Origin of the sequence: Ruegeria sp. HKCCA4008, assembly GCF_013033125.1 — a bacterium.
GTDB lineage: Bacteria > Pseudomonadota > Alphaproteobacteria > Rhodobacterales > Rhodobacteraceae > Ruegeria.
In genome coordinates this window covers 114,315-227,150 of the sequence record NZ_WQDM01000002.1, presented here as the reverse complement: position 1 = coordinate 227,150, position 112,836 = coordinate 114,315, and the positions used below count along the sequence as shown (strand labels likewise).

Sequence of the window (112,836 nt, the reverse complement as noted above, 5' to 3'; positions counted from 1 at the left end):
CACCAAGCCGCGCATCAAGTCGGAAGTGGCCGTGTCCGGCTTTTCCTATCAGGGCGCATTGGGTGGCCCCACCCTGACCTACGGGCAGGTCGCGGACATACGTGGGCTGAGCGGTGAGACCGGCGTCAAGCGTCTGGCGCTGAACGCCCAACCCGGTGATGCAGGCGGCCCGGTCTTCAACGACAGCGGCAACGTCGTCGGAATGTTGTTGCCCATACCGTCCGAAGGGCGCACCCTGCCCGCTTCGGTCAGCCTTGCGGCCACCGTTGATCGGTTGACCGAAATTCTTGCAGAGGCCGGAGTGTCCGGTCAATCGAGCGAAGAAACCATACAAATATCGCCCAATGAGTTGAACCGGCGCGCAACCGGCATGACGGTTCTGGTTCACTGCTGGGATTGATCAGACAGCACCTCAGCAAAAAAGCGCCGCATGAAAGTGCGGCGCTTTTTCGTTACAGAATATCAGGTGTCACGTGGATCAAGGTCGGCACAGGCGCATCGAATGCGGCCCTTACTGCACTTTGCATCTCTGCCACATTCGAAGGCGCCGAGGAGCGCGCACCAAAGGCTTCGGCAAGTTTGCAGAAATCGGGATTATGCGCCATGACCGCGTTGGGCGCGATCTGGCTGCGCACCATACTGTCCTCGATTTCCTTCAGTTTGCCGTTGTCCCATAGAATGATCGGAAGCGACAATCCCAACTCAACCGCCACGCCCAGTTCCTGCATCGTGTAATGGAACCCGTAATCCCCCGCGATAACCGCCGTGGGTTTGCCGCGTCGGGCAACCGCCCCGCCGATACCGGCGGGCAACCCGTAGCCAAGAGTGCCAAACCCCGTCGGGTGGTGCCAATGATGGGGGTAGGCCATGTCCCAGACCTCTTTTGAAACATAAGCAAATTGGGTCATGTCCGAATAGATCATCGTATCGGCCGGCATGGCCGCGCGCAGGGCATCTGCGATCGGTACGATTCCGGGCCGCTCGGCATCCACCTCGGCACGCCAGCGGGCGCGCATCTCGGCGACTTCCTCGGGCGACCAGCCTGTTGCTGGTTTCATGTCCTGAGTTACGTGCCACAAGGCGCGGGCAAAGCTCTGGCTGTCGACTTGCAGCTTGATGGCGGCGCGGTGGCGATCCGCAAGAACCTCGGGGTCGAGATCAACGCGTATCAAGGTCGCCTTGTGCCCCAAATCCTGCCGCCACAAATCGACCTCGCCCAGCTCGGCCCCGACAGCGATCACCAGATCCGCCGAGGCGATTACCTCGGCACTGCCGGGACGCGGCAACATGGACCCGAAATCCAGCGGATAATTTGCGCCCGGCAGCCCGCGCCCGGCATAGGTGGTAAAACAGGCCGCCCCCAGCTGTGTCAAAATCTGCCGCCAATCATTCGACCTGCATCCGCCGCCCAGGATGAACAGCGGTCTGCGGGCCAGGTTCAACATGGACACGACCGATGACACGTCAGGCGGCAAGGCTTTGGTGCGCAGCGCGGGCTGGTTGGGGAACGGCGCGGGGTCGGCCTCGGCCTGCAACTGCGCGATGGGCACCTGAATGTGCTTGGGGCGCGGGCGCGAAAGCTCGAATTCTTCAAACGCCCGCTCTATCAGCCCATAGGCAGCTTCGGCAGAGTTGGCCTTTACAGACCAATCCGCAACCGTATCGGCGGCGGCACGTTGATCCTTCATCTGGTGCAACTGACCCCGGACAGCCTGCGTTTCATCCAGACAGGAGGACAGAATCAGCATCGGAACCGAGTCGCTGTAGGCCTGTCCGATCGGGGTCATGATGTTGCACAAACCGGGGCCGGTGATCACATAGGCGACGCCGGGGCGGCCGGTCGCGCGCGCGTAACCGTCAGCCATGAATCCGGCCCCCTGCTCGTGCCGGGCCAGAACATGCGTGATGCCGGCCTCTTCGATACCACGATACATTTCCTGGTTGTGGACGCCCGGTATACCGAAAATCACATCCACGCCACGATCCTTGAGCATATGCGAGATTTGCGCGCCAAGGGGTCTTTTCATCAGCCTCTCCAGAATTGAACGGTGAAGATCGCGTATACCGCTAAAAGCTCGAGCCGCCCGACCAGCATTCCAGTTGTCAGCAGCCATTTGGCCGTATCGTTGAGACCGGCAAAATTGCCCGCCGGTCCGATCTGAGCGCCAAGACCCGGGCCGACGTTGGCCAGCGCTGTCGCGGCCCCGGAGACGGACGTGATGAAATCCAGACCTGTCAGCGCCAACGCCCAGGACAACACCCCCATCGACAAAACGAAAAACATGAAAAAGCTCATCACCGATGTCAGAACGTCCCGTCCGACTGGCCTTCCATCATAGAGCGGCATGAACACGCCATGCGGGGACCGGATCCGTTTGATCTGGCTTTTGATTGAGGCGAACAGCAACTGATAGCGAAAAACCTTGATCGAGCAGGCAGTCGACCCCGCGCATCCACCGATCAACCCGATCAGGAAAAACAACATGATCGGAAAGCTGCCCCACCCCATGTAATCGACACTGGCATATCCTGTCCCCGAGATGATCGAGGTGATGTTGAACAGTGACTCGCGGAACGCCTGTTCCCAATGATGCGGAAAGACCGAGGTCAGAAAGACTGACATGATGACAACCAGAACCAGAATGGTCGCTAGAAATGCCCGGATTTGACTGTCTTTCCATAGGGACGCCGTATGACCATTGGCCAATTGGACATAGCGCACAAAGGGTAAAGCCGCCAAAATCATGAAGACGGATGCTGCATATTCGGCCGGGCCCGAAAATGTTCCAAACGAGGCATCATAGTTCGAAAAACCGCCCGTGGACACTGTCGTGAAAGCATGCACCAACGCATCAAAAAAACTCATCCCAAATGCGGCATAGACCAGCACGCATACAAGTGTCAGGAAGACGTAGATCAGGGAAATCTGCCCCGCGATCTCCTGCGCGCGGGGCAGGATTTTCCCCATGGTCTCAAACCCTTCCGAGCGGAAGATTTGCATGCCACCAACCCGCAATTCGGGCAGGAATACCATCGCGACGACGATGATACCGATGCCCCCCAGCCATTGCAGGATACCGCGCCACAACAAAAGGCCCTTTGGCAGCGTGTCCAACCCTGATATCACGGTCGAACCGGTCGTCGTGAGGCCTGACATCGCCTCGAAATAGGCATCGACAAAGCGCAGCTCGGTTTCACCGAACAGAAACGGGATTGCACCAAACACCGGCAGCGCGACCCACACGCCGGTTGTCAGCAAAAAGGTCTGCCGGATGGTCAGCCCTTCGCCCACGCCGTTCGAGCAGCTCATCGCCAGGACGGATCCGGTCAGCATTGTGATTATCGCGCTTTCCAGGAACACATTCCATTCGCCGCGACCTTCGATAATGTCCGCGAGCATAGGAAACAGCATGGTCGCCCCAAGAATGGCGACCAGCAAGCCAATCACATATCCGACCGGGCGAAGATCCATCATAACGCGCAGCGTTGGCGCGCCAGCCCGACCGTGTCAAGCAGATGATCCCGGTTTACGTGTCTGTTTTGGTATCTGCCCCCGGCATTGCGGGCGGTTTTGACGGCGGTCGCGTTTTGCGCGCCTGCGGTTTTGATTGTTCTGCAGATGCCGCAGGTTTTGACCGCGCAGCAGCGGGCGCCGGCTTCTGACGTTCTGCTTTGGGCGCAAGGGGCGCGGTTTTTGCTGGGGTCGAAACGGTTTGTTCGATAGGCTTAGCGGCTTTGGCACGCGCAGCAGGTGCCTTGGTCGCAGAAGCCGCCGGTCTGGTACGAGGTTTTTTTGCTGGGGCCGACGCGCCTGAGGAAGACGTGGTTGCAGTCGCGTTCCGCGCAGCCGGTTTGGCGTTTTTTGCAACAGCTGCGGCCGGTTTCGGTTCTGTTTTTGGCTGCGGCGCCGATTTGGGTGCTGGTCTTGGTGCGGGCTTTGCTATCGCCGCAGGTTCAGCCTTTGGCGTGACGGCGGCGCGCGGCTTCGCGGAAAACTCCGCAGGTTTGAGCTCAGGTTTGCCGGCGGTGACCTTCGTTACGGTTTTTTTCACTGCTGCAGTCTTTTTGACGGCAGGTTTTTGCACACGCGGCGCAGTGGCTTTTGCCTTGATTGTCGTCTTTTCCACCGGCTTTTCCGGGGACGCCGCAGCCACGTGCAACGCTTGCACAGGAGCCATCGGCAATTCGAACGCTGAACGGGCTACGATCTGCATGATCTTCATCTGGTTGACCATTGCGTAACCAGCCATGCGAATTGCCGCAGCTTGAAACTCCAGCGGTTGGGTTATCGGATTCATTACATGCTTCTCCTGTAATAACGATGCAGCCCAAATGTGATGGATAAAACGCCTTGCCCTCTTCGATTTCTCGAACGGTGGTCGCGGTCTTGCAGTCCAAGGCGTCTCACGTCTCGGCATCCTTTTCGGGGCGGCCAGCCAATCAAATGGCAAGCATCCAGCTGCTGCATTCACGATAGATATATAACAAATGACTGCGCAAATGCAGCATTTTTGCTGCATTGCGGCAAAAGAACGCCTACCGCCGCAATCTCTGATTAAATCCTAATCGCTTACACAGCGGTATTCACCCAACGTGAAACAAAGTGTTGAACAGTCTTGGATCCAAGCTGGATGCCGCAAAGGTTGGGCCTTCGGTCAGAATCGACACAGCGTCGTGGCTATGCAGGCTTTCCTGATGGCTGGCTATTATCCGGAAATCACCAACATGATGATCTGCCAGCAATTCGGCGCAGAACAAGCGCGCCGCATCTTCGACAAAAATCGGATTGGCTGCGTTCAACTCGGCAAAAGCCTGTTCGTCTTCACGTTTGACCATGACCTGAGTTTCGGTCGGCACCGCGCGTCGGCACAACTCGATCAGGTCTTCGAACCAAAGACAATCGGCATCGCAATCCACGACCACGGAAATCCGCGCGACAGATCGTTGCGAATGCGGTGTTGCCAATTGTCCCCGCATGACACGGGCATGTTCGCTCAACTCCAGAGAGCACGGGCAGGTCGAAGAATAGACATAGTCTAGATGCATGATCTTCTGGCGCACACCGCCCGACTCCACCAGTTCCAGAGCGATGTCGTAATATTGATATCCTTCCAGACCTGATCTCAGGCTCTTGACCTTGTCGGGGTAAGAAAACCGCATTTGGATACGAGCGTCGAAGCTGTCCAGATCGGTCATGTAGTCGTCAAGCGCCGCCTGCATGACTTCGAAGCTGAATGTACGCTCGGCATGTTTGTAAAAAGACCGCATGATCCGGGACATATTGATGCCCTTTTTCTCGGCCTCAAGGCTGACGGTGCCCGTAACAGATGTCTCAAGCGTCAGGTCTTCCCCATCTTTCCGATGGAAACGGATCGGCAGGCGAAAGTTCGAGATGCCAACATGCTGGATCTGCTGCTTGGCACCGCGTATCAAGCTGGACGGGCCGTTTTGCAAGTCGGGCAACGACGCTCGGTAATCCGTGTCAACCGAGAAACCCTCCGGGTACTCGCGCGAAAGCGAAGGATAGTTCACCTGCGTCAGGCCGGGCACCAGCCGTGCAATAGCCGGATCCAGTTGGCTGATCTCGGATGCCGTCGCAGATTCCGCCCATTGCCGCAGAACTTTCAGGGCCTCGGCGGCTTTTTCCTGATCCGGGGTCTCATCAATGTCGCGCGGGTGGATGTTCATCGGCTGCGGTTCCTCGATTGGTCGTAGAAATATATACGACTGCAGGTGATTTACCAGTTTAACCCAATACGCAGGCAATAGCAGTCCGGATTGAAAAAACCGGCGCAAAACCGTCATTCTGCAACGGAATACGCCTTTCGCAGACACAAAGGCCAGGCTTCAACCGCGAACACCACCCGAAAAGACGCCCCGTTCACAGACAACGCGACGACCCCTAGTGGTAAGAGGCTTTTCACTGTGCTGCTGTTTGCTTCTGCGAAGCCTCCAATGCCTGCTGGATGTCTGCCAGCAGGTCTCCGGCGTCTTCCAGGCCAACGGAAAAACGGATCAGGCCCGGCGTAATGCCCAGTTCGTCTTTCTGAGCATCGCTCAGACGCTGGTGCGTAGTGGTCGCCGGGTGCGTTGCGATCGACTTGGCATCGCCCAGATTGTTCGAGATCACAGGAATGGTCAGCGCATTCAGGAAAGCAAAAGCCGCGTCCTTGCCGCCCTTGATATCCAGGGACAACACGGTCCCGCCTTTTCCACCAAGTTGCGATTGAACCAGAGCATTTTGCGCGTGGGTCTTCAAACCGGGGTAAAGGGTGCGCGACAGCGCCGGGTGCCCTTCCAGCGCCTCGGCGATCCGTTGTGCACTGTCGGCCTGCGCATTGACGCGCAGCGCCATGGTTTCCAGACCTTTGAGCATGACCCAGGCATTGAACGGGCTGAGCGCGCCGCCGGTATGCTTCAGATACGGCTCGACGGTTCCGCGGATGAAATCCCTGGTGCCGATGATGACGCCGCCCAGCGCACGGCCCTGTCCGTCAATATGCTTGGTCGCCGAATAAACGACCACATCCGCGCCCTGTTCTATCGCGCGCGAAAAGACGGGCGTCGAAAACACGTTGTCCACCACCACAATCGCCCCGACGGCATGGGCCAACTTGGACACAGATGCGATGTCGATCACTTCAAGAGTCGGGTTCGACATCGACTCGAAGAAGACCGCCGTGGTGTCCGGGCGGATCGCTGCCTGCCATTGCTCCAGATCGGTGCCATCCACAAAGGTCACCTCGACGCCAAAACGGGTCAGGATGTTTTCCAGAATGTACAGGCAGGATCCGAACAGTGCCTTTGCTGAAACAACATGGTCCCCGGCCTTCAGCATCGAGGTCAGCGCACCGTTCACCGCCGCCATGCCCGAAGCCGTCGCAAACCCATCCTCGCCACCTTCAAGTGCCGCGATGCGCTGTTCGAACATCGAGACCGTCGGGTTGCCATAGCGGGCATAGATGAACTCATCAGGGCCGCATTCCAGAAACCGGGCTTCGGCCTGTTCGGCAGTTTCGTACACAAAGCCCTGCGTCAGGAAAATCGCCTCGCTCACCTCGTTGTACTGACTGCGGCGGACACCGCCATGGACGGCTTGGGTGCGTTTGTTCCAGTTCTCGCTCATCTCATTCCCTTTCAGCCTCCGGCGGAGGCAAACAAAAAACCCCAGACGCGGCCAAGCGAAAGGGGTCTTTCATCCTGACCTTTTAGCGGTGTTGTTTAGCGTGGCCCGCAATCCGGTAACAAATCGCCACGAAGCTTCAGGATCGCAATACGCCTCGGGCGGTTTGCGGTCAAGCCCGGCCTGCGTTTCGGTCACGCTTTCGTAAGCGGCCCTTGCCGAACCGGCAGAAACCCGCATGATCCCTTCAACATCAGGAGAACACATGGCCGACCCGATTGATCTGTACTTCTGGCCCACACCGAACGGCTGGAAAGTGTCCATCGCCCTGGAAGAGATGGAGCTGCCCTACACCACGCATCTGGTCAATATCGGAAAGGGCGATCAGTTCGACCCGCAGTTCCTGAAGATCGCCCCGAACAACCGGATGCCCGCAATCGTGGACCCTGACGGGCCGGATGGTGCACCGATCTCGGTTTTTGAAAGCGGGGCAATTCTGATGTATCTGGCCCGCAAGACCGGGCGGTTCTATGGCAAGACCGAGCGTGATCGGATCGCCGTCGAAGAATGGCTGATGTGGCAGATGGGCGGCCTTGGGCCGATGGCCGGTCAGGCGCATCACTTCCTGAAATACGCCCCGCAACTGAACCCGCCACAGGACCTGCCCTATGCCAAAGATCGTTACCGGGCCGAGGTCGGTCGTCTGTACGGGGTGCTCGACAGACGGCTGGCCGAGAACGAATACGTTGCCGGACACTTCTATTCGATAGCAGACATGTCGATCTGGGGCTGGGCCAGCCTGTGGGAAGGGCAGCAGCAAGTGCTGGAGGACAAACCCCACTTTGCGCGCTGGCTGAAGACCGTCGGCGCCCGCCCCGGTGTTCAGGCCGGACGCGCTCTGCACGCAGAGCTACGAGGAGACAATCGTGACAAACAGGCGCAGGAGGTCTTGTTCAAACGATGACTGCGTTGAAAACCCGTTTGGATTGATGCGGATCATCAGCCCTGTCCGCCCTGGCCACGGCTGGTTCGGCTAGCGAAACTTGAATTCGGGTTCCGCCGGGAAAGGCATCGGGGTGTTCCTCCAAGCACCACTGCGCAGCGCGGCAGGATTTCTGTGGTCAACGCGCATCCGGGGCGTCAGGACAAAAGCCGCTTGCTTCTTCCCATCCGTTTCCCGCACCAAGCGTGTCATCTCTTTGCGCTTTAGACGCTGCAATTCCGAGAGGTATTTTTGGGTGTTCCCAAGGTGTCTGCGCTCGAAAGAGTGGGCACTCAATGCTTCCTCGATCATTCTGGCGGTATGCACGTATCCTTTTGAACGCGTATGCTCCAACAGTTCGCCAAGGCGACCGGCAATCTGGCTCTCATCCAGCTGGATGGTTTTTTCGAACGATCCATTTCGTGTTACTTCGGGCATCTGAACTGACTCTGAGAAGATGTTGAGTAGCGTGCCGTCGCGCCTGCGTTCAGACACAGGCCGACGCATAGAGATGCCCGCAGTACTAACACGACATCAAAGAGTCGACCGACCAATGCCGAATTGGCGGAAAAGCGCCTTTGACCCAGCGTGATATGCGAGAACTTACCGACATTCATCGGCGCACAGGTCTTGCTGTGCGCAAGGCGGCAAGACAGCCGCTCGCTATTGTCCGTCACGGCAGGCCGCCCCTGCGCCCTGAACCAGCATATCCAGCATCCCCGAAATATCCTCGATTTCTTCCGCAATCACATGGGTCACTGAATGCGCCCGCTGCATCCGGCCCGTCACCTTCAGCAACCGCCCCGAAATCACCGCACGACGGAACCGTTCGTAGATTTTGCGCCAGACCACCACATTCACGATCCCGGTCTCATCTTCAAGCGTCAGAAAGATCACGCCCTTGGCCGTCCCCGGCCTCTGCCGCAGGATCACAAGCCCGGCCACAGCCACGCGCGCGCCCTCGGGCGGGGAATCCAGTTGGCTGGAAGGCAGACAGGACGGCGGGCGCGGCCAATCCCGGTTTGAAACCACAGGGCGAATGGGTGTAACAAGCATAAGAACAAAAATAGAACAAACATCAAGAAAGTCCAGACACGGCGCGCTGAGTCGCAAATGAGGCTGGAAAGACCTAAATGCCTTCACTAAGGAAGAAATCGAACATCGCAAAAGGAAGACGCACGCAATGGCAAAGATCACCTATGTCGAGCACGGCGGTACCGAACACACAGTCGAGGTCGCCAACGGACTGACCGTCATGGAAGGGGCCCGTGACAACAACATTCCCGGCATCGAGGCCGATTGCGGCGGCGCCTGCGCCTGCTCGACCTGCCATGTCTACGTCCACCCCGACTGGGTCGAGAAAATCCCGGCCAAGGATGACATGGAAGAAGACATGCTGGACTTTGCCTATGAGCCCGACCCGGCCCGCTCGCGTCTGACCTGCCAGATCAAGGTCACCGACGCGCTGGACGGTCTGGTCGTTCAGATGCCTGAAAAACAGATCTGATGTACAACAACGCGCCGCGCCTGCCCCGCCGCTTTTGGCAATCTCGGGCACGCGGCGCTTTTCTATCTTTCGGACTTTGGCTCTCGCTGCAACCGGCTGACGCGGCGGAAACCATCAACGACGCCCGCTTCACAGAACCAACCACCCGTTACGCTCATGGCGTTCTGGGTGACACGATCGAATATGGCGCGCTGGAATTCACGACCGAAACTACTGTCGTAACTGTTCGACTGCCGCAGGATCGCGTGTTCGAAGACCTCGCTCCGCGTTTGGCAGACGTCAACCTGGACGGCGCGCGCGAAGCAATTGTCGTTGAATCCCACGACAAATCAGGGGCTCAACTTGCGATCTACGACGCCGCCGGAGAAAAAATCGCCGCCACGCCCCACATTGGCACCCGATTTCGCTGGCTCGCCCCGATCGGGGCAGCCGACCTGGACGGCGACGGACATATCGAGATCGCCTATATCGATCGTCCGCACCTTGCCAAAACCCTGCGCATCTGGCGCTACAAAGACAACGCCCTGAGCGAAGTCGCGGCTCTGCCCGGATTGACCAACCACAGGATCGGTGAAGATTTCATTTCCGGAGGCCTGCGCATCTGCGGCGACCGCCCGGAACTGATCGTGGCCAGCGCCGACTGGACGCGGATCGTAAGCGTCTTCTACGACAACGGCTGGATCACATCCGACCGGGGCCCGTTCAACGGCCGCAAAAGCCTAGCCCAAGCCCTGAACTGCTGATCCGCCTCTTCATCTGGCCAAAAATATCCTGAGGGATGAGCGGTTGAAAGGAAATCGTCCAGTGGACGATTTCGACCGCGAAAGCGCGCAGCGCCGGGAAACCGCAAGGCCGAGGGGTCAACCGCCCTGCCCCGTCAACCTTCCAGGGCACGCCATCCGATATCGCGCCGGTAAAACCCGTCAGGCCAATCCACAGCTTCAACCATTTCATAGGCCCGGTCGCGCGCCTCTTTCAGCGTGCTCCCACGGGCGGTCATGTTCAGCACACGCCCGCCCGATGCAACCACCTGCCCATCGACACTCTTTGTACCAGCGTGGAACACCATGTTCCGGCTGTCTTCGGGCAGGCCTTCGAGCCCTTTGATCGCAGTGCCTTTCTTGTAAGCACCCGGATAGCCATTGGCCGCCATTACCACCGTGATGGCATGGTCATCCGCCCAATTCACCCGCATTTCACCCAACCTGCCTTCGGCAGCGGCGTGCATCAGGTCCATCGCCTGCGCGCCCAACCTCATCATCAACACCTGACATTCCGGATCACCGAAGCGGACGTTGTATTCGACCAGTCTTGGCTGCCCGTCCTTGATCATCAAACCTGCATAAAGAACGCCTTGAAACGGCGTTCCCCGGCGCTTCATCTCGGCGATGGTGGGGCGCACGATCTCTTCCATCGCGCGCGCCTCCACCTCTTCGCTCAACACCGGCGCCGGAGAATACGCGCCCATCCCGCCCGTGTTCAGCCCGGTATCGCCCTCGCCAACCCTTTTGTGATCTTGGGCCGTCCCGACAGAAAGAATGTCCTCACCATCACACAGAACGAACAGCGAGGCTTCTTCCCCATCCATGAATTCTTCAATGACGACTTCCGCACCGGCACCGCCAAACGCACCGCCGAACATGTCGTCAATGGCGTCCAGTGCGGTCTTTTCGTCCATCGCAACGATAACGCCCTTGCCTGCGGCCAGACCATCGGCCTTGACCACAATCGGTGCGCCCTGTTCGCGGATATAGGCTTTGGCAGCCTCGGCCTCGGTAAACCGGGCATAAGCTGCGGTGGGGGCGTTGGCCGCGTCGCAGATTTCCTTGGTGAAACTTTTCGACGCTTCCAGCTTCGCCGCCTCGGCTGAGGGCCCAAAAACCAATACTCCGGCTTCGCGCAACCGATCAACCACTCCGGCCGCCAAAGGCGCCTCGGGCCCGACGATCACGAAATCAATCGCATTTTCTTCGGCAAAGCCGACAACAGCCCCGCCGTTTTCAATATCCAGAGCGGCACAGTCAGCGATCTGCGCGATCCCGGCATTCCCCGGAGCAACGATCAGGCGATCACATTTGGGGTTTTGCAGCACTGCCCATGCCAGGCTGTGTTCGCGCCCTCCGCTGCCGAGAATGAGGATATTCATGAAAGCTCTCCGATCTGCTTGGCCTTGCCTGCGCGGCGTTCTAAGCTGGGCGCGCATTTGAAACAAGGCGCTGAAATGTCCGACCTGCTTGATGACCCGGTTCCGGGCCAAAACACCCCTGAATACACAGTGTCCGAAATTTCGGGTGAGGTGAAACGGACGCTCGAAGGCTCATTCGGCCGAATCCGCGTGCGCGGTGAGGTTGGGCGCGTGTTCAAAGCCCGATCCGGGCATCTTTATTACGACATCAAGGACGACCGGAACGTTTTGGCCTGCACCACGTGGAAAGGTCAGATTTCCGGCCTGTCCGTTGTGCCCGAAGAAGGGTTGGAGGTCGTCGTCACCGGCCGCCTTACCGCTTTCGGGGCGCAATCCAAATACAACCTGAACGTCGATGAGGTTTCTGTCGCGGGTCAGGGCGCACTCATGGCGCTGCTGGAGAAGCGCAAGAAACAACTGGAATCCGAAGGTCTGTTCGCGCCGGAACGCAAGAAACCCTTGCCTTACCTGCCGCAGATCATTGGCGTTGTGACATCCCCTTCCGGTGCCGTGATCCGCGACATTCTGCATCGGCTCAGGGACAGGTTCCCACGCAAGGTGCTGATCTGGCCTGTGGCGGTTCAAGGGGCCAACTGCGCCCCCGAGGTCGCCCGCGCCATCGAAGGCTTCAACCAATTGACACCCGGCGGCGCGTTGCCCCGGCCCGACCTGATCATCGTCGCCCGTGGCGGCGGATCGATCGAAGACCTCTGGGGCTTCAATGAAGAGATCGTCGCCCGCGCCGCAGCCGCGTCGGACATACCGTTGATCTCGGCCGTTGGGCATGAAACCGATACCACCCTGATTGATTTCGTGTCGGACCAGCGCGCGCCGACGCCCACCGCGGCCGCCGAACTGGCCGTTCCGGTGCGCATGGAACTGCTTGCCTGGACCGAAGAGCAAGCCGCGCGCCTGTCCCGCGCGGCAACGGATGCCGTTCAACGCCGAACGCAAAGGCTGCGCGATCTTTCCCGCGCCCTGCCGCGCCCGGACAGCCTGTTGAACACACCAAGACAACGCCTTGATTTGATTGCAGATCGCCTCACACCCGCCTTGATCCGCGGCGTTCAGAACCGTCGCCTGCAAGTGGTGGAATTGTCTGCTCATCTGCGCCCCTCGACCCTGCGAAGCTTGATTTCGACGCGACAGGAATCGCTGCGCAACCTGTCATCGCGCCTGTCCCTGCGACCGATCCAAAGGGAAATCGATCAACAGCGGCAAAACCTCGATCGTTTCGGCGATCGAATGCACACGGCCCAAACCACGCGACTGGACCGCCTCAAACAGCAACTCGAAGCGACGGATCGCCTGCGCGAGACGCTGAGCTACAAAGCCACTTTGGACCGCGGATACGCAGTCGTCCGGGCCGACGGGAATGTGATCACCACCAAGGCTCAGGCCGCCAAACAAACGGCGCTCGAGATCGAATTCGCCGATGGTGTTCTCAGCATCGCCCCGGGCGCGAAATCACCCTCGAAGAAACCCAGGCCGGACACCCCGGATCAGGGATCACTGTTCTAAGCCATGCTCACCATCTGGGGCCGTGACAATCGCCGATGCGCAACTTTCTGAAAACGCTTTCCTGTGCGGTTCCTGCCTGACTTTGGCCGATATCCAGTTGGGACACATACTCTATCGCTACTAAGACATCGATATTTCACGCGCATCACTGCCCAGTTTGCGCCGCTATTATGAAGGGTTGACGGACAGGACATCTTACCAAACCCATGTCATGATCGATTATGATGAGCTGCGCGCAAACTGATCAAACGCCAACGTCCGGCCCGTAACAGACCATTTCCTCCCCAAGGTCCTCGGCCTCATACAGTTCGGTCGCTTGCGGATTGCCTTCGAACTGCGCAATCAAACCGCCACCGGATTGAGTGAAAACCCAGCATTGCGGATCCAGCCTGTCTTCGTAGACAAAGCAGATCTGCTCACCCTGCTGATACCAGATACCTTCCTTGCAATTCCCGTCGAGAAAAGACCAGATCACACGACGGTTCGGAAGATACCGCTCCACCCCGTAAATCTGACCTTCGAACCCGTAAAACAGAGTTTTGCCCTGCGTATACTTGTCGAACTCCGAGCCAGACAGAGGCGTTTGTGCCGCCACGGAATGTGCGGTAAAAGTCACGAGAATCATCAGGAACCTGAACATGTTTCCATTTTGTCAGAAGCGCTTCGGTCATGCCATTCGCCTGTTGAACCGGTGTCATCACATAGCACTTAACTCAACGTAAGCGGTTGATTTCACGCCACGTCCCAGATCAGATTATTCTGAACCGGCGAGGAGATGACATGCCAACCCTACTGTTCTGGATCGCCTTTGGCTGTGCCCTTGGGTACCTGCCGCTGACCTCCCGGCCCGCCGGTTCTTTGCGCACTGTACTGAAAACCGCGTCGGTCGCCCTATTGGCGGTCACGGCCATCATGAACGGTGGGCCTTGGCTGTTGGTTCTTGCCCTCGCTCTTTGTGCGACAGGTGACGCGCTGCTGTCGCGCGAAACAGATGCCACCTTCATGACGGGCATCGCCGCATTTGCCGCCGGGCATCTGGCCTATATCGCTCTGTTCCTGACATTGCCGATCAGTTCTGCCGGGCTGATCCTCAGCGCGCCTGCGATTGTATGGTCCTTGATCATTCTGGGCATCATCATGGCCACATTGCTTGCGCCCCGCGCCGGAGACCTGAAGGGGCCCGTTCTGGCCTATATCCCCATCATTCTTGGCATGGGGATCACGGTGCTGGCACTGCCGGATGCCGGTCCCCTTCGGTGGGCCTTTCCCGCCGCAATGGCCTTCATCGCGTCAGATCTGATCCTCGCAACCGAGAAGTTCCTGCTGCCGCGGCACCATCCGGCCCTCAAGGTGACGCCCTATATTGTGTGGCCCCTTTACTGGGGTGCTCAGCTTGGCTTTGTCCTTGCGTTTGCGTGACCCTTTGCAACTGCCGCAAATCCGCATTAGGTGAAGGGAACACCTGTGGAGACCAAGTATGGCGTTTTTCTCAAAGCTAAAGGACAAGCTGTTCAAATCTTCATCTCGTCTTGAAGAAGGGCTGGAAGCCATCGTCGAGGATGGCGGCGAGGAAACAGCGGTTCCGGACCCTGTGATCCCCCAGCCGCAGCCCGATCCGCAACCCGTTCCAGAAGTGCCAGAGCCTGCCCCGGCACCGCAACCGGTTGAACCGCCGGCACCGATCCCGGCTGACCCCACGCCTGTCGCTCCACCGCCGGAAATACCGGAATCCAAGGGTATCCTGAACCGCCTGTTCAATCGAGGCGCCGCCACGGAAATGCGCCGCACCCTGGACGATGACATGCTGGAGCAGCTCGAAGAGCTGCTGATCGCCTCGGACATGGGCGTCGACACGGCCTTGCGGGTCACGTCTAACATGGCTGAGGGCCGCTTTGGCCGCAAACTGTCGACCACAGAGATCAAGCAACTTCTGGCCCAGGAAGTCGCCCGAGTGATGGAGCCTGTGGCCAAGCCTCTGCCGATCTATCCCAAACGGCCACAAGTGGTGCTGGTCGTCGGCGTCAACGGCTCGGGCAAGACCACGACAATTGGAAAACTGGCCAGCCAGTTCAAAGAGGCCGGCAAAAAGGTCGTCATCGCCGCCGGCGATACTTTCCGCGCTGCGGCCGTGGAACAGTTGCAGGTCTGGGGTGATCGCGCCGGAGTTCCGGTGCTGACCGCCCCCGAAGGCTCGGACCCCGCCAGCCTCGCCTTTGACGCGCTGACCCGTGCACAGGCAGAGGGCGCCGATCTGCTGATGATTGATACGGCGGGCCGCCTGCAAAACCGCACCGACTTGATGGAGGAACTGGCCAAAATCGTCCGCGTCATCCGCAAGGTTGATGACACTGCTCCGCACAACACCTTGCTCGTACTCGACGCCACCACCGGACAGAACGCGCTGAGCCAGGTGGAAACGTTCCGCAATCTGGCGGACGTTTCCGGTCTGGTCATGACCAAGCTGGATGGCACGGCCAAGGGCGGTGTTCTTGTTGCCCTGGCAGATAAATTCGGGTTGCCCATCCACGCGATCGGCGTCGGCGAACAGATCGACGACCTTGCCCCTTTCGACCCAGAAGAATTCGCCGCCGCCCTCACCGGTCTCGACAAAGGCTGATCCCAGGCTTCATCTGGCCCCAAATATCCTCGGGGGGTGTGGGGGGCAGACAGCCCCCCATCTTCTCCGCTCCGCAAAAGGTCCGCGTATTTGAGCGACTGGCTGATCTCTCTCGAAGGCACCGAAGCCGGACACCAGCTGGCATTGGCGCTGGCTTTGATGGCGGCGTTCCTGCACGCGGTCTTCGGGGCATTGCAAAAAGGCAGGCATGACCCGTGGCTGTCCCGCGGCGCGATCGACGCCTGCTATTGCCTCATGGCCGCCCCCTTCGCCTTTTTCGTGGTGCCCTGGCCCGAACCTCATATGTGGCCGATCTTCGCGCTCGTCTGGCTGATCCACATCGCCTACAAGACCCTGCAAGCCATGGCATATACCAAAGGCTCTTACACCGTCGTCTATCCGGTGGTGCGCGGGACGGGTCCGCTGTTCACGGTCATTGGTGCCTATCTTCTGTTCGGCGAAACATTCTCGGCCGTTCAATGGCTGGGCGTGGCCACCTTGCTGGCGGGGATATTCGGGTTGGCTGCCTACAACTTCAGGTTCCTGGAAACCAACAGGGATACGCTGGGCATCGCGCTGACACTGGCGATCATCACTGGCCTGTTTGTGGCCCTGTACACCACCTATGACGCCTATGGCATTCGCGCCACTGCCGATCCGTTCACCTTTCTGGCCTGGTTCTTCATGATCGACGGCGCGGCCATGCCGATATACGCATTTCTCAGGTGGCGCGCGATGGCGCACAGACCTGCGCCTGGCCCGCTGATTTTGCGCGGCCTCGCTGGCGGTATCATCGCCCCTTTGTCCTTCGGGGCGATCATGCTGGCCACCCGGCTGGACAAGGTCGGTGAAGCAGCCGTTCTGCGCGAAACCTCAACAGTCTTCGCTGCGCTGATCGGCTGGCTTGTGCTAAAGGAAACGGTTGGCCCAAGACGCATTGCCCTGATGGCATTGATTGCACTTGGCGCCGTAATAGTTGAAATGGGCGGATAAGCAGCAGGAAGTACAGATGACAGGCAAAAAAGACATCAACCCGTTTCTGAAACAGGTTCTGGAACTTGGCCCCCCGCTGGCCTTCTTCTTCATCTACCTGCGCCTGCGCGACGACAGTTTTCTGATCGGCGGCATCGAGTATTCCGGCTTCATTGTCGCCACGATTATCTTTGTCCCCCTGATGCTGGGGGCAATGGGTATCCTGTGGTATCTGACCGGCAAACTCAGCCGGATGCAGATCTTCACGGCCATCATGGTGATTTTCTTCGGCGGACTCACAGCCTGGTTCAACGACGAGCGGTTCTTCAAGATGAAAACCACACTTGTCTATGGTCTGTTTGCCCTGATCCTCGGCATCGGTCTGATGCAAAAGAAATCCTACCTGGCCTATGTTCTGGACGAAATGCTGCCGATGAAACACGAAGGCTGGATGATACTCACGCGTCGCCTGTGTGCTTGTTTCGCCGTTCTGGCCGCCGCAAACGAATTCGTCTGGCGCACCATGTCGACGGATCTGTGGGTCAAGATCGAGACTTTCGGCTTTCCCATCGCGCTGATGGCCTTCCTGATGCTTCAGTTCAGCATTCTGCAACGCTATATGGACGATCCCGAGCAGAAATAGCGGCCTTTACACCCGCCAGACCTGCCAAAACAAACAAAATTCTTGGCTTGAGCGCCCAGCTATGGGAAGTTGTGCCACCACCCACTCTCATACCCTGCCCAAGATCGGTGCATACATGACGGCCTTTCCCACCAGCGGCTTCCTTGCCGAAGCTTCCGACGGGCTCAGAGAAATGCTTTCGGCGCAGGCGACCGAAATATCTCTGTCCCAAGGTGAAATACTTTTTGAACAAGGTGACGAGGGCGACTCTCTCTATGCCATTCTGGAAGGCACGTTAGAGGTTTCCTTTCTGGCAATGAGCGGCCGGAAACTGACACTTACCTTGATGCGCCCCGGCGAAGTCTTCGGTGAAATCGCGTTGTTCGACAATGGTCCGCGTACGGCCACCATTGCGGCGGCAGAAAAGTCGCGTGTACTGCGTGTGCGCCGCAACGACGTTATGAACCAGATCAGACAACAGCCAGACCTTGCCGTGGATATGATCCGTCTGGCCGGTTTACGGATGCGATGGATGGGATTGCAATTGAACGAGCAGGTCTTTCTGCCCATGCCTATTCGGCTGGCCCGCAAGCTGCTGCACCTGTCCAGTTTGCAGGACGACCCGGCCGCGCGCATCACCCTGTCGCAGAGCGAACTGGCCGAATTTGTCGGTGCCACACGCGAGGCAGTATCCAAAACCATCTCGATCTGGAAACGCGACAACATGGTCGAAGCCTCTCGAGGTGGTTTACTGATCCAGGACTTTGAAGCCCTGCGAGAATTGGCTGATTCAGATCTTATTTGATCCGGTGTGATCTGGTTCACAGACCATCGATTACGCTTTGACCTAACGTGAGATTGTTACCGTAGGAGGTCAGAGAATCATCCCCGATATCTGTCCACTGACCTCTCCCTGTATCTGAGCCATACGCAATCACTGCGTATGGCTCATTTTTTTTGGCACATCAGTGATACCCGGTCTGGCCCGCAATAAAAAAAGGCCGGGAGGGTTTCCCGGCCTGTTCAATCAGTTTTCAAGGCTCAGCGCCACAAAACGCGGATCGCCGCCCCTGCGCACCAACAGCAGCAGAGATTTGCGACCAGCTTCGCGCGATTCTTCCATACGGGCTTCAAGATCTCCGATGGTTTCCACCTTTTGCTGGCCTGCTTCGGTGATCACGTCACCCGCCCGCATTCCCTTGGCATAGGCCTCAGATGCTTCATCGACATCTGTAATCACAAGGCCGTCTGCATCAGAATCCAGCCCCAGATCTGCACGCAGCGTATCGGTCAGGGGGGAAATCGTCAGGCCCAGAATATCCGCGTTCTCTTCGATCGGAGCTTCCTGCGGTTCCTCCTCGCCAGTGTCAGCGCGTTCCGCATCTTCCCGACGCCCTAGTGTCACAAGTACGGTCTGGGTTCCACCGTCGCGGTGCACGACCACTCTGACCGACTTGCCAACTTCTGCTTCACCGACCTGACGCACCAGACCTCGCGTGTCTTCCACCTCGACGCCGTCAAAGCTGAGGATCACGTCACCCGCCTTCAACCCGGCTTCCTTGGCGGGGCCGTCCGGTACATCGCTGATCAGCGCCCCACCCGGCTTTTCCAGGCCCATGGCCTCGGCCATGTCCTCGGTTACGTCCTGAATACGGACGCCCAACCAACCGCGGCGGGTCTCGCCATATTTGCGCAGTTGATCCACGACTTTTACGACAACATTCGACGCCATCGAGAAACCAATGCCGATCGAACCGCCGTTGGGCGAAAGGATTGCGGTGTTCACTCCGATCACTTCGCCGTCCATGTTGAACAGCGGCCCGCCCGAGTTGCCCCGGTTGATCGCCGCGTCCGTTTGAATGTAATCGTCATAGGTTCCGCTCAGCGCTCGGTTGCGTGCTGAAACGATCCCAGCCGATACCGAAAAGCCTTGCCCAAGCGGGTTGCCCATGGCGATAACCCAGTCACCCACACGTGCCACGTCGCTGTCGCCGAATTTCACATATTTTAGTGGGCCCGAAGCCTCGACCTTGAGCAGCGCGATATCGGTTTTCTCATCCGTTCCGATAACTTTGGCCACAAGCTCTTTCTTGGGTTGGCCATCGCCGGGGAAGAATTCCACAAGTATCTCATCGGCTTCGGCAATCACATGGTTATTTGTGACGATAAAGCCATCTTCCGAGATCACGAACCCAGATCCCAGCGCGTTGCTTCTGCGCGGCGCGTTGTCACCGTTGTCACCGTTGCGATCCTGAAACTCGCGAAAGAAATCCTCGAACGGAGAGCCTTCAGGAACAATACCTTGCGGTCCAGTCTGGCCTTCGATCAAAGTGCTGGTGGTAATGTTCACCACTGCCGGGCTGATTTCCTCGGCCAGCGGTGCCAGACTTTCACTTTTGGCCTGCGCTGCAACCGATTGAGCCAGCAACAGCAGTGAACCTGCAAAAGCCAGCCACATCAGCCGCATCCAAACACTCACTTCGTCCCACCGGACGGATACACTGCGCGCTTTCGCCTGCACTTGAGCTCTCCTTGTCGACATTCACGCCAAGACCGCTTGTTCTCGGCCTTTCTTACAAACCAATGTAGTCAGTTTGCCCCCACGAGCAACTCGGGATCGCAGCGAAATCACCAGCAAGTGAAACCACAGCGTCAAAATCCCAATTGTTGCGCGCCCCAAAGCAGGACCAAACCGCTGATCACGCATAGCAATCCGACCAGGCGCCGGGCTTGCTCTGGCATGTCCCGCAAGGCTTCAAGCATCCGCTCTATAAGCGAAGGGGCCAGCGCATAGGCCAGCCCCTCGACAATCAGTACCAGCCCGAAAGCCAGAAGGATCATACCCATTATTCAGACGCCGCAGCCGCCGGTGCCCGCCGTCCGGTTGGCGAAGCGAGGTAGTTGAAAAACTCGGAATCCGGGCTCAGGATCAATGAGCTATTACCACCTTGCAGCGCATTTTCATACGCGGTCAGCGAACGGTAGAACTCGAAGAACTCCGGGTCTGCACCATACGCTTCGGCAAAGATCGCGTTGCGTTCGGCGTCAGCTTCACCGCGGATGATTTCCGCTTCCCGACGGGCATCCGAGACCAGTTCGACCACGGTACGGTCTGCCTGAGCGCGAACACGTTGTGCAGCTTCGTTACCGCGTGCGCGCTCGTCGGTCGCCTCACGTTCACGTTCAGCCTTCATCCGGTCGAATGTTGCCTCGAGGTTCGCCTGCGGCAGGTCGGTTGCCTTCAGGCGCACGTCGATCACGTTGACGCCCAGCGCCCGCGCTTCGGCAATCGCGCTGTTGCGGATGCGCAGCATCAGCGCGGCACGGTCTGAACTGAGGATGTCACGCGAGGAGACCGAACCCAGTACTTCGCGGGTTTCAGCGCGCAGGATACGATCCAGACGGTCTTCGGCGACCGGAATACCACCCACACCAACGGCCTGACGGAACTGTTCCAGATCAGAAATCCGATAGCGGGCGAAGGCATCAACCACCAGTCGGCGATCATCCAGAGGCGTAACCTCCAACGGCTGAACGTCGATGGACAGGATCCGGTCGTCATAGCGGACAACTTCCTGAATCAGCGGGATCTTGAACGCCAGACCCGGCTCTTCCTTGACCGCAACAACGCGGCCAAATTGCAGAACCAACGCGCGCTCACGTTCATCCACGATAAAGATCGAGGACAGTACACCAACAATCGCGATGAAAACGATCGGCAGAATAAAGGTCGCTTTACGCATCAGTTGCTCTCCTGTCCGGAATTGCGGCGCAGTTCGTTCAGCGGCAGGTAAGGCACGACGCCCTGCCCCGATCCGGTCGAGTTTTCGTCCAGAATGATCTTGTCCACGTCACCCAGAACCTGCTCCATCCGCTCCAGGTACAGACGTTTGCGGGTCACATCAGGCGCTTTGGAATATTCTTCCAGAACCGCGCTGAAACGGCTCGCCTCACCCATGGCGCTGTTGATCTGCTGTGCGCGGTAGGCTTCGGCTTCTTCCAGTACCTGGGCAGCTTCACCGCGCGCCTCAGCCAAAACCCGGTTGGCGTAGGCGTCGGCGACGTTTTGCAGCCGATCACGCTCCTGCGCGGCGGCCTGAACATCGCGGAAGGCGGCGATCACGTCCTGCGGCGGGTCGGCCTTGTCGAAGTTCACGCGGATGATGTTCACACCCGAATCGTAGCTGTCCATCGTCGTCTGGATCAGTTCCTGCAGGCGCTCGGCAATGATGCCGCGATCCCGGTTCAGGATTGGTGCCAACTCGCTCTGCGCGATAATCTCACGCATCGCCGATTCCGACACGGCGCGGATCGTCTGACGCGGATCACGCAGATTGAACAGGAACTTGGCCGGGTCGTTGATATTCCAGACGACCTGGTAATCGATATCGACCACGTTTTCGTCGCCGGTCAGCATGAGGCCATCGTCGCTGCCCCGGGCTCCGCCCATATCTTCGGTCTGTTCGCGGGTGACCGGAATCACCTCGGCAGTGACAAACGGCCATGGCGCGAAGTTCAGACCCGGATTACCAACCGCAGAAAACTCACCCAGAAACAGCTCAACTGACTGTTCTTCCGGTTTTACAGTATAAAAGCTGGCCAGCCCCCACAAAACGGCAGCCGCCACCAGACCAATCGCAACTGTACCTTTAGTAAAGGCCGGGCCTCCACCGCCCTGACCACCGCTGCCACCACGGCCACCGCCGCCGCGACCGCCCATCAGGACGCGCAGCTGCTCCTGGCCTTTTTTCATCAGCTCGTCGATCTCGGGAATCTGCGGGCCTTCGCCTTCGGGTGGGCGTCGCCCGTCCCCGTTGTTACCCCGATTTCCTCCACCTCCTGAAGAGCCTCCGCCCCCCCAGGGGCCACCGCTGTTGCCCGCCATATGTATCATTTCCTTCGTTTAGGCCCGTGTGATCACGGGCACACTTGTAACTTGTGTGCGCGCGCTTGCAAATCAAGCGGAGCGTACAGGTTGCCGCATTGTCACCAGTTCTTCCGCCATAACGGGATGTACTGCAACCGTGCGATCGAAATCTTCCTTTGTCGCGCCCATCTTTACGGCAATTCCGGCCAGCTGGATCATCTCTCCTGCTCCGGGGGCAACAATATGGCAGCCCAGAACCTTGCGCGTGGCCTGAGACACGATCAGTTTCATCAGAACCCGTTGCGTGCCACCGGCAAACGCCTTCTGCATCGGTTTGAATGAAGTGGCATACACATCGATCGGTTCCTGGGCTGAGGCTTCTTCCTCGCTCAGGCCGACTGTGCCGAATTCCGGTTGCGTGAAAATAGCGGTTGGGATCAGCGCGTGATCTACTGGTGTCGGGTTGCCTTTGAAGACGGTTTCCACAAAAGCCATACCCTCACGAATGGCCACGGGTGTCAGGTTGACCCGGTCGGTCACATCGCCAATGGCATAGATCGACGGAACCGCGGTCTGGCTGTATTCATCCACGACGATCTCGCCCTTGCGCCCACGTTCAACGCCCAGGTCTTCCAGCCCGAGGTTATCGGCATTCGGTGCCCGGCCGGTGGCGTACATGACAACATCGAAACGATCCTCGGTGCCGTCCGTCGCCTTGACGCGGATCTGGTCGCCATCTTTGGTCATTTCCAACACATTGGTGCCCAGACGGACATCGATGCTGTTCTGGCGCATCTCTTCGCAGATCAGCCCACGCGCTTCTTCATCAAAGCCACGCAGGATCTGCGCACCGCGATAGAATTGCGTGGTCTTGACACCCAGACCGTTCATGATCCCGGCAAATTCGCTAGCGATATAGCCACCGCCGACGATCAGAATGCTTTCGGGCAGCTTGTCCAGATGGAAAATCTCATTCGACGTGATCGCAAGATCCGATCCCGGGAAATCCGGCACCACCGGTCGACCGCCTGTTGCAATCAAGATGTGTTTGGCGGTTTTGCGGGTGCCATTGGCCAGCTCGACCGTGTGCGCATCCACCAGGCGCGCCCGCTGATCAAAGCTTTCAACGCCGTTGTTTTTCAGGATGCTGCGATAAATCCCTTCCAACCGGTCCAGTTCTGCAACCAGTTTGCCGTGAAACATGCCCCAATCAAACGCGCCGGGCTGAACATCCCAACCATAAGCTTGCGCATCTTCGATCATGCCCGAGTATTCACTGGCAAAAACCATCAGTTTCTTAGGCACGCAGCCCCGGATCACACAGGTGCCGCCATAGCGGTCTTCTTCAGCCAGCGCGACCTTTGCACCGGCTTCACCCGCCGCCACGCGTGCCGCCCGGACCCCGCCCGAGCCTCCGCCGATGACGAAAAGATCATAGTCAAAGCTCATGCCGGGTTCCTTCGTTCAACTTGCAAAAATCCTCTGGATATCTGGGCGCAAAAACCCCGGTGCCAACCCCCGGGCGTGGAATTTTCGATCTTTTGCCGACGCTTGTCCGATTGGCTTGCATAAAACTCAGTCCGTTTGGTCGGAAAACAGGTTTTCCCGGGATCCGCTCAGCAGCTGATCCAGTTCCAGGGTGCCCGCGTTGATATCCCGCAGTTCGACCCGCCCGTCGCCGTGGCCGATGATGACCTTGTCACAGATATCGATGAACAGGCCGTTTTCCACCACGCCGGGAACCTGGTTGAGGATCAGGGCCATCTGACGCGGATTGCCGATGCGTTGCAGGTGCAGGTCCAGAATGTGATTGCCTTCATCCGTCACGAACGGGGCCGCGCCATTCATACGCAGCGCCGACGAAGTTCCAAGCACATCCATCGCGTCCAGCGCTTCTTCGATCAGTGTTCGCGTGGTTTGCCAGCCAAATGGAACAACCTCGACCGGCAAGGGGAAAGCACCCAGCGTTTCCACCTCTTTCCCGGCATCTGCGATGACAACCATCTGATCGCTGGCCGTGGCAACGATCTTTTCCTGCAAATGCGCGCCGCCGCCGCCCTTGATCAGGTTCAGGTCGGCGTCGAATTCATCCGCGCCGTCGATGGTCATGTCCAGCCACCCGGCCTGATCCAGAGAAATGACTTCGATCCCGACTTCGCGTGCCAGCTGCGCGGTGCGGGTGGAGGTGGGAACGCCCTTGATCCGCAGACCTTCGTCCTGCACCCGTTCGCCCAAACGACGGACCAGCCAGGCCGCAGTGGATCCCGTTCCAAGACCCACGCGCATGCCGTCCTCGACCATCTCGGCGGCACGACATGCGGCCACGTATTTTGCGGTGTCGATGGGCGACAGTTCTCCGGTCATGGCAGCTTTCCCAGTTTGGCCTGCCGGAGTTATAGGGAATGCGCCGCGCGACTGCGACCACATTTTGCGGTTCGGCAAGCGTAAAGATGCCTGAAGACTGCGCGTTTCCTATCGGAAACGTCGCAATCATGTCTTACGCTCTCATCTTTGTCATATAGATTGCCCGCATGTTGACCCGATACCGCCTGCACTACGCCCCTGACAACGCCTCGCTGGTGATCCGGCTGGTGCTGGAAGAAATGGAGGCACCTTATGAAACTGTGCTGGTCGATCGCCGTCGCAACGAACAGGACAGCGCGGCGTACAGGGCATTGAACCCCAACGGGCTGATCCCGGTGCTTGAAACTCCGCAAGGGCCGATATTTGAAACGGCGGCAATCCTGCTGTGGCTGTCCGAGCGCCACGGGCAACTGGCCCCGGCAACAGAGGCCCCCGAACGCGCCGAGTTTTTGAAATGGCTGTTCTTTGCGTCCAACACGCTGCACGCCGATCTGCGCATTATGTTCTATGCCGAGAAATACATCACCCCACCACAGGCTGATACCCTGCGCGCAGGCATCCGCCCCCGTTTGAAGCAGCACCTGCAACTACTGGATGCGCTGGCAAAACGCGCGCCAGCCTGGTTCTGCGCGGAATGCCCATCGGTTTTGACCTATTATGTCGCCTGCATGATGCGTTGGATGGCCTTGTATCCGGCCGATGCAGATCGCAGTTGGTATGCGCTGGCTGACACCCCGGCCCTGCAAACCATCCTGGCACAGCTCGAGACACGCCCCGCCACCCACACGGCCATCGCGGCCGAGGGTCTGGGCCCCGCACCCTACACCTCTCCTGTTTACGCCAACCCCTTAGAAGGCTCAGCTATCTGACATGTTCCTCTCTGTCTTCGATATGTTCAAAGTGGGCATCGGCCCGTCCTCCTCGCACACCATGGGCCCCATGGTGGCGGCGGCGCGCTTTCTGGATATGATGCGTGCTTCACCTTTCGAATTTGCGGGTCTGAAGGGCTCGTTGCATGGCTCGCTCGCCTTTACCGGCGTCGGCCATGCGACCGACCGGGCGACCATACTGGGCCTGGCCGGCTTTGTTCCGGACACCTATGACAACAACAAGGCCGAGGCCGCATTGGCGGATATCGCCAAGACGCACACGGTTACCCCCGACGGCTTGCCGACGCTTCAGTTCGATCCCAAAACAGACCTGATTTTCGACTATGACACCAACCTGCCGGGACACGCCAACGGGATGATCCTGATGGCCACGGACGCGCAGGGGGACGTGATCCTGCGCCAGGTGTTCTATTCCATCGGTGGTGGTTTTGTCCTGACCGAAGAAGAACTGGCCGAAGGCAAGGCAACGGATGAAGGCGCACCGGTGCCGTTCCCGTTCAAATCCGCGGCTGAAATGCTGGAGATGGCCAAATCCAGCGGCAAGAGCATTGCCGAGATGAAGCGCGCCAATGAGATCGCGCGCGGCTGCGCAGACAGTTTCGCCAAAGGATGCGCCCGTCTGTGGGACGTCATGAATGCCTGTATCGAACGCGGCTTGACGACTGACGGCATTCTGCCCGGCGGGCTGAAAGTGCGACGCAGGGCAAAGGGTATCTATGACGCGCTGATGGCCGAACGCGGCATGAACCTGACCGCGCCGCACACGATCAACGACTGGATGAGCGTCTACGCCATGGCGGTCAACGAAGAAAACGCCGCCGGTGGGCAAGTCGTAACGGCACCGACCAACGGGGCGGCGGGCGTTCTTCCTGCGGTGCTGCGCTATTACCTGGACCACGTTCCCGGTGCCTCGGAGAGCCATATCGAAGATTTCCTACTGACTGCGGCCGCGATTGGCGGGCTGGTTAAATACAATGCGTCCATCTCGGGGGCCGAAGCGGGGTGTCAGGCCGAGGTCGGCAGCGCATCAGCCATGGCCGCGGCGGGGCTCTGCGCCGTGATGGGCGGTACGCCCGAACAGGTTGAAAACGCCGCCGAGATCGCGTTGGAGCATCATCTGGGCATGACCTGCGATCCCGTCGCCGGGCTGGTTCAGGTGCCCTGTATCGAACGCAACGGGCTGGGTGCCATCAAGGCTGTGTCCGCCGCGTCCTTGTCCCTTCGCGGGGATGGAGAGCATTTCGTGCCGCTGGATGCGGTGATCGAGACGATGCGTCAGACCGGCCATGACATGCACGAAAAATACAAGGAAACCTCGCTTGGTGGATTGGCCGTGAACGTGCCAAACTGCTGAGATCGCAACAAATGGGGGTCGATATGCGTGGACATTGCCTGTGCGGCAGCATCAAGTACGAGATCGACTCTCCTGCCCTGTCCTGCGTCACCTGTCATTGCGACAGTTGCCGACGCCAATGCGCCGCGCCGATGACGACCTATTTCGCGGTTCGTGACGGTCAGTGGCGCTGGACCGGGCAAGAGCCGAAACGCTTCAACTCTTCGCCCGGAGTCGAGCGCAGCTTTTGCCCGGATTGCGGCACGCCAATCTCGTTCCGCTCGGCCAAAATGTCGGATGTGCTGCATCTTTACGTCGCCACTTTGGAGAACCCCGAAGCAATGCAGCCCACGTTGCACGTGGCTCATGAAGAAAGGCTGAGCTGGCTGCACCTGGATGACAACCTGCCCACCTGCACCGGGCCGGATTACACAAAGGTTCAACCCCTGCCCGAGGCCTGACATTCGACCTTTCCACTGCGCCGCGAAGCAGATAGCGTCGCGCGCATGACTCAGGATCGTCCCGTCTTTGGCATCTTTTTGATGCTCGGTTTTTGCGTGCTTGCACCCTTGGGGGATGCGATGGCAAAGCTGTTGGGTGAAACGACACCGTTGGGTTTTCTGGTTGCAGCCCGGTTCGCGGTGCAAGCGCTGATTCTCATCCCGCTGGTGATGATGACCGGCCGGCCCTGGCGGATGCACGGGCGTATCCTGCGCCTGACAGTCATCCGAACGCTGCTGCACATCATCGGCATAACCGCGATGTTCAGTGCGTTGCAGTTCCTGCCCCTGGCTGACGCCGTCGCCATTGCCTTTGTCATGCCGTTCATCATGTTGCTGCTGGGCAGATACGTTCTGGGCGAAGAGGTCGGCGCGCGGCGTCTGGTGGCCTGCATCGTCGGTTTCATCGGCACCCTTCTGGTCATACAACCCAGCTTTGCCGAGGTGGGCTTACCTGCCCTGCTGCCGTTGATCGTTGCCGTGGTCTTTGCCCTGTTCATGCTGGTCACGCGGCAAATCGCCAAGGAAACTGATCCGATTTCCTTGCAGGCGGTGTCTGGTGTCATGGCAACTGTGGGGCTGGTTCCTGTCCTTGTGATCGGAACATCGCTTGGTATCTGGAACCTGCCCGCCGCCTTGCCCGCCCCCGACATGTTTTGGCTGCTGATCGCGATAGGAGTTTTGGGAACTGTCGCGCATCTGCTGATGACATGGTCACTGCGCTATGCACCTTCGGCCACGCTGGCGCCGATGCAATATCTGGAAATCCCGGTGGCGACCCTGATTGGCTGGGCAATCTTCAGCGACCTACCGGACGGGCTGGCGGCGGTTGGGATCATGATCACCGTCGCCGCCGGTTTGTACGTTATTCTTCGCGAACGGGCCACCGCTCGCTCTGCCCCGACAGAAACACCTGCATAAGCGGATCGAGTGCGGCGCGGGGAACCATCACCAACAGGCCCGGCCCATCCATCTGCAATTCAACATCCGACAGCGCGCGATTGGAGGTGCCCACCTGCCCGTCCGGTTGCAACCGCAGGCCGTCAATGGGCCATTCCAGCCCGGTGCTGCGCCCCGTCACAGGGCGCATTGGAAACAGCGACACCACATCCCCCGGCAAAACCGGCAGCCGGATTTGGCGGGGCGCATGAAACACCACCTCATGCGCGCCCAGCAGAATGCAGGCCTGTTCCTGACGCCTGACCAGCACGTTCAGAACGGCAAGCTGATGATCAAGCCGTCCGCCCAGAAAACCGGCCCCCAAAACCAGTGGAGCCTGCACATTGCGCAAGGCCTTGTCGAAATCGGTGCTGTCCTGTTCACGAATGGCAAAAAGCCGGTCAGACGGGATATTGGCTTTCGTTGCTTTGTCCAGCGAATCGAAGTCCCCGATGACCGCATCCGGAATCCGGCCTGATTCTGTCAGAACTGCCGCTCCACCATCAGCTGCAACGACAGAAGTGACGCGGTTCAGCACCAAATTCAGGTCCTCGGAACCAACAAAACCACCCCCAAACAACCCGATTGGATCGGCAGAGCGTACAATTGGTTCATTTTTCCAAAGATTGGCCATTTTTCCCGGATTTGGACACATTAAGACCACAAAATGATAGGTTCATACATAAAGTTCAGAGCCTTCGTGTGCTCCCGATTCCGGGTAAGTGGGCTCTCGTAGTTTGTAAAGGACGTGCGTCTGATGGTACAGAATAACAAGGTATTGACCGTTTCATATGGAACCTTCTCCTGCACTTTGGAAGGATTCGACGATTCCTTTGAAACGATGAAAGCCATTGCCGAATATTTCCGCGATCTTGCTGCAGATGATCGTTACTTCGGCTCAGAGCCTCCACAACCAGACGCCGAAATGCTGACCCGTATCGCACGCCGCGACGCATCGCAACGCGTCGAAGCCAGCCAAAACGAATCCGGGCTTCTGCTGCGTGCCGCTCCAAACACCGAAGCCCCGGCACCGGTCGCGTCTGACGCACCGGTCCCGCACGCGCAAGATGCAGATGCCATGACCACCCCCCCTCCCGGATATGCGCAAGCAAGCCCGGGGCAGACCGCGTTCACGGACGCGGAGGCCGTCGACGCCACCACATCTCCGCCGGCCGACAGCATTGCCGCAAAACTGCAACGCATCCGGGCCGTTGTTTCCCATTCGGACGTCCCCCCCACTGCCTATTCCGAAGACGAGGAATCTTCGCTGCTGGCCAACACCGCCCCCCCGGTGGACGCCGTGGCCGCCGCGTTCGAAGCAGGTGCTCTCAATGCGGATGACTTTGCTGAACCTACTGAGCCCGAGGCCGCAGAAATCGAGGATCTGCAAGCGCTTGACGCCGAAGACGTACAAGACGACGCGCCGGCAGTATCGGAAAACCAGGCCTTCGAATCCGCCGCGCCGAATATCGAGAACGATTCCGAACAGCAGGTGCAGCTGACCCCCGACCACCTGCGGGATGAAGAAATCGAGGTCGCAACGGACGACGCGCAGCTTCCTGCTGAGCCCCTGTTCTCGGATCTGGAAGAGGATACCGACGAGGAAATCGACGAAGAAGATGTTCCAAACATCCTCAACGTCGAAGACGTGGCGATCGAATCCGAAGATGAAGCAGATGACGAGCCGCAAGACGATCAGGCGCAAGGAGTATTGTCGGAAGAGGACGAAATTCAGCTGCTGTCCGAGATTTCCGAAATCGAAAAAGACATGGCAGGCCGTTCAGGCCAAAAACTGACGGATGACGCCGATCCTGATCAGGATATCTCGCGACTGATGGCCAAAACCGGTGAACATATGGAGGATCCCTCCAGCAGCGACGCGCGAGAAACCTATTCGCACCTTCGCACCGCCGTTGCCGCGACCGAGGCCGACCGTGATGACCAACCGGCCCCGAAAACCTCGCCTGTTGATGAGTATCGCGTTGATCTTGCGTCAGCGGTCAGCCCGCGCCGCCCCGAAGTGAACGTGACCAGCATACGCCCGGAGGCAGATGCTCCGGCTCCGTTGAAGCTGGTTGCTGAGCAGCGCGTGGACGATCAAAGCGAATCCAATGGCCCCGTGATGCCGCGCCGCGTGACCACCCAGGCGGAAGAAACCGGGTCGGAAGAAGGCGGGTTTGCGCAATTCGCACAGGATCAGGGTGCACAGTCGCTTCAGGACCTGCTTGAAGCGGCCGCGGCCTACCTGTCTTTCATCGAAGGACAGCAACAATTCTCGCGCCCGCAACTGATGAACAAGGTTCGTTCTTTGAAGCAGGATGAGTTCAACCGCGAAGAAAGCCTGCGTTCCTTCGGACAGCTGCTGCGCGATGGAAAGATCGAAAAAGCCGGTGGCGGCCGTTTTGCGGCCTCTGACCTGATCGGCTTCCGTCCTGATGATGAGCGCGCAGTAGGCTGACTGCCGCGCCAATTGACAAGAAGGGCCGGGTGAACCCCGGCCCTTTTGCTATGGCGCGCCCAGAGACAAACGCCCTTTGTTAAACACGACTCTGCGTTGCCCATTGTGCCGGGCCCGACCAGCCGCCTTGGTCCGAGCAATGGCCCGGCTCAGGATTGATCCGGGTCCTCTTTGCCAACGCCGCGAAAAACGAACTTGAACGGCAGGGCCCACAGAATGCCAAGAACGATATAAACCAGAAGTTCCACCCAAATCGGGGGGCGCTCCAGCCAGTTCAGAACCGTCACCACCGCCACAATGTAAAGTGGCAGGCCGATCACGAGAATAACCAACGACCAACGCCGGCGCGCCTTATAGCTCAGACCTGTTTTCTGCTCTTTGTTCATCAATCTGCAAACGGGTCGGTCACCAGAATGGTGTCGTCCCGCTCCGGGCTGGTGGACAAAAGGGCCACAGGGCATTCGATCAGCTCTTCGACCCGGCGGACATACTTGATTGCGTTGGCGGGCAAATCGGCCCAGCTGCGCGCGCCTTCGGTGGTTTCGCTCCAGCCCGGCATTTCTTCGTAGATCGGGGTGCAGCGCGCCTGCTGATCAGCAGCGGTTGGCAGATAGTCCAAGCGTTCGCCGTCCAGATCATAGCCCACGCAGATCTTCAGGGTTTCAAACCCATCCAGAACGTCCAGTTTTGTCAACGAGATACCGTTCACGCCACTGGTCGCGCAGGTCTGACGGACCAGGCACGCATCGAACCAGCCACAGCGGCGCTTTCGACCTGTCGTTGTTCCGAACTCATGCCCGCGTTCCCCAAGGCGCTGACCATCCGCATCCTCAAGCTCCGTCGGGAATGGGCCTTCGCCGACACGGGTGGTGTAGGCTTTGACAATCCCCAGCACAAAGTCGATCGATCCCGGTCCAATCCCCACCCCGGTCGCGGCCTGACCTGCGATCACGTTGGACGAGGTCACGAATGGATAGGTGCCGAAATCGATGTCCAGCAGAGCGCCTTGCGCCCCTTCGAACAGGATGCGTTTACCCGCTTTGCGTTTTTCGTTCAGCACTTTCCACACAGGCGCGGCAAACGGCAGAATCTCTTGCGCGATCTCTTTCAATTGGGCGATCAGAGCGTCGCGGTCGACCGGCTCGATTCCCAGACCCTTGCGCAGCGGATCGTGGTGCTGCAAAGCACGGTCTACCCGAGCCTCGAGCGTGGCCTCATCCGCCAGATCCGCGACGCGAACGGAACGGCGCCCGACCTTGTCTTCATAGGCCGGCCCAATCCCACGACCTGTGGTGCCGATCTTGGTTCCCTTGCTGGCCGCCTGTTCGCGCGCACGATCCAACTCGCCGTGGATCGGCAGGATCAATGGGGTGTTCTCGGCAATCATCAGCGTATCGGGGGTGATTTCCACACCTTGTGCCTGGATGGTCGCGATTTCCTTGACCAGATGCCAGGGGTCCAACACCACGCCGTTGCCGATGACGCTCAGCTTACCGCCGCGCACGACACCGGACGGCAGAGCGTGCAGCTTGTAAACTTCGCCATCAATCACCAGCGTATGTCCGGCATTATGCCCGCCCTGAAAACGCGCGATCACGTCCGCCCGTTCGCTGAGCCAGTCGACGATCTTGCCTTTTCCTTCGTCACCCCACTGGGCGCCGACAACAACCACGTTGGCCATATCCGGTCCTTTTGCGCTGAGTTATCAAACCCGGCTCATATAGCGGGGCGCAAACGGCAGGGAAACCGATATTTCGCCGCAGATGAAAATCGCGCGAACGCGCGATGCCTCCGGCGGGGATATTTATGGCCAGATGAAAAGCGGATCCCCTGCTTCATCTGGCTGAAAATATCCCGGGGGAGCCGCACGGAACGAGCGGCGGGGGCAGAGCCCCCTGCCCGGCATCAACGCAGATGCACCGGTTGCCCATGAGGTGTCGTCAGATAAGCCTCTTCCCAAGACTCATGTAGCCCTTTTACCTCCTGTGGCGGCGCGACGCCTTGCTCGGCCAGCAACCCCTCGAGCGTTTCCAGCCATGCACGGAAATAGTCGTCGCCGCCGTCCAGCTCTCGCGCGAGCCCGTGGCGTTTCAACGTGCCCGAGAACCGTGCCGCCCAATCGGACCAATCGAACCGCCCCGCCTCGTTCAGGGCAACGGTGACGGCAAAGACCTGAGCGTGCCAGGGTTCGGCAAACACCGGTTCTGGGACTGAATGTTCATTGCAGCCGCTCATGCCGGTTCCAGATAGCTTTGCCAGAGATCCAGAACCACTTCGTCATCCGGATGCTCCGGGCTGGTCCAAAGTTCCGAAGCGGGGAAGACCACGGCATAGATCGGTTCGGGCGCTTCGCCCAGCCCATGAGCATTGGAATCGGGCAGGACATGGGTCCCGTGCAGGCGCAGTATTCGACCCCTGGCACCGGACGCATAATTCGGCAGGCGTGTGTGCCCGCCATCCACAATGCGATTTCCCGCCGGACGGGTCGTGACCACCTGTTGATCGACAGAAAACTGCACCGCCACGTTCGAAGGTCTGTCCGCTGGTCCACCTTTGGCCAGGGCGGCTGACACGGCGTCCGCCTTGAGCATCCGTTCTGCCAACGGATGCGGCCCATCCTCTACGCCGCTGCGCAGGTCATCCAGAGAAAGAACGCCGCGTTCAACCAACAGGTCAGCCAGGCCCGAAATCCATTTCTCGTAGTATGAAAACCGGGCGTAGTCCTTCGGCAACAACTGTTCCCTTGCGTGGCGGGATACGTCGATATTCCACTGCCCCAGAAAGCCGGATGCAAGTGTCACCGCAAGCGCCCGCGCGTGCCAGTCTTCGGCGAAAACCGGCGCGTCCTCGGCCTCGGGATTTATCGGACCATCTCCAAAGCGGCCGCCCATATCGTGAACGCGGGTCATGAAGGGGCCTTCGGCAGGCCCGTGCCGATCATGCTGTCACGTGTCACAAGTGCGGCAAGCGCCTCCTCACTCATCCCATCAGTTCCATCAGGACGCATCGGCAGAACGAGATAGCGAACCTCGGCCGTCGAATCCCAGACCCGCACCGAAGTGTCTTCAGGCAGGGTGAGGCCGAATTCGGCCAGTACCTTGCGGGGTTCACGCACCGCTCGGGCACGGTAGGCATCAGATTTGTACCAGCCCGGCGGGATACCCAACAACGGCCAAGGATAGCAGCTGCACAAGGTGCAGACGACCATGTTGTGCCGGGTTGGCGTGTTCTCGACAACAACCATGTGCTCACCCTGGCGACCATAATAACCAAGATCCGCGACCATCGAGGTGGCGTCTTCCAGCAGAGCGGCCTTGAAAGTTGGGTCGCTCCAGGCTTTGGCAACCACCCGCGCGCCATTCTGCGGGCCAATCTTGTTCTGATAGGTGTCTATGATTTTGTCCAGAGCCGCCGGGTCGATCAGGCCCTTGCGGGTCAGAATCGTTTCCAGCGCTTTGACGCGCAGCGCGGGTTCGGGCGGCAAAAGGGCGTGCGGGTGGTCGTGGTCGTCATGAGGCATGGGCCGCAGCCTGCGTCACGCATCGGCGTTCTGTCCAGTCCCTTTGACGTGATATGACATATCACGTGCGGTGATGCGAACTCGTGACTTGCCCCCGCTGGCAAACTTGCATAGATACCACGCGATACACGCCACGCTGTACAGGAACACCATGGAAAACGTCGTTCTCATCATCCACCTTCTCTTGGCCCTAGGCTTGATTGCCGTTGTTCTGATGCAGCGGTCCGAAGGCGGTGGCCTTGGCATGGGTGGCGGTGGTGGCGGAGCCATGACAGGCCGTGCAGCAGCGACGGCTTTGGGCAAACTGACCTGGATCCTTGCCGCTTGCTTCATCGTGACCTCGATCACGCTGACGATTCTGGCAGCGCAGAAATCTTCGGGCAGTTCGGTGATCGACCGTTTGGGCGTGCCGGCTCCGGCTTCAAGCGAAGAAAATACTCCGGCAATTCCGTCGGCGGATGACCTTCTGCCGCCCGCACAGGGCGACAACGCGCCGCTGATCCCGCAGGCCGACTGACCTACAAAACCTAGAAACATGGAAGAGGACTGCAACAGCATCTTGCGGTTCTCTTGCGCTTTTGGCGCGAATCCTTTATACGTGAAGTCCCGTGATGCAGCGGTTTTTCGAAACCGTCGGGCAGCTGATAATGACGTCTCACGGGAGCAGCCGAAAAACTATGGCGCGTTTTATATTCATCACTGGTGGTGTGGTTTCGTCCTTGGGCAAAGGACTGGCTTCGGCGGCGTTGGGCGCCTTGTTGCAGGCCCGGGGATACTCGGTACGGCTGCGCAAGCTGGACCCCTATCTGAACGTGGATCCGGGGACGATGTCGCCGTTTGAGCACGGCGAAGTGTTCGTCACCGATGATGGGGCCGAAACCGATCTGGACCTGGGCCATTACGAACGGTTCACCGGCGTGGCCGCGCGCAAGACCGACTCGGTCAGTTCGGGGCGGATCTATTCCAACGTGCTCGAAAAGGAACGCCGCGGAGATTATCTGGGCAAGACCATTCAGGTGATCCCGCACGTCACCAACGAGATCAAGGATTTCATCGCCATCGGCGAGGATGAGGTTGATTTCATGCTGTGCGAAATCGGTGGCACCGTGGGCGATATTGAGGGTCTGCCGTTTTTCGAGGCGATCCGCCAGTTCAGTCAGGACAAGCCGCGCGGGCAGTGCATTTTCATGCACCTGACGCTGCTGCCTTACATCAAGGCCTCGGGCGAGCTGAAAACCAAACCGACTCAGCACTCGGTGAAGGAACTGCGCTCGATCGGTCTGGCGCCCGATATTCTGGTTTGCCGCTCGGAAGGGCCGATCCCGACCAAAGAGCGCGAGAAACTGGCCCTGTTCTGCAACGTGCGCCCCGACAGTGTGATCGCAGCGCAGGACCTGAGCACCATCTATGACGCGCCGCTGGCCTATCACCGCGAAGGTCTGGATCAGGCCGTTCTGGACGCGTTCCAGATCAGCCCTGCGCCCAAACCTGATCTGGCAAAATGGGAAGACGTCAGCGACCGCATCCACAACGCCGAGGGTGAAGTGAAGGTCGCCATCGTAGGCAAGTATACGCAGCTTGAAGACGCCTATAAATCGATTGCCGAGGCGCTGACCCATGGCGGCATGGCCAACCGGGTCAAGGTCAAGGTCGAATGGGTTGACGCCGAGGTGTTCGACAACGAAGACGTCGCACCCTATCTTGAAGGTTTCCACGCGATCCTCGTCCCCGGAGGCTTTGGCGAACGCGGCACAGAGGGCAAAATCAAGGCCGCGCAATATGCGCGCGAGCACAAAGTCCCCTATTTGGGCATCTGCCTTGGGATGCAGATGGCCGTGATCGAGGCTGCCCGAAATGCGGCTGGCATCAAGGAAGCCGGTTCGGAAGAATTCGACCACGAAGCCGGGAAGAAACGTTTTGAACCTGTCGTGTACCATCTGAAGGAATGGGTGCAGGGCAATCACAAGGTCGAACGCAAGGTCGGAGACGACAAGGGCGGCACCATGCGTCTGGGTGCTTACAATGCGGTGCTGGCAGAGGGATCGAAAGTCGCTGAAGTTTATGGCGGCACACAGATCGAAGAGCGCCACCGTCACCGCTATGAAGTGGATATCAAGTACCGTGAGCAGCTTGAAAAAGCCGGGCTCAATTTCTCGGGCATGTCGCCGGACGGACGCCTGCCGGAGATCGTGGAATGGTCGGATCACCCGTGGTTCATCGGCGTGCAGTATCACCCGGAACTGAAGTCCAAACCGTTCGACCCGCATCCTCTGTTCCGCGATTTCGTGCGCGCTGCGAAAGACACCTCGCGCCTGGTCTGACCCTGGGCTGTGTCGGACTGTCACCCCGCGTTGTTTTGTGCGGGCTGATCTCTTAACTGTATGTGCAAGCAGAATTTCTGCTTCGCAGGCTCAATGCAGTTCAGAGTTTCAGGAGATTTCCGATGAGCAACGCAACAACGATTACCAACCTCCAGCAAGCGCTTCATATGGAGCTGACGGCGGCGCACCAGTACCAGCTGCATGCCCATGTGCTGGAGGACTGGGGGCTGGACATCCTTGCCGAAAAAATGCGCGCTGAAATGCAGGAAGAATTGGGTCACTCCGACGCGTTCATCGAGCGTATCCTGTTCCTTGGCGGCGTGCCCGAGCTTGCGTTTCAGAAAAGCCCAGTCGCCGCGGGGTCTCTGGAAGACATGTTTGCCGCGGACCTGAAGGATGAAACCGAGGCGGTCGACTTCTATACCAAGGCCGCGTTGCAGGCCGCCGAGGTCGGCGATGTCGGGTCAAGGACCCTGTTCGAACGCATCTTGCTGGAAGAAGAAGGCCATAAGGACTGGCTGGACACTCAGCTGAACCTGTTGAAGCGTTTGGGTGAGGCCAATTTCAGCGCAAAATTCGTATCCGGCGCGGCAGAAGAAGCCTGAGGCACGCACCGCCGCTTGCCCATGCACCAGCATGGCCCGGACCATCTTGCCATGGACCGGGCCATGCGGCTTCCGTCACTTCAATGTGACGCTGCCGAGCAAAAAACCTCTACTCGGTCTGCCCTCATGGGGTTAACTGTTGATCACACCACGACAGGAGAGCCCCGATGAGCGATCAATCCCAACGCGCGAAGACCTTTACCAGCCTTCACAAAAAGGGCGACCCCGTCATTCTGTTCAACATCTGGGATGCTGGCAGTGCCGGCGCGGTGCGGGATGCAGGCGCGCAAGCCATTGCAACCGGCAGTGCACCTGTTGCCATGGCACAGGGTTTTGGCGACGGTCAGAACATCCCGCTTGAGGCCGCATTGGACAATGCGCGCCGCATCGTTGCAGCGGTTGATCTTCCGGTGACACTGGATTTCGAAGGGGCATATGCCGAAGATCCACAGGGCATTGCGCAAAACGTCAAGCGTGCGCTGGATTGCGGCGTGGTAGGTTTCAACTTCGAAGATCAGATCATCGGCGGCGACGGGCTGTACGATACAGCGGTTCAGGCCAAACGCGTCGAAGCCATGCGCGCGGCCTGCGAAGACGCGGGCATACCTGCCTATGTCAACGCAAGAACCGACATTTTCCTGAAAGCCCCGGCAGAAACACATGATGAGGCCATGCTGAACGACGCCATTGCCCGTGCTTCGGCCTATGAGGCAGCGGGCGCCAGTGGTTTTTTTGCTCCGGGGCTGAAAGACGAGTCGATGATCGGCCATCTGTGCGAGCGTACGAACCTACCGGTCAATATCATCGCCCTGCCCGGCACCCCCGGCACACCGCGTCTGGCTGAACTGGGGGTTGCGCGCGTCAGCTATGGTCCGGTTCCTTATCGCCATATGATCAAGTGGTTAACAGATCAGGCGCACGCCGCTATTCACTACCGCAACTGATCACCCTGAAGTTGTGGGATTGCAATTGCCGTCACTTCTCATCACCCTGCTTTTGAAACCGAACAGGAGGCAAGCCTGATGAAAGGCTATTGGGTTGCACATGTCGATGTGGACGACATGGACACGTACAAGACCTACATTGCTGCAAATGCGGAGCCCTTTGCAGCTTATGGTGCGCGCTTTCTGACGCGCGGAGGAAAGCGCGAAGTTAAGGAAGGCGCAGCGCGCGCCCGGACCGTTGTGATCGAATTTCCCAGCTATGAGGATGCGCTTGCCTGTTACGAAAGCGAAGCATACCAGAAAGCCAAAGCACTGCGCGCCCCGGTATCGATGGGCGATCTTGTGATCATTCAAGGCTATGACGGGTAGACTACGCTTGGCGCACCACAAAATATGGAATAATCTTTTGCCATGTTGAAAAAGTTCCTTCAGGCGCTCAGACCGCCCCAGCATGAACATCTTCCGGACCCGGATGCCGAACTTGCTCTGGGTGCGCTCATGGTGCGCGTGGCGCAGGCTGATCGGGACTACAAGCTGGAAGAGATCCGCCTGATCGACAAAATCCTGGCCCGTCTTTACCAGCACAACGCGATCGAAGCAGCCAAGGTGCGCGCCACATGCGAAAAGCTTCACGCGGCAGCGCCGGATACCGATACCTTCGGCAAGCTGATCCGTGAGACCACGGATCTGAAGGAACGCCTGGCCGCTCTGGATGCGCTGTGGGAAGTTGTTCTGGCAGATGGAAACACCGACGAAGGCGAGGTGAAAATCGTCGAGGAAGCCCGCGTTGCCATGGGGTTGAGCTTTAACGACAGCAAGGCTGCGCGTGAACGCGTTCAAAGCCGCTTGGATGTGAGTTAGTCGCTCGCTATATCTAACGCATGTTCAGTGAATTTCTTTCCAGGCTCACGCAGCCTCAGCCCGATCCTCTTGTCGACGATGACGCCCGCCTGGCCCTGACGGCCCTGCTGGTGCGTCTGGCACGGTCCGACAATGACTATTCCGATACCGAAATGGCCCGTATCGACCGAATTTCGGCGCAACGCTATGGCCTGTCCCCGTTCGAATGCGCCGCCCTGCGTGCCCGCGCAGAAGATCTTGAGGCCGAGGCCCCGGACACCGTCCGCTTTACCCGAGCCATCAAAGAGGCGGTTGCCTACGAAGATCGTCTTGCGGTCGTTCAGGCGCTGTGGTCCGTGGCGTTGGCCGATGGGCACCGTACAAGCGAGGAAGATTCGCTGCTGCGTCTGGTGGTCAGTCTTCTGGGCGTGAGTGACGTGGATTCCGCTTTGGCACGGCAAAAGGCTGCAAAATCGTGATTGCCATGCTGGGCATGTATGACATGCCTGCCCTGCAAGCCGCCAATGACAGGTTCTGGAACCTGATTCGCGCCCAACTTGGATCAGGCCCGGAACACCTTACCCGCGACAAAGACGTGTGGACGGTCTGGCGGGACCCAAAACTGATTCTGGCACAAACCTGTGGCATGCCGTTTCGAACCCGATTGCATGGTCACGTGCAACTGGTTGGCACCCCGGACTATGACCTGCCCGGATGTCCCCCCGGATACTATTGCTCTGTCTTTGTGGCGCGGCATGACGACGATCGGGATCTGGCGGGGCTGAGCACAGGGGTTTTCGCGTATAATGAGGGCTTGTCCCAATCCGGCTGGGCAGCCCCGATCACACATATGACCCAGGCAAACCTGCACCCCGCCGGACTGTTGGAAACCGGCGGGCATGCGCTGTCTGCCCAAGCCGTCGCAGATGGCAAAGCGGATTTTGCCGCGCTGGACATGCTGACGTGGCTGATGCTGCAACAACATAGCAATTTGGGAACCAAACTGCGCGAACTGGCAAGAACGACTCCGACTCCGACCCTTCCCTACATCACGTCGATGGGTCGGAATCCGCAGGTCATTGCAGGCGCTGTTCGGGCCGCGATTGACCAGCTTTGCGGCGACGATCAACGATTGCTGCATATTCGCGGGTTGATCGATATTCCCGCGGCGCACTACTTGGCTGTCCCCACTCCGGCGCCCCCCAAAGATGGCGAATCAACGACTGCCCAATTTGTCGACTGATTTTGGCCAATTTGGGTGTTTCTCCGCTTGATTCTGTCATTTGCACATTGCATTGACCTTTTTTTTCGGTCCTAGTACCGGACCAACACCACCAACCACTGGACTGCCCGTGACAGAAACTGCACCCGTCATCGAAATCAAAGACCTTCACAAAAGCTTCGGAAATCTTGAAGTGTTGAAGGGGGTCGATATCACGGCACATCGCGGTGACGTGGTATCACTGATTGGGTCGTCCGGGTCCGGCAAGTCGACGCTTCTGCGATGCTGCAATCTTCTGGAAGACAGCCAGCAAGGAGAAATCCTTTTCAAGGGTGAGCCTGTGAAATGGTCCGGGGAAAGCCACGGGCGCCGCCCCGCCGACTCCAAACAGGTTCTGCGCATACGCACCAACCTGTCGATGGTGTTTCAACAGTTCAATCTTTGGGCGCATATGACCATCCTGCAAAATGTGATGGAAGCCCCCGTGACCGTTCTGGGGCGCGACAGGGCCGAGGTGGAAGAGAGCGCGCGCAAGTATCTGGACAAGGTTGGCATCGGCGACAAATGCGACGCCTATCCGGCGCAATTGTCCGGCGGGCAGCAACAGCGCGCCGCCATCGCCCGCGGCCTGTGCATGGAACCCGAAGCCCTGCTGTTTGATGAACCGACTTCGGCTTTGGACCCTGAACTGGAACAGGAAGTGATCAAGGTGATCAAGGACTTGGCCGCCGAAGGGCGTACCATGATCATCGTGACGCATGACATGAAAATGGCCGCCGACATTTCAAGCCACGTGGTGTTCCTGCACCAGGGCCTGATCGAGGAAGAAGGCACGCCCGAAGATATCTTCACATCTCCTGAATCCGAACGGCTTCGGGGTTTTCTCTCCGCCACTCAGGCGGCTTAACTTCAAAAACAGAACCAAACTGGGGAGCAACCAATGAAAAATCTGATTCTGTCTACTGCCGCACTGGCGCTGACCGCCGGTATCGCCATGGCCGACACCGTCCGCATGGGGACCGAGGGCGCCTACCCTCCGTACAACTTCATCAATGATGCGGGCGAAATCGACGGCTTCGAGCGTGAAGTCGGCGACGAACTGTGCAAGCGCGCAAACCTGGAATGTGAATGGGTCAAGAACGACTGGGATTCGATCATTCCAAACCTGGTCTCGGGCAACTACGACACCATCATCGCGGGCATGTCGATCACCGACGAACGTGACGAAGTCATCGACTTCACCCAGAACTATTTCCCGCCTGCGGCTTCGGCCTATGTCGGTGCGTCTGCGGATGTTGATGTTACCACCGGCGTCGTTGCCGCACAGACCGCCACCATTCAGGCAGGCCACGTAGCCGAGTCGGGCGCGACTCTGGTCGAGTTTGCAACTCCGGAAGAAACCATCGCAGCCGTGCGAAACGGTGAAGCCGATGCCGTGTTTGCCGACAAGGACTTCCTGGTGCCGATCGTCGAAGAATCCGCCGGAGAGCTGGTTTTCGTGGGTGATGACGTTCCGCTGGGCGGTGGCATCGGGCTGGGCATCCGTGAATCGGATGGCGAACTGCGCGGAAAGTTCGACGAGGCGATCACCTCGATGAAAGCGGACGGTTCGTTGAACGAACTGATCATCAAGTGGTTCGGCGAAGGCGTTCCGACCTACAACGCTGACGGTTCGGTCGTTACAAACTAATCCGTATCAAGCGGTTCGGCGCGTCCATCGCGCCGAACCCTGCCCGGTGAAACAACCGGGTACGACGTTCGAAAGACGCTTTATGTTTTCCTATTGCGCTGACCCTGACACGCTCGGAACATTCCGATGGTTCTCCTGCTACCTGACCAACGGCGTGCACTGGTCCTTCTACCTGTCGTTCCTCAAGGTGTTGGGATTGCTGGCGGTGACCGCGCCGGTCGCATTGGCGTTTGGTTTTGTTGGCGCAATGGCCGCCCGATCACATTTCCCGCCGCTGAGCTGGCTGGGCAAAGGGTATATTGCCATCGTGCGCGGTGTTCCGGACATCGCTTTCTTCCTGTTTTTCGTGATAGCCTTGGATCAGGCGTTCGAATGGACGCGGCATAAGATATTGTGCCCCGAATGGACCGACCCGATCCGGCAGGGAAATGACTTTATCGTCTGTCAGGCGGCCAAGCTGCCATTGGGGACCGCACCGGAATGGGTGCATGAAACCTACGGCTTTTTCCTGGCCGTCGTTACCTTCTCGATTGTTTTCGGCGCGTTTGCGGCAAACGTTTTGTTTGGTGGAATGCGCGCCGTGCCCCACGCGCAACTAGAAACCGCCGAAGCATATGGCATGTCCCGTCGTCAGACCTTCTGGCGCATCCTTGTGCCGCAGATGTGGGTCTATGCCCTGCCCGGCCTGTCGAATCTTTGGATGGTTCTCATCAAGGCCACTCCGCTGCTGTTCCTGCTGGGGATCGAAGACATCGTTTATTGGGCCCGCGAACTTGGCGGCACCAAGACGTCCAAGTTCACCCAGTATCCGCATGGCGACTGGCGCATGTGGTACTTCCTGTTCCTGCTTGTCTTCTACCTCGGCATGACGCGCGTATCTGAACTTGGGCTTGAAAAGCTGATGCGGAAACTGTCCCACGGGCAGGCCACGTCCGGCGGCGAGCTTCTGCGCAAGGAGACCACGGCATGAGCTGCTTGCAGACGATTCAAGATTACGGCCTGCGGTCCCTGGGTATCGGCGAGCGGCTGCTGCCCAAAAGTGACTTCACCCTGTGCGAACAGTTCACGCTGATCGGTTCGGGGATGATCTGGAATGTCTATTTCGGGATCATGGCGCTGGCGACCGGATTCTTTCTGGCTACGGCCCTGGCCGTCGGCAAGGCCTCAGCAAACAAATGGCTCCGCAAACCCTCGGAATGGTTCATTTTCCTGTTTCGCGGCTCGCCCTTGTTTATCCAGTTTTTCTTCGCCTATTTCCTGTTCCTGTCGCTGAAGAAATCTAACCCGATGTTCGACGCCTTCACCTCGGCCTGGCTGGGGGCGCTGATCGTGCTGTTCCTCAACACCGCAGCCTATTCGGGCGAGATCTTTTACGGAGCGCTAAGGTCCATTCCCAAGGGCGATATCGAAGCCGCAGATGCCTATGGCATGTCAGGCTGGGCCCGTTTTCGCCGGATCGTCTGGCCCACCATGTTGCGGCTTGCCTGGCCTGCCTACACGAACGAAGCGATCTTTCTTTTCCACGCGACAACGCTGGTTTTCTTTTCAGCCTTCCCGGCATGGCAGCAACGCGGAGACGCCCTGTATTACGCCAGTTACTTTGCAGACAAGACGTTCAACCCGTTCATCCCATACCCGATACTGGCGTTCTATTTCATCCTGCTGACGCTGGTGATCGTCGGGGGCTTTGGCCTGATCAACAAACGCCTGAACCGGCACCTTCCGGTCGCAAAACGGGCCAAGATGCGGTTCAAACTGAACCTGGCGCGCTGAGTTTCGGCGTGCCAGTCACGTCTGGACACCAAACCAAATCAACGCCAATCACCGCGCGCCCACGCGTTTTTCAGCACATTCAAAAGGGGAGAAGTGGTACCGCCTCCCTGGCTTGAACAGGGGACCTCTGGATCCACAATCCAGCGCTCTAACCAACTGAGCTAAGGCGGCACTCGTGAGGGGCGATGTACCGAACACGCCCGCGGAATGCAAGAGGATTAAAGCCGAAATTTCCAGCTTTGTTCGACAAGATCGACACCGAAGGAATGCACCGCTTTGCTGTCTGTCAATTCCCAGCCGGACGCCTTGTAAAGTGCGCAGGCGGCAGTATGGCTTTCGTGCGTCCACAGAACCATTTCTTTGTATCCTGCCCCGCGTGCGAAGGCAGTACATGCTTGCAGCAGGCGCTTTCCCAGCCCCTGCCCTCGTGCTTTCGGGACAAGCAGAAACAGCCGCAACTTGGCGGTATTCCGGTCAACAGCAACGCAGAAAATACTGCCCAGACGCTGCCCGTCCTGCTCGGCGATCCAGCCTCTTTCAAGCTCGGGGTCACTGTTGGCCATGAAGTCGTCAAGGATGCTGGCCACTAGGGGCGCAAAGCTGTCATCAAACCCTTCGTCGCGCGCATAAAGCAGACCGTGCTGTTCAACCAGCCACGCGGCGTCATCGGGGTGAAAGGGTCTGAGAACGGCGTCTTCCATATCTCATCTGACCGCAAAGGTGACTTGATTCTCAACCCCGTGCGCGCTAGCAGGAACGCTCAGTCTCGGAGGCACAGATGGGCATCAATACCGAACGCGACATTCAAGCAAACCTGCAAATCGGTCCGACCGATCAGGGTATGGTCCGCCTGTTCATCGAAGCTGACGGCATCGAAATACCGATGGATTTTGACCCGGAAGAAGCAGAAGAAATCGCCGACGAAATTCGTGCTGCGGTACAAGCCGCCCTTTCGGTCAAAGGCTGACCTTACAGCCTGGGATCCCGAAGCGCGTGCAAACGGCGCGCGGCATCCGTTGCAAATTTCTGGATCATCTTCTTGCGCCGCGCCGGTGCGATTTTGTCCTCGGGCGCCATGCGCACGATTTCCGCGTCATAGGCATCGGCGATGATCAGGCCTGTTTCATCTGGCAACAGATCGGTCGGGAATTCCGTGTCGACGGCCCAAAAGAATCGGTCACACCATTCCAAATAGCCCTGCCATTTCGAATCCGACTGATAATCGGCACGGCTGGATTTGCATTCAATCACCCACAACTCACCCTTTGGCCCCAGCCCCATCACGTCAACGCGCAACCCGCGCGCAGGCACGAATTCCTCCACGGAAACAAAGCCATGGGCCGCAAGATGCCGCGCGACGCCACGTGCCAGTCTTTGTCCAGGTTGCAGATCCAAAGTCATGGCTGAAAATGTGAACAATTAGCGAACAAAAGTAAAGCGCCTTTGCACCTTGACATAGTACCTCTTGGTATCGCATAAATATAATACCAAAAGGTACCATTTCTGAGGTTGCTTATGGAGAACCAAACTCAAAACGCGTTTCGCGCGCTGGCCGATCCCACACGCCGGAGCATCGTGCGACTGCTCTCGTCACAGGACATGACGATCGGGCAGTTGACGGACCGGTTCGACATGACCCGCGCTGCGGTCAAAAAACACCTGACGATTCTTTCCGACGGTGGGTTGATCACAGTCGAAGCGCGCGGCCGGGAACGCATCAATCGGCTTGAACCACAGGGTATGGCCCCGGTGCTCGACTGGCTCAGCTATTTTGACCAGTTCTGGGACGATCGCCTCAACTCTCTCAAGGAAGCCATTGAAAGGAAAGAAAATGACTGATGCCGTATTGAAGAAATCGATTTTCCTCAGGGCGGAACCGGAAACCGTTTGGGCCTATCTGACGGAACCTGAGCATCTGGCGGAATGGTTCCACAAGCCTGAAAGAACACTGGCAGAAGGTCAGAAGCTTGAAATGTTCGGCACGACAAGCGGCGACTTGCTGATCTGGGGAGAGGTCCGTATCGCCCGCCCCCCAAAATATCTTGAACACACCTTCACCGTCAAACCGATGGGAGACGCTGTAAGCGTGGTCAAATGGACATTGGAGCCGGTCTTGGGCGGCACACGTCTTGAGCTTGTGCACGAAGGATTACCGCAAGGCGTCGCTGCATTTGATCTGATCCTGGCCCTGGACAAAGGATGGGATGAACATTTCGGCAAGTTGCGTGTGGCATTGCACGAAACAGTTGACGCCTGACCTCTTGCGCGAACCCGTCAGACACCCTACTTAAGCGCGTGGCGGGTTCTGCCCTTCTTGTGACAGGTAGCATTCTGGTGGCCTTAAGCAATTCCGAGGGGGCTGGCTCTGTTCAGGTCCTGGCCTGATTACCCGGCGCCCACCTGTACATACAGGTCCTCGGGAATCAAACCGCACGGTTGACTGGTGGTCCCGCCGCACTTTCCCTGAAATATCAGCGCCCTGCGTGGGCTTCCTGTTTCACGGTTGCCGGCTCGAAGCTGTGTGCGACCGGTGTTCCCCGACGCGGCCCCTGCGGCTTTTCCGCCATGCTCATGATCTTGTACGCGAACTGAACGCCGGCAAAGACGATGCCGTTCATGAACCAGATCATCACCAACGCGATCAGGCCGATTTCCGACCCGGTGATCAGATGCCGAAGGTTCGCGACGTTCAGCGCCAGGAGCACCCCGACAAACACGGCCGAAATGACAAAACCCCAGGCGACTTGCGTGATATACAGGCGGATCAGTTTGGGCATGGCGAACCTCCTTGCGCTTCGACAACAATGCTAGCGCATGTCTGGTTCAGGTAAACGTGTCAGAACGCCTCGGGCTGGGCCTCGCGCGCCATGTGATCCAGCACGGCATTGACGAATTTTGGTTCTTTACCTTCTGAAAAAAAGGCACGCGCCACATCGACAAACTCGGTGATCACCACCTTGGGCGGTGTGCCGCTTTGGGTCAGTTCCGCACCCGCCGCGCGAAACAGCGCGCGCAGGGTCGGGTCGATGCGCGCGATCGGCCATTTCGCCACCAGCGCGCGGTCGGTCATCTGGTCGATCGGCGCCTGATAGTTCACCGCGTCATCCACCAGCTTGCGGAACAGCGTGCTGTCGCCCTCGAGCATCTCGTCGCCCTCGTAGACCGCGCCGAACCGGTGGTCCAGAAACTCGTTGACCACCTGCTCGGTCGTCTGGCCCGACTGTTCCATCTGGAACAGCGCCTGCACGGCATAAAGCCGCGCTGCGGATTTCATCAGGCGTTTCCGGTTTGCCGGTTTCGGCGTGTCTGTCTGGGTCATGCTGTCGTTGATCCGTTGCTGTCGCCCGCCACCAGGATGGACTCGGACGGCGGCTTGAATCCGACGCCCTTTTTCGAAGCGCCCCACTTACGGCTGAGCGCGATCAGATGCAAGGCCGCAGCGGCCGCGCCGCCCCCTTTATTCATCTTTTCGGGGTTGGCGCGGACTTCGGCCTGCTCGTCATTCTCGACCGTCAGGATGCCGTTGCCGATGCACAGCCCCTGTAGGCCCAGCAGCTGGATCGCGCGGCTGGAGTCGTTGCAGACGGTTTCGTAATGCGTGGTCTCACCGCGGATGACGCAGCCAAGCGCGACATAGCCGTCAAAGTTGCACTGTCGGTCGGCCATGGCGATGGCCGTGGGGATTTCCAGCGCGCCGGGCACTTCGACCACTTCGCAGGTGCCGCCAGCCGCTTCGATCTCGGCCGTGGCACCCGCAATCAGGTTGTCGGCGATCGAGCGGTAGAACGGAGCGGCCACGATCAGCAGTTTCACCGGCTTGTCGAAGCTGGGTGTTGGCAGAATTCCGTGTTTGTCTTGTTCAGCCATGTTCAGTCTTCCTTCAGAATCGAGCGGGTGCCGACGATGGACAGGCCAAACGCGTCCAGCCCAAGATACACCGTTTCAGGAGAGTCGGTTAGCAGCACCAGTTCCTGAATCCCCATCTTGGACAGGATCTGCGCCCCCAGACCGGTTTGCTTGATGGTGCGCGGGCCTTCATCTTCGACCGCATACAACGAGTTGCGCGGCTGGCGGAACAGGCAGACCACGCCGCGGCCCTCTTCGGCGATCTTTTCCATTGCGCGCGGCAACTCGCGCGATGATTTCGGACCAAGCCCCAGGATATCCGGCGCTTCGTGCAGGGCGTGCGTGCGCGTCAGAACGGGCTCGGGCGTGGTGATGTCACCTTTGATCATGACCACATGTTCAATGCCGTGGGTCTGATCGGTGAAAATCCGCATTTCCCACTCACCGCCGTATTCCGAGGTGACTGTTTGACGAGAAGTCTCGACAACCAGATTGTCATTGCGCGCCCGATAGCTGATCAGATCGCTGATCGTGCCGATTTTCATGTTGTGCTTTTTGGCGAACTCGACCAGATCCGGCAGGCGCGCCATGGTTCCGTCTTCATTCATGATCTCGCAGATCACGCCTGACGGGTTCAGCCCGGCAAGACGCGAGATATCCACGGCGGCCTCGGTATGGCCTGCGCGCACCAGCACCCCGCCCCGCTTTGCCCGCAACGGGAAGACATGGCCCGGGGTGGCGATATGCGCCATCGTGTTCTGTTCGTTGATCGCGGTCGCCACGGTCAGCGCCCGGTCGGCGGCTGAAATCCCGGTGCTGACACCTTCGCGCGCCTCAATCGAAACCGTAAAGGCCGTCTCGTGCCGGGATGAGTTGTTCACGGCCATCATCGGCAGGCCCAGCGCATCTATCCGTTCCGCCGTCATCGGCAAACAGATCAGGCCACGCCCGTGGGTGGCCATGAAGTTGATCGCCTCGGCATCCGCAAACTCGGCCGGGATCACCAGATCGCCTTCGTTCTCGCGATCTTCGTGATCGACCAGAATGTACATCCGGCCAGCGCGCGCCTCTTCGATGATTTCTTCGATCGGGCTGATCGCGTCACGCAACTGGGCCTCGACCGGTCCGGGGGTTTCAAAGCTCATGGGGCAGCCTTTCACATGGCAGGTTTGCTCGGCGGAATAGACCACTGAGGGCGCAAAGACCAGTCCACAAACGGCGCAGGTACTTTCCGACGCGACGTATCAGGACATCTCGGCCAGACGCGCGACGTACCGGGCCAACGTATCGATCTCAAGATTGACGCGATCGCCCACACCCACATCGCCCCAGGTCGTGACTTCCTTGGTGTGAGGGATGAAATTGATGCCAAACTCGCAATCATTCACGTCATTGACCGTCAGCGATGTCCCGTTCAGCGCAACCGACCCTTTGGGCGCTATGAACCGGGCCAGTTCCTTCGGTGCGCGCAAGGTGACACGTGTGCTGTCGCCTTCATCTTCGACCGCGACCACGTCGGCCACGTCATCCACATGACCCGAAACGATGTGACCGCCCAGTTCATCACCGACTTTCAGCGCTCGCTCCAGATTGACGCGTTTTCCGACGGCCCAGGTGTCAAGATTGGTCTTCGAAACCGTCTCGGCGCTGATCTGAACATCATACCAATCGTCGCCCAGCGCGATCACCGTCAGGCACACACCATCACTGGCAATCGAGGCTCCGATATCGATACCGGCCGTGTCATAGGCCGTCTTGATCCGGGCGCGCAGATCCCCCTGCTGTTCCAGCTCGGTGACGGTGCCGATGTCGGTGACGATCCCTGTGAACATTCCGTTAACCCTCAGTTCCTAACCTGTGCCTGCTATTCACCGTCGAGGTAAGCCCAATGGGCCGCGCGGGCAAGCCCCGCCTTGCCGTACAAGGCCCAAACGGGCATAGTTTCGGCAACAAATACTAAAAGAGCAGTCCAGATGCCGCAAATGCCTTCAGGCTCAGACAAACGGGTCTTCCTGTTTCTTCAGGGACCTCACGGGCCGTTTTTCTCAACACTCGGGCAGATGTTGCGCGCCACGGGGGCACAGGTCTGGCGGGTTGGGTTCAATGCGGGGGATCAGGCGTTCTGGTTCGACAAGGCAAGTTTCATCGCGTTCCGGAACAGGCCCGACGATTGGCCCGAGACATTGAACAGGTTGATTGCCGACAAGGGCGTCACGGATATCGTTCTTTATGGCGACACGAGACCGGTCCACGCCCGCGCAGTTGAGATTGCGAAGTCTCAAGGGCTGACAATTCACGTTTTCGAAGAAGGTTACCTGCGGCCTTGGTGGGTTACGTACGAGCGGAACGGGTCAAACGGGCACTCGCGCCTGATGTCACTGAATGTCGACCAGATGCGGCAGGCTCTGGCCCGGTCGGACAGCAAAACGCCCCCGCCACCATCGCATTGGGGGGATATGCGGCAACACATATTCTACGGCGCCCTCTATCATTGGTTCGTCATGTTCCTGAACAAGGGATACCGCAATTTCCGGCCTCATCGTGATCTGTCGGTTTCACAGGAATTCCGGTTGTATTTCGAACGCCTGATGCTGATGCCTGTTCATCGCCTGCAACGCAGCATTGCCACGGCGCGCGTCAGATGGGGGGGCTTCCCCTATCACCTCGTGTTGCTGCAACTGGGGCATGACAGTTCGGTTCAGGCCCATTCCGAATTCTCTTGCATGTCCGATTTTCTGGAACTGGTCATCGCAGGATTCGCGCAAGGCGCACCGGCGCATCACAGGCTGGTTGTAAAAGAGCACCCTTTGGAAAACCACCGTGAACCATTGCACCTTCGCGCCATGGAGATTGCCAGGAAACACGGGGTGCAGAACCGTGTTCACTATGTCCCCGGCGGAAAACTGGCAGGTTTGCTGGATGAGGCGAACTCGGCCGTCACCGTGAATTCCACTGCGGGGCAGCAGGTCTTGTGGCGGGGTATTCCGCTGCGTATTTTCGGACGTTCGGTTTATGACAAGACCGACTTCGTATCACAGCAGTCGATCGCCGCATTTTTTGCGGCACCAGACGCGCCGGATGTCGACGCCTATCGCTGTTACCGGCAATTCCTGCTGGAAACCAGCCAGATTCCGGGCGGGTTTTATTCCAGGCGCGGCAGGCGGCAGTTGCTGCGCCGCGCCGTGGACATGATGCTCAGCAGCAGTGACCCTTATCAGGCCCTTCTGAACAAGAACGAGGCACCGACGCCACAGTTGAAAATCGTCGAGTAATTCGGGCGCTCTGTGACTGGAAGTTGTGCTGCTTACCGGCTAATCTTCCCGCAACAACAAAAGACTGAGGATATCCGGCAGTGCAATTCTCTCCTAAGCGATGGATGCGGGGGGGCTCCCTTGTAGCCGCAATCGGCTTGATGGCGGCCTGCCAACTTCCGAAATCCGGGCCGAACAAGACCGAAATTCTGGCGGGTGCCGTCCAGAATGGCGGCAACGCGTTTGTCGTCGAAGTCGATGACCGCGTGACACGCCTTGCATCCGCCGTGCCTCAGTTTGGCTTTTCGCCCTCGTTCAGCAGCGCCCAGGCCTTGACCGCCGACACTGTCCGCCCCGGTGACGTGCTGGGCCTGACCATATGGGAAAACGTGGACGACGGGTTGCTGTCCGGCGAAACCGGTGCGGCGACCATTCTGGACGAAGTTCAGGTCGACAGCGACGGTTTCATTTTCGTCCCCTATGCGGGTCGGATTCGGGCCGCGGGCAACACACCCGAACAGCTTCGCGTTTTGATCACGAACAAGCTGCGGGAACAGACACCCGACCCACAGATCGAAGTGCGGCGTGTTGCGGGTGACGGTTCCACCGTCTCGCTGACGGGTACAGTCGCAACCCCCGGCATCTATCCGATCGAACGCCCAACCCGTTCCCTGCTTGGCATGCTGTCCAAGGCGGGCGGGGTCTCAGTAGCGTCGGATATCGCACTGGTGACATTGATCCGAGGGGATCAAAAGGGCACCGTCTGGTACGAAGATCTGTTCCGCAACCCGAAACTGGACGTCGCTTTGCGTGGCGGCGACCGCATTTTGGTGGAAGAAGACAGCAGATCATACATAGCTCTCGGCGCGACCGGGGGTCAGTCTCGTGTGGCCTTTGACAGTCAAGACCTTACTGCGTTGGAAGCTTTGGCTCAGGTCGGTGGTCTGCTAACACTGTCCTCTGATCCAACCGGCATTTTCATTCTGCGAAAAGAGCGCCAGGACATCGCGCGCAGCATCACCGGACGCGCCGACCTGAAGGGGGATCAACGCATGATCTACCTGCTGAACCTGACGGCCCCCAACGGCCTGTTCATCGCGCGGGATTTCGTGATCCGCGACGATGATACGATTTATGTGACCGAAGCACCCTATGCACAGTGGAGCAAATCGATCTCGCTGATCGCTGGTGGCCTGACCCCCATCGCAAACGTCGCCACGCTGACCGGCAACTGATGCATGGTACCCGATCCGGACAGCGCAGCCGGGGCCGAGCGCACCCGGCTGTTCGTCTACAACGGCGGGTTTCTTACGCAAAAACGCCTGAGACGGATTCTGACGCTTGCCGGATATGACATTCGTCTGGGTCTTCCCAAGGATGGCGATTGCGTGGGCATATGGGGCAACAGCCCGACCGCGTATCGGGGCCTGCGCATCGCCGAAAAACACCGTGCACCCGTTCTGCGGGTCGAGGATGCCTTTCTCAGGTCTCTGCACCTGGGGCGCGCCGGTGAACCGCCCTTGGGTCTTTTGCTGGACCGTTCAGGCCCGCATTTCGATGTGGCAGAACCTTCCGACCTTGAGAAGCTGCTGAACACTGATCCCTTGGACGACACCGCGCTGCTGAACCGCGCACGCGCGGCGATGGAGCGGGTCAGGGAATTGCACCTCAGCAAGTATTCCGCGTTTGACCCCGATCTTGCCGCACCTGACCCCGGTTATGTACTGGTCATCGATCAGACGGTTGGCGATGCCGCCGTCACGGCAAGCGGCGCCGATCGTGCCCGTTTTCTTGAAATGCTCGTGGTCGCGCAGGAGGAAAACCCAGGCGCGCGCATTCTGATCAAGACACATCCAGAAACGATGGCAGGTCATCGTCGGGGGCATTTCACCGATCAGGACCTGTCAGACCGGGTCACGTGGTTTGACAAACCGATCAGCCCCTGGCCCCTGCTTGAAGGCGCCGTTGCGGTTTATACCGTTTCCTCGCAACTGGGCTTTGAAGCTATTCTGGCCGGTCACAAACCGCGCGTTTTCGGTCAACCGTTCTATGCCGGCTGGGGCCTGACGCAGGATGAATTCCCAGTCCAGCGCCGTCAGCGCAACCTGACCCGCGCGCAACTGTTCGCGGCCGCGATGCTGCTTTACCCGACCTGGTACGACCCCTTTCGCGATCAGCTCTGCGAACTGGAAACGGTTCTGGACATTTTGGAGGCGCAGACCCGCGCATGGCGGCAGGATAGGCTCGGTTGGACGGCTGCCGGTATGCGTCTGTGGAAACGCAGGCACATGCAACAGATTTTCGGGCGGCATGGCACGTTGCGCTTTACGGCCACACAGCCTGATGCCTCAGATCGCCCCCACATGGTCTGGGCCAGTCGGGCGCGCGACAGCGAAGGGGCCGTTCGTGTGGAAGACGGCTTTTTGCGTTCCCGCGGACTTGGGGCGGCGCTTGTTCCGCCCCTATCCCTGGTAACCGACGAAATCGGTATCTACTATGACCCCACAAAGCCCAGCCAGTTGGAAAACCTGATCAGCGAGCGCGCAACATTGCGCCCGGATCAGGAATTGCGCGCTGAACGGCTTGTCGAGAGATTGCTGGCCGATGGTTTGAGCAAATACAACACGGGCCAATCCGCGCCGGTTGTGCCCCATGGGCACCGAATTCTGGTGCCCGGACAGGTTGAAGATGACGCCTCGATCCTGCTGGGCACCAACACGGTGCGCAGCAATCTGGACCTGCTGCAAACAGCGCGCGAAGCCAACCCCGATGCAATCCTGATCTACAAACCGCATCCTGATGTCGAAGCCGGGTTGCGGGATGGCCAGATAGACGCAGAGTCACTTGCGGACCTTGTCGTGACCCGGACTGACCCCGCCTCGCTGCTGACGCAGGTGGACGAGGTCTGGACAATGACATCGCTATTGGGGTTCGAGGCATTGTTGCGCGGGGTGAAGGTCACGACTCTGGGCGCGCCCTTCTATGCGGGATGGGGCCTGACCACCGATCTGGATACCGTCCCCGTCAGGCGAGGTGCACGGCCGTCGCTGATGGGCTTGGTGCACGCCACCTTGATTGACTATCCACGCTATTTCGATCCGATCACCAGACAACCCTGCCCTGTCGAAGTGGCCGTTGAACGCTTGGCGCTGGGGTATTCGGCACCGTCCGGTCCGTTCAACCGGTTTCTGTCAAAGCTTCAGGGCGCGTTCGCAACGCACGCTCATCTTTGGCGTTGACGTTATTCCGACGCTCTGCGCCAACGGTGCAATACATCCCCGCCGACCGCCTGCGTCTCGATCAATTCGAACCTGGGGGCGGCCTCCAGCGTTTCCAGACCTAGTGTCCCAACTGCGGCCAGGCCCTCGGCCCCGATGGTTAAGCCGGCAGTGAACCCGATCAGCTCATCCACCAAATCTTCGGCCAGCAGCGAGGCCGCAAGCGCGGCACCGCCTTCGCAGAAGACACTGGTCAAACCGGCCTGACCCAGTTGCTGAAGCAGATCCACCGCATCGATATGATGATCTTTCAACGCACAGGGGATCAGCTTTGCCCCCAATCCCTCCCACGCCTGTGCGCGTTCGGCATCCGGGTGATGCGCATGGCACAGCCAGACAGGTATCTTTGAGGCTGTGCGCGCCAGCTGGCCCATCAGAGGAATATCCATATGGCGGGACACCACGACGCGGACGGGTTGATGCTCAACGCCAAGATCCCGAACGGTCAGCGAGGGGTCGTCGGCGCGCGCCGTCCCTGCCCCGACCATAACCGCATCGTGACGTGCACGCACGGAATGGACCACACGACGTGCCTGCGGTCCGGTAATCCATTGACTGTGCCCTGTCGAAGTTGCGATGCGCCCGTCAAAACTGCTGGCCATCTTCAGCGTCACAAAAGGCCGACCTTGTTCAGTCTTGAGGAAAAAGCCTTCCAGATCCCGTTCTGCCTGTTCCGCAAGAACGCCAGTTACAACGTCAATCCCGGCCTCGCGCAACATGGCAAAACCCTGCCCGGCCACGCGCGGATCGCTGTCTTCGACAGCGGCCACAACGCGGGATACACCTGCCGCAATCAAGGCCTCGGCGCAGGGTGGCGTTTTGCCGTGATGGGCACAGGGTTCCAGAGTTACATAGGCGGTCGCACCACGCGCACCCTGCCCGGCCTGAGCCAAGGCTTCGGTTTCGGCATGAGGGCGGCCACCCGGCTGTGTCCAGCCCCGCCCAATGATCCGGTCATCACGAACGATGACACACCCCACAGCGGGGTTCGGCCAGCACGTCCCCTGACCGCGCCGCCCCAAAGACAGGGCAAGCGCCATGAATCGCTTATCTGTTTCGTTCACTCGTCAGTCGAAGGCTGCGGCGGGCGCAGTTCGTGGACGAACTCCTCGAAATCATCGGCCGCCTGGAAATTCTTGTACACACTCGCAAAGCGAACATAGGCGACAGTGTCGATCCGCGCCAGAGCTTCCATAACGATCTCACCGATCTTGTTGGACGGGATATCCGTGTCGCCCATGCTTTCCAGACGGCGCACGATGCCCGAAATCATCTGATCGATCCGTTCGGGATCAACGGGGCGTTTCTGCATCGAGATACGGATCGAACGCTCCAGCTTGTCGCGATCGAAATCTTCGCGTTTTCCATTGGTTTTTATGACAACCAGATCACGCAGTTGCACACGTTCGTAGGTCGTGAACCGTCCGCCACAGGCCGGACAGAACCGGCGTCGGCGGATTGCCACGTGGTCCTCTGCCGGGCGTGAATCTTTCACCTGAGTGTCGATATTTCCGCAAAACGGGCAGCGCATCCGCCGTCTCCTCGTCCCATGTTCGGCCTCTTTTTGTAAGCGCTGCGGCTTACTTATCCACAACTATAGGGCAGCCGCTAGGGTTTGGGTAGTCGGAAATTCAAACCGCTAAATAGTGGGTCAGGCCAGATACGCCGCAACCTTCCTTTGATGCGGCGCGGTGCGGTGTTCAAACAGGTAAATCCCTTGCCATGTTCCCAGAACAGGCCGCCCCTGCGACACCGGGATCGTCAGCGAAACCGGCAAGAGCGCGGCCTTGATATGCGCAGGCATATCGTCCGGGCCTTCATAGGTGTGCCGCAGATAGGACATGGCAGGGTTGTCTGACGGTGGAACCAGCCGTTCGAAGAACGCCTGAAGATCTGTTTGAACTTCGGGGTCCGCGTTTTCCTGAATCAGCAATGAGCAGGAAGTGTGGCGAACGAACAGGGTCAAGACCCCATCTTTCGCCACCCGTTCAAGCCATTGCAGAACGTCGGACGTGAATTCGTACAGCCCCGGTCCACGGGTGTGCAAAACGAACTCGGTCTGCATCGTGTCTATCCTGCGCGTTTGTCAGTCGTTGAAGAACGGTCGATAATTACAACGTGCATTCGCACCTTGTACAGATTCACTGTTGCCAGGCTGAAACCCGAACGAGACAAAGCTGCTGGGTTGCACATCAACCGTTTGAGGTTGCTTGATCGAAAACTGAACCGCTGTTCTGCGACCGGTTGTGACACTGGGCCCGTACCCCCGCAGCACGTAAATCCGGTCCGTCCAACCCAATCCCAAGGTTCGGCGCGCATAATCTGCGGCCGCGCACCAATAGCCTTCGGTACGCATGTCGCCGCGGGGGATGACCTCAAAATCAGTGGCGTTTATGGGTTCCGTTCGAAATCCGTTCCGCGCAGCATCTGCTGTCAATGGAACACTGAAGGCCAAGGCTGCCAGCGCGGCGAAAGTGTATGACTGTTTCATGGTAATTTCTTCCCTGATTGCTTGTTCCAAATAGTGACCTCTGAATAGGTTAGTCGAACTTCACCGCGTTCACAGGGTACCTCACGATCAATTCAGCCCGCCAGGTACATAGCGTGATCCGGTGTGAGTCAGCCTTGACAGCGGATCAGCAGGCCCAAGCCCGGTGTCGCAGACCAACGCGTCACCTGCGGGAAAAAGAGCGTGCCGGGGAGCCCTGAGCAGAGATTGGTGATTTCTCCGAGGCTCTGACCTCATCCCCATAAAGGTCCCGACCCGGCAACAAAGCTGATTTGGACAGCAGCGCGCTGCACTTCATGCGCGTTCCGGTCAAAACCTTTCGAGAACTTGCCAACAAGCAATACTCAAGTGCAAAGTTCTTCCTACCAAAAGCCAAAGTCAAAAGAGGGATTTCCCTGATAAGGTATTTGAGAACGCAAGGTGTTTTACCACGATGGATGTAGATATCGACCGACTGCATTTTTTGATCCAGGCACTGGACCGCCACGCCGGCAACAGCGAACTATCCCAGCGGGTTTTGAAACAGGCCGGGCTGCGTCAGCAGGATATTGCGCCTCCTGCCACAGTCTACAGCGCACATAAAGAGGCCCTGTTCATCCGGCACGCCTGTGACGCCGTTGGTGACATCACATTTGCGGCGCGCACCGGGCTCGAGGTCACGTCGGCCTCGACCGTGACAGGGTATATCAGCAAATACTCCCGCGACTTGAGGCAGGTGATGGAAAACCTGTCCCGTTTTCACGGCATCATCGATCCGGCCATCGGGCTCAGCTTCCGTGTTGCCGGTAACTTCGCGGCCCTTGAGGCCGATTGGAAAGACGCCAGCTTTGCCCGCTATCATCGGCGCACGGAATTCCTGTTGTTCGCTGCGCTGGCCAGGATGAGAAACCTCACGCAGGTGAAGTTGCACCCGATCGAGATGCGCTTTCAGCACAAAGTTGGAAGCCACGCCAAAACCTACGAAAAGCTGGCGGGCTGCCCGGTGGTTTTCAGCGCTGAAAAGATTGAGATCATTCTGCCGCTATCTGCGCTGGAATTGAAGGTGCCGACCTATGATCCCAAGCTGCGGGAGCATTTGCTGGAATACGGTGAACGTCTGCTGGCCGAAAAAACACCCCCCAAGCACCAGACCCGCGCCCGTGTCGAAGGTCTGATCACCCGATCCCTGCCCGGCGCAATCCTGCAAGCCGAAGATGCGGCGGCTGACCTGGGGATGAGCCTCAGAACCTTCAGTCGACGCCTCAAGGATGAAGGCACAAGCTATCGCGATATTGTGGACGATCTAAGATGTGATCTGGCCCAGACATTCATCACAAATGGCATGACTCTGTCTGAAATCTCATACGCGCTGGGCTATGCCGATCAGGCTGCTTTTTCGACCGCCTTCAAACGGTGGACAGGTCAACCGCCCAGCGCCTTCAAGACCCGAGTGGAACATCCCATTCGGACAGCTGGCCGAGGGTCATCAGCCTGAAAAACCTCGCCCCGGCCTGTCCCATGAGTGGACAAGACCGATATAGAAAGGAACACCGCCCCGGCCTTGTGCATTCGCGCCAACGTGATGCGAGAACCAGCCAATGTGAACGAAAAAAGGCGCCTCTGACGGGGCGCCTTTGTTCTGATAGATCTTTGTTCTTATTGATCCAGGAAAGACCGGAGTTTTCGTGAACGGCTGGGATGCTTCAGCTTCCGCAGCGCCTTGGCCTCGATCTGACGGATCCGTTCGCGGGTCACGCTGAACTGTTGGCCGACTTCTTCCAGCGTATGATCGGTGTTCATGCCGATGCCAAAACGCATCCGCAGAACCCGTTCTTCGCGCGGGGTGAGCGAGGCCAGCACGCGCGTAGTGGTTTCCTTGAGGTTTTCCTGAATGGCGCTGTCCAGGGGCAGCACGGCATTCTTGTCCTCGATGAAATCGCCCAGCTGGCTGTCTTCCTCGTCGCCAATCGGCGTCTCCAGAGAAATCGGCTCTTTGGCGATCTTCATCACCTTGCGCACTTTCTCGAGCGGCATCTGCAACTTTTCGGCCAGTTCTTCCGGCGTCGGCTCGCGGCCGATTTCATGCAGCATCTGACGGCCCGTGCGCACCAGCTTGTTGATCGTTTCGATCATGTGAACCGGAATACGGATCGTGCGGGCCTGATCCGCGATCGAGCGGGTGATCGCCTGGCGGATCCACCAGGTCGCATAGGTCGAGAACTTATAGCCACGACGGTATTCGAACTTGTCCACCGCCTTCATCAGGCCGATGTTGCCTTCCTGAATAAGATCAAGGAATTGCAGGCCGCGGTTGGTGTACTTTTTGGCGATCGAGATCACCAGGCGCAGGTTGGCTTCGACCATTTCCTTCTTGGCCTGCCGCGCCTCTTTCTCGCCCTTCTGAACCTGCTGCACGATGCGGCGGAATTCCGAGATATCCAGACCGACATACTGGCCGACCTGAGCCATGTCGTTGCGCAGTTCCTCGACCTTCGCGGTCGAGCGTTCGATGAACATCTGCCATCCCCGGCCCGGCTTTTCGGCCATCTCGGCCAGCCAGTTCGGATCCAGCTCACGTCCCCGATACGCTTCGATGAACTCACGGCGGTTGATGCGTGCCTGATCGGCCAGCTTGACCATCGCGCTGTCCAGAGACATGACGCGACGGTTGATGCCATAAAGCTGGTCGATCAGCGCCTCGATCCGGTTGTTGTGCAGGTGAAGGCCATTCACCAGTTCGACGATCTCAGCCCGCAGTTTCTGATAGGTTTCTTCGTCCTTTTCACTGAACGTACCGTCTTCGTTCAGCGTGGCCGAAATCCGGCTGTCCTGCATTTCAGACAGCATCGAGAAGTCGGTCGAGATACGCTCCAACGTGGTCAGGACCTGATCCTTCAGCGCCGCTTCCATCGCGGCCAGCGACATGTTGGCCTGATCGTCGTCATCGTCATCGTCATCGTTGTTCAGCGGGTTGCCATCCGCATCCAGCTCGGGGCCGGTATCCTTGGCTGGCTTGTTCGCCTGCACGGCCGAGGTATCGACGACCGGCTCTTCAACGTCACCGTCTTCGTCCAACTGGTTGCCGAACGTGGTTTCCAGATCAATGACATCCCGCAAAAGAATGTCTTCGGACAACAATTCGTCATGCCAGATGGTGATCGCCTGAAAGGTCAGCGGGCTTTCACACAGGCCCGCAATCATCGTGTTGCGACCGGCTTCGATCCGCTTGGCAATCGCGATCTCACCCTCGCGGCTCAGCAGTTCGACCGACCCCATCTCACGCAGATACATGCGCACAGGGTCGTCGGTGCGATCCAGCTTTTCCGTGCCGGAACCGGCCAGTGCAACCTCACGGTTGCTTTCCGCAGTAACCAGTTCGGTCGAGCCTTTGTTCTCTTCTTCTTCGGCCTCTTCATCTTCGATGATGTTGATGCCCATCTCGGACAGCATCGACATTACGTCTTCGATCTGTTCCGAACTGACCTGGTCAGGCGGCAACACCTGATTGAGCTGGTCGTAGGTGATGTAACCTTTCTCGCGAGCCTCGGCGATCATCTTCTTGACGTTCGCCTGGCTCATGTCCAGCGAGATTTCCTGTTCCTGCTCGTCGGATTTGCGGTCTTCGTTCGTATCCTTGGCGGCCATTCAATGCTCCTGCAGGGATGGGTGATTCGTCTCAGCCGAATCATTAGCGCGTATAAGTGATTCGGCCACCCGTTTACCCGTTTTTCTTTTCCAGTGCCTTACGAAAACACCACTTATCGGCGTTTCCGCTCGAATTTGATACCTGACATGATCGCCGCAAACGCGTCTTTCTCGTCACGATTGATTCGCGCCCCATTGTCAGCAATGTCGAAAACGGCCCTATCCTCGTTTTGGCTTCGACTCGTGCGGTTGCGCTCTTCGGCGGCTTGCGCCAGCCGGTATGTCAGCGCCTCATCGGGCAGATCGGACAGTTCTTCCGCCGCTTCGGCAATCTCGGCATCCAACCCCCGGAGCGCTTTGATCTTTGCGAGTTCCTCGGCCAGTGTCATCTCGGCCTTTTCAACGTCGCCTGGCTTGGACACACAGGGGATGACTGCCACATGGCGAAGGGTCAGCAGGTTTTCAAGGGCGTCAGGCCCCATTGATGCGATAATGTGGTCTTTCAGGTTGTCCGGATCATCAATTGCGTGACGCAGAACAGCATCGCGCAACGCCGCGTAGTCAGGATTGTGGCATTCCATTTCTTCCAACTGTTGCTCAAATTGGACAACAACCTTGGGATTCAGAATCGAGATCGCCAGAATAGCGGCTTCACGCAGCTGGATATCCGCGTTTTCCGATGAGGCCAGAAACGAACTGCGCGCGCCCGGCGTCGCGGTCTGTTGCGGCTGCCATTTTCCCCGCGGTTGCCAGGGACGGTTTTGAGGTTGTCGTCGCGGGCGGAACAGTTGCCAGCGCAGGTCTTTGATTTCCTGACCGTAATGCAAGCGGATCGAGGGATCTCGGATCAGCTTGATCTTGTCCCGCAGTGCCTTGTCCAGTGCTGCCTTGCGTTCCGGGCTGTCGAATACCTTTCCTTCGGTCTCGCGCTGCCACAACAGTTTGACCATCGGTATGGCCCCTTCCAGAACGGCCTGAACGGCGCCCGGGCCTTCGGTGCGCAACAGATCGTCCGGGTCCTTGCCTTCGGGCATCAAGGCAAAACGCAGGGATTTTCCGGCCTCCAGCAGCGGCAGTGCCAGATCAACCGCCCGCATGGCCGCCCGCAGACCCGCGGCATCCCCGTCCAGTGCAATCATCGGTTCATCCGCGATCCGCCAGAGCAGCTGCAACTGATGTTCAGTAATGGCCGTTCCCAAAGGCGCAACCGACGCGCCAAACCCCGCCTCGGCCAGCGCGATCACGTCCATATACCCTTCGGCCACGATCAGCGGCTGCCCTTTGCCCGCCGCCTGCCGCGCCGGACCTTGATTGTAAAGGCTGCGCCCCTTGTCGAACAACTCAGTCTCGGGCGAGTTCAGGTATTTCGCGTTGTCATTCGGATCCATCGCGCGGCCACCGAATGCAATGCAGCGCCCACGCGGATCACGGATCGGGAACATGATCCGGTTGCGGAAGGTGTCATAGGGTTTTTTGCCTTTGTTTGAAGGCTTGGCCAACCCGGCGCCAAGAATCAGCTCATCTGAGATGCTCTTGCCGCGCAGGTGATCCCAAAGCGCCTGCCAACTGTCCGGCGCAAACCCGATCTCCCACCGATCCAGCGCGCTGTGATCCAAACCCCGGCGCGACAGGTAATCCCGTGCCTCTGCCCCCGCCGCTGTTTTCAGCTGCAAGCGGAAAAACTGCACCGCCTGCTCCATCACATCGGCAAGCTGACTGCGGCGATCCTGCTTTTCCTGCGCTTTCGGATCCCGCGCAGGCATCGGCATGCCAGCCTCGCGGGCGAGGATTTCCACCGCTTCGATAAACGAAACATTTTCCGTTTCTTTCACAAAGCTGATCGCGTCGCCCTTGGCGTGACAGCCGAAGCAGTAATAAAACCCCTTCTGATCATCGACATGGAATGAGGCCGTCTTTTCGTGATGAAACGGGCAAGGCGCCCACATGTCACCTTTGCCTTGATTGGATTTGCGCTGATCCCACATCACCTTGCGCCCGACGACCTGAGACAGGCTCAGGCGGGTGCGCAGTTCATCCAGAAATCCGGGGGGCAGTGACATGGGTCAAACCTGACAGAAACAGGAACGCGCGCCAAGGGGATGGCGCGCGTTTGTCCACAGGGAAATGTCCGGGCTGTGGATTATTGCTGCAAACACAGCTCAAGCCAAGCGGCGCCCAGATCCTTTTTGCGCACGTCGCGCATCTTTTGTTCATAGACCCACGGTGTGATCAGCGGAATCGCGGCGTTGTAGTTCTCGGGCCATGTCGGGCCACTATCAGCCACGGCTTGCGCCACATCGCGTTCTTTCACGCGGTCCAGCCGCGCCTTCTGGATCGCTGCCACCACATCCGCCTGATACTTGCAGCTTTGTTCCTTAGTTTCCTGAGCGGCCAAAGGGGTGGCCAGCAGAGCCGCGACAATGGCTATACGCAACATGGAGGTCTCCGGGATTCGTTTCTCTGAGTATCTACTATCCGTCAAACTAACGGGCTGCCATCGACATTCAAGCCGCGGCGCGTACCGGCGGGGCGAAATGATCACCCCGCCCGCCTGCTTCAGAGCCCCTTGGCACGATAGCTTTTGGCCACGCGGTCGATCGCCACGATATAGGCCGCAGTACGCAGGTCTTCGACATCGTCGCGGCTGTGCCACACTTCACGCATCGACTGGTAGGCGATCCGCATCGTATCGTCGAGGCCCGAGCGCACCAGTTCAAGCTCATCGGCACCCTTGAGGTATTTTGCCTTGAAGTCCGGCGACATCGACCATGCGTCACCCAGATAACGGTCCAGCCGCTCCAGCTCGCTGACGATCAGTTCATGTCGCGCCTCTTCCTGCCGACGCTGCATCCGGCCGAAACGAATGTGGCTGAGGTTCTTGACCCATTCAAAATAAGACACCGTCACACCACCCGCGTTGGCATACATATCCGGGATGATAACGGTGCCTTTCTTGCGAAGAATCTCATCCGCGCCAGCGGTGACCGGGCCGTTTGCTGCTTCGATGATCAAAGGTGCCTTTATCCGCTCGGCGTTGGAAAGGTTGATGACACCCTCCAAGGCCGCCGGAATCAGAATGTCACACTCAGCCTCCAGAACGCTTGTGCCTTCCGCTGAATGAGTCGCGTCCGGATAATCCTTGACGCCGCCATGCTTGACGATCCACTGGCGGACGGCTTCGACGTCGATACCATCCGGGTTATAGAGCGCTCCGTCCCATTCAATGATACCTACAACGCGTGAACCGTCCTCCTCGCTCAGAAACTTCGCAGCGTGATAGCCCACATTGCCGAGCCCCTGCACCACAACACGCTTGCCGTCCAGCTTGCCCGACAGGCCTGCCGCCCTGACATCTTCGGGGTGACGGAAAAATTCGCGCAGAGCGTACTGAATGCCACGTCCGGTGGCTTCAACCCGCCCAGCGATACCACCTGCGTTCAATGGCTTGCCGGTCACACAGGCCCGTGCATTGATGTCGGTGGTGTTCATCCGGGCGTATTGGTCGGCCATCCAGGCCATCTCGCGTTCGCCCGTTCCCATGTCGGGCGCCGGAACGTTTTGCGACGGGTTGATCAGATCCCGCTTTGCAAGTTCATAGGCAAAGCGTCGCGTGATTTGCTCCAACTCGTGTTCTTCATATTTCCTGGGATCAATGCAAAGCCCGCCTTTCGATCCGCCAAAAGGCGTTTCGACAAGAGCGCATTTGTACGTCATCAACGCAGCCAGCGCTTCGACCTCATCCTGGTTCACCGCAGTGGCATAACGAATGCCGCCTTTGACCGGCTCCATATGTTCGGAATGGACAGACCTGTACCCGGTGAACGTATGGATCTCACCACGCAGACGCACACCAAACCGAACTGTATAGGTCGCGTTGCAAACCCGGATTTTCTGCTCCAGCCCCGGCGGCAGTTCCATCAGGGCGGCCGCCCTGTTGAACATCAGGTCAACACTCTCGCGAAAGCTTGGTTCTTGGATGCCGGTCATAAAATCCTCCGTACCGCTGGATGACGAAACGTCATGACGTTTTGTCGCACCACTCAAGTCTGGCTGCAATCAAACAATGCACTTTTTTTCATCACCTTCTTAACAGAGACTTGAGGACCTGATGGTGAGTCGCCCAATCCAGTCAATCGCTTAACTGATTGTCTTCATTTCATCGACAGACCAGGGGAAACGTGAAAATTATACCCCTTGAGTGCGCAAAAAGGCCAAAACCAAGCCTTTTTCGCCCAATTCACGCCACGTTTGAAAATTAAATTTAACCGGAATTTCCTTTCTTTGGCGCACGACTTCTATGTGCGAGGCGGAGTCATCAAATGATAATTTTCTCGCTTCAGAACGACGGCTCGAAGCCGAAACACAAGATTTCCCAGTTGCGGCTGTTTGCCCGAAAAGAAGACGGCACTTTTACGATATTCACCCTGCTCATTTTAATCCTGATGCTGGCCATCACCGGCATGGCGATGGATCTGATGACGTACGAGCGCGACCGCGCCAGCCTGCAATCCACGCTGGACCGTGCGGTGCTTGCTGCAGCAGATCTTGACCAAAAGCTGCCACCCAAGGATGTTGTCGACGCCTATATGGAAAAGGCCGGGCTGGGCCATCTTGAGAAAACCGTGACCGTCACCGAAGGGTTTGGCTCCAGAAAGGTGGCCGCGACCGCCAATGCAGTCGTTCCGACGCGTTTCATGAGGTTCGGAAAAGTTACCGAACTGAATATGAAAGCGGCAAGCACTGCCATAGAGTCCATCGGTTCTGTTGAAATCTCGCTGGTTCTGGACATGTCCGGGTCCATGACAAGGTCTTCCGCGACCGCCGGAAAGTCGAAGATTGAAGTCTTGAGAACCGCGGCGAAGGGCTTTGTCACCAAAATGCTTGAGGAATCTGGTGAAACCAAGATTTCGATGTCGATTGTCCCCTATGCCACCCAAGTCAATGCCGGGCAGGACATTCTGGGTAAATTCACCAACGTGACCTCAGAGCACAACTATTCCCATTGCGTGAACTTTACTTCCGGACAATTCGGATCTGCGACGCTTAGCCCGAATACCTTCTATCAGCGCACTGGGCATTTCGATCCTTGGCGATACAATTGGGCAAACGTCAACGGCGTTTCAACCGATGGAGAACAGCCCCCGGCCTATTTCGTATGCCCTGTTCGCAGCGGCAGTGAAATTACAGCTGTCACCGACAATGTCCAATATCTGCACAACCGCATCGATGCCCTGACCGCAAGTGGCAACACATCTATCGACGTAGGCATGAAATGGGGTGTCGGCATGCTGGATCCGTCATTCCAGCCTGTGATCAATGCCTTGGCCACCGAAAACAAGGTTCCTGCAAAATTCGCTCTGCGCCCGGAATCTTATGACTCGGACGTGCTTAAGGTCGTAATCGTAATGACCGACGGGCAAAACACTTCGCAGTACATGTTGGACTCGTCCGCGCGTAGTGGCCTGACTGAAGTTTGGTTCAACCCTGACTATCAAAGACCCGACGGGAAAAAGGGTGAATATAGTATCCGCTATTCGACCAACCCAGATCGTTGGGTCTGGATGCAACATACAGAAGAAAACGGCAGCTATGTCACGGCAGGCCATCCTTTTGGGAATCCACCCAATGAAAACTCCTCTAACGAAGAGATCGGCACCGCCACTCGCCTGACTTATCCCGAGCTTTTTGCCCGAGCTTCGCTGTGGTGGAACGCCAAGAACAACTTCTATTGGCAAAGCAACCACGAGAATAACTGGTACTACGGCCTCAGAAAATCAGTGGGATCTTCCACAAAGAACGCGCGCACGACCAGCATCTGCGGCGCGGCCAAAGACAAGGGTGTCATCATCTATGGCATCGCTTTCGAGGCCCCCACCAGCGGCTTGAATACCATCAAATCCTGCGCAAGCTCGGACAGCCATGTTCACAATGTAGCTGGATTGGATCTGGACAAGGCGTTTACTGCGATTGCTTCGTCCATCCGCAAATTGAGGCTGACGCAATGATCCGCAAATCACTGTCAAAACTCCGTACTTTCAAGCGATCCGAGTCCGGGAACGCGACGATCGAATTTGTCATGATCATTCCGTTTTTCCTGGCATTCATTGGTATTGGTGGAGAGATGTCGATAATCACCACCAAGCACGCCGCGCTGGAACGGGGTGTTGATCTGGTCGTTCGGGATATCCGTCTGGGCACAGGCACCAACTGGAGCCACGATGTAATCAAGGACCGGATTTGCGACATTTCCGGTATCAAGAATTGTAAAACCAACCTGCGGCTGCAAATGCTTCGCCAGAATGCATTCAATGGCATCGTACTTTCGGACGAAATACCCTGCACCGACAGTTCGGAAGACCCCAAACCAGTGCTCGACTTCAAAAGCGGGGCCTCAAACGAGTTGATGATTTTGCGGGCCTGCCTGCGTATCGATCCTGTTCTGGAAAGCTCGATCATCGCAAACACAGTGGTCGACGAAAGTGGCCACTATGCAGTGACCGCAACGACCGCATTCGTGCAGGAGCCACGGTAAAGCTATGTTTGTATTCAGAAACGTGAAAAACCGCATCAAGGCCTTCAAGCAGGACGAAAGTGGTATTCTGACCGTCGAGGCCATCATGATCTTCCCACTGTTGCTGTGGACGATTACGTTTACGTTCACCGCATTCGAGGGATTTCGTCAAAGCGCGTCGAACCTGAAAGCTGCCTATACGGTCAGCGATCTGATCTCACGTGAATCAGCCGCTGTGACTGATGTTTACATCGACTCGCTTCACGAACTTATGGGCGAAATGGTCAACAACCGGTCTGAAGTGCGCATGCGTGTCTCGCTGATCCGTTTTGACGAGAACGACAACCGCCACTACGTGGATTGGTCGACCGTGCGCGGCTATGACACGGAATGGAACGACAACAACATCCAGGAAATCGAAAACCGTCTGCCGCCGATGCCGGATCAGGACACGGTCATTCTGGTGGAAACATCCAACGAGTATATTCCTCAGTTTAAACCTGGCTGGGATCTGGCGACCGGCATTAACTTTCAAAACTTCATCTTCACCCGTCCCCGCTTTTCCACCAAGGTCGCTTGCAACCTAGTGCGCCCTCCGGTCGTCTGCGTGGATAATAGCGCTTAAGACTTCTGACATGAACTTGGCCTCGGCGGCAGACGTCATGCCGCCAACGCCGACCCTGCGACCAATCCGCCACCACAATCCGGGGGCCCATTGGTACGTATCTTTGTGCTTGGTGCGCACCAGAAAGCCGTTTGACGGCTTGAACGCGAATACGCCGCGATCCACCGACTCAATATCAGCCACCTTTGCGATCATTTGACCTGACCCGGTACGCAATTCCGACTGTGTCAGTTCGATATGGTCCTGGGTCGCGTGCCATACACGATAGGCCAGCCAAAGCGACGCGCCCCCTACAGCAAATAGAAATACTTGCCACGCCGGTTCGGGCGGCGATGCCAAGGCGACGTATGTGACCAGCACCCCAACCGTCGACAGCATCCCTACTCCGATCCACCGTCTGGGGGATGACGCCTGAATCGTTGCCAGCACTTCGTCCTGCATGGATGTCTCCTGTCCGTTCCGCTTCGACTTAGCGACTTTCCAGGGGAAACAACAGGGCTTTGGTTGATCAGCAAATTTGCACAGCTCCGGTTAATTGGCGCTGATTGACCGCAATCACGCAGGGGTTACATGCTGGTCAAACAAACCGGAGGCGAATATGTCCCTTAGACCCACACTGGAAACACGCAGGGCCACCCCAACGATGGAAGGGGCTGGCGTGAAACTTCACCGGGCGTTTGGGTTTCAGGACCCGTCCGAACTTGATCCTTTCCTGCTGTTCGACGACTTCAGGAACGAACGCCCGCAGGACTATCAGGCCGGTTTTCCCTGGCATCCGCATCGCGGTATCGAGACGATCACCTATGTTCTGGCTGGATCGGTCGAGCATTCGGATTCGCTGGGCAACACCGGCACGTTGGGCGCGGGCGACGTGCAGTGGATGACGGCGGGGTCCGGCATCCTGCATCAGGAAATGCCGCAGGGAAACACCTCGGGGCAGATGCACGGGTTTCAGCTGTGGGGCAACCTGCCTTCGGATCAGAAGATGACTGCCCCGCGCTATCAGGATGTTCAAATCAAGGATATCCCCGAAGTCACTGATGACGACGGCACCACCGTTCGGGTGATTGTCGGAGAGTTCTGGGGCAAAACCGGCCCCGTGGACGGCATCGCGGCAGACCCGCAGTATCTTGATATCTCGGTCCCCGCAGGTGTGAAGAAGACCTTCCGCATCGACACTTACCGAAAAGCCTTTGCCTATGTCTTTCAAGGTCAGGCAGCCTTTGCAGATGCGTCACGCCCGTCCGGTGTGCTGTTGGAAAAAGAGGTTGCCGGGCAAGAGGTGAATATCCGGGATATGTCGGGCGACCGCACGCTTGTCCGTTTCGGGACGGGGGACGAAATCACCGTTCAGGCTGGCCCCGACGGCGTGCGGTTTCTGTTGATCTCGGGGGCTCCGATCAATGAGCCCGTCGCATGGCACGGGCCTATTGTGATGAACACGCGGGCCGAATTGGAACAAGCGTTTCGCGAACTGCGCAACGGGACTTTCATTCGCCCTGCGCACTGACACAGTGACGGTCTGGCCCTGTCAGGCCGTCACCGCCTTATGCACCATGTTCCAATAAATCTGTTCGACCTCGTCCAGTGACAGCCGCCCTCCGGACCTGTACCAGGTCATCACACCGTTCAACATGGCAATCACCGCCAGCGTGGCGATCTTGGTGTCCGGTATCGCAAACTGACCAGCCTGCTGGCCAGAGTGAAGGATGTCCTCCAACGCGTTTTCGTATTGGCGCCGAAGGTCTTCGATTTCAGCGAAGTTTTCGGGCGAGAGGTTGCGCAGTTCCATATAGGCGATGAACACCTCGTCTGGGCGTTGCAGGTGGAAACGAATGTGAAAACCGACAAATCTGCGCAACGCTTGCTGGCAGTCATCGCAGCGCTCCAGCGCGTTGAGCGCCGAAAGCAGATCCTGCATATGCTCTCGCATCAACCGATACAGCAAACTCTGCTTGTCCGGCGTGTAATTGTATAGCGCCCCCGCCTGAACGCCGACCTCTTTCGCGATCTGCCGCATCGAAACCGCGGCATAGCCGTGGCGGGCAAACAGGTTCAGGGCCGCCTTTCGGATGCGCGGGCCTGTGATATCAGAGTGGGAGCCTTGAGTACGTGCCATGCGCCCACAGTATCTGAACAAATGTTCATATAGAACCCCGCTTGATCGGCGGCGGCAAAAGGTGCATCACGAAAGGACGAACGAAACCGAAATGCGTGCCACATGAAACTGCTGCCTGTTCTGCCTCTTATTCTTGTGTTTGCCGGGTGTTCAGACTTTCCCGAACTTGAAGGCAGTGAACCGGCCTCGGTCAAATCGGCCCCCTACCCGCGCCTTGTTCCGGTGCAGGAAACCTTGGGGCCCTCGATTGATCCCGTAAGCCAGGCCGCAGAGGTGGAGGAAGACCTGACGCAGCGCAGCGAGGCGCTGGCGAAAAAGGCCCAGGCGCTGCAAAACGCGCAAACCAACTGAAGCGTGACATTTGACCTCGACAATCCCCCGGTGACGGATTGCACCCTTGGCCTGAACCCGATAAGGCAGCGCTGATCGGGCAGGCGTCCGAATTCAGACAAGTTTCGAGCGGAAAGGAACCCACGACATGACACAGGCACTGCGGCTGGGAATTGCGGGCTTGGGAACTGTCGGCGTGGGTGTCGTCAAGATTGTTCGCCGCCACGCAGATTTGCTGAAGGCGCGCACGGGCCGGTCGATTGAAATCGTGGCCGTATCGGCGCGGAATCCGAACAAGGACCGCGGCGTGAACCTGTCGGATTATGCCTGGGAAACCGACCCGGTTGCACTGGCGAAACGTGACGATATCGATGTCTATGTCGAACTGATGGGCGGCGAAAACGGTCCGGCCAAGGCCTCGGTCGAAGCCGCGCTGGCCAGCGGCAAAGACGTCGTGACCGCCAACAAGGCTTTGCTGGCCATTCACGGGCAGGAACTGGCCGAACAGGCCGAAGCTGCTGGCCGCGTCATCCGGTTTGAGGCCGCAGTCGCGGGCGGTATCCCCGTAATCAAATCCCTGACCGAAGGGCTGGCCGGAAACGAGATCACGCGCGTGATGGGCGTAATGAACGGCACCTGCAACTACATTCTGACCCGGATGCAATCGCAGCGTCAGGGCTATAACGCCCTTTTCGACGAATGCGCCGAACTTGGGTATCTTGAGGCCGACCCCAATCTGGATGTCGGTGGCATCGACGCCGCGCACAAACTGGCTTTGCTGGCCTCGATCGCTTTTGGCACCAAGCCGAATTTCAACGGGATTGAGATCGAAGGCATTCAGCAAATCAGCCTCGACGATATCGACCAAGCCGAGGATATGGGCTTTCGCATCAAATTGCTGGGCGTCGCGCAGCGCACCGCGCGCGGGCTGGAACAGCGGATGCAGCCTTGCCTTGTGCCCAGCGACTCGCCCTTGGGGCAATTGGAAGGCGGCACCAACATGGTGGTGATCGAAGGCGACGCGGTTGAACAGGTTGTTCTGCGTGGCCCCGGTGCGGGTGAAGGCCCGACGGCCAGCGCCGTGATGGGCGACGTGTGCGATCTGGCACGTGGGCTGCAAATCCCGACCTTTGGCCGACCGGCCAATTCGCTTGAGGCTGCGGCCCCCGCCGTCACGGGCCTGCCGGCGCCTTATTATCTTCGTCTGGGTCTGCTGGATAAACCGGGCGCACTGGCCAAGGTTGCAGCCATTCTGGGCGATGCCGGTGTTTCCATAGACAGGATGCGCCAGTATGCCCATGCAGAAAGCACGGCGCCTGTGCTGATCGTTACCCACAAAACCACCCGCGCCGCGCTGGACGTCGCGCTGGACGGGTTCCGGGAAACGGATGTGGTTGCCGGTGCCCCCGTCGCGTTGCGGATTGAAGAGGTTTGAACTTGCGGCCTGTATGAAACGCAAGCTATGCCGATAGAAACGGCTTAAATGACCAGAGGATACATGACAATGAGTGCTGCCAAAACCGATTTCAACGACCGCCTGCTGTCTCTGGGGCTGGCAAGGGTGGCGGAACAGGCTGCGCTGGCCTCGGCTTCGCTGGTGGGGCGCGGTGACGAGAAAGCCGCCGACCAGGCCGCTGTGAATGCGATGCGCGAACAGCTGAACATGCTGGACATTGCTGGCGTCGTGGTGATCGGTGAAGGTGAACGCGACGAAGCTCCGATGCTTTATATTGGCGAAGAGGTCGGCACCGGAAACGGCCCCGGCGTGGACATCGCGCTGGATCCGCTGGAAGGCACAACGCTGACCGCAAAGGATATGCCCAACGCGCTGACCGTGATTGCCATGGGTCCGCGCGGCTCAATGCTGCATGCGCCGGACGTCTACATGGACAAGCTGGCTGTTGGTCCGGGCCTGCCCGAGGGTGTCGTCAATCTGGACATGTCTCCACGTGAACGGGTGGAAGCCTTGGCAAAGGCCAAGAACTGCAAGCCTGCGGACATCACCGTCTGCATTCTGGAACGCCCCCGTCACGAGGCGATGATCGCCGAAGTGCGCGAAACCGGAGCATCGATCCGCCTGATCACCGATGGTGACGTGGCAGGTGTCATGCATTGCGCAGAAAGCGAAGTGACCGGCATCGACATGTATATGGGCCAGGGTGGCGCCCCCGAAGGCGTACTTGCCGCTGCCGCGCTGAAATGCATGGGCGGTCAGATCTTTGGTCGCCTGTTGTTCCGCAACGATGACGAGCGGGGCCGTGCTGCCAAGGCAGGAATCACCGATCTGGACCGGGTCTATTCGCGCGATGAGATGGTGACCGCAGATGTGATCTTTGCCGCGACCGGTGTAACCGGCGGTTCTCTGTTGCCGCGCATAAAGCGCGAGCCGGGTTGGGTGGAAACCACGACGCTGCTGATGCGCTCAAAGACCGGGTCCGTGCGCCGCATGTCGTATCGCACCCCCACCTGGCCGCACGATAACGCCTGACGGCTTGCGCCGTTGCCTCCGGCGGGAGTATTTGGAAAAAGATGAAGAGGCCGGGTCCGAAAGGATCCGGCCTTGGTTCACAAGGGGCAGGCAATGGGTTTTCTTGGCGTAGAACAATCATTGACCGGGCGGCGCTGGGTTGGCCCGGAAGCCGAGCTGGAGCGGGCTGCCGAGATGATGACTCAACAGACCGACCTGCCGCGTGCGGTATGTCAGGTTCTGGCCCGTCGTGGCGTGCCGGTCATGGAGGCGCGCGGCTTTCTGGACCCCAAGCTCAAGGAGCTGCTGCCAGATCCCCGCGACATGAAGGACATGGAAACGGCGGCGGCGCGTTTTCTGGACGCCGTACGCCATCGCCAGAAAATCGCGGTGTTCGCGGATTACGATGTTGACGGCGGATGTTCTGCCGCTCTGCTGCTGGTTTGGCTTCGGCAGATGGGGTTTCAGGCGACGCTTTATGTGCCGGATCGGATTGATGAGGGATATGGTCCGAATGTTCCGGCAATGCGGGAACTGGCAACCAGCCACGACCTGATCATTTGCGTCGATTGCGGCACGCTCAGCCATGAGCCGATTGCCGCGGCCACGGGGGCGGACGTGATTGTTCTGGATCACCATCTCGGCGGCGAAACCCTTCCGGATTGCGTTGCAGTCGTGAATCCCAACCGGCAGGATGAAAGCGGTGATCTGGGCTATTTCTGCGCGGCGGGTGTCGTGTTTTTGATGCTGGTCGAAGCAGGGCGCCAGTTGCGCGCGGCAGGCGCAAAGGGGCCTGACCTGATATCGATGCTGGACCTGGTGGCCCTGGCAACCGTGGCTGACGTTGCGCCTTTGATCGGCGCCAATCGCGCCCTGGTTCGACAAGGCCTGAAAGTGATGGCCCAAAGGCAGCGCCCCGGACTTGTCGCATTGTCCGATGTCTCGCGCATGGATACGGCGCCCAACAGCTATCACCTGGGTTTTCTGCTTGGCCCCCGCGTGAACGCAGGCGGTCGCATCGGGCAGGCCGATCTGGGTGCCCGCCTGCTGAGCACGGATTCCCTGCACGAGGCACAGGCCCTGTCCGAACGTTTGGACGCGCTGAACACAGAACGCCGGGACATTGAAAACGCCGTGCGCGCCGCCGCGATGGAGCAGGCAGAGGGTCGCGGACTCGACGCGCCGCTGGTCTGGGCCGCCGGTGAGGGCTGGCATCCGGGTGTGGTGGGCATCGTGGCGTCTCGTTTGAAGGAAACCGCCAACCGTCCGGCCATCGTGATCGGCTTTGAAGGTGATGAGGGCAAAGGCTCGGGGCGTTCGGTCTCGGGCGTGGATCTGGGGGCATCGATCCAGCGGCTCGTGGCGGAAGGGTTGCTGGTCAAGGGTGGCGGTCACAAGATGGCCGCTGGACTTACCGTCATGCGCGACAAACTGGAACCTGCGATGGAACGCCTCAGCGAGCTGCTGGCAAAACAAGGCGCAGGCCAGAGCGGCCCTGCGGATATGAAGCTGGAAGGCGCCCTTATGCCCGGTGCCGCGACAGTGGATCTTGTCGAACAGATCGAACAGGCCGGACCGTTTGGCGCCGGAGCCCCTGCCCCGCGATACGCGCTTCCGGATCTTCAGGTGCGTTTTGCCAAACGTGTCGGGGAAACGCACCTGAAGTTGTCATTGTCCGATGGCATGGGTGGTGGGCTGGATGCGATTGCCTTTGGTGCCTTTGACGGTCCGATGGGCGAGAGACTGTCAAATCATGGTGGCGCGCGCTTTCATTTTGCAGGCCGGCTTGAGGTGAACACCTGGGGCGGGCGGCAATCCGTGCAGCTCAGGCTCGAGGACGCGGCAGAGGCAAATTGACGTCTCGCTCGGGCGGCGCAAAAAACTTTCTCATCCCTGCGTTTTTCGGCTTGCGGGGGTCACGGTGAAACCGTAAAAGGCCCCCCACAAGCCAGCGTGGCCCGTTCGTCTATCGGTTAGGACGCCAGGTTTTCAACCTGGAAAGAGGGGTTCGATTCCCCTACGGGCTACCACTTGTGCTTGCGTCACGACAAAGTGGCCCGTTCGTCTATCGGTTAGGACGCCAGGTTTTCAACCTGGAAAGAGGGGTTCGATTCCCCTACGGGCTACCATTTTTCCTGATCAAACCCCGAACTTCTCGCGGCACAAGTTTCCAATCTTTTGCCAGGTGGATTTGTATTCGGGTGTGTTTTCTGCCGCGTAGTGAAAGTTTTTAATCAATCCGGTCAGTTGCGTGAACACCTGCCTTGCCTCGGCCTTGTCGACAAAGACTGCCTTGGATTGCGTCACATCGTACACAAGCTTGAACGTCTTTATCTGCCGTTCAAGCGGCACCGTCGCATCGACTGTGTCAAATGCGTCCTGCTGCAAGTAGACCATATCGACGAACAAGGCTTTCTGTTGGGTTACAAAGTCGTCAATTGTGACGCCCTCTTCCCCGGTGACCTGCATCATCTGATCGACCTGTTCGCCTTTTTCGATCAGGGCCAACAGGGTGCGCACTTTGGCTGTCCACCCCGGCTCGGCGTTCCTGTCATACCAGTCGGACAATTGGTCAGTGTACCGAGACCAGCTGAGCATCGGATCGACCGCTGGATAGAACCGCTTGTAGGCGCGTTCGGATGACAACCCGAGGAAACACTTGACCGTCGACAAGGTTGACTGGGTTACCGGCTCGTCAAAATTGCCGCCAGCAGGCGAAACCGTTCCGATCAGCGTCAGGCTGCCAAGATCGCCGTCATTCGTTTTCAGCGCCCCGGCGCGTTCGTACAAACCCTTGATCGAACTTTCCAGATAGGCCGGGAACCCCTCTTCGCCCGGGATCTCTTCGAGCTTGCCAGAGGTTTCGCGCATGGCTTGCGCCCACCGGCTGGTGCTGTCGGCGATCAACAAGACATCATTGCCCATCTGGCGGTAGTATTCCCCCAACGTGATCCCGGTGAAGATCGACGCCTCGCGCGCGGCAACCGGCATGGAAGACGTGTTGCAGATGATGATCGTCCGATCCATCAGGCTGCCACCGGTGGTTGGATCGGTCATCTTCGGAAATTCCTCGATGGTCTCGACCACCTCACCAGCACGTTCGCCGCAGGCCACGACGATCACGATATCAACCTTCGCATTCCGTGCGATCAGGTTTTGCAGCACGGTCTTGCCCGCACCGAACGGCCCGGGAATACAGGCGGTGCCGCCGCGTGCAATCGGAAAGAACGTGTCGATCAGCCGTTGCGACGTCAGAACCGGTTCCGTGGGATACAACCGCTCGGACAGTGCGCGCTTCAGTATGTTTTCCGGCAATGGTCGCCGAACCGGCCATTTCTGCGAAAGCGTCAGCGTATGCTCGCCACCGACTTCGTCTTCCAGGCGGGCCACGATGTCATGGATCGTGGCCGCGCCTTTTTGCACCCACACCACCTTGTACGCGCCGGTCCAGTTGAACGGCAGCATGATCTTGTGGCTGAAATGGCCTTCGGGCACCGTTCCAATGCTGTCCCCGGCAGTGACCGTGTCGCCCACCTTCACGGACGGCGTAAAGGACCATTTCGCGTGTTCATCCAAGGGCGCGACATCTGCGCCGCGCGGCAGGAAGGTGCCAAATGCTGCCGCGACCTTAGGCAAAGACGACTGCAACCCGTCAAACACCTGCCCCAGCAGCCCCGGACCCAGCTCGACCGACAAGAGCTGACCTGATTGCTCCACCGGGTCGTCGACCGCCACCCCATCAGTGCTTTCATAGACCTGAACGTCCGCCATATCCCCACGTACGCGCAGCACTTCGCCCTTGAGCCTTTCCTGCCGCCCACCGGGGCCGGAACGCGAAGGCAATATGTAAACCACTTCGTTTTTGACCAGTTGACCGGGGTGACCGGTCGCGTCCGGATTGACCTGTATCCGCACAAGCCCTTCCTGAACCAGGACGACGCGTGCGGTCGATGAATGTTTGGCTGAGATTGGGGCTGTCATACGCTTGCTCCCTCAAAATCGACACCAGCGAAGTCGGCCATGGCCTGTTGTGCCAGTTTCTCAAATCTCGTGGCGGCTTCCGCAGCGCTGCTTTGCGCCCAGCGGTCGAAAATGTTCCAGATCAGAACGTAAATGGCGACCGCCTCGAAATCGAACATGTGACGAGCCGCGTGCAGCTTTAGCTGCTTGTGGCTTATCGACAAAAGCAGACGTTCCAGACCCAGCGGATCTTCGTTTTCCAGCAATTGGGTTGCCTCTTTGATCCAGGGCATGAGCCGTTCCAGCCGAAAGCTGGGATCACCCCAATTGGCGGGGATGTGGCGGCTCCATCGTCCGACTCCGAATGGGCCTAAAGGCGCTGGTTCTCCACGTTTCCGCAATCGCAGCGCCGCAACCACCGAGCGCAGTTCCATGCGTTCCATGAAGAGTTTGCGCAAGGTGGGCTGAGGGATGTCCACCATCGCTTGTTTGCAGCGCTGGATCGCCTGAGCGTCGGTGACATCCATGTCGTAGGCGCTCCAGCTCAACGCGTGCTCAAGGATCTTCAGAACTTTGCTGTCCTTCGGTGTCAAAGCCGTCAATCGACGGTCCAGCCTGATACGTGACAGGGGTGGCTGCTTGGCAACGAACAACCGTTCCGAACCCGGCAGGCTGCACATCAACGCGATATAGGCGTCCTGCTTTGACATCTCAGCGGATGACCCCTTCCAGAACGGCACGGAACCGGGGCTGCAAATGCTCCATCAACAGCGATGCCACTGCCTTATCCGTAAGGTCCAGAACAACACCCTGATCTTCTGCGCGAACGCGGATGCCTTCCTGCACGTCATCGGCTGCGTGCAACTCGACATTCTCGCGCAGCATCTTCGCAGTCAGCCCAAGAACATATTTTGTCAGCTTGCCGGATTGAATGTCATCGGCGTTTTGCTTGATGTCTTCCTGCGTGGCGACCCGGGCAGGAAGAACGACGGAAACCCTGCCATTCAAATTTGCACCTTCCCCGGCCCGGCCTACCACCTCGAGGATCATCTGCCTCAGAAGCTCGGGATCGGACATCTCTTTGGTTACAAGGCGTTCGACATCTGCCTTGAAGCGATCCGTCAGACCCGCCTTCATGGTCAGCACGGCATCCCGCATCGCGGTGTTCAATGCTTCTTCGCCGGCAGCCCTGTAATTGTCTGTCTCCGTGCGGGCTTTCTTTTTCAACTCCTCGGCTTCGCGCTTTGCCTCTGCCACGATGCGCGCGGCTTCGGCTTTTGCTTCCGCGCGCAATTTTTCGGCTTCGGCCTGACCAGCGGCAACCCCATCGTTGCGCAATTTGTCGATCAGCGCGTCAACCCCATGCGCAATCGTTCTGTCCTGTGCCATCAGCTGATCCCCGCACTGATGACCAACGCAAACACGAACGCAAATACCCCAAACCCTTCGATGATTGCGGCAGGAGCCAGAGCAAGGCCAAAAATCTCGGGCTTTTCCTTGGTCGCATTGATCGCAGCCGCACAGGCCCGACCCTGCCAGATGCCGCAATACATCAGCGCGATACCCGACAGGATGCCAATTCCAAACAGACCGCCCGCGTTTTCAGGTGTCACGTCGCGGTTCAGGGTAAACATGATGACGATCCCGTAGATGACCATCGTTGAGGGAAACGCGGATACACCCACGAAACGGCCATAGCCGCCCTCGGTTTCCGTCATGGCCCCGATACTGGCCATACCGGCGATCGAACACCCTATGGCGCTGGCCGCAGCCCCCAACGCCATTGGCGCATAAATACCCAGCCAACCCAGTGTAAGAACAAGCTCATTCATTCCTGAACCTCCTTGCGGGCAAATGGACGAAAGATGATGCCTTCATCCGGCAGACCCCATTTAAAGAATTCGATGTAATTGAGACGCAAGCCGTGCACGACGCCGCTCATCATCGCGAGCGCGAAGTTCAAGACATGACCTATGATCAATATCAGCAGCCCAAACAGAATGCCCGGCCCCCTAAGGGCCTGCATGACCGACACCGCCAGATCATTGAACGTGATCGCCAACGAGGCTGAAGCAAGGCCCAACGCGAAAAGACGCATATAGCTGAGAACATCCCCAAACGCGCCCATCGCCCCGGCAAGGCTTTGAACCCCTTCGAGCAAACGCCAGATCCAGTCCATCGGCCTCTGGATGACCCGCTCGCTGGAAAACAGGACAATCGCCACGATGCCGGCGGTCAGGATAGCTGCGCCCGGCACCGGAGACTTGCCGTTCATGTAGCCGAGCCAAAGGACAAACCCGCCGATCAGGGCCGCAATCCAGCCCAGATTGGCAACCGCCTTGCGTTGCCCCCACGCCGCGCGGGCCGCAAGTGCGTTGGCCAGGACAAGGTGTATAACGCCAACGACGATCGAGACCATCATCATCGCGCCGAAATCGTTCAAATCCAGCACCTTGAGCCTTGCCCAAATCGAGCCCGCAGCCGGTGATACCCCAAAATAGCTGCCCACCATGACCCCGTAAAATATCGTAACAGCCGAGATGATCAGGCCGAACAGACGCCAGGATCTTTGACCAGCGGTGCGGTCCATCCGTCTCCAAAAGGGCAGCACCGCCAGCAGGATGACGGCGCCGTATCCGGCATCCGCCACGATCATGGCAAAGAAGATCGCAAAGGACGCCGAGACGATGACGCTGGGGTCCCAGTTCTGATATCCGGGCACCTGATAGAACAGCGCCAGATCGACAGCGGCCCTGCGGTTTTCAGGCTGCTTTAGCAAGGTCGGAGGCGCGTCGCCCGAACCCGGATCTTCAATCAGGACGGCTGAACCCTTGGCGTTTGCCATGGCAAGAACAGCATCCACCTGATCCACGGGAACCCACCCCTGCAAAGCAAACACTGCCTCTTCGTCGCGCACTTTCTGCGTTGCATGGGCAAGCTCGGCGGCACTTTCGGCGACGGACAGGTTCCGGCGCATCAATGTCAGATAGCGCGTCAGCGCCACGCGTTCGGCTTCCAACGCCTCGAGGGCGATCTCGGCCTCTTCCAACTGGGCCTCAAGCTCGTGTACCGGCAGCGAACCGACATGGGTTCGCGGAACAGGAAGAACATCATCATCGGGTTCGTCAGGTGAAATCAGAACAGCATACAGGTACCGGTGGTCTTCCTCCAATATCGCCCAAGGAAGCTTGACCTTGGACAGGGCATCCCGGTGCTTCAGCGGCAGCTGATAGAACCACAGTCTGTTGCCAGCCAGCGCATCGGTCGGCGGAAAATCCAAATCCCCCCAGGGTCGCACCTGGGCGATGCGATGCGCCAGAAAGTCACGCCGGTCCATCGTATCCCGAACGCGCTGCATGAGGTCGGTCACCTCGCGCACGAAACGGTCCATGTCGAAATCGGGCGCACGCCGGACCTGGCGGCGCGGGTCAGGCACTTCTGCAAGGAAACGCAATGCCTTATACGCCTCTCTTGCACCGCGCTCACTAATCTTTTCCGGCTCTTTCGGTGTGGGAACAAGCGGCAAAACATGCATGCAGCCAAGGGCCTGAAGCGCCTCAAGCGTTTCCGCCTTTCGGGCAGCAGGCCCGATCAGAGACATCTTTTTCAGACGCGCAACGCTCATGTCAAAGCCTCCTGCGCGTGTTTGCGTTTCGAGATCTTCGACCGCACGACGGCCTGCATCTGTTCGTCGCTCAGGTAGATGCGGATCTTCTTGATGTTGGCCTTGGCGCGCGGGATCAGAACCTTTTCGAACAAGTTGACCCGCTGGGTGATGGTGGCCACCGCCTTGTCGAAGATGCGAACGCGTTCTTCGGCAATCTTCACCCGCACCCGCGCTTCGATGACGTTGTGCAGCAAAAGCGCAGCGGCATCGACCCAATGGGGCTTGGCCAAAACGGAATACGGGCGCACCTCCACTTCGATCCGATCAAGGTCAGGCAGCTTGACCCCTACCACATTGACCTCTTTGACCTTGTAGTCCTTGAGCTTGACCAGCCCATCCAGAGCGACACCTTGCTGCGCCAGCATCGGCAGCTTTTCACCAACCTGCTGCACCAGCGCCTGCACCATTTGCTCGAGGCGGTCGACCTCTTCCCGGGCCCGAACCCGTTCAGCCATCAACTGTTGTCGCTTCAGGTCCAGCGACGGCAGGAACCGCTCATAGCTTTTCAGCTGTGTCTGCTCGCGCGCAAGCGACGATTTATTCAGCTGCAACCGCGCCATTGGCATCCTTCGGGAAATACTTGTCGATCAATGCCTGCTTCATCAGCAACTGTTCCGGCGCAAAGCACTCTGCCAGCGTCTTCCAACCCAGATCAAGCGCCTCTTCCAGCGGGATCGAAACATTGATGTCCATGAACCGAGACCGGAACAGGCCGCCGAATTTCAGCAATTGGTGATCATAGTCTGACAGGTCGAAGGCCATCGCCTGTTTTTGCGCGGCATCGCGGCTTTCAGAATAGAAACGGATCATCGTGTTCATGATCTGCCCATGATCTTCGCGGGTGGTCTTGCCGATCACGTTCTGCTTGAGGCGCGACAGGCTGCCGAACGGATCGATCACGCCAGAATGCAGATAGAACTGCCCTTCAGTGATATAGCCGGTGTTGTCAGGCACCGGGTGGGTTACGTCGTTTCCGGGCATGGTCGTGACGGTCAGAACCGTGACCGACCCGCCTTTGGCATAGTCACAGGCTTTTTCGTATCGGCGCGCAAGCTGCGAATACAGGTCCCCCATATAGCCGCGCTGAGATGGCACCCTTTCCTGACTGATGCCGACCTCTTTCATCGCGTCAGCATAGGCGGTCATGTCCGTCAGCAGGACCAGCACGCGTTTGCCCTCTTCCACAGCGAACTTCTCGGCCACTGCCAATGCCATGTCCGGCACCAGCAGACGTTCCACCAAAGGATCCATCGCCTGATTGACGAACATGACGGTGCGCGAAAACACACCCGCATCTTCGAACGAGGTGCGAAACGTGTGGTAGTCGTCAAAAATCAGCCCCAGCCCGCCAAAGATCACGATATCCGCGTCGGCCTGAATACCGATTCGGCTGAGGAACGCGTTGAACGGCTCGCCTGAAACCGAGAAGATCGGAATTTTCTGGCTCTCGACCAATGTGTTGAACACGTCGATCATCGGCACATCCGTGCGGATCATTCTGTTTGGAACCGCGCGTTCCGCCGGATTGACGGTCGGTCCGCCAATATCGATGTGCGGTTCCGCAGACAGGTCGGGGCCTCCATCAATGGCCACACCGGCGCCATCAAACACGCGGCCCAGAATGTTGGCCGAATAAGGTGTCTGCATCGGGTGCCCGAGAAAAGTTGCCGTTGCTTCGGTCGATATGCCCTTGGTGCCGGAAAACACCTGCAACGTGACGACATCCCGGTCGATGAAGATCGTCTGGGCCAGTGTTTTTCGGCCATCCACCGTCTCGATCACAGCGAGGTCGTTGAACCGGACAGCCGGCTCCCCTTTGTTCTGGATCGGAACTCGGACCTTGATTGTGTCCCCGACGATTTCCAGAACACGCGTGTACTTCAACAGACTTCGGGACATTGCCTATCCTCACTGTTCCAAGTCGTTTTTCGTAATTCGCGCCGCACGTCTCAGCGGTAATTTTTACAATGACAATCCTAGCTTACAACGAATTCACAAATTGGCAAACGAGTTCGGCGCCACCTCTTTCGGGATGCCTGAACGTCAATTACTAAATTTTTAGTTTGACACATACGCAAGAAATCGCTGATGCTGTCCGTCATCCGGTTTCCGCCGGAGAACCATAATTTTTGGGAGGAGACAGATGCGGAGACATCTACTTTCCGCAGTGGCGGCGGCTGCCGTCATTGCGGGGCACGGTCCTGCTTGGGCCGACGAAGCCGCAGCACAACGTTGGATCGACGACGAATTCCAGCCATCAACCTTGTCGAAAGACGAACAGATGGCCGAGATGCAGTGGTTCATCGAAGCTGCACAGCCTTACGCAGGTATGGAAATCAACGTCCTGTCCGAAGGTATCCCGACACATTCCTACGAATCCGAGGTGCTGACCAAGGCGTTCGAGGAAATCACCGGTATCAAGGTCAACCACCAGATTCTGGGTGAAGGTGAAGTGGTTCAGGCCGTTCAAACCCAAATGCAAACGGGTCGGAACCTGTATGACGGCTATGTCAACGACAGTGACCTGATCGGCACCCATTCGCGTTTGCAGCTGGCCTATCCGCTGACGGACATGATGGGCGGTGACTGGGCCGCGACGACTTCGCCGACGCTGGATCTGGATGACTTCATGGGCATTCAGTTCACCACCGGACCGGACGGCAAGCTGTATCAGCTGCCCGATCAGCAGTTTGCGAACCTTTACTGGTTCCGCAAGGACTGGTTCGATGATGAGGCGAACAAAGCCGCGTTCAAAGAAAAGTACGGCTATGATCTGGGCGTTCCGGTCAACTGGTCCGCGTATGAAGATATCGCCGAGTTCTTCACCAATGATGTAAAAGAAGTCGATGGTACCACGATCTACGGCCACATGGATTACGGCAAGCGCGCGCCCGACCTCGGATGGCGCATGACCGATGCCTGGCTGTCGATGGCCGGTGCCGGCGACAAGGGCGAACCGAACGGTGTGCCTGTCGACGAATGGGGCATCCGCATGGAAGCGGGCACCTGTAACCCTGTTGGCGCTTCGGTGTCGCGTGGTGGTGCTGCAAACGGTCCCGCTGCGGTCTATGCGATCCGGAAATGGGACGAATGGCTGCGGGCCTATGCGCCTCCGGGTGCCGCGTCTTATGACTTCTACCAGTCGCTGCCGGCACTCAGCCAAGGCAACGTGGCCCAGCAGATCTTCTGGTACACCGCCTTCACCGCCGACATGGTCAAGCCGAAGTCCGAAGGCAACAACACCGTGGATGACGAAGGTACGCCGCTGTGGCGGATGGCGCCCAGCCCGCACGGCCCCTATTGGGAAGAAGGCCAGAAGGTTGGCTACCAAGACGTGGGGTCCTGGACGTTCCTCAAATCGACCCCCTCGGATCGTGCCCAGGCAGCCTGGCTTTATGCCCAGTTCGTGACCTCCAAAACTGTCGATGTGAAGAAGTCCCATGTGGGTCTGACCTTCATCCGCGACAGCTCGGTCAATCACGAGTCGTTCACCGAACGCGCGCCCAAGCTGGGTGGTCTGGTCGAGTTCTACCGCTCACCTGACCGCGTGGCATGGTCGCCGACCGGCATCAACGTGCCGGACTATCCGAAGCTGGCCCAGATCTGGTGGCAGCAGATCGGTGACGTGAACTCGGGCGCCTTCACCCCGCAAGAGGCGATGGATCGTCTGGCCGAAGAGATGGACATCACCATGGCCCGTATGCAGGCCGCGGATGAAAGCGCCGGTGTCTACGGCGGCTGTGGTCCGCGCCTGAACGAGCCGCAGGACCCATCTTTCTGGCTGGAAAAGCCGGGTTCGCCCAAGGCCAAGCTTGAGAACGAAAAGCCGCAGGGCCAGACCGTCAACTATGACGAACTGGTTCAGCGCTGGCAGTCTAAGTAAGCCGTTGAAACCCGGGGGTGCCGCGTCAGGCACCCCCTCTTCAAGACCAGTGCATTGCACTGAAGGACCGGAACCCACGGACATGATCGAACTTCAAGACGCGACCAAAAGGGTCGGCAACGTCATCCATATCAAGCCCACAAACCTGACCCTTCAAACAGGCCACTTCAACGTGCTGCTGGGCGCGACGGGCTCGGGCAAGACCTCTCTGATCAAGATGATGGCCGGGCTGGACCCGATCGCCTCGGGCAAGGTCCTGATGGATGGGCAGGACGTCACACGGCTGAATACGCAAAAGCGAAAAATCAGCCTCGTGCACCAGTTCTTCGTGAACTACCCACATATGACCGTATTCGACAACATCGCCTCGCCCCTGCGTGTGGCAGGCATGGCGCAATCCGAGATCGAAGGCCGCGTGGAAGAGGCCGCCGACCTGCTGCAACTGCGCCCGATGCTGCACCGCCGCCCGCACGAGCTGTCGGGTGGGCAACAACAACGTACCGCGCTGGCGCGTGCTATTGCCAAAGAAAGCCGCGCCGTGTTCCTTGACGAACCGCTGGCCAACCTCGACTACAAACTGCGTGAAGAACTGCGCGAGCAGCTACCCGATCTGTTCGCAGGTCGCGGGGCCGTGGTGGTCTATGCCACGTCCGAGCCCGAAGAGGCGCTGCTGCTGGGCGGCTACACCGCCCTGATGGAAGATGGCCGCGTGACCCAGTTCGGGCCAACCGCTGACATCTATCGCAACCCCGAGAACATCGCCGCCGCGCGGGTCTTTTCGGATCCGCCGATCAATGTCGCACGCATCACCGTTTCTGCCGCGCAGGCGCAATTGGCCGGTGGAGGTGGCTGGACCGTTACCGACATGGCCGATGGGGATTACATGGTCGCGGTGCGGCCGCATCGTGTGACGCCGTTCCGTACGTCTGACGCGGACGTAGAACTGACCGGCCGCGTGATCGTGACCGAACTGTCGGGTTCGGATTCCAGCGCGCATTTCCAACATGGAGATGACGCGTGGGTGTCGCTCGCCACGGGTGTGCATCCGTATCAGGTGGGCGAAGACCACAGCTTCTACATGAACCCGGCCCACTGCAGGTATTTCGGCCAAGACGGCAAAAGGGTGGCCTGACATGGCACAGATCAAGCTTTCAAACCTTCGACACAGCTACATGCCGACGCCGAAAGGCCCGGAAGATTATGCGCTGAAGGAAATCGACGTGACCTGGCGCGATGGCGGAGCTTATGCGCTGCTTGGCCCGTCGGGCTGCGGAAAGTCCACCCTGCTGAACATCATCTCAGGGCTGTTGACGCCCTCCGAGGGGCAGATCCTGTTTGACGGTAAGGACGTGACCGCCCTGCCCCCCGATCAGCGCAACATCGCGCAGGTGTTCCAGTTTCCGGTGATCTACGACACGATGACCGTGGGCGAGAACCTTGCGTTCCCCCTGAAAAACCGGGGCGTCGATGCAGCGACAATCAAGCGTCGTGTCGATGAGATTGCCGAGATGCTGGACGTCACGGATATGCTAGGCACCCGTGCCTCGGGTTTGAGCCCGGATAACAAGCAGAAGATCTCGATGGGTCGCGGCCTTGTCCGCGACGACGTGAACGCAGTGATGTTTGATGAGCCGCTGACCGTGATCGACCCGCATCTGAAATGGAAACTTCGGTCCAAGCTGAAAGAGCTACACCAGCGTGTGCAGGCCACGATGATCTACGTGACCCACGACCAGACCGAAGCCCTGACCTTCGCGGACGAGGTGGTTGTGATGCAGGAAGGCGAGGTGGTGCAGATCGGAACGCCGGTCGAACTGTTTGAGCGCCCTCAACACACATTTGTCGGCCACTTCATCGGATCACCCGGCATGAATGTTCTACCGTGTGAGGCCAAGGGCGACCGCGCGGTGTTCGAAGGCCACGAGGTGATGCTGGAGGGTCCGACCCACGGAGAGGGGGGCCGCACCGATCTGGGTATCCGCCCAGAATATGTTGGCTTCGGCGACACCGGCATTCCGGCGCATGTGACCAAGGTTTCGGATATCGGTCGCCACTATGTGGTCAGCGCAATGGTCGGCAACACCGCCCTGAAGGCCGTTACCGAACACAGAGTGCCTGAGCCGGGCTCGCAGGTTTTCCTGCAATTCAAATCAGAACAATCCCGCGTCTATCGCGACGGCTGGATCGCTACCGAGGAGCGGGCGCAATGAGAACGGAAAACCAAAGAGCATGGTTCTTTGTCCTGCCCGTGCTGGCACTGGTCGCGTTCAACGCGCTGGTGCCGATGATGACGGTGGTCAACTATTCGGTGCAGGAAACCTTTGGCAACAACCAGTTTTTCTGGGAAGGCCTGGGTTGGTTCGAACAGATCCTGCGGTCGGACCGGTTTCAGGCCGCACTTGGACGACAGTTCCTGTTTACTTTCCTGATCCTGATCATCGAAGTGCCTCTTGGCATCATCGTGGCCCTGTCGATGCCGCGCAAAGGTTTCTGGGTGCCTGTCTGCCTGGTGCTGATGGCCCTGCCGATGCTGATCCCGTGGAACGTCGTTGGGTCCATGTGGAACATCTTCACCCTGCCCAAAATCGGTCTGTTGGGATATTTCCTGAATGACGTTCTGGGCATCAACTATGACATGACGCAACAGCCGCTTTCGGCCTGGATCACCGTCATCGTTATGGATGTCTGGCACTGGACGTCGCTGGTCGTGTTGCTGTGCTATGCAGGCCTCGTGTCGATTCCGGACGCCTACTATCAGGCGGCCAAGATCGACGGCGCAAGCCCTTGGTCGGTGTTCCGCTACATCCAGCTACCCAAGATGAAGACAGTTCTGACGATCGCGGTCCTGCTGCGGTTCATGGACAGTTTCAACATCTATACCGAGCCCTTCGTGCTGACCGGGGGTGGGCCCGGCAACGCGACCACCCTGCTGTCGATCGACCTTGTGAAAATCGCGCTGGGGCAGTTCGACCTTGGCCCTGCGGCTGCGATGAGCCTGATCTATTTCGCCATCACGCTGCTGGTTTCGTGGCTCTTCTACACTCTGATGACAAAGGATGACGCGCAATGAAGAAGCGGTCTCTCATCCCGATCCTCTATATCGCGTTCCTGATGCTGCCGATCTATTGGCTGGTGGCAATGTCCTTCAAGACCACGAACGAGATCCTGTCGGGCTTTTCCCTGTTCCCCCAGACCTTTACGCTGGAGAATTACATCACCATCTTCACGGACCCGACGTGGTACTGGGGCTATATCAACTCGATCACCTATGTGACGTTGAATACGGTGCTTTCGGTCAGCGTCGCCTTGCCCGCTGCCTATGCGTTCTCTCGCTATCGGTTTCTGGGCGACAAGCAGCTTTTCTTCTGGCTGCTGACCAACCGGATGGCCCCGGCAGCGGTCTTCGCCTTGCCGTTCTTTCAGCTCTATTCTTCGATCGGCCTGTTCGACACGCATCTGGCTGTGGCACTGGCGCACACATTGTTCAACGTGCCGCTGGCAGTTTGGATTTTGGAAGGCTTCATGCGGGGAATTCCAAAAGAGCTGGATGAAACCGCCTATGTCGACGGCTATTCCTTCCCGCGTTTCTTCGTGACGATCTTCCTGCCCAATATCAAAGCGGGCGTGGGCGTGGCGGCCTTCTTCTGTTTCATGTTCTCGTGGGTGGAAATGCTGCTGGCCAAGACCCTGACCGCGGTCGAGGCCAAACCCATCGCCGCCGTGATGACCCGCACCGCGTCCAGCGCGGGCTATGAATTGGGGCTGCTGGCCGCCGCCGGCACCCTGACCATCATCCCCGGCGCCATCGTCATCTGGTTTGTCCGCAACTACATCGCGCGTGGTTTCGCGATGGGACGTGTGTGAGGTTCGATATGCGTAAACTTCTTCTCATCCTTCTTTTCCTTCCTTCTACGACCTTTGCCCAGCAGGCCGGATGGGGCAGTGTCGGCCAGCAAGAGGAAAAAGGTTTTTCCTGGACTGCACCACTGTGGCCCGATTTCTGGATGGCCTGGACCCCGGCGACACTTGCCGTATTTGTCGGCATCTTTTCGGCCATCGCGCTGATTGGCGTTCTTGAGGGCTTCAAGTATCGCGATGGCATAGAACGGCGCGGTGTACTGGGGCTGACAACCACATTGGGCGATCGGCTTTTCATCACCCTTCTGGGGTCCGCCTATATCTTCCTCGCATGGCTGGGCATTGTCGGGCAGCCGGTATGGACACCTCTTTTCCTGTCTATCGGCTGGGGCGTTTTTGTGTTCTGGAAAGTTTAGACTTTGAGAAATCGCGAAAGGATGCTTGTCTGGCAGGCATACTAAACATGACAACACCGAGATCGATGCGAAAGAAAAAGACAACAAATCTGCTGACCGAGGTTGAACTGGAGTTCATGAACGAGCTCTGGGCCCTCGGGCAAGGCTCGGTGCGAGATGTCCTTGACCGCCTGCCTTCGGAACGCAATCTGGCCTATACATCCGGTGCCACGATCCTGCGTATCCTAGACGAGAAAGGTTTTGTGGAAAGCCGCAAGACAGGAAAGACCCTGATCTATAAGCCGCTTCTGGAAAAGGACAGATATCAGGCCCGTTCTCTGCAAAACCTGTCCCGCACTCTATTTGACGACACACCCGCCACACTGGTGGCACGGCTTGTCGATGATGCGGGGCTGAGCGAAGCCGACCTGGAGGAAATTCGAGCACTGGTAGAAAGGAGACTGCAAAATGACAGCGGTTAGACCGGTTCTCGACACGTTTATCGAACTCAACATCGTGCTGGCCTTGTCAGCCGTCATCTGGCTGGCGGCCCGCGCAGCCCTGACCCGAACAGCCCTGCGCCACAGCTATGTCGCGCAGTTGCGTGCGATCAAGGCGCTTTGCGTGTGCGTACTGATCAGCCCGTTTCTTGCGTTCGGCGTGTCATCATTCGCCTCTTACGCATGGCCGGGCAGCGCCATGGCGCTTGGCGACATCGCCGTTGCCGCCTATCTGCGCGGCGATATCGCCATGCCCGCTACCCAGTTCGAGGCCTTGCTGAACACCCGTGAACGGTGGGTGGATCTTGCGTTGTCGGGGCAACAGCCGGTGATCACTGCCCTTGTGACGCTGCTTGTTTTGGTCGCCGCCGTGTTTGCGGCCCGCGCTCTGCGGGACGCGGCGATGATCCGTCAGACAGTCAAATCCAGCTTTCTTTGGCGGCAGTCGGCCAAGGTTGACATCCGTCTTTCTGACCGCATCACCGTACCCTTCGCCGTGCGCGGATTGCGCCGTCGCCACGTCGTACTGCCAAGCCACCTGCTGGATACCCCGCACGAACTGCGCTTTGCGTTGGCGCACGAGCTTCAGCATGTTCGGGCCGGTGACGTGGAATGGGAACTGGGCTTTGAAATGCTGCGCCCGCTGTTGTTCTGGAACCCAGCCTATCTGATGCTCAAATATCAGTTTGGCCGCTTGCGTGAACTGGCATGTGACCAGTCCGTGGTGACCCGCAAACGGATCGATGCGCGCGAATACACTTCCTGCCTGCTGGATTACTGCGCGCGTACGATCTCGGCAAACAATCCTCGTGTTCTGAATGTCGCGTTTGTGACGGGCGGCAAGGCCAAGCGCGTGCTGCGTCAGCGCGTGCTTGCATTGACCGATGCACAGCCGGCGGTGCCCACCCTGCCCGCTCTGTTCCTTGGGATGGCACTGACCTTCGCCACCCTTCTTGCATTGGGGTCTGCGTCGATCCAGCAAACGCAGGACTGGAGCCATGACCGCCTGATGCTGTCAACCGTGGTCAATCTGGAACGGCTGGAAGCACGCAATCAGGGGAACTGATCCGACCTGATCACCAGCCGCGACGCCCGAACAGCGAATGAAGCCGACCCTGATCTGAAAAAGGCTCGAGCGCTTGCGAGCGCTCCAACCGCGCCACGACCCGCGCGACCATAACCCAGCCTATGACTGCAAAGATGACGCCTCCAAACGCCTGCCCCAGCAGAACGCCGGATGCGCCGGCGATCTGTGAACCAATCGTCGCGAAAACCCAAGTGCCGATAGTGTGACGACCCCAGTTTATCCATGTGGAATAGACCGGATGCCCCAGATTGTTGAAGCTGGCATTTGTCACGAAGATCACGCCATTGAAGAACGAAGCCAATGCCAACGGGCCGCAGAACAGATAGATCAGACTGCGGGTTTCGCCCTCGGCAGCAAACAGATCCGCAATCGGTGCGCGCAGCAAAAACAAAATGGCCGACATGCAAGCGACATAAAGAGCCGTGAACTTGATCCCTGCCAGAAAGGCAGCGCGCACGCGATCGAGCTTTTCGGCCCCAAAATTCTGTCCGATGATTGGCCCTATCGCGCCGGACAGAGCGAAGATGACCGAAAACGCCACCGGCAAAAGGCGCCCTATCACGGCCATGCCCGCAACCGCATCCGTTCCATATTGCGCGATTTCCCGCACAACGATTGCATTGCCGATCGGCGTGGCGACATTTGTCAGAACCGCTGGAATTGCAATCGCCCGCACGGGGCGCAAATCCTTTGCAACCTGCTTCAGTGAAGGGCGCGCAAATCCCCGATGCACCCGAAGTGCTGGCCACAACGCCGCCCCCAACATGCACAGCCGCGCCAGGACCGAGGCGATTGCGGCCCCATCCAGCCCCAGCCCGACCGCAAAGATCAGTATCGGGTCCAGAACCGCATTCACCACCCCGCCGTAGATCGTGGCCATCATTGACCTCCGCGCATCGCCATGGGCGCGCAGCACGGCCATCGCCGTCATCGCAATGGACATCACGAACATGGTCGGAAGGATGATCGACACATAACGCGTCGCCAGCCTCAGAACCTCTCCTTCCGCGCCAAGCAAGGACAGCAGGTAGCTGAGGTTTAACAAGACCAGTCCCGAGGTCGTCAGCCCGGCAATCAGCCCGATAACAGCCACACTGGACGCGTAATGTCTTGCCTGTTCAGCCCGCCCGGCCCCGAGTTCGCGCGCGACCAGCGCCCCGGCGGAAATCGACAATCCGATATTGATCGCGTTGGTGAAAAACAGCAGCGTCCCGGCATAGCCCACCGCCGCCGCCAGCGCATCGTTGCCCAACATCGAGATGAAGATCATATCGACAAAGTCGACGGCAAAAATGGCCATCAGGCCAATGCTGGTGGTCAATGACATGCGTGTCACATGCAGCATCAGACTGCCGCTCAGAAACACCGCTTTGCTTGCCGATTGATCCGCCAAAACCCTGCTCGCCCCACTTGTTCACCCCGACGGGCCTTTGATGCCGTTGCGCCCAGCAAGAGAAAGCCCCGGCCAACGCTGAAGCAAACTCACGCGTTTCCGGGGCATTGTACACAAGTTATTTTCAGGACCGGCTGAACCCATGGGGATCAGACAAAACGGTTCACGTAGTTCTCGAGGATTTCCTGACGCCCCGAGCGCGGATCTGGATTGAGACCCTCGGCCAGCACCCGCGCTGCAATCTCATCAAGACCAGAGGTCAGCATTGCCTGCGCCTCGGGCGTATTCCAGCCCGCATACCGATCAGCCAGCGCCTGTTCCAATCCACCATCTTCGATCATCGCCGCCGCTGCTTTCAGGCCCCGGGCACAGATATCCATCCCGCCCACATGCGCGGCGATCAGATCTTCGGCATCGATCGACTGCCTGCGCAGCTTGGCATCGAAATTGGTGCCGCCGGTGGTAAACCCGCCCGCCTTCAGGATGTGGTAATAGGCCAGCGCAACCTCGGGGGTGTTGTTGGGGAACTGATCCGTATCCCATCCTGATTGATAATCGTTCCGGTTCATGTCGATGGAGCCCAGCATCCCCTCGGCCGCGGCTACTGCAATCTCATGTTCAAAACTGTGCCCCGCCAGAATCGCGTGACCCTGTTCGAGGTTCAGTTTGACCTCATTCTCAAGCCCATATTTGCGCAGGAAACCGATGCAGGTCGCGGCATCGAAATCATATTGGTGCTTTGATGGCTCCTGCGGTTTGGGTTCGACGAGGATCGCACCTTTGAACCCGATCTTGTGCTTGTACTCGACCACCATGTTCAGGAACCGGCCCATATGATCCAGCTCGGTTTTCATGTCGGTGTTGAGCAGCGTCTCGTACCCTTCGCGCCCACCCCACAGCACATAGTTTTCTCCGCCCAGCTTGTGGGTGGCATCCATGCAGGATTTCACCGTGGCGGCAGCAAAGGCAAAGACGTCGGGGTCGGAGTTGGTGCTGGCACCGCCCATCCAGCGGCGATGGCTGAACATGTTGGCCGTACCCCACAACAGCTTGGTGCCGGATGCCTGCATCTTTTCACCAATATAGTCGGTGATCTCGTTCAACGTGCGCAGATTGTCGGCGAAGTTCCCCTGCTCTGGACGGATATCGGCATCATGCCAGCAGAAATAGGGCTGTCCCAGAGTCTGGAACATCTCGAACGCGATATCGGCCTTCATCTTGGCGCGGCCCATGTCATCCTGTGGGTGCCAGGGGCGCTCGAAAGTGGGGCCGCCAAACGGATCTCCGCCCTCCCACGCGAAGGAATGCCACCACGCCACGGCAAAACGCAGGTGATCCTCCATGCGCTTGCCCAAGATAATCTCGTCCGGGTTGTAGTGACGGAATGCGAGCGGGTTCTTGCTGTCCTCGCCTTCAAATTGGACTTCTTCAATTCCCTGAAAAAAACCGCTCGTCATTTCGCTTACCTCATTCCGTCTTTTCGCCGGGCTTTTTGCCCAGAATGATCATCGACAACAGATCGTCATCGGTGACGTCTGCGATATCGACTGTTCCAACCAATTGCCCGTTCTTCATGACCGAGGCCCGGTCACACAGCTCCATCACCGCGTGTACATCATGGTCGATCAGGAAAATCCCGATCCCCTGCGCCTTGAGCTGTTGGATCAGGTCCGCCACCATCTGTGTTTCGTGCGGGCCAAGTGCGGCCGTGGGCTCGTCCATGATCAGGATACGCGCGTTGAAATACACCGCCCGTGCAATGGCCACCGATTGACGCTGACCGCCCGACAGGGCCGAGACCGGATCATTGAACTTCTGAAAGTTCGGGTTCAGCTGCGCCATGATCTTGCGGCATTCCGCCTCCATCGCGGCGTCGTTGACCAGGCCAAAGGGCGTGACCATTTCGCGGCCCAGAAACAGGTTCGAACTTGCATCAAGGTTGTCCGCCAGCGCCAGCGTCTGATAGATCGTCTCGATATTGTTCGCCCGCGCGTCGCGGGGGTTGTTGATCTCGACCTTCTTGCCGTCGATCAGGATTTCGCCATGGTCCATCTGATAGGCGCCCGAAAGAACCTTGATCAGGGTGGATTTGCCGGCCCCGTTGTGGCCCAGAAGGCCCACGACCTCGCCCGGGTAGAGATCGACCGACACATGGTCTACCGCCTTGATACCCCCGAAAGAAATCGAGATATCGCGCATTTCCACCAGCGGAGGCTGGCCCGATCCGCGACCCGAAGTCCGGTTCTGTGTTTCTTGTGCTTGCATCATTTCGCCCCCAGACGTTTGCGATAGACGATGTCGATATAGACGGCCAGAACCAGGACGGTGCCGACGACGATATTCTGGAACGGCGCATCCACGCCAACCATGGCCATGCCGGATTGCAGCGCCTGCATGATCAACGCGCCAAGGATTGCGCCGTAGATCGTTCCGATGCCGCCGGACAGCGCCGTTCCACCGATGACGGCAGCGGCAATCACGCGCAGTTCATCCAGCGTCCCGATATCATTCGAGTGGTTGGCCAGACGGGCCGAGGCCACGACTGCCGACAGCGCGCACAGGAAGCCCATCAGGGCAAAGATCTTGACGGTCATCAAACGGGTGTTGATGCCCGACAACTCGGCCGCGTCCGGGTTGCCGCCGGTGGCAAAGATGTAACGGCCAAAGCGGGTTTTGCGGGCCACGACGGTCAATGTCACCGCCACAATGATCAGGATCAGAACCGAAATCGGGATGCCGTATCCCACAACCAACCCTTCCGGCATGGTCTCGCCGCGCGCTTCGAACATGCGTTCAAGACGACGGGTCGGGATGGCATAGCTGTTGACGATCAAGACATAACCCATAATGGCGATGCCGATGATCCCGGCCAGCGTTGCTTCAGCCCAGACCGGCTTAACAGGGAATCCATGAGCGGCTTTGGACCGGCGACCGCTCCACAACGCCCAGATCGCAACAGCCGTGGCGGCCAGGCCGAACAGAAGGCTGACGGTTGTTCCCAAGGTCCCGTTGGTGCCGCCAAACATCAGAAACGTGCTGTCCAGCGGGCCGATCGTCTGTCCATCGGTCATGTACCAGGCGACGTTGCGCCAGACCAGAAAACCGCCAAGCGTCACGATAAAGGCTGGTATGGTCAGATACCCCACCATCCAACCGTGGAACGCGCCGATCAATGTGCCAACCACAAGGCCCACCACCAACGTGATCGCCCAGGTCGCCGGGTGGTTCAAACCCATGCCCAGAACATTCGGCAAGAGCTCGGTCTGGGTCATCGCCATCACGGCAGATGTGGTCGCCAGCAGCGCCCCAACCGACAGGTCAATGTGGCGCATGACGATGATGAACACCATGCCGCAGGCCATGATCGCAACCGAGACGGTCTGGATCGACAGGTTGAACAGGTTTCTGGGCGTCAGAAAGCGGCCATCCGTCACGATGTTGAAGCCAATGCACAGGATGATGAAGGCGCCGATCATGCCCAATAGCCGCATATCCAGTTCCAGTTGCTGAAACAGGTTGGCCTTTGCTTTTTGGGGTACCGGCTGAGACGAAGTTTCGGTCATATCCGATCTTTCATGTTCAGCTATGATCTCTGGCCCGCCCTTGCGGGCCAGAGATATTATGGTTTGGAACTTGGTTTAGTTACAGGGTGCAGGGCCGTTTTCGACGCCCTGACACAGGTCTTCCAACGGAATCCAGCCAGCATCGACCACGACGGACAGGTTGTCTTTGGTGATCGGTACAGGCGCAAGGAAGACCGAATTCATCTCGGTTCCGCCGGGCGAAGTCCATTTGATGGCACCTTCAATGTCCTCGGGGCTTGTTCCATTGCTCAACGCAACTGCAATTTCACCGGCAGCTTTGCCCAGCTCACGCGCATCTTTCCAGACAGAAACGGTCTGCGTACCCTTGGCAACCCGGTTCAGCGCCGCGTGATCGCCATCCTGACCCGAGACCGGAATGCCTTCCATGCCCTGCGCGGTCAGTGCTGCAACAACGCCGCCGGCAGTACCGTCATTCGAGGCCACGACGGCATCGACGTTGTTTTCATTCGCGGTAAGGATTTGCTCCATGTTGCGCTGTGCGTTCGCCGGCAGCCAACCGTCGGTATAAGCTTCACCCACGATGACGATATCGCCGCTGTCAACAGCGGCCTGGATGATCTCTTGCTGACCGCCACGCAGGAAATCCGCGTTCGGATCCGTGGGCGAGCCCTTGATCATCACATAGTTGCCTTTCGGCATCGCCTCGAACACCGCGCGGGCCTGCATCCGGCCAACTTCAACGTTATCGAATGTCAGATAGAAGGCACGGTCATCTTCGATCAGACGGTCATACGCGATGACCGGAATGCCCTCGTCTGCCGCCGCCTGCACTGCCGGGCCGATGGCCTGGGAATCCTGCGCCAGAATGATCAGCGCATCAACGCCCTGGGCGATCAGACTTTCAATATCCGACAATTGCTTGGCAGAAGAAGATTGGGCATCAGACGAGATGTATTCCGCACCACCCGCTTCCAGTGCAGCCTTGATCGCCGCTTCGTCGGTCTTCCAACGCTCTTCCTGGAAATTCGACCAGCTTACGCCGACCGTGGGCTCTGCGAATGCAGCTGTCCCCATCAGGACCGCCACGACAGAGGCGCTGAGAATTCGTTTCATGATTTCCTCCCGGTTTCATTGAGCCATCGTTTCATGATTCGTGGCCCCGACAATTCTGAGTAGCATATTTATTTCAGTCGGTAAAATATTTATGCTATCGGTAACTGAAAAAACCACCTAGGTTGAAACAGGGATCAGATTCGCGAGGGCAAGATGCTGAAAAGCAAAGCTTCTTCAAATGCCACGGACCAAAGGAACGTCACTCGCCTGCGCGTTCTGGAGAAAATCCGGGCCACAGGAACCATTTCACGGATCGACATCGCCACCGCGTTGGAGACGAGCCCAGCGACCATCACAACCGCCACTGCCGATCTGCTGTCTGCCGGTCTGATTGCGGAAATAGAAAGCGAAACACCTTCGAAATCGGCACGCCGCGGCAGACCGCGGGTACAGTTGAAACTGAATGGTGCGTCACATCTGATCGCGGGCGTGAAAGTCGCCCGCCAGCAGGTTTCAGTCATACTCGTGGATTTCGAAGGAACCGAAATCACTTCGTACACGCATCCGCTGGACCAAGCCCGCATGGCCCCGGATGCGTTTGCCAAAAAGATCCGCGCCGTGCTTGATCAGGCCTGCGCCTCGGCAAGCCGATCCCTTGCCGATTTGTCGGGTGTCTGCATCGGCATCGCTGGCCTTATCGATGCAAATCAGAACTTCGTGCATTGGTCATCTTCGCTGACGGAACGAAATGTGGATTTGAGCCCGCTGTTGTCCAAGGTGCTCCCCTGCCCCGCCTTCATCGAAAACGACGCCAATCTGGTCGCAAAGGCGGAACAGCTTTTTGGATTGGGAAAGGGGCTGAAGAACTTTTTGGTTGTTACGATCGAACACGGCATCGGTCTGGGCATCGTTCTTGATGGCAAGCTTTATCGCGGTGAACGCGGATGCGGCGCAGAATTCGGGCACCTCAAAGTTCAGTTGGACGGCGCCTTGTGTCAATGCGGGCAGCGCGGATGCCTGGAGGCCTATGTGGGGGAATACGCCCTGATCCGCGAAGCGACGATCGCCAGTGAAGCAACGGATCCCCGCACGCTTGTCGATATACTTGCAGCAGCAAAAGCCGGCGACGCCCGATCCATTTCCGTTCTGGCCCGCGCGGGCCAAATGTTCGGGATGGGAGTTTCGAACCTGATCAATCTGTTCGACCCCGAGTGCATTATCCTGTCAGGCGCCAGAGGCCGATTTGACTACCTGCATTCAGACGAGGTGATGGCACGTGTCCAAAACGGCGTCGTCAGCGTCGACGCGCCGTTGCCCGAAATCAAGGTCAACCACTGGGGAGATTCAATGTGGGCAAAAGGGGCAGCGGCTTATGGAATTGAACAAGTTTCTATCCTGAAGGTCCGGGAGCTGGCGGCTCATGCGAACTAAGATGGCAATCTTGCTTGCGGCAGGTTCCGCCGCCGCTGCGGAAACCGTTCCACCCCGCTTCCAAAAGGTGGAAACCCCCGGCCATGTTTACGATGGCGGCTGGGAACATTTCGTCGGCGGGGGTGTCGCGGTCTTCGACTGCAACGATGACGACCGCCCTGAAATGTTCGTGGCAGGCGGATCAAACCCAGCGCAATTGTTCATCAACACATCCGACGCAATAATCAGTTTTCGCTCGGAAACACCTGACCAGCTATCCTTGACCCATGTGACCGGCGCATACCCAGTGGACATTGACGGCGATGGGTTCCTGGACCTTGCGGTTTTGCGGGTGGGCAAAGACCTGTTGCTGCGCGGCAAACCGGACTGCGCATTCGAGCCGTTCGCCGAACTGAACTTTCAATCTCAGGACCATTGGACTACTGGTTTTTCCGCGACTTGGGAACGTGGGCAAACCCTTCCGACGTTGGCGTTCGGGACGTATGTCGACCGAAGCAATCCGGACGGACCTTTTGAGGCTTGCGGGCCGACGCTTCTGTACCAACCCCAAGGCGAAAAATACGGCGATCCTGTCCGTTTGGAACCCGGTCACTGTTCCCTGTCGATCCTGTTTTCCGACTGGGCGCGCACGGGTCGCGCGGATCTGCGCGTCAGCAATGACCGCCACTACTATGTGCGTGGCGGGCAAGAGCAATTGTGGGCTATGGAAGACACCCCGCGGCTGTACAGCGAGGCCGATGGATGGCTGCCCTATTCGATCTGGGGCATGGGGATCGCCTCGCGGGATCTGACCGGTGACGGGTTTTCCGATGTTTATCTGACGTCCATGGGGGACCAGAAATTCCAGGTTTTTGATCCTGCATCAGATGGGCCGACATGGCGGGATGCAACCTACGACCGTGGAACAACGGCACACAGGCCACATGCAGGAGGTGACGGCCGCCCCTCGACCGGCTGGCATGCACAGTTCGGGGACGTCAACAATGATGGGCTGGACGACATTTTCGTTGCCAAAGGCAATGTTGAGCAGATGCCCGACGCGGCGCAGAACGACCCCAACAACCTGTTGATGCAGACCGCCGGCGGTCAGTTTGTCGAAACAGCATCAGAGGCTGGTGTCGCGTCCATGGCAAAGTCCCGCGGTGGGGCGCTAGCGGATTTCAACGGGGATGGGTGGCTGGATTTGGTGGTGGTCAATCGCGGCTCGGACCTGGAGGCTTTTCAGAATGAACCGACGACCGGCAACTGGCTCATGATTGATCTCGGCCAGAGCCACCCCAACAGACAGGCAGTCGGCAGTTTTATCGAGGTCAGGACGACCGAGGGGATTCAAACCCGTGAAGTGACCATTGGCGGGGGGCACGCCAGCGGAAGTGCCGGGTTCCACCACTTTGGTTTAGGAGACCTCGAAACCGCAGAAGTACGGGTGATCTGGCCTGATGGTGAACATGGAGATTGGCAGAAGGTAGATGCCAATCAGGTGATCCGCCTCGACCGTTGATCACTGATCGACGGGCAATCCGCTGGGAACCGTTTGGGGAACACCCAGCCGCACAGCCGGATCTTCCAGCGTGCCCAGAAAACTCAGGATGGCATCGACCTCGTCATCACTCAGGTTGATGAGCGCCAGATCGTTTGACGCAGCTATGGCTTTGACATGCCGGGGATCAAGCAAAGCCTTTTGATCCTCTGCCCCGAAAAACTCTGGCAGGTCAGCCTTTTCGATGGCGTAGTTCCGCAACGCGGAAACCGGGTCCAGATGATGGCGCACGATATCCTCAAGCCGTGCGTAGGCACCACTGTGGCCATATGGCGCCGTCAGGGTCACGTTGCGCAGCGAAGGCGTGCGGAATGCGAACGCATCATCCTTGTCGCCCGTGACGCGCAGTCGCCCGTCATCCCGCACATGATTTTCGAAACGGGCTGATTTTCCGGGGCCGATCTGAGGCATGGCGATGGAATGGAACCCGTGATCGGTCTGGAACCAGCCGGAATGGCAGGCACTGCATCCAGCCTTTCCGTAGAACAGCTCCATCCCCAGCTGCGCTTGTTCGGGCAGCCTGTCTTCGCCTCGCATCGCACGATCAAACAGGCTGTTGTCAGCCCGCCACTCAAACGCGATGAAATCGGCAATGACATTGGCGATTGCGGTAAAGGAGATGTCTTCTCCGGGCGCAATGTCATTAAATCGCCTTTGATACTCTGGTATCGCCGCCACGCGCGCGGCGATCAGATCCCAAGCGCCACCCTCTTGGGTCAGCAAGCCGAGTCGTACGGCCTTGCTAACCTCGTTTTCGGAATAGTGCCCCGCCATTTCGTCAGGTGACAGCACCGGAAACATCGCCTGCGCCGCCAAAGCCGATTTGAACCCCGGCCTCATATGCGTCCCCAACGGGGTTCTGATGCCATTGGGCTGTGACGGATCCGTCTCGAGGCGGCCGTCATGGAAAAACGTCGTGAATTCCAGCGCTCCGAGGTTCCACATCGCGGGCGAGTTCCTGGGAATGCGCTGTTCGGGTCTGTTGTCTTGTGTGACCTTGCGCTGACCACCCAGCCCAGCCCCACCTTCGCCGATACCCAGTGAAAGCCCGTCGGACGTTCCCAGCTTCGGATGATGACAGGTTGCGCAGCTGATGTTCTTGTTGCCCGACAGGATCGGATCGTAGAACAGCAGTTGCCCCAACTCTGCGTTTGAAAAGTCAGGTTCGGTGAATTCAGGTTTCGGACCAAGGTCTTGCGCCTGAGCAACTGAAAGCGACATCCAGATGCCTACGGCATGTGCTGCAATCTGAAGTCTCATGATCGTTCCTCGGAAATCTCAAGTGTCAGAGTTTGTTGATACGGGTTGTCCGGCGTATGGATGACGGTCGGGAACGCGGGGACATTCACGGCGTTCGGATATCCTGACGGTTCAATGCACAGCCCCGCACACGGGCTAAATCGGCCTGACAGGTGTGCTCCGGCATAGACCTGTGCACCGGGTTGATCTGAATACAGGTTCATCCTCAATCCCGAAGGTGCCCTGACCTCTGCGACCGCATGATCATGGGTTCCACCGTCATCAAACACAAAATAATGGTCCAGCTCGCGCCCCTTTGCCCCGACGGTGCGTGACAACGCGAAATCTGGCACACTGTCGCCGACGGCTGAGATATCTCCGGAAGGAACGGAACGCGCGTCCAGTTCCAGCACCCGGTTCGATCTTAGCCTGAGCCGACAGTCCAGGATATCCTCAGGACAGCCCAGAGTGTAATAATTGTGCTGCGCGATGCTGATCGGCGTTGGACGATCCGGGCGCGCCCTGATTGTATAGATCAGACGCGGACAGGTCAGTTCGACATGCACCTCGAATTTGACTTCACCGGGAAAACCGCCCTCACCGTCAGGTGAAGTCAAGGACAGAACCGCCTGATTTTGAGAGGTTTTCACGATATCCCAGCATTTGCGCGACAGCCCGCTCGGACCACCATGCAGCGTGGTCGGCCCTTCGTTTGCCGTCAGGTGATGAATGCGCCCCTGCAATGCAAACTGTGCCCCGCCGATGCGGTTGGCCACTCGCCCGACCATCGCGCCAAGGTAGAACGGGTCCGACAGGTAATCCTGCGGGTTTTCGTAGCCCAATATCAAAGGTGTTTCGCCAAGCCACCAGCCTTGCGTGATTGCGCCATAGTTCAACAGGGAAACGGACATGTTTCCGTCTTCCAGAAGGACCTGCTCGACAGGCATGGGTTTGGGATCAGCCATCAGCGCGCGGCCAAAGGGGATAAAGCAGCATAGTATTCGCGATACCGCTGATATTCCGCCTCATATGCGCCGGACAGTTCGACACGTGGTTCAACATGCTCTGCGACTTTCGGGGCCAGCATGACATCCTTGGGGTCGGTGCCGTCCACCGCACATGCAGCAAGACGCGCCGCGCCTATGGCTGCGCCGAACCCACTTCCATCGGGCACAGCAAGCGGCGTGTTCAGAACCGTGGCCAGCGTTTCCAGCCAAAACCGCGATCGCGCCCCGCCACCGACGACCAGCAGACTTTCGGGATTGGTGCCCGTGCTTTTGAGCGCCTCCAAACAATCGCGCATGGCAAAGGAAACCCCCTCTGTCACGGATTGCGTCAGATCAGCGGGTTCCGATGCGATATCCAGCCCCAGGAATGCCCCACGTATGTCGCTGTCGTTGTGAGGCGTCCGTTCACCGGACAGGTACGGAAGGAAGGTAATCTTTGAAGGCCCCTTCACCGAATCCGGCAGGGTCGACGCCAGCGCACCGACGGGTTGACCGAGGTTACGCGACAGCCAGTTGAGACTGTTGGTGGCCGACAGGATCACACCCATTTGAATCCAGCGATCCGGAACCGCATGACAAAAACAATGAACCGCTGTTTCCGGCGCGGGCGCATAGCTTTCCTTTGCGACAAGCAACACACCCGACGTGCCCAATGAAAGAAATCCGCTGCCCTCGCCAATACTTCCGATACCGCAGGCCGCCGCCGCATTGTCACCGGCCCCGCCGGCAACCACGACGGGCCCGGTCAGGCCCCATTGCTGAAGGATCTCTAACCGCAGCTCTCCGCCTGCCGAACTGCCTTCAACCAGCTCTGGCATTTGGTCCCGGCGCATATGGCTTAGATCCAGCGCGGTATCCGACCATTCACGTTTTCCAACGTCCAGCCACGCCGTACCGGCGCTGTCGGACATGTCGCTGACATAGGAACCGGTGAGCCAGAAACGCAGATAATCCTTCGGAAGCAACACTTTGGATGTCTTTTCAAACACGTGGCGCTCGTGTCTGCGCACCCATTCCAGCTTGGGTGCGGTGAAACCCGGAAAAACGATGTTTCCGGTGATCGCGCGCATCGACGGCAGACCATCCAGCTCCGCAGCTTCCTGCGCTGATCTCGTGTCGTTCCAAAGGATACAGGGCTGCAGCACATTGCCATCCCGATCCAGCAACGTGGCACCGTGCATGTGGCCGCTCAGACCGACGCCGCGCACCGCAGAAAATGCAACACCGTTCAACGCGCGCAATTGGGCAACGACGTTCTGGCAGGCTTCCACCCAATCGGACGGATCTTGTTCCGACCAGCCGGGATGCAAAATCGATGTCTCAACACCTGCTTCGGCTTCGGCGACGACTTTGCCCTCTTCGCTGACCACAATTCCCCGAAGACCTGACGTCCCCAAATCCAGACCGAGATACACGCGATTTCCCCCTTCGTATGCCGCACGGATCGCGGGCGCTACAAAGCGCACCCCAAGCCGATGTCAGACCTTACCAGCACAGTTTGCGCTAACACAACAATTCCAAACAAGAGATGGCCGGTATTTTTGCGCACCGCCTCACAGAATGCGCGAGATCATCGGCAAACCCGATCATGGTTTAACTGAACTCAGCTGGACCGGAAAATTTTTCGAATTGCCTGACACGGATTTCACGTAAACAGTTCAATCAGTTCTCAGCCCGCTGATTTCGTTTTGACTTACCCTCTGCAAACGAAAACAGCCTCAGGAAGGAATGCGTCGAATGCAATCACATGCCAAGGTTGTCGTCGTTGGAGGCGGATGCGTTGGGGCTTCGGTTCTTTATGGTCTGACGCAGCATGGATGCACAGATGCAGTCATGCTGGAGAGAACGACGCTGACCTCCGGCTCTACCTGGCATGCGGCGGGTCTGCTGGTCACCTTCGTGCGATCCCACAACGTTTCGAAGATGACGATGGAGACCATCCGCATCTATTCCGAAGTCGAAAAGAAGATCGGCGCCTCGGTCGGGCTGCGCCAGGTGGGCCAGTTGCGCGTTGCCAATACGCAGGAACGCTGGGACGAGTTCCTGTCCTATGTCTCGATTGCCGAAGCTGCCGGTGTGCCCTGCAAACTGCTGACGCCAGAAGAAATCGCCGAACTGCACCCTCTGCTCAACCAATCGGAACATATTCGCGGCGGCATCCTGCATACCGAGGACGGCTATGTGAACCCGGCCGACATCACCATGGCGATGGCCAGGCTGGCGCGCGAGAAAGGCGCCAAAGTGTTTCAGAACACCGAAGCGCAGGCTTATGAAAAACTGGAAAACGGTCTTTGGAAGGTTACAACCAATCAGGGTGAGATCACTTGCGAACATCTTGTCTTCGCGACCGGAAACTATGCCCGCGAAAACGCGCGTCGTGTTGGTCTGGATCTGCCTTGCATTCCAATCGTTCACCAATATTGGACAACGGAAACCGTTCCGCTGCTGAAAGAACGCCGCGCGCAGGGGTTGCCCGAGTTCCCGATCCTGCGGGATGAAGATTACGGTGCCTATCTGCGCGAAGATGTGGGCGGCATTCAGTTCGGCCCTTATGAGTTCACCAAAGACCTCAAGCTATTTGCCGAAGATCGCGTTCCGCCTGACTTTGGCGCCGACCTCTTGCCCGAAGACTTCGACGCGGTCCAAACGCAGTGGGAACGCGCCATCGAGCGGGTTCCAACACTTGCAGAGGTGGGTATCAAGGCCAACACCCGAGGTCCGTTCCAGATGACACCGGACGAGTTGCCGCTTGCGGGGCCTGCACCGGGGCATGAAAACCTGTGGCTGGCCGAAGGCATGCCCGGCGGCATATTGTGGGGGGGCACTGTTGGTGAACGCCTGGCCCGCTGGATTGTCGATGGGGATCCGGGCATGGACATGTCTGAACTCGACCCGCGCCGTTTTTCGGATTACGCGTCCAAGCGGTGGACCATGGACAAGGTGCGCGAAACGTGGGGGACCCACATGAACGCGCACATTCCCGGAGAGGACTTTCCCGACGCGCGCCCGATGAAAACGATGGGGTCTTACGACCTGCTGAGCGCGCATGGCGCCGTCTGGACCAGCTTCAACGGATATGAGTTTCCGCGCTGGTTCGCCAAATCGCGCGAGGACGCTGTTCCGGAACATTCCTTCCGCCGCACCAACCACATGGAACGCGTTCAGGAAGAAGTGCGCACCACCCGTGACGTGGCCGGTTTCATCGAGATGTCGCCGATGACCAAGTTCACCCTGCGCGGACCCGGGGCCGCCGAATGGCTGGATGGCCTCATGGCGAACAGGCTGCCCAAAGTGGGGCGAATGACCCTGTCGCTTTTGTTGAACCCAAAGGGCGGCATGGATGCGGAATATACGGTCGTCCGCTATGCCGAGAATGATTTTTACCTGGTCTCCACTCCGAACTGGCGCGCCTACAACTGGGATCAACTGCGACGTTTGCTGCCCAATGACAGCTCTGTCCTTCTTGAAGATGTTTCAGAACAATTGGGCGTGATTGCTCTGGCTGGCCCCAAGGCACGAGAGATCCTGCAACCGTTGACCGACAATGATCTGTCGAACGAAGCCTTCCCCTGGCTTTCTGCGCAAAGGGGTGAAGTGGGATACGCCAAGGGCGTTCATCTGCTTCGCCTGTCCTATACCGGCGAGCTGGGGTGGGAACTGCATCACCCGGTCGGTTACAACCGCCATCTTGTCGACCTGCTGCTGAAGGCCGGTGTGAAACCTTTCGGGCTTGAGGCACTGGAATCCATGCGTCTTGAAAAATCCTATCGCGCCATCAATCGCGAGATTTGCAAGGACATGACGCCATACGAGGCCGGCCTTGATCGGTTCGTGGTAACTGATGGTCGCGACTTCATAGGCAAGGCCGCTCTTTTGAAACAGAAAAAGGAAGGCGCGTATCGGCGGTTGGTCACGCTGAAACTGCCCTATGGCGAAACATCGGTGATGTTTGACGAGGGCGTCTATGCTCAGGGCAAGCTGATCGGCCGTGTCACCTCGGGCGGGTTCTCTTATTATTGCAACCACGACATTGCGATGGCACTAGTGCCACAGAACATGACGGCGCCCGGAACGAAAATGCAGGTGCTGGTCCACAATGAGATGCGCGACGCCGTGGTCATCGACACATGTGCTGTCGATCCCGCAAACACACGCCCGCGCGCTTGAGTGCGAAAACAGAAAGACTGGACTCGAACGGATGACCGAACAACCGACAAAAACGCTTTCTCTTGCCGAAGTTCGGGACTTGGCCAAATCGGTTCTTGTTTCTGCCGGAGCGGACACGCGCAGCAGTGATGTACTTGCCGATATCGTCACCCGGTCTGAACGGGACGGCCCGCGCAGTCACGGGTTGCGCATGTTGCCGGTCTATGTCCAAAGCTTCACGTCCGGCTATGCCAACGGGCACGCGAAGCCCAAAACCGAAAAGGTTGCCCCGGGCGTTTTGCGCTGTGATGCCAACAACGGGTATTACCAGGTTGCAGCGGCAGCAGCCCGCGAGGACCTGATCGCGATGGCCCGGGAAAACGGGATTGCCGCGTTCACCTGTGCGAACTGCCACCATCTGGGTGCGTTACGGTTTGACACCGAACCTTTGGCCGAAGCCGGATTGGTGGCCTTTGCCGTGATCAACTCGTTGTCCATGGTGGTTCCGCAAGGCGGGGTTCGCCCGGTTTTTGGCACCAACCCCATGTCTTTTGCCTGCCCGCGTGACGGCGACGCGCCCGTGGTCTGGGATCAGGCCTCGTCCATGGTGGCCCTCATGGATATCCGCATGGCCGCTGCCGAGGGGCACAACCTGCCCCGCCCTGCCGGCCTTGATCCCCAAGGCGAACCCTCAACAGACCCGAATGCCATCCTTGAAACCCGCAGCCTGTTGCCGTTCGGAGAGCATAAGGGGGCCGCGATCGCCTTCATGGTTGAGGTGTTGGGCGCAGCACTGGCCGGTGGAACCCTGTCCGTGGACAACGAAGAACGCGAATCCTTCGGCGCTCTGAACATCAAAGGTGGTGCGACCCTGATTGCCATCGACCCCACCCGGTTCGGCAACGCGGCCTTCAACGAATATGTCGCCCGCATCTGCGCCGAGATTTCCGGCAACGGGTCCGCCCGGGTTCCGGGGGACGGTCGCCTTGCAAAACGGGCAGCCGCCGAAGCCCATGGCATCGACGTGAGCACCGAGGTTCTGGCCGCACTTGGCTGAAACTGAAATCACCCGCCATCGAATGTCCGGACAGCACCTGCCCGGCTTGTTAACCACGCCACTCAATGGCCGCCGAAATAGGCCTCGAGCAAGCGTTTGTCATTTCTCAGTTCGTCAGCCGTGCCCGACGTCTGCATCCGCCCGGACTCCAGCACATAGATGCGGCTGGCAAGCGACAGGGCAAAATTGGCATTCTGTTCCGTGATGACGACGGTCAGCCCGTATTCCTTGTTCAGCTGACGGACGACTTCGGCAATCTCGTGACAGATCTTCGGGGCAAGACCGATCGTCGGCTCATCGACAAGCAGCAGTTCCGGGCTGGTCATCAAAGCCCTGCCAAAGGACACCATCTGCCTTTCCCCGCCGGATTGGGTCGACGTCTCCTGCCCTTCCCGTTCTTGCAGACGCGGGAAAAGACTGTGCACCATCTCAAGGTTGTTTTCGATGTCGTCTCGTGCGGTGAAGGCCCCCACCATCAGGTTGTCGCGTACCGACATATAGGGAAACAGGTTGAACCGCTCGGGCGCATAGCCCACCGCGTGACGCACGATTTCCGAAGGGCTTCGACCGGCAAGGCTGTGCCCGCGCAACCGGATGTCGCCTTCGATTTTCACAAGACCCATGATGCTGTCCAGCAAGGTGGATTTACCTGCACCGTTCGGGCCGACCACGGCGACAATCTCCCCGGGCTGCACCGTGATCGAAATATCGGTCAACGCCTGGGCCTTGCCGTAAAACGCGGACAGGTTCTCGATTTCCAGATAGGACATCAGACGCTCCCCAGATACGAGGCCTGAACGGCCGTGTCGTTCATCACGTCGTCGAACGCGCCTTCGGCAATCATGGTGCCCCGCTCGATGGCGATGGCGCGGTCGATCAACGGTTCCAGCGCCGGCAAATCATGGCTGACGATCAAAAAGGTCATCCCGTCTTTGCGCATCGATTGAATGAGATCGGAAATCTGCGCAATTTCACCAACTGTCAGACCTGCAAACACCTCGTCCAGCAACATGACACGCGGTGCCGTGGCCATGGTTCGGGCCATTTCGAGCTTGCGCAGATCACCCATGGCCAGTTCGGCGGGTGAGCGGCTCAGATCCGTTTCCGTGAACCCGACACTCAGCGCGAGCTCTTTTTCCCTGTCCGTATCCGGCGGCGAAACGATCATGCGCCAGATGTCGTCCGGCATCAGGCCCACCCTGATGTTTTCTGCAACACTCATGTCGCCGAACGGCCGAGGTATCTGATAGGTTCTACTGACCCCGGCCCGGATACGCTGAGGCGTCGACAGCGCCGAAATCTCATTGCCGAACAGCTCGATCGTACCGCTGTTCTGCCGCAATTCGCCCATGATCTGGCTGAATACCGTCGTCTTTCCCGCGCCATTCGGACCGATCAGGCCCAGCGACTCTCCTTCTTGCAGGGAAAAGGACAGATCATTCGTGGCCACCAGCCCGCCGAACCGTTTGACGAGACCGGAAACTTTCAGCGCAACGGTCATGCCAGCCCCCCTTTCCGCAGTCTTTGAAAGCCGCGTTGCACAAGTTCGACCAATCCCTTTGGCTGATACATGTAGAGAAGCAGTGCGATGGCACCGTAGACGAAATACCGTTCAGCCCCGGGAAGCACGGGGCGCAGGTATTCCAGAAGGAACGTCATGAAGAACGCACCGATCATGGGGCCGATGATGGTCGATGTTCCGCCCAGCAATGCCGCCACGATGATGGTGAAAAGAAAGTTGATGTCAAACAGCGCACGGGGCGCGAGTGAGCCCAGGTAATGGACATAGAACGCCCCACCCAGACCGGCGATGAACGCGCTGGTCAGAAACGCAAAGGCCTTCAACCGCGTGGTGCTGAGCCCCGAACCGCGCACGCTTTCTTCATTCATTCCGATGGCGGCCAGTGCAGTGCCCAGCCGGGTTTTCATCAGCAGCCACATGCTGACCGCCACGCCGAGCATCAGGGCCGTGGACAGGTAGTAGCCGTTTGCCGCGCCGCGTGTCAGAGTTTGAATTCCCGACATCCCGCGTGTGCCGCCGGTCAGATCCGGGCGGATCACCTGAACCAGCTGATAGAGCAGCTCCATGAAAGCCAGTGTGACCAGCGCGAAGTAGCTGCCGCGAATGCGCAGAGCGGGCAGCAACACAATCAGGCCTGCGATCATCGTGACCAACACGGCCACAGGGATTGAGATTTCGACCGGCACGTCAAACCGTTTGGTCAGGATGGCAGTCGTATAGGCCCCGATACCGATCAGAAAGGGATGCCCGAAACTCACATACCCGGTCCTGCCCGACAACACATCCCAGCTGATGGCGAAGATGGCCAGATAGTTGGCAAAGATCATCGTGCGCAGCGTCCCGTTCGAGACGATCTGGGGCAGCAGCAACATCCCCGCAATCAGGCCGCCCCAAAGGACAAAGTGAAACCAGCGCAGACCCATGTTACAACTCCTCGCGGCCGAACAGGCCCTGCGGTCGCGTCACCAGCACGCCGATGATCAGCAGCATGGTGAAGACACCGCGCAGTTCCGGCGCCAGGGTGGCGACAACGATGACTTCGAGAAATCCGACGATATGAGCAACGACCAGCGTGCCGATGATCGATCCGATACCGCCCACAATGACGACGGCCACCGAGATTATCAAAGGCGCAACCCACATTGACGGCGAAAGCTGTGTATAGCTGGCGAAAAACACACCGCCCAGCGCACCCAGTGCCCCTGAGATACCCCATGTGATCAGGTTGATCCGATCCGGGTCGATCCCTGAAATCGCGGCCCCCTTGGCGTCCATCGATACCGCCTGCATCGCCCGCCCTGTATGTGTCAGGCGGACAAAAGCATACAGGCCCAGCAAAACAGCCCAACTGATCAGCGTTGCAATCAGGATATTATAAGTAACGGACGCTCCGGCGACGTTGATCACGCCCGGCACGATCGGCAGCAGGATCTTGCTGCTGTCGCCAAAGACAAGAACGATCCCGGCCTGAATCACGACCGCCAGGATCAGAGTCGAGATCTCGACGGCTACGTGATCCCCTTTCAGGGTCTTGACGACCAGGCGGTATTTCAGAACCCCCATCAGAACGCCCAGAACCACGGCCACCGCAACGCCCATCAGCTTTGGCATTCCCAGCGTCTGGGACACCCAGAAATACATGTACCCGCCGACCATCAGATAGGCACCGTAGGCCAGGTTCAGGACCCGACCGATGCTGAAGATCAGCGTGAAACCCATTGCGATAAGCGCATAGAGACCGCTGAGCAAAAGCCCCTGGATCAGTATTTGCAACATGTAAGGATCCCTGGCTGCGGGTGCACGCACCCGCGCACCCATTTCAAGCTAAGCGAACGGACAGATTACTGTTTGACCCAGCTTGGCAAGGTGAATTCACCCGTCGCGTATTTCTCGGGATAGACAACGGCGGCGGTGCCGTCCTCGTACCATTGGACCACGACCATTGACGGCGCGGCATCGTCGAACGGCTCGGACAGGTCAAAACGGATATTGTGCGGGTAAGTCCGGCCTGTCACGGGCTCTACCTCGTCATCGCCCCAGAAGGCGTAACGCAGCCACAACTGGCCATCCAGTTCCAGAACCAGATCCTGTTTCTTCATCGCATCGGCCCAGCCTTCGACATTGTCGAAACCGCCGGCCTCTTCGGCTGCGGCCATCGCCTGTTTCAGCCCATGATAGGCGTTGAACCCGTTGAAATGCGGCAGCAGCGGGCGGCTGTCATACTTCGCCTGATAGGTATCGACAAATTTCTGGCTGGCCGGATCAAGCCGGAATCCAACAGACGGTATCGGAGACAGGGTCGAGATACCGCCACCGGCACCGCCCGTATCTTCCCAATACTCCATACCCAGCGCAGCGACGTTCACGCCCGTCATCGCCATCGGCACCTGGAGTTTCACGTATTGCGATGACACAACCTGCGAATTGACCGACGAGACCTGATAGATGAAGTCCGCCCCGGTATCCTGCGCGCGGCTGAAGATCGGAGCGAAATCGACGGTGGCAACGTCATATGTGATGATGTCCTTGACCTCGATACCCGCAACCGGTGCAAGCGCTTCGGTGACAAGGCCGGTGATCGCCTCGCCAAAGGCCGTATCTTCCGCCAAAATGACGACAGAATCCCACCCCATCTTTTCCTTCAGAACATCCGCGCCAAAGTTGATGTACAACGTTGCCAGCGCCTCATCCGAGGCGATGTTCATGAAATAGGGCGCCATGCTTTCAGGGTCTTCGACCACCATGTCGATGATGCCGATATAGGATGTCCAGGTGTCCAGCGTCGGAATCCGGTATTCCTGCATGCGGGGCAGCCATCCCAGCGACACATCGTCAATCGAGCCCGAAATGATGAAATCAACCTCTTCCGTTTCCGCAAGATATTCATAGGCCCGGATGCCCTCGGTCGGGTCCTGTCCGGTATCCGCCGAGACCAGAGTGATCTGTTCGCCCATCACGCCGCCATTTGCGTTGAGCTCTTCAATCGCAATCTCGGCCCCGCGCAGCGTCGACAAACCGGTGTCCGAGGAAAGCGACCCAATGAATCCTACCTTGATTTCCGCTCCGGCCGCCGAGGCCATGAGCGCGATGCATGTTCCGCTGAGCAGCGCTGTCTTGATCATCACATTAGCTCCCTGTGTCTCATTATGCCTTCTTGTATTCTGTATACAGTACACAAGAAGATGGTTCGATCAATTCCTTTCTTGAAGACTCATGTTCAGAATCCGCTGATTTCGCCGTTTTCATCGTGGATCACGGCATCCACGTCGATTTCCACCATCAGCCCCGGCTGCGTCAGCCCAGCCTGAACGGCCGTCAGGACCGGATCGATCCCCTTGAAAACTTCGCCATGCGCCTGCGCGAACGCGCCCGCTTGGGACAAATCGGTCAGATAGGCGCGCACCCGCCCCACATGTCGCAGTTCGGCGCCAACCTCTTTCAGTGCGTCCTCGATGCGTGACAGGATGTAAAAGGTCTGCGCACCAACGTCCCCGGGCGCGTGGATGCGGCCCGTCGGCTCGATGGCCGTTGTTCCGGCAACCCAGACAAAGGGGCCGATGCGCTTGGCCCGAGAGTACGAGGCCACCTCTTCAAACCGTCCGCCGGATTTCCAAAAACGCAGGGTCACAGGCCCAGCCTCACCCGGATCGCTTCGGCCGCGTTTTGCAATGCCGCGTTTTCTTCGGCGGTTAGCCGCAACTCCTCGACCTCAACCAATCCGCCTGCACCAAGATGGGCTGGCACGCCCAGCACGACACCATCGATGCCGTATTCCCCGTGCAACATGACCGAGACCGGAACCGGGCCTGTACGCGCGCCGCGGATATGATCAATCAATTCGATCGAGGCATGAGCCGGAGCTATCGTTGCAGAGCCTGACTTCCGAAGCGCGACCACCTGACCGCCCCCGGCGATCGCATCCTGAACACAGGCTTCGATCTGTTCGCGGGACAGAAATACATCCAGCGGACGGCCTTTGATCCTGGCACGGCTGGGGATCGGGGCCATTTCGTCCCCATGACTGCCAAGCGTGAAGGCTTCGACGTCCGCAGGCGTGACACCCGCGGCCAGCGCCAACGCGTTGCGAAACCGGCTGCTGTCCAGCGTTCCTGCCATACCCAAAACCTTTTCGCGGGGGAAACCTGTTGCACGCAGCATCTCGACCGTCATTTCGTCCAGCGGGTTGGTCACGACGATCACGATGGCATCAGGCGCAGCCGACCGGATCGCTTCGGCTGACTGACGGATCACGCGGGCATTCACATCGATCAGATCGGCACGTGTCATGCCCGGACGGCGGGCTCGTCCGGCCGTGACGACGACCACGTCCGCCCCGGCCACCAGATCCATCGCTTCGCCACCGACACATCGGGCCCGCGCACCGGTGATCCCGGACGTATGATTGAGGTCCAGCGCAGTCGAAGCCGCCAATCCCGGAGTGATGTCGATCAGCGCGATTTCATCCGCCATGTCCGCCATCGCCGCCAGATGCGCGACATTGCCGCCAACACCCCCTGCCCCGATCAAGGCAAGTTTGCCCAGCCTGCGGGCTTTGCGCGGCACACGCGAAGGGGCAACCCATTTGGGTGAACGGCGGTACAGCACCCGGCGCATGGAAACAGCACCATCCGTACGCGGCGGTTTCGGTCGCTCCAGCGGGCCATCCACCAAGGCGATACCAACACGCTCTGCGGTTTCGCGCGCAAGGGCCGTCACGATGTCACCCGGCAAAACCTCGAACACGATCCTGCCCCGGCGGCGCGCATCCTCGACCGCATCCGAGCCTATGACGCGAGGGGTCGCCATCAGCCGTCCTGTCCGTCCACCGCCTCGATTGCACGCGTCGCGGCCTCGACGGCGGTTTTGACCGAATTTTCAGACCCCGAGATGAACAAGCGACCAAACCGCCCCACCGCACGCACCTCGACGATGTCAATCTCGGCGGCCTTTTCGGCCTCGTTCGCGGCAATCGAGATATAGGCGGCCGGCGCACATTCCACGATCCCCAACGTCTGCCCCGGCACGATCAACGCGCCTTTGCGCCATTTGTTCAAAAGCTGCGCCTGATAGGGTTCGACACTTGTGATGATCTGCGTGGAACTGATCGCAGGCTTCAACCGGTCTGTCATGGAAGCCCCAAGTTCGGCCAGCATCGCGTCCCGTGCAGCGGACACTTCGGCGTTTGAAGGCGAGCGGAG

115 protein-coding genes, 3 tRNA genes and 1 riboswitch (2 of these 119 running past the window's edge) are annotated in these 112,836 nt (G+C 58.6%); of the genes, 56 read left to right on the top strand and 62 right to left on the bottom strand.

Translation table 11 applies throughout. The features are described 5' to 3' along the window. Positions 1-400 carry the 3' end of a serine protease gene (locus tag GOW60_RS05415; RefSeq protein ID WP_171228510.1) on the top strand. The gene continues 1,340 nt to the left of window position 1, outside the view, so 400 of the gene's 1,740 nt are visible here — the last part of the coding sequence; its start codon lies off the left edge, out of view; it ends in the stop codon at positions 398-400. A gap of 52 nt (positions 401-452) precedes the next feature. Here GOW60_RS05415 and GOW60_RS05410 read toward each other — a convergent pair whose 3' ends face one another. From GOW60_RS05410 to metZ, 5 genes are all read right to left on the bottom strand, one after another. Further along, complete coding sequence (locus GOW60_RS05410) at positions 453-2,027, bottom strand: thiamine pyrophosphate-binding protein (RefSeq protein ID WP_171228509.1); 1,575 nt, start codon at positions 2,025-2,027, stop codon at positions 453-455. Further along, positions 2,027-3,475 (bottom strand): TrkH family potassium uptake protein, encoded by a 1,449-nt coding sequence (locus GOW60_RS05405; protein WP_171228508.1) that lies wholly within the window; start codon positions 3,473-3,475, stop codon positions 2,027-2,029. Before GOW60_RS05405 ends, GOW60_RS05410 begins: the two co-directional genes overlap by 1 nt. Positions 3,476-3,527: 52 nt before the next feature. Then, a complete protein-coding gene (locus tag GOW60_RS05400) occupies positions 3,528-4,418 on the bottom strand; it encodes a hypothetical protein (RefSeq protein ID WP_171228507.1) in 891 nt (296 codons plus the stop codon). 166 nt (positions 4,419-4,584) lie between these two features. Further along, a complete protein-coding gene (folE2, locus tag GOW60_RS05395; RefSeq protein WP_171228506.1) occupies positions 4,585-5,688 on the bottom strand; it encodes a GTP cyclohydrolase FolE2 in 1,104 nt (367 codons plus the stop codon). Between the two features lie 232 nt (positions 5,689-5,920). Further along, on the bottom strand, positions 5,921-7,126 hold the full coding sequence (metZ, locus tag GOW60_RS05390) for an O-succinylhomoserine sulfhydrylase (RefSeq protein ID WP_171228505.1): 1,206 nt from the start codon (positions 7,124-7,126) through the stop codon (positions 5,921-5,923). Between the two features lie 62 nt (positions 7,127-7,188). Then, positions 7,189-7,266: riboswitch (SAM riboswitch) on the bottom strand. Between the two features lie 122 nt (positions 7,267-7,388). Here metZ and GOW60_RS05385 point away from each other — a divergent pair. Beyond that, positions 7,389-8,087 carry a glutathione S-transferase N-terminal domain-containing protein gene (locus tag GOW60_RS05385; RefSeq protein ID WP_171228504.1) on the top strand — a complete coding sequence of 233 codons (699 nt, stop codon included), beginning with the start codon at positions 7,389-7,391 and terminating at the stop codon, positions 8,085-8,087. A 69-nt stretch (positions 8,088-8,156) separates the two neighbouring features. On the opposite strand, the gene GOW60_RS05380 is transcribed toward GOW60_RS05385, so the two are convergent. Further along, positions 8,157-8,543 (bottom strand): hypothetical protein, encoded by a 387-nt coding sequence (locus GOW60_RS05380; protein WP_171228503.1) that lies wholly within the window; start codon positions 8,541-8,543, stop codon positions 8,157-8,159. Positions 8,544-8,768: 225 nt separating this feature from the next. After that, a complete protein-coding gene (locus GOW60_RS05375; protein WP_152459842.1) occupies positions 8,769-9,161 on the bottom strand; it encodes an OB-fold nucleic acid binding domain-containing protein in 393 nt (130 codons plus the stop codon). Positions 9,162-9,288: 127 nt separating this feature from the next. Between GOW60_RS05375 and GOW60_RS05370 the strand changes: the two genes are divergently transcribed. Both GOW60_RS05370 and GOW60_RS05365 read left to right on the top strand, forming a co-directional pair. Further along, entirely contained in the window at positions 9,289-9,612 is a 324-nt protein-coding gene (locus tag GOW60_RS05370) for a 2Fe-2S iron-sulfur cluster-binding protein (protein WP_152457603.1), read from the top strand. Beyond that, complete coding sequence (locus GOW60_RS05365) at positions 9,612-10,355, top strand: VCBS repeat-containing protein (protein WP_254443848.1); 744 nt, start codon at positions 9,612-9,614, stop codon at positions 10,353-10,355. Before GOW60_RS05370 ends, GOW60_RS05365 begins: the two co-directional genes overlap by 1 nt. Before the next feature lie 134 nt (positions 10,356-10,489). On the opposite strand, the gene purD is transcribed toward GOW60_RS05365, so the two are convergent. Further along, complete coding sequence (gene purD, locus GOW60_RS05360) at positions 10,490-11,758, bottom strand: phosphoribosylamine--glycine ligase (RefSeq protein WP_171228502.1); 1,269 nt, start codon at positions 11,756-11,758, stop codon at positions 10,490-10,492. A 75-nt stretch (positions 11,759-11,833) separates the two neighbouring features. On the opposite strand from purD, the gene xseA reads away from it, so the two are divergent. Beyond that, positions 11,834-13,318 (top strand): exodeoxyribonuclease VII large subunit, encoded by a 1,485-nt coding sequence (gene xseA / locus GOW60_RS05355; protein ID WP_171228501.1) that lies wholly within the window; start codon positions 11,834-11,836, stop codon positions 13,316-13,318. Positions 13,319-13,562: 244 nt separating this feature from the next. Here the strand turns inward: xseA and GOW60_RS05350 are convergent, their stop codons facing one another. Further along, a complete protein-coding gene (locus GOW60_RS05350; RefSeq protein WP_171228500.1) occupies positions 13,563-13,943 on the bottom strand; it encodes a hypothetical protein in 381 nt (126 codons plus the stop codon). Between the two features lie 155 nt (positions 13,944-14,098). Between GOW60_RS05350 and GOW60_RS05345 the strand changes: the two genes are divergently transcribed. From GOW60_RS05345 to GOW60_RS05325, 5 genes are all read left to right on the top strand, one after another. Continuing rightward, a complete protein-coding gene (locus tag GOW60_RS05345) occupies positions 14,099-14,737 on the top strand; it encodes a lysoplasmalogenase (RefSeq protein WP_171228499.1) in 639 nt (212 codons plus the stop codon). 58 nt (positions 14,738-14,795) lie between these two features. Continuing rightward, positions 14,796-15,935 carry a signal recognition particle-docking protein FtsY gene (gene ftsY / locus GOW60_RS05340; protein ID WP_171228498.1) on the top strand — a complete coding sequence of 380 codons (1,140 nt, stop codon included), beginning with the start codon at positions 14,796-14,798 and terminating at the stop codon, positions 15,933-15,935. Between the two features lie 90 nt (positions 15,936-16,025). After that, entirely contained in the window at positions 16,026-16,928 is a 903-nt protein-coding gene (locus tag GOW60_RS05335) for an EamA family transporter (protein ID WP_171228497.1), read from the top strand. Positions 16,929-16,944: 16 nt separating this feature from the next. Further along, on the top strand, positions 16,945-17,550 hold the full coding sequence (locus GOW60_RS05330) for an inner membrane-spanning protein YciB (protein ID WP_171228496.1): 606 nt from the start codon (positions 16,945-16,947) through the stop codon (positions 17,548-17,550). Between the two features lie 115 nt (positions 17,551-17,665). Next, the gene (locus GOW60_RS05325) at positions 17,666-18,334 is read left to right on the top strand and encodes a Crp/Fnr family transcriptional regulator (protein WP_171170683.1); all 669 of its coding nucleotides are present in this window, start codon (positions 17,666-17,668) and stop codon (positions 18,332-18,334) included. Positions 18,335-18,556: 222 nt separating this feature from the next. Here the strand turns inward: GOW60_RS05325 and GOW60_RS05320 are convergent, their stop codons facing one another. The 6 genes from GOW60_RS05320 to rpiA form a co-directional block, all read right to left on the bottom strand. Further along, positions 18,557-20,071, bottom strand: a complete 1,515-nt coding sequence (locus GOW60_RS05320; protein WP_171228495.1) for a Do family serine endopeptidase — start codon at positions 20,069-20,071, stop codon at positions 18,557-18,559. Between the two features lie 110 nt (positions 20,072-20,181). After that, on the bottom strand, positions 20,182-20,376 hold the full coding sequence (locus tag GOW60_RS05315; RefSeq protein ID WP_152457591.1) for a DUF2065 domain-containing protein: 195 nt from the start codon (positions 20,374-20,376) through the stop codon (positions 20,182-20,184). Beyond that, positions 20,376-21,272, bottom strand: coding sequence for a protease modulator HflC (gene hflC, locus GOW60_RS05310; RefSeq protein WP_152457590.1), 897 nt, complete (start codon positions 21,270-21,272; stop codon positions 20,376-20,378). Before hflC ends, GOW60_RS05315 begins: the two co-directional genes overlap by 1 nt. Beyond that, positions 21,272-22,414 carry an FtsH protease activity modulator HflK gene (gene hflK / locus GOW60_RS05305; RefSeq protein ID WP_152457589.1) on the bottom strand — a complete coding sequence of 381 codons (1,143 nt, stop codon included), beginning with the start codon at positions 22,412-22,414 and terminating at the stop codon, positions 21,272-21,274. The genes hflC and hflK overlap by 1 nt, the downstream gene beginning before the upstream one ends. Before the next feature lie 72 nt (positions 22,415-22,486). Beyond that, entirely contained in the window at positions 22,487-23,845 is a 1,359-nt protein-coding gene (gene gor / locus GOW60_RS05300; RefSeq protein WP_171228494.1) for a glutathione-disulfide reductase, read from the bottom strand. A 126-nt stretch (positions 23,846-23,971) separates the two neighbouring features. After that, positions 23,972-24,760: a ribose-5-phosphate isomerase RpiA gene (gene rpiA, locus GOW60_RS05295; protein WP_171119560.1), complete on the bottom strand. Its 789-nt coding sequence runs from the start codon at positions 24,758-24,760 to the stop codon at positions 23,972-23,974. Positions 24,761-24,927: 167 nt separating this feature from the next. Between rpiA and GOW60_RS05290 the strand changes: the two genes are divergently transcribed. The 4 genes from GOW60_RS05290 to GOW60_RS05275 are packed head-to-tail and all read left to right on the top strand — an operon-like array spanning position 24,928 to position 28,404. Next, positions 24,928-25,629 (top strand): glutathione S-transferase family protein, encoded by a 702-nt coding sequence (locus tag GOW60_RS05290; RefSeq protein WP_171228493.1) that lies wholly within the window; start codon positions 24,928-24,930, stop codon positions 25,627-25,629. Between the two features lies 1 nt (position 25,630). Beyond that, positions 25,631-27,004 carry an L-serine ammonia-lyase gene (locus GOW60_RS05285; protein WP_171228492.1) on the top strand — a complete coding sequence of 458 codons (1,374 nt, stop codon included), beginning with the start codon at positions 25,631-25,633 and terminating at the stop codon, positions 27,002-27,004. 23 nt (positions 27,005-27,027) lie between these two features. Continuing rightward, positions 27,028-27,444, top strand: coding sequence for a GFA family protein (locus GOW60_RS05280; RefSeq protein WP_171228491.1), 417 nt, complete (start codon positions 27,028-27,030; stop codon positions 27,442-27,444). A 45-nt stretch (positions 27,445-27,489) separates the two neighbouring features. Then, positions 27,490-28,404 carry a DMT family transporter gene (locus GOW60_RS05275; protein ID WP_171228490.1) on the top strand — a complete coding sequence of 305 codons (915 nt, stop codon included), beginning with the start codon at positions 27,490-27,492 and terminating at the stop codon, positions 28,402-28,404. Here the strand turns inward: GOW60_RS05275 and GOW60_RS05270 are convergent. After that, positions 28,349-29,056, bottom strand: a complete 708-nt coding sequence (locus tag GOW60_RS05270) for a thiamine diphosphokinase (protein ID WP_171228489.1) — start codon at positions 29,054-29,056, stop codon at positions 28,349-28,351. The two genes, GOW60_RS05275 and GOW60_RS05270, sit on opposite strands and share 56 nt — an antisense overlap. A 123-nt stretch (positions 29,057-29,179) precedes the next feature. Between GOW60_RS05270 and GOW60_RS05265 the strand changes: the two genes are divergently transcribed. Continuing rightward, positions 29,180-30,880 carry a hypothetical protein gene (locus tag GOW60_RS05265; protein WP_171228488.1) on the top strand — a complete coding sequence of 567 codons (1,701 nt, stop codon included), beginning with the start codon at positions 29,180-29,182 and terminating at the stop codon, positions 30,878-30,880. 149 nt (positions 30,881-31,029) lie between these two features. On the opposite strand, the gene GOW60_RS05260 is transcribed toward GOW60_RS05265, so the two are convergent. The 5 genes from GOW60_RS05260 to nthA all read right to left on the bottom strand — a co-directional run bounded on the left by GOW60_RS05260 (position 31,030) and on the right by nthA (position 34,400). Next, a complete protein-coding gene (locus tag GOW60_RS05260) occupies positions 31,030-31,266 on the bottom strand; it encodes a DUF2842 domain-containing protein (RefSeq protein ID WP_171228487.1) in 237 nt (78 codons plus the stop codon). Further along, a complete protein-coding gene (locus tag GOW60_RS05255; protein ID WP_171228486.1) occupies positions 31,266-32,561 on the bottom strand; it encodes an adenylosuccinate synthase in 1,296 nt (431 codons plus the stop codon). The genes GOW60_RS05260 and GOW60_RS05255 overlap by 1 nt, the downstream gene beginning before the upstream one ends. Positions 32,562-32,785: 224 nt before the next feature. Further along, positions 32,786-33,115 (bottom strand): nitrile hydratase accessory protein, encoded by a 330-nt coding sequence (locus GOW60_RS05250; RefSeq protein WP_171228485.1) that lies wholly within the window; start codon positions 33,113-33,115, stop codon positions 32,786-32,788. After that, positions 33,112-33,789 carry a nitrile hydratase subunit beta gene (nthB, locus tag GOW60_RS05245; protein WP_171228484.1) on the bottom strand — a complete coding sequence of 226 codons (678 nt, stop codon included), beginning with the start codon at positions 33,787-33,789 and terminating at the stop codon, positions 33,112-33,114. The genes GOW60_RS05250 and nthB overlap by 4 nt, the downstream gene beginning before the upstream one ends. Then, entirely contained in the window at positions 33,786-34,400 is a 615-nt protein-coding gene (gene nthA / locus GOW60_RS05240) for a nitrile hydratase subunit alpha (protein ID WP_171228483.1), read from the bottom strand. Before nthA ends, nthB begins: the two co-directional genes overlap by 4 nt. A 151-nt stretch (positions 34,401-34,551) precedes the next feature. Between nthA and secG the strand changes: the two genes are divergently transcribed. From secG to GOW60_RS05180, 12 genes are all read left to right on the top strand, one after another. Then, positions 34,552-34,917: a preprotein translocase subunit SecG gene (gene secG, locus GOW60_RS05235; RefSeq protein ID WP_171228482.1), complete on the top strand. Its 366-nt coding sequence runs from the start codon at positions 34,552-34,554 to the stop codon at positions 34,915-34,917. Positions 34,918-35,077: 160 nt separating this feature from the next. Continuing rightward, positions 35,078-36,721 (top strand): CTP synthase, encoded by a 1,644-nt coding sequence (locus GOW60_RS05230; RefSeq protein ID WP_152457574.1) that lies wholly within the window; start codon positions 35,078-35,080, stop codon positions 36,719-36,721. 122 nt (positions 36,722-36,843) lie between these two features. Next, positions 36,844-37,326: a bacterioferritin gene (locus GOW60_RS05225; RefSeq protein WP_152457573.1), complete on the top strand. Its 483-nt coding sequence runs from the start codon at positions 36,844-36,846 to the stop codon at positions 37,324-37,326. A 167-nt stretch (positions 37,327-37,493) separates the two neighbouring features. Continuing rightward, positions 37,494-38,270 (top strand): isocitrate lyase/phosphoenolpyruvate mutase family protein, encoded by a 777-nt coding sequence (locus tag GOW60_RS05220; RefSeq protein WP_171228481.1) that lies wholly within the window; start codon positions 37,494-37,496, stop codon positions 38,268-38,270. 75 nt (positions 38,271-38,345) lie between these two features. Next, on the top strand, positions 38,346-38,639 hold the full coding sequence (locus GOW60_RS05215) for a DUF1330 domain-containing protein (protein WP_152457571.1): 294 nt from the start codon (positions 38,346-38,348) through the stop codon (positions 38,637-38,639). 42 nt (positions 38,640-38,681) lie between these two features. Next, entirely contained in the window at positions 38,682-39,131 is a 450-nt protein-coding gene (locus GOW60_RS05210) for a TerB family tellurite resistance protein (RefSeq protein ID WP_152457570.1), read from the top strand. A 20-nt stretch (positions 39,132-39,151) separates the two neighbouring features. Continuing rightward, the gene (locus tag GOW60_RS05205; RefSeq protein ID WP_152457569.1) at positions 39,152-39,589 is read left to right on the top strand and encodes a TerB family tellurite resistance protein; all 438 of its coding nucleotides are present in this window, start codon (positions 39,152-39,154) and stop codon (positions 39,587-39,589) included. A gap of 5 nt (positions 39,590-39,594) precedes the next feature. Further along, positions 39,595-40,353, top strand: a complete 759-nt coding sequence (locus GOW60_RS05200) for a phosphate/phosphite/phosphonate ABC transporter substrate-binding protein (protein WP_217355489.1) — start codon at positions 39,595-39,597, stop codon at positions 40,351-40,353. Positions 40,354-40,462: 109 nt separating this feature from the next. Then, complete coding sequence (locus GOW60_RS05195) at positions 40,463-41,239, top strand: ABC transporter ATP-binding protein (RefSeq protein WP_152457567.1); 777 nt, start codon at positions 40,463-40,465, stop codon at positions 41,237-41,239. Positions 41,240-41,272: 33 nt separating this feature from the next. Continuing rightward, a complete protein-coding gene (locus GOW60_RS05190) occupies positions 41,273-42,022 on the top strand; it encodes a transporter substrate-binding domain-containing protein (RefSeq protein ID WP_171170557.1) in 750 nt (249 codons plus the stop codon). Between the two features lie 82 nt (positions 42,023-42,104). After that, positions 42,105-42,992: an ABC transporter permease gene (locus GOW60_RS05185; protein ID WP_171170555.1), complete on the top strand. Its 888-nt coding sequence runs from the start codon at positions 42,105-42,107 to the stop codon at positions 42,990-42,992. After that, positions 42,989-43,795: an ABC transporter permease gene (locus GOW60_RS05180; RefSeq protein WP_152457564.1), complete on the top strand. Its 807-nt coding sequence runs from the start codon at positions 42,989-42,991 to the stop codon at positions 43,793-43,795. The genes GOW60_RS05185 and GOW60_RS05180 overlap by 4 nt, the downstream gene beginning before the upstream one ends. A gap of 94 nt (positions 43,796-43,889) precedes the next feature. On the opposite strand, the gene GOW60_RS05175 is transcribed toward GOW60_RS05180, so the two are convergent. Then, positions 43,890-43,966 (bottom strand) — tRNA-His (locus GOW60_RS05175). Positions 43,967-44,013: 47 nt separating this feature from the next. Further along, a complete protein-coding gene (locus tag GOW60_RS05170; RefSeq protein ID WP_171228479.1) occupies positions 44,014-44,496 on the bottom strand; it encodes a GNAT family N-acetyltransferase in 483 nt (160 codons plus the stop codon). 77 nt (positions 44,497-44,573) lie between these two features. Here GOW60_RS05170 and GOW60_RS05165 point away from each other — a divergent pair, with 77 nt between their 5' ends. Continuing rightward, positions 44,574-44,762: a DUF6324 family protein gene (locus tag GOW60_RS05165; protein WP_171228478.1), complete on the top strand. Its 189-nt coding sequence runs from the start codon at positions 44,574-44,576 to the stop codon at positions 44,760-44,762. Positions 44,763-44,764: 2 nt separating this feature from the next. Here GOW60_RS05165 and GOW60_RS05160 read toward each other — a convergent pair whose 3' ends face one another. Then, the gene (locus GOW60_RS05160; protein ID WP_152457561.1) at positions 44,765-45,196 is read right to left on the bottom strand and encodes an MmcB family DNA repair protein; all 432 of its coding nucleotides are present in this window, start codon (positions 45,194-45,196) and stop codon (positions 44,765-44,767) included. Between the two features lie 114 nt (positions 45,197-45,310). Between GOW60_RS05160 and GOW60_RS05155 the strand changes: the two genes are divergently transcribed. Further along, positions 45,311-45,634: a helix-turn-helix transcriptional regulator gene (locus GOW60_RS05155; RefSeq protein WP_171228477.1), complete on the top strand. Its 324-nt coding sequence runs from the start codon at positions 45,311-45,313 to the stop codon at positions 45,632-45,634. Next, positions 45,627-46,052 carry an SRPBCC domain-containing protein gene (locus GOW60_RS05150; protein WP_171228476.1) on the top strand — a complete coding sequence of 142 codons (426 nt, stop codon included), beginning with the start codon at positions 45,627-45,629 and terminating at the stop codon, positions 46,050-46,052. Before GOW60_RS05155 ends, GOW60_RS05150 begins: the two co-directional genes overlap by 8 nt. A gap of 214 nt (positions 46,053-46,266) precedes the next feature. Here GOW60_RS05150 and GOW60_RS05145 read toward each other — a convergent pair whose 3' ends face one another. The 5 genes from GOW60_RS05145 to GOW60_RS05125 form a co-directional block, all read right to left on the bottom strand. Beyond that, positions 46,267-46,572, bottom strand: coding sequence for a hypothetical protein (locus GOW60_RS05145; protein ID WP_171170548.1), 306 nt, complete (start codon positions 46,570-46,572; stop codon positions 46,267-46,269). Positions 46,573-46,631: 59 nt separating this feature from the next. Further along, positions 46,632-47,114, bottom strand: coding sequence for a transcription antitermination factor NusB (gene nusB, locus GOW60_RS05140; RefSeq protein WP_152457557.1), 483 nt, complete (start codon positions 47,112-47,114; stop codon positions 46,632-46,634). After that, positions 47,111-47,662, bottom strand: coding sequence for a 6,7-dimethyl-8-ribityllumazine synthase (locus GOW60_RS05135; protein ID WP_171206893.1), 552 nt, complete (start codon positions 47,660-47,662; stop codon positions 47,111-47,113). The genes nusB and GOW60_RS05135 overlap by 4 nt, the downstream gene beginning before the upstream one ends. 2 nt (positions 47,663-47,664) lie before the next feature. Next, on the bottom strand, positions 47,665-48,786 hold the full coding sequence (ribB, locus tag GOW60_RS05130; RefSeq protein ID WP_171119533.1) for a 3,4-dihydroxy-2-butanone-4-phosphate synthase: 1,122 nt from the start codon (positions 48,784-48,786) through the stop codon (positions 47,665-47,667). A gap of 99 nt (positions 48,787-48,885) precedes the next feature. Next, the gene (locus GOW60_RS05125; RefSeq protein ID WP_171228475.1) at positions 48,886-49,473 is read right to left on the bottom strand and encodes a riboflavin synthase; all 588 of its coding nucleotides are present in this window, start codon (positions 49,471-49,473) and stop codon (positions 48,886-48,888) included. A gap of 150 nt (positions 49,474-49,623) precedes the next feature. Between GOW60_RS05125 and GOW60_RS05120 the strand changes: the two genes are divergently transcribed. From GOW60_RS05120 to GOW60_RS05110, 3 genes are all read left to right on the top strand, one after another. Then, complete coding sequence (locus GOW60_RS05120) at positions 49,624-50,913, top strand: capsule biosynthesis protein (RefSeq protein ID WP_371813328.1); 1,290 nt, start codon at positions 49,624-49,626, stop codon at positions 50,911-50,913. A gap of 140 nt (positions 50,914-51,053) precedes the next feature. Then, positions 51,054-52,127 (top strand): polysaccharide biosynthesis/export family protein, encoded by a 1,074-nt coding sequence (locus tag GOW60_RS05115; RefSeq protein WP_254443847.1) that lies wholly within the window; start codon positions 51,054-51,056, stop codon positions 52,125-52,127. A gap of 3 nt (positions 52,128-52,130) precedes the next feature. After that, a complete protein-coding gene (locus tag GOW60_RS05110; RefSeq protein ID WP_171228472.1) occupies positions 52,131-54,131 on the top strand; it encodes a capsular polysaccharide biosynthesis protein in 2,001 nt (666 codons plus the stop codon). Between the two features lie 2 nt (positions 54,132-54,133). Here GOW60_RS05110 and ribD read toward each other — a convergent pair whose 3' ends face one another. From ribD to GOW60_RS05090, 4 genes are all read right to left on the bottom strand, one after another. Further along, positions 54,134-55,234: a bifunctional diaminohydroxyphosphoribosylaminopyrimidine deaminase/5-amino-6-(5-phosphoribosylamino)uracil reductase RibD gene (ribD, locus tag GOW60_RS05105; protein WP_171228471.1), complete on the bottom strand. Its 1,101-nt coding sequence runs from the start codon at positions 55,232-55,234 to the stop codon at positions 54,134-54,136. After that, positions 55,231-55,701: a transcriptional regulator NrdR gene (gene nrdR / locus GOW60_RS05100; protein WP_117869416.1), complete on the bottom strand. Its 471-nt coding sequence runs from the start codon at positions 55,699-55,701 to the stop codon at positions 55,231-55,233. The genes ribD and nrdR overlap by 4 nt, the downstream gene beginning before the upstream one ends. Positions 55,702-55,821: 120 nt before the next feature. Beyond that, positions 55,822-56,235 (bottom strand): secondary thiamine-phosphate synthase enzyme YjbQ, encoded by a 414-nt coding sequence (locus tag GOW60_RS05095; protein WP_171228470.1) that lies wholly within the window; start codon positions 56,233-56,235, stop codon positions 55,822-55,824. A gap of 21 nt (positions 56,236-56,256) precedes the next feature. Continuing rightward, positions 56,257-56,661, bottom strand: a complete 405-nt coding sequence (locus GOW60_RS05090; RefSeq protein WP_152457548.1) for a hypothetical protein — start codon at positions 56,659-56,661, stop codon at positions 56,257-56,259. A 451-nt stretch (positions 56,662-57,112) separates the two neighbouring features. Here GOW60_RS05090 and GOW60_RS05085 point away from each other — a divergent pair, with 451 nt between their 5' ends. Beyond that, positions 57,113-58,153 carry an AraC family transcriptional regulator gene (locus tag GOW60_RS05085; protein WP_171228469.1) on the top strand — a complete coding sequence of 347 codons (1,041 nt, stop codon included), beginning with the start codon at positions 57,113-57,115 and terminating at the stop codon, positions 58,151-58,153. 161 nt (positions 58,154-58,314) lie between these two features. Here the strand turns inward: GOW60_RS05085 and rpoD are convergent, their stop codons facing one another. The 4 genes from rpoD to GOW60_RS05065 form a co-directional block, all read right to left on the bottom strand. Beyond that, on the bottom strand, positions 58,315-60,303 hold the full coding sequence (gene rpoD / locus GOW60_RS05080; protein ID WP_171228468.1) for an RNA polymerase sigma factor RpoD: 1,989 nt from the start codon (positions 60,301-60,303) through the stop codon (positions 58,315-58,317). A gap of 113 nt (positions 60,304-60,416) precedes the next feature. Further along, entirely contained in the window at positions 60,417-62,363 is a 1,947-nt protein-coding gene (gene dnaG, locus GOW60_RS05075) for a DNA primase (RefSeq protein ID WP_171228467.1), read from the bottom strand. Between the two features lie 80 nt (positions 62,364-62,443). Next, entirely contained in the window at positions 62,444-62,740 is a 297-nt protein-coding gene (locus tag GOW60_RS05070; RefSeq protein ID WP_152457544.1) for a hypothetical protein, read from the bottom strand. Positions 62,741-62,859: 119 nt separating this feature from the next. Continuing rightward, positions 62,860-64,290 carry a Glu/Leu/Phe/Val dehydrogenase gene (locus GOW60_RS05065; protein WP_152457543.1) on the bottom strand — a complete coding sequence of 477 codons (1,431 nt, stop codon included), beginning with the start codon at positions 64,288-64,290 and terminating at the stop codon, positions 62,860-62,862. Positions 64,291-64,622: 332 nt separating this feature from the next. On the opposite strand from GOW60_RS05065, the gene GOW60_RS05060 reads away from it, so the two are divergent. From GOW60_RS05060 to GOW60_RS05050, 3 genes are read left to right on the top strand one after another with little or no spacing between them, the layout of a single operon-like run. Next, a complete protein-coding gene (locus tag GOW60_RS05060) occupies positions 64,623-66,308 on the top strand; it encodes a Tad domain-containing protein (protein ID WP_171228466.1) in 1,686 nt (561 codons plus the stop codon). Continuing rightward, complete coding sequence (locus GOW60_RS05055) at positions 66,305-66,835, top strand: TadE/TadG family type IV pilus assembly protein (protein ID WP_171119523.1); 531 nt, start codon at positions 66,305-66,307, stop codon at positions 66,833-66,835. Before GOW60_RS05060 ends, GOW60_RS05055 begins: the two co-directional genes overlap by 4 nt. Positions 66,836-66,839: 4 nt before the next feature. Then, positions 66,840-67,439, top strand: a complete 600-nt coding sequence (locus GOW60_RS05050; protein WP_152457540.1) for a TadE/TadG family type IV pilus assembly protein — start codon at positions 66,840-66,842, stop codon at positions 67,437-67,439. On the opposite strand, the gene GOW60_RS05045 is transcribed toward GOW60_RS05050, so the two are convergent. Continuing rightward, the gene (locus GOW60_RS05045; protein ID WP_152457539.1) at positions 67,398-67,880 is read right to left on the bottom strand and encodes a hypothetical protein; all 483 of its coding nucleotides are present in this window, start codon (positions 67,878-67,880) and stop codon (positions 67,398-67,400) included. The two genes, GOW60_RS05050 and GOW60_RS05045, sit on opposite strands and share 42 nt — an antisense overlap. A gap of 157 nt (positions 67,881-68,037) precedes the next feature. On the opposite strand from GOW60_RS05045, the gene GOW60_RS05040 reads away from it, so the two are divergent. Then, entirely contained in the window at positions 68,038-68,949 is a 912-nt protein-coding gene (locus GOW60_RS05040) for a pirin family protein (RefSeq protein WP_171228465.1), read from the top strand. A 21-nt stretch (positions 68,950-68,970) separates the two neighbouring features. On the opposite strand, the gene GOW60_RS05035 is transcribed toward GOW60_RS05040, so the two are convergent. Next, the gene (locus GOW60_RS05035; RefSeq protein ID WP_152457537.1) at positions 68,971-69,558 is read right to left on the bottom strand and encodes a TetR/AcrR family transcriptional regulator; all 588 of its coding nucleotides are present in this window, start codon (positions 69,556-69,558) and stop codon (positions 68,971-68,973) included. A gap of 102 nt (positions 69,559-69,660) precedes the next feature. On the opposite strand from GOW60_RS05035, the gene GOW60_RS05030 reads away from it, so the two are divergent. The 6 genes from GOW60_RS05030 to GOW60_RS05005 all read left to right on the top strand — a co-directional run bounded on the left by GOW60_RS05030 (position 69,661) and on the right by GOW60_RS05005 (position 74,484). Continuing rightward, positions 69,661-69,909: a hypothetical protein gene (locus tag GOW60_RS05030; RefSeq protein ID WP_171119520.1), complete on the top strand. Its 249-nt coding sequence runs from the start codon at positions 69,661-69,663 to the stop codon at positions 69,907-69,909. Between the two features lie 127 nt (positions 69,910-70,036). Continuing rightward, positions 70,037-71,323: a homoserine dehydrogenase gene (locus GOW60_RS05025; protein WP_171228464.1), complete on the top strand. Its 1,287-nt coding sequence runs from the start codon at positions 70,037-70,039 to the stop codon at positions 71,321-71,323. 69 nt (positions 71,324-71,392) lie between these two features. Further along, on the top strand, positions 71,393-72,376 hold the full coding sequence (gene glpX / locus GOW60_RS05020; protein ID WP_171228463.1) for a class II fructose-bisphosphatase: 984 nt from the start codon (positions 71,393-71,395) through the stop codon (positions 72,374-72,376). A 93-nt stretch (positions 72,377-72,469) separates the two neighbouring features. Continuing rightward, complete coding sequence (gene recJ / locus GOW60_RS05015; protein ID WP_171228462.1) at positions 72,470-74,212, top strand: single-stranded-DNA-specific exonuclease RecJ; 1,743 nt, start codon at positions 72,470-72,472, stop codon at positions 74,210-74,212. Positions 74,213-74,310: 98 nt separating this feature from the next. Beyond that, positions 74,311-74,385, top strand: a tRNA-Glu gene (locus GOW60_RS05010). Between the two features lie 24 nt (positions 74,386-74,409). Continuing rightward, a tRNA-Glu gene (locus tag GOW60_RS05005) sits at positions 74,410-74,484 on the top strand. Positions 74,485-74,494: 10 nt separating this feature from the next. Here GOW60_RS05005 and GOW60_RS05000 read toward each other — a convergent pair. The 7 genes from GOW60_RS05000 to GOW60_RS04970 are packed head-to-tail and all read right to left on the bottom strand — an operon-like array spanning position 74,495 to position 81,881. Beyond that, on the bottom strand, positions 74,495-76,336 hold the full coding sequence (locus tag GOW60_RS05000; RefSeq protein ID WP_171228461.1) for a V-type ATP synthase subunit A: 1,842 nt from the start codon (positions 76,334-76,336) through the stop codon (positions 74,495-74,497). Further along, positions 76,333-77,025 (bottom strand): hypothetical protein, encoded by a 693-nt coding sequence (locus GOW60_RS04995; RefSeq protein WP_171228460.1) that lies wholly within the window; start codon positions 77,023-77,025, stop codon positions 76,333-76,335. Before GOW60_RS04995 ends, GOW60_RS05000 begins: the two co-directional genes overlap by 4 nt. A gap of 1 nt (position 77,026) precedes the next feature. Then, positions 77,027-77,704, bottom strand: coding sequence for a hypothetical protein (locus GOW60_RS04990; protein ID WP_152457529.1), 678 nt, complete (start codon positions 77,702-77,704; stop codon positions 77,027-77,029). Next, entirely contained in the window at positions 77,704-78,147 is a 444-nt protein-coding gene (locus GOW60_RS04985) for an ATP synthase subunit C (RefSeq protein ID WP_152457528.1), read from the bottom strand. The genes GOW60_RS04990 and GOW60_RS04985 overlap by 1 nt, the downstream gene beginning before the upstream one ends. Next, positions 78,144-79,940 carry a V-type ATP synthase subunit I gene (locus tag GOW60_RS04980; RefSeq protein ID WP_171228459.1) on the bottom strand — a complete coding sequence of 599 codons (1,797 nt, stop codon included), beginning with the start codon at positions 79,938-79,940 and terminating at the stop codon, positions 78,144-78,146. Before GOW60_RS04980 ends, GOW60_RS04985 begins: the two co-directional genes overlap by 4 nt. Continuing rightward, the gene (locus GOW60_RS04975; protein ID WP_171228458.1) at positions 79,937-80,542 is read right to left on the bottom strand and encodes a V-type ATP synthase subunit D; all 606 of its coding nucleotides are present in this window, start codon (positions 80,540-80,542) and stop codon (positions 79,937-79,939) included. The genes GOW60_RS04980 and GOW60_RS04975 overlap by 4 nt, the downstream gene beginning before the upstream one ends. Next, positions 80,520-81,881 (bottom strand): V-type ATP synthase subunit B, encoded by a 1,362-nt coding sequence (locus GOW60_RS04970; protein WP_171119510.1) that lies wholly within the window; start codon positions 81,879-81,881, stop codon positions 80,520-80,522. The genes GOW60_RS04975 and GOW60_RS04970 overlap by 23 nt, the downstream gene beginning before the upstream one ends. A gap of 244 nt (positions 81,882-82,125) precedes the next feature. Between GOW60_RS04970 and GOW60_RS04965 the strand changes: the two genes are divergently transcribed. From GOW60_RS04965 to GOW60_RS04930, 8 genes are all read left to right on the top strand, one after another. Continuing rightward, positions 82,126-83,865 (top strand): ABC transporter substrate-binding protein, encoded by a 1,740-nt coding sequence (locus GOW60_RS04965; RefSeq protein WP_152457524.1) that lies wholly within the window; start codon positions 82,126-82,128, stop codon positions 83,863-83,865. A gap of 82 nt (positions 83,866-83,947) precedes the next feature. Continuing rightward, a complete protein-coding gene (locus GOW60_RS04960; protein WP_171228457.1) occupies positions 83,948-84,997 on the top strand; it encodes an ABC transporter ATP-binding protein in 1,050 nt (349 codons plus the stop codon). A gap of 1 nt (position 84,998) precedes the next feature. After that, the gene (locus GOW60_RS04955; protein ID WP_171228456.1) at positions 84,999-86,075 is read left to right on the top strand and encodes an ABC transporter ATP-binding protein; all 1,077 of its coding nucleotides are present in this window, start codon (positions 84,999-85,001) and stop codon (positions 86,073-86,075) included. Then, on the top strand, positions 86,072-86,935 hold the full coding sequence (locus GOW60_RS04950) for a carbohydrate ABC transporter permease (protein WP_171228455.1): 864 nt from the start codon (positions 86,072-86,074) through the stop codon (positions 86,933-86,935). Before GOW60_RS04955 ends, GOW60_RS04950 begins: the two co-directional genes overlap by 4 nt. Next, positions 86,932-87,729: a carbohydrate ABC transporter permease gene (locus GOW60_RS04945; RefSeq protein ID WP_152457520.1), complete on the top strand. Its 798-nt coding sequence runs from the start codon at positions 86,932-86,934 to the stop codon at positions 87,727-87,729. Before GOW60_RS04950 ends, GOW60_RS04945 begins: the two co-directional genes overlap by 4 nt. 8 nt (positions 87,730-87,737) lie before the next feature. Then, positions 87,738-88,139, top strand: coding sequence for a DUF2160 domain-containing protein (locus tag GOW60_RS04940; protein ID WP_152457519.1), 402 nt, complete (start codon positions 87,738-87,740; stop codon positions 88,137-88,139). A gap of 65 nt (positions 88,140-88,204) precedes the next feature. Next, positions 88,205-88,600 carry a BlaI/MecI/CopY family transcriptional regulator gene (locus GOW60_RS04935; RefSeq protein WP_152459841.1) on the top strand — a complete coding sequence of 132 codons (396 nt, stop codon included), beginning with the start codon at positions 88,205-88,207 and terminating at the stop codon, positions 88,598-88,600. Beyond that, positions 88,587-89,684 (top strand): M56 family metallopeptidase, encoded by a 1,098-nt coding sequence (locus GOW60_RS04930; protein ID WP_171228454.1) that lies wholly within the window; start codon positions 88,587-88,589, stop codon positions 89,682-89,684. Before GOW60_RS04935 ends, GOW60_RS04930 begins: the two co-directional genes overlap by 14 nt. A gap of 10 nt (positions 89,685-89,694) precedes the next feature. Here the strand turns inward: GOW60_RS04930 and GOW60_RS04925 are convergent, their stop codons facing one another. The 5 genes from GOW60_RS04925 to xylF form a co-directional block, all read right to left on the bottom strand. Further along, positions 89,695-91,050 (bottom strand): MATE family efflux transporter, encoded by a 1,356-nt coding sequence (locus GOW60_RS04925; RefSeq protein ID WP_171228453.1) that lies wholly within the window; start codon positions 91,048-91,050, stop codon positions 89,695-89,697. 197 nt (positions 91,051-91,247) lie between these two features. Next, positions 91,248-92,555, bottom strand: coding sequence for a xylose isomerase (gene xylA, locus GOW60_RS04920; protein WP_171228452.1), 1,308 nt, complete (start codon positions 92,553-92,555; stop codon positions 91,248-91,250). Between the two features lie 10 nt (positions 92,556-92,565). Next, positions 92,566-93,363 (bottom strand): ATP-binding cassette domain-containing protein, encoded by a 798-nt coding sequence (locus GOW60_RS04915; RefSeq protein WP_171228451.1) that lies wholly within the window; start codon positions 93,361-93,363, stop codon positions 92,566-92,568. Further along, positions 93,363-94,661: a sugar ABC transporter permease gene (locus GOW60_RS04910; RefSeq protein WP_171228450.1), complete on the bottom strand. Its 1,299-nt coding sequence runs from the start codon at positions 94,659-94,661 to the stop codon at positions 93,363-93,365. Before GOW60_RS04910 ends, GOW60_RS04915 begins: the two co-directional genes overlap by 1 nt. A 75-nt stretch (positions 94,662-94,736) precedes the next feature. After that, positions 94,737-95,756 carry a D-xylose ABC transporter substrate-binding protein gene (gene xylF, locus GOW60_RS04905; protein WP_152457515.1) on the bottom strand — a complete coding sequence of 340 codons (1,020 nt, stop codon included), beginning with the start codon at positions 95,754-95,756 and terminating at the stop codon, positions 94,737-94,739. Between the two features lie 153 nt (positions 95,757-95,909). Between xylF and GOW60_RS04900 the strand changes: the two genes are divergently transcribed. Together GOW60_RS04900 and GOW60_RS04895 are read left to right on the top strand one after the other, a co-directional pair. Beyond that, positions 95,910-97,127, top strand: a complete 1,218-nt coding sequence (locus tag GOW60_RS04900; RefSeq protein ID WP_171228449.1) for an ROK family transcriptional regulator — start codon at positions 95,910-95,912, stop codon at positions 97,125-97,127. A gap of 1 nt (position 97,128) precedes the next feature. Then, the gene (locus tag GOW60_RS04895) at positions 97,129-98,628 is read left to right on the top strand and encodes a CRTAC1 family protein (protein ID WP_254443846.1); all 1,500 of its coding nucleotides are present in this window, start codon (positions 97,129-97,131) and stop codon (positions 98,626-98,628) included. Here the strand turns inward: GOW60_RS04895 and GOW60_RS04890 are convergent, their stop codons facing one another. From GOW60_RS04890 to xylB, 3 genes are read right to left on the bottom strand one after another with little or no spacing between them, the layout of a single operon-like run. Then, positions 98,629-99,927 carry a cytochrome-c peroxidase gene (locus GOW60_RS04890; protein WP_371813327.1) on the bottom strand — a complete coding sequence of 433 codons (1,299 nt, stop codon included), beginning with the start codon at positions 99,925-99,927 and terminating at the stop codon, positions 98,629-98,631. It lies immediately after the preceding gene. Further along, positions 99,924-100,871 (bottom strand): aldose epimerase family protein, encoded by a 948-nt coding sequence (locus tag GOW60_RS04885; protein WP_171228447.1) that lies wholly within the window; start codon positions 100,869-100,871, stop codon positions 99,924-99,926. The genes GOW60_RS04890 and GOW60_RS04885 overlap by 4 nt, the downstream gene beginning before the upstream one ends. Continuing rightward, positions 100,871-102,328: a xylulokinase gene (gene xylB / locus GOW60_RS04880; RefSeq protein ID WP_171228446.1), complete on the bottom strand. Its 1,458-nt coding sequence runs from the start codon at positions 102,326-102,328 to the stop codon at positions 100,871-100,873. The genes GOW60_RS04885 and xylB overlap by 1 nt, the downstream gene beginning before the upstream one ends. Before the next feature lie 322 nt (positions 102,329-102,650). On the opposite strand from xylB, the gene GOW60_RS04875 reads away from it, so the two are divergent. Continuing rightward, positions 102,651-105,080 carry an FAD-dependent oxidoreductase gene (locus GOW60_RS04875; RefSeq protein WP_171228445.1) on the top strand — a complete coding sequence of 810 codons (2,430 nt, stop codon included), beginning with the start codon at positions 102,651-102,653 and terminating at the stop codon, positions 105,078-105,080. A gap of 31 nt (positions 105,081-105,111) precedes the next feature. Next, entirely contained in the window at positions 105,112-106,116 is a 1,005-nt protein-coding gene (locus tag GOW60_RS04870) for an Ldh family oxidoreductase (protein WP_171228444.1), read from the top strand. 62 nt (positions 106,117-106,178) lie between these two features. Here GOW60_RS04870 and GOW60_RS04865 read toward each other — a convergent pair whose 3' ends face one another. The 8 genes from GOW60_RS04865 to GOW60_RS04830 form a co-directional block, all read right to left on the bottom strand. Beyond that, the gene (locus tag GOW60_RS04865; RefSeq protein WP_171228443.1) at positions 106,179-106,886 is read right to left on the bottom strand and encodes an ABC transporter ATP-binding protein; all 708 of its coding nucleotides are present in this window, start codon (positions 106,884-106,886) and stop codon (positions 106,179-106,181) included. Further along, entirely contained in the window at positions 106,886-107,617 is a 732-nt protein-coding gene (locus tag GOW60_RS04860) for an ABC transporter ATP-binding protein (RefSeq protein WP_171228875.1), read from the bottom strand. Before GOW60_RS04860 ends, GOW60_RS04865 begins: the two co-directional genes overlap by 1 nt. Continuing rightward, complete coding sequence (locus GOW60_RS04855) at positions 107,614-108,561, bottom strand: branched-chain amino acid ABC transporter permease (RefSeq protein ID WP_171228442.1); 948 nt, start codon at positions 108,559-108,561, stop codon at positions 107,614-107,616. Before GOW60_RS04855 ends, GOW60_RS04860 begins: the two co-directional genes overlap by 4 nt. Position 108,562: 1 nt before the next feature. Continuing rightward, the gene (locus GOW60_RS04850) at positions 108,563-109,414 is read right to left on the bottom strand and encodes a branched-chain amino acid ABC transporter permease (RefSeq protein WP_171228441.1); all 852 of its coding nucleotides are present in this window, start codon (positions 109,412-109,414) and stop codon (positions 108,563-108,565) included. A gap of 65 nt (positions 109,415-109,479) precedes the next feature. Continuing rightward, on the bottom strand, positions 109,480-110,760 hold the full coding sequence (locus GOW60_RS04845) for an ABC transporter substrate-binding protein (RefSeq protein WP_152457504.1): 1,281 nt from the start codon (positions 110,758-110,760) through the stop codon (positions 109,480-109,482). A 95-nt stretch (positions 110,761-110,855) separates the two neighbouring features. Further along, positions 110,856-111,266, bottom strand: coding sequence for a Rid family hydrolase (locus GOW60_RS04840; RefSeq protein WP_171228440.1), 411 nt, complete (start codon positions 111,264-111,266; stop codon positions 110,856-110,858). Then, positions 111,263-112,444 (bottom strand): malate dehydrogenase, encoded by a 1,182-nt coding sequence (locus tag GOW60_RS04835; RefSeq protein WP_171228439.1) that lies wholly within the window; start codon positions 112,442-112,444, stop codon positions 111,263-111,265. Before GOW60_RS04835 ends, GOW60_RS04840 begins: the two co-directional genes overlap by 4 nt. Then, a protein-coding gene (locus GOW60_RS04830) for a BMC domain-containing protein (protein ID WP_152457501.1) crosses the window boundary here: on the bottom strand, positions 112,444-112,836 show its 3' portion. Its footprint extends 231 nt past the window's final position; 393 of the gene's 624 nt are visible here — the last part of the coding sequence; its start codon lies off the right edge, out of view — the gene reads right to left on this strand; its stop codon occupies positions 112,444-112,446. Before GOW60_RS04830 ends, GOW60_RS04835 begins: the two co-directional genes overlap by 1 nt.

Coding starts and splice junctions, on each gene's coding strand:
- GOW60_RS05410 (WP_171228509.1), bottom strand. CDS start 2,027: ATGAAAAGACCCCTTGGCGCGCAAATCTCGCATATGCTCAAGGATCGT.
- GOW60_RS05405 (WP_171228508.1), bottom strand. CDS start 3,475: ATGATGGATCTTCGCCCGGTCGGATATGTGATTGGCTTGCTGGTCGCC.
- GOW60_RS05400 (WP_171228507.1), bottom strand. CDS start 4,418: ATGCCGAGACGTGAGACGCCTTGGACTGCAAGACCGCGACCACCGTTC.
- folE2 (WP_171228506.1), bottom strand. CDS start 5,688: ATGAACATCCACCCGCGCGACATTGATGAGACCCCGGATCAGGAAAAA.
- metZ (WP_171228505.1), bottom strand. CDS start 7,126: ATGAGCGAGAACTGGAACAAACGCACCCAAGCCGTCCATGGCGGTGTC.
- GOW60_RS05385 (WP_171228504.1), top strand. CDS start 7,389: ATGGCCGACCCGATTGATCTGTACTTCTGGCCCACACCGAACGGCTGG.
- GOW60_RS05380 (WP_171228503.1), bottom strand. CDS start 8,543: ATGCCCGAAGTAACACGAAATGGATCGTTCGAAAAAACCATCCAGCTG.
- GOW60_RS05375 (WP_152459842.1), bottom strand. CDS start 9,161: ATGCTTGTTACACCCATTCGCCCTGTGGTTTCAAACCGGGATTGGCCG.
- GOW60_RS05370 (WP_152457603.1), top strand. CDS start 9,289: ATGGCAAAGATCACCTATGTCGAGCACGGCGGTACCGAACACACAGTC.
- GOW60_RS05365 (WP_254443848.1), top strand. CDS start 9,612: ATGTACAACAACGCGCCGCGCCTGCCCCGCCGCTTTTGGCAATCTCGG.
- purD (WP_171228502.1), bottom strand. CDS start 11,758: ATGAATATCCTCATTCTCGGCAGCGGAGGGCGCGAACACAGCCTGGCA.
- xseA (WP_171228501.1), top strand. CDS start 11,834: ATGTCCGACCTGCTTGATGACCCGGTTCCGGGCCAAAACACCCCTGAA.
- GOW60_RS05350 (WP_171228500.1), bottom strand. CDS start 13,943: ATGATTCTCGTGACTTTTACCGCACATTCCGTGGCGGCACAAACGCCT.
- GOW60_RS05345 (WP_171228499.1), top strand. CDS start 14,099: ATGCCAACCCTACTGTTCTGGATCGCCTTTGGCTGTGCCCTTGGGTAC.
- ftsY (WP_171228498.1), top strand. CDS start 14,796: ATGGCGTTTTTCTCAAAGCTAAAGGACAAGCTGTTCAAATCTTCATCT.
- GOW60_RS05330 (WP_171228496.1), top strand. CDS start 16,945: ATGACAGGCAAAAAAGACATCAACCCGTTTCTGAAACAGGTTCTGGAA.
- GOW60_RS05325 (WP_171170683.1), top strand. CDS start 17,666: ATGACGGCCTTTCCCACCAGCGGCTTCCTTGCCGAAGCTTCCGACGGG.
- GOW60_RS05320 (WP_171228495.1), bottom strand. CDS start 20,071: ATGTCGACAAGGAGAGCTCAAGTGCAGGCGAAAGCGCGCAGTGTATCC.
- GOW60_RS05315 (WP_152457591.1), bottom strand. CDS start 20,376: ATGGGTATGATCCTTCTGGCTTTCGGGCTGGTACTGATTGTCGAGGGG.
- hflC (WP_152457590.1), bottom strand. CDS start 21,272: ATGCGTAAAGCGACCTTTATTCTGCCGATCGTTTTCATCGCGATTGTT.
- hflK (WP_152457589.1), bottom strand. CDS start 22,414: ATGGCGGGCAACAGCGGTGGCCCCTGGGGGGGCGGAGGCTCTTCAGGA.
- gor (WP_171228494.1), bottom strand. CDS start 23,845: ATGAGCTTTGACTATGATCTTTTCGTCATCGGCGGAGGCTCGGGCGGG.
- rpiA (WP_171119560.1), bottom strand. CDS start 24,760: ATGACCGGAGAACTGTCGCCCATCGACACCGCAAAATACGTGGCCGCA.
- GOW60_RS05290 (WP_171228493.1), top strand. CDS start 24,928: ATGTTGACCCGATACCGCCTGCACTACGCCCCTGACAACGCCTCGCTG.
- GOW60_RS05285 (WP_171228492.1), top strand. CDS start 25,631: ATGTTCCTCTCTGTCTTCGATATGTTCAAAGTGGGCATCGGCCCGTCC.
- GOW60_RS05280 (WP_171228491.1), top strand. CDS start 27,028: ATGCGTGGACATTGCCTGTGCGGCAGCATCAAGTACGAGATCGACTCT.
- GOW60_RS05275 (WP_171228490.1), top strand. CDS start 27,490: ATGACTCAGGATCGTCCCGTCTTTGGCATCTTTTTGATGCTCGGTTTT.
- GOW60_RS05270 (WP_171228489.1), bottom strand. CDS start 29,056: ATGGCCAATCTTTGGAAAAATGAACCAATTGTACGCTCTGCCGATCCA.
- GOW60_RS05265 (WP_171228488.1), top strand. CDS start 29,180: ATGGTACAGAATAACAAGGTATTGACCGTTTCATATGGAACCTTCTCC.
- GOW60_RS05260 (WP_171228487.1), bottom strand. CDS start 31,266: ATGAACAAAGAGCAGAAAACAGGTCTGAGCTATAAGGCGCGCCGGCGT.
- GOW60_RS05255 (WP_171228486.1), bottom strand. CDS start 32,561: ATGGCCAACGTGGTTGTTGTCGGCGCCCAGTGGGGTGACGAAGGAAAA.
- GOW60_RS05250 (WP_171228485.1), bottom strand. CDS start 33,115: ATGAGCGGCTGCAATGAACATTCAGTCCCAGAACCGGTGTTTGCCGAA.
- nthB (WP_171228484.1), bottom strand. CDS start 33,789: ATGACCCGCGTTCACGATATGGGCGGCCGCTTTGGAGATGGTCCGATA.
- nthA (WP_171228483.1), bottom strand. CDS start 34,400: ATGCCTCATGACGACCACGACCACCCGCACGCCCTTTTGCCGCCCGAA.
- secG (WP_171228482.1), top strand. CDS start 34,552: ATGGAAAACGTCGTTCTCATCATCCACCTTCTCTTGGCCCTAGGCTTG.
- GOW60_RS05230 (WP_152457574.1), top strand. CDS start 35,078: ATGGCGCGTTTTATATTCATCACTGGTGGTGTGGTTTCGTCCTTGGGC.
- GOW60_RS05225 (WP_152457573.1), top strand. CDS start 36,844: ATGAGCAACGCAACAACGATTACCAACCTCCAGCAAGCGCTTCATATG.
- GOW60_RS05220 (WP_171228481.1), top strand. CDS start 37,494: ATGAGCGATCAATCCCAACGCGCGAAGACCTTTACCAGCCTTCACAAA.
- GOW60_RS05210 (WP_152457570.1), top strand. CDS start 38,682: ATGTTGAAAAAGTTCCTTCAGGCGCTCAGACCGCCCCAGCATGAACAT.
- GOW60_RS05205 (WP_152457569.1), top strand. CDS start 39,152: ATGTTCAGTGAATTTCTTTCCAGGCTCACGCAGCCTCAGCCCGATCCT.
- GOW60_RS05200 (WP_217355489.1), top strand. CDS start 39,595: ATGCTGGGCATGTATGACATGCCTGCCCTGCAAGCCGCCAATGACAGG.
- GOW60_RS05190 (WP_171170557.1), top strand. CDS start 41,273: ATGAAAAATCTGATTCTGTCTACTGCCGCACTGGCGCTGACCGCCGGT.
- GOW60_RS05185 (WP_171170555.1), top strand. CDS start 42,105: ATGTTTTCCTATTGCGCTGACCCTGACACGCTCGGAACATTCCGATGG.
- GOW60_RS05180 (WP_152457564.1), top strand. CDS start 42,989: ATGAGCTGCTTGCAGACGATTCAAGATTACGGCCTGCGGTCCCTGGGT.
- GOW60_RS05170 (WP_171228479.1), bottom strand. CDS start 44,496: ATGGAAGACGCCGTTCTCAGACCCTTTCACCCCGATGACGCCGCGTGG.
- GOW60_RS05165 (WP_171228478.1), top strand. CDS start 44,574: ATGGGCATCAATACCGAACGCGACATTCAAGCAAACCTGCAAATCGGT.
- GOW60_RS05160 (WP_152457561.1), bottom strand. CDS start 45,196: ATGACTTTGGATCTGCAACCTGGACAAAGACTGGCACGTGGCGTCGCG.
- GOW60_RS05155 (WP_171228477.1), top strand. CDS start 45,311: ATGGAGAACCAAACTCAAAACGCGTTTCGCGCGCTGGCCGATCCCACA.
- GOW60_RS05150 (WP_171228476.1), top strand. CDS start 45,627: ATGACTGATGCCGTATTGAAGAAATCGATTTTCCTCAGGGCGGAACCG.
- GOW60_RS05145 (WP_171170548.1), bottom strand. CDS start 46,572: ATGCCCAAACTGATCCGCCTGTATATCACGCAAGTCGCCTGGGGTTTT.
- nusB (WP_152457557.1), bottom strand. CDS start 47,114: ATGACCCAGACAGACACGCCGAAACCGGCAAACCGGAAACGCCTGATG.
- GOW60_RS05135 (WP_171206893.1), bottom strand. CDS start 47,662: ATGGCTGAACAAGACAAACACGGAATTCTGCCAACACCCAGCTTCGAC.
- ribB (WP_171119533.1), bottom strand. CDS start 48,786: ATGAGCTTTGAAACCCCCGGACCGGTCGAGGCCCAGTTGCGTGACGCG.
- GOW60_RS05125 (WP_171228475.1), bottom strand. CDS start 49,473: ATGTTCACAGGGATCGTCACCGACATCGGCACCGTCACCGAGCTGGAA.
- GOW60_RS05120 (WP_371813328.1), top strand. CDS start 49,624: ATGCCTTCAGGCTCAGACAAACGGGTCTTCCTGTTTCTTCAGGGACCT.
- GOW60_RS05115 (WP_254443847.1), top strand. CDS start 51,054: ATGGCGGCCTGCCAACTTCCGAAATCCGGGCCGAACAAGACCGAAATT.
- GOW60_RS05110 (WP_171228472.1), top strand. CDS start 52,131: ATGGTACCCGATCCGGACAGCGCAGCCGGGGCCGAGCGCACCCGGCTG.
- nrdR (WP_117869416.1), bottom strand. CDS start 55,701: ATGCGCTGCCCGTTTTGCGGAAATATCGACACTCAGGTGAAAGATTCA.
- GOW60_RS05095 (WP_171228470.1), bottom strand. CDS start 56,235: ATGCAGACCGAGTTCGTTTTGCACACCCGTGGACCGGGGCTGTACGAA.
- GOW60_RS05090 (WP_152457548.1), bottom strand. CDS start 56,661: ATGAAACAGTCATACACTTTCGCCGCGCTGGCAGCCTTGGCCTTCAGT.
- GOW60_RS05085 (WP_171228469.1), top strand. CDS start 57,113: ATGGATGTAGATATCGACCGACTGCATTTTTTGATCCAGGCACTGGAC.
- rpoD (WP_171228468.1), bottom strand. CDS start 60,303: ATGGCCGCCAAGGATACGAACGAAGACCGCAAATCCGACGAGCAGGAA.
- dnaG (WP_171228467.1), bottom strand. CDS start 62,363: ATGTCACTGCCCCCCGGATTTCTGGATGAACTGCGCACCCGCCTGAGC.
- GOW60_RS05070 (WP_152457544.1), bottom strand. CDS start 62,740: ATGTTGCGTATAGCCATTGTCGCGGCTCTGCTGGCCACCCCTTTGGCC.
- GOW60_RS05065 (WP_152457543.1), bottom strand. CDS start 64,290: ATGACCGGCATCCAAGAACCAAGCTTTCGCGAGAGTGTTGACCTGATG.
- GOW60_RS05060 (WP_171228466.1), top strand. CDS start 64,623: ATGATAATTTTCTCGCTTCAGAACGACGGCTCGAAGCCGAAACACAAG.
- GOW60_RS05055 (WP_171119523.1), top strand. CDS start 66,305: ATGATCCGCAAATCACTGTCAAAACTCCGTACTTTCAAGCGATCCGAG.
- GOW60_RS05050 (WP_152457540.1), top strand. CDS start 66,840: ATGTTTGTATTCAGAAACGTGAAAAACCGCATCAAGGCCTTCAAGCAG.
- GOW60_RS05045 (WP_152457539.1), bottom strand. CDS start 67,880: ATGCAGGACGAAGTGCTGGCAACGATTCAGGCGTCATCCCCCAGACGG.
- GOW60_RS05040 (WP_171228465.1), top strand. CDS start 68,038: ATGTCCCTTAGACCCACACTGGAAACACGCAGGGCCACCCCAACGATG.
- GOW60_RS05035 (WP_152457537.1), bottom strand. CDS start 69,558: ATGGCACGTACTCAAGGCTCCCACTCTGATATCACAGGCCCGCGCATC.
- GOW60_RS05030 (WP_171119520.1), top strand. CDS start 69,661: ATGAAACTGCTGCCTGTTCTGCCTCTTATTCTTGTGTTTGCCGGGTGT.
- GOW60_RS05025 (WP_171228464.1), top strand. CDS start 70,037: ATGACACAGGCACTGCGGCTGGGAATTGCGGGCTTGGGAACTGTCGGC.
- glpX (WP_171228463.1), top strand. CDS start 71,393: ATGAGTGCTGCCAAAACCGATTTCAACGACCGCCTGCTGTCTCTGGGG.
- recJ (WP_171228462.1), top strand. CDS start 72,470: ATGGGTTTTCTTGGCGTAGAACAATCATTGACCGGGCGGCGCTGGGTT.
- GOW60_RS05000 (WP_171228461.1), bottom strand. CDS start 76,336: ATGACAGCCCCAATCTCAGCCAAACATTCATCGACCGCACGCGTCGTC.
- GOW60_RS04995 (WP_171228460.1), bottom strand. CDS start 77,025: ATGTCAAAGCAGGACGCCTATATCGCGTTGATGTGCAGCCTGCCGGGT.
- GOW60_RS04990 (WP_152457529.1), bottom strand. CDS start 77,704: ATGGCACAGGACAGAACGATTGCGCATGGGGTTGACGCGCTGATCGAC.
- GOW60_RS04985 (WP_152457528.1), bottom strand. CDS start 78,147: ATGAATGAGCTTGTTCTTACACTGGGTTGGCTGGGTATTTATGCGCCA.
- GOW60_RS04980 (WP_171228459.1), bottom strand. CDS start 79,940: ATGAGCGTTGCGCGTCTGAAAAAGATGTCTCTGATCGGGCCTGCTGCC.
- GOW60_RS04975 (WP_171228458.1), bottom strand. CDS start 80,542: ATGGCGCGGTTGCAGCTGAATAAATCGTCGCTTGCGCGCGAGCAGACA.
- GOW60_RS04970 (WP_171119510.1), bottom strand. CDS start 81,881: ATGTCCCGAAGTCTGTTGAAGTACACGCGTGTTCTGGAAATCGTCGGG.
- GOW60_RS04965 (WP_152457524.1), top strand. CDS start 82,126: ATGCGGAGACATCTACTTTCCGCAGTGGCGGCGGCTGCCGTCATTGCG.
- GOW60_RS04960 (WP_171228457.1), top strand. CDS start 83,948: ATGATCGAACTTCAAGACGCGACCAAAAGGGTCGGCAACGTCATCCAT.
- GOW60_RS04955 (WP_171228456.1), top strand. CDS start 84,999: ATGGCACAGATCAAGCTTTCAAACCTTCGACACAGCTACATGCCGACG.
- GOW60_RS04950 (WP_171228455.1), top strand. CDS start 86,072: ATGAGAACGGAAAACCAAAGAGCATGGTTCTTTGTCCTGCCCGTGCTG.
- GOW60_RS04945 (WP_152457520.1), top strand. CDS start 86,932: ATGAAGAAGCGGTCTCTCATCCCGATCCTCTATATCGCGTTCCTGATG.
- GOW60_RS04940 (WP_152457519.1), top strand. CDS start 87,738: ATGCGTAAACTTCTTCTCATCCTTCTTTTCCTTCCTTCTACGACCTTT.
- GOW60_RS04935 (WP_152459841.1), top strand. CDS start 88,205: ATGCGAAAGAAAAAGACAACAAATCTGCTGACCGAGGTTGAACTGGAG.
- GOW60_RS04930 (WP_171228454.1), top strand. CDS start 88,587: ATGACAGCGGTTAGACCGGTTCTCGACACGTTTATCGAACTCAACATC.
- GOW60_RS04925 (WP_171228453.1), bottom strand. CDS start 91,050: ATGCTGCATGTGACACGCATGTCATTGACCACCAGCATTGGCCTGATG.
- xylA (WP_171228452.1), bottom strand. CDS start 92,555: ATGACGAGCGGTTTTTTTCAGGGAATTGAAGAAGTCCAATTTGAAGGC.
- GOW60_RS04915 (WP_171228451.1), bottom strand. CDS start 93,363: ATGCAAGCACAAGAAACACAGAACCGGACTTCGGGTCGCGGATCGGGC.
- GOW60_RS04910 (WP_171228450.1), bottom strand. CDS start 94,661: ATGACCGAAACTTCGTCTCAGCCGGTACCCCAAAAAGCAAAGGCCAAC.
- xylF (WP_152457515.1), bottom strand. CDS start 95,756: ATGAAACGAATTCTCAGCGCCTCTGTCGTGGCGGTCCTGATGGGGACA.
- GOW60_RS04900 (WP_171228449.1), top strand. CDS start 95,910: ATGCTGAAAAGCAAAGCTTCTTCAAATGCCACGGACCAAAGGAACGTC.
- GOW60_RS04895 (WP_254443846.1), top strand. CDS start 97,129: ATGGCAATCTTGCTTGCGGCAGGTTCCGCCGCCGCTGCGGAAACCGTT.
- GOW60_RS04890 (WP_371813327.1), bottom strand. CDS start 99,927: ATGAGACTTCAGATTGCAGCACATGCCGTAGGCATCTGGATGTCGCTT.
- GOW60_RS04885 (WP_171228447.1), bottom strand. CDS start 100,871: ATGGCTGATCCCAAACCCATGCCTGTCGAGCAGGTCCTTCTGGAAGAC.
- GOW60_RS04875 (WP_171228445.1), top strand. CDS start 102,651: ATGCAATCACATGCCAAGGTTGTCGTCGTTGGAGGCGGATGCGTTGGG.
- GOW60_RS04870 (WP_171228444.1), top strand. CDS start 105,112: ATGACCGAACAACCGACAAAAACGCTTTCTCTTGCCGAAGTTCGGGAC.
- GOW60_RS04865 (WP_171228443.1), bottom strand. CDS start 106,886: ATGTCCTATCTGGAAATCGAGAACCTGTCCGCGTTTTACGGCAAGGCC.
- GOW60_RS04860 (WP_171228875.1), bottom strand. CDS start 107,617: ATGACCGTTGCGCTGAAAGTTTCCGGTCTCGTCAAACGGTTCGGCGGG.
- GOW60_RS04855 (WP_171228442.1), bottom strand. CDS start 108,561: ATGGGTCTGCGCTGGTTTCACTTTGTCCTTTGGGGCGGCCTGATTGCG.
- GOW60_RS04850 (WP_171228441.1), bottom strand. CDS start 109,414: ATGTTGCAAATACTGATCCAGGGGCTTTTGCTCAGCGGTCTCTATGCG.
- GOW60_RS04845 (WP_152457504.1), bottom strand. CDS start 110,760: ATGATCAAGACAGCGCTGCTCAGCGGAACATGCATCGCGCTCATGGCC.
- GOW60_RS04835 (WP_171228439.1), bottom strand. CDS start 112,444: ATGGCGACCCCTCGCGTCATAGGCTCGGATGCGGTCGAGGATGCGCGC.